The sequence below is a fragment of the Streptomyces sp. Root1310 genome, assembly GCF_001426425.1.
Lineage (GTDB): Bacteria > Actinomycetota > Actinomycetes > Streptomycetales > Streptomycetaceae > Streptomyces.
Map to the genome: position 1 here is coordinate 1 of NZ_LMEQ01000008.1, position 89,276 is coordinate 89,276.

Genomic DNA, 89,276 nt, shown 5'->3' on the forward strand with positions numbered 1-89,276 from the left:
CCCGCGGAGCGGGTAATGCCCCCGGCAAGCCGGGGGCATAGAGCGCGCATTGCGCAAGCGCAATGCGATTCCCGCGTAAACGCGGGAATGAATTCCGTAAACGGAATTCTAGAGCGAGCCTATCCGCGCAAGCACGGATAGGGCGATTCCCGCAAGCGGGAATCGGGGGCGTCCGCTGCGCTCCCGCCCTACCGGCTTCGCCGGGCAGCGAGGGGTGAGGGTGCATCATGTCGCGTGCTGTGTAGGGTCTGGGTTCTGGCCTGCTGTGTCCTGGGCTTCTGCCGGTCGGGGGTGAACTGTTGCTGAGTGGTCGTCATGCCGTGTTTCGGAGGTTCTCTTGGGTGTAATCGGATCCTTGGGGGAAATGACGGTGGGTCAGGTTTTCAGGTTCGTCTCGTGCGTGTAACGATCGCTCCACCGACGGGGAGACCGTTCCTTGAGCGCTCGGGTATCACTTCACTGCATCAAATGATGCAGTGTGTAGGTTTTGGGATTCTGGCTGTGCCCCGGCCTGGGCCCCTTTCAGTAGTCATTGGATATTTCTGCGTTCATTATCGGCCATGCGAGACGGCCGATAATGAACGGTTAGGGGGCCCTCGACAGAGGAAGAATAATAGTGTCCGAAGAAGCGGCAACTTCCTCGGTCTCAGAACCTCTCAGCGGACAAAAAAGGGGAACACGAATGAAGCTGAAGCCGGTTTCGATGGAGGTATTCGCCGAGGCCCGGGGCGAAGCACACTATGTGCTGGCGCGGGTCATGGGGGGTCTGGCCCCGGGTGAGCACGTCCTTCGGCTCGGGGTGGACATGGAGGGGCAGGAGCGGCCTTTGTCCGCCGCTCTGCCGCTCACGGTGGAGGGCATCGGCAGCCCTGACGACCTGGTGGGGGCGGACGGTGAGTACTTCGACAACTTCGCCTTCCTGCTGGCGTGCGGTCTGGCCCAGACGCTGAGTTACGGGGTGATGTACCTGCGCTCCCCCGCGACCGAGCTGGACCGCCCGGCCACCGTGCGGGCGTGGCGGCTGGCCTGGGGTGTGCTGAACGCGTGCAGTGCCGCTGAGGCGGCGGAGTTGGTCGGGGACGGTGCGCAGGCGGCGTTCGTGGATGCTCCGGGCGTGCACTCCGAGGACGACGGCGACGGCGAGGGTGAGGCGATCTATCCGCCTCAGGCTTACCGGATCGTGTAGCGGCTTCGCGGGCTGCGGATGGCGACCCGGCCCGCGTCCCTGCCCCGGGACGGTCCCTCCCAGGCTGTCCCGGGGTGCGCGCGGCGGGGGTGCCGGGGACCAACGGCCCGGTGCCCCCGCCGAAGGCGCGCAGCGCCGTGCCCCGCTGGTTTCCTGCTTGCGGGAAACCAGGTCTTGAAAGCCCCGGCTTGCCGGGGCTTTTCTCTTGCCCGGCGCGCAGCGCCGGGCCACCCGCTCCGCGGGGGGGATGAGATAGGAAGGGGCGTTTGCTGCGCCCCGGGTTTTTGGTTTTTGGGTGGCGGGGAATTCTGTTTCCGGTAGGTCGGCAAACCTGGTCCGGGAATTCCCCGCCGGTGTGCTTCTCTCAGCGAAGCTCTTCTATCCTAGGGGATGTTGTCTTGTGCCGGATGGGTGCTGCGCCTGGTGCGCGGGTGTGGGAGGGGGCGGTCGTGTCGGGGAGGGTGCCGTCGCGGCGGGTGCATGAGGGGCGGTGGGTGGTTAGCCGGGTGTGGATCGGGGAGTTGACGGGGGCGTCTCCGGCGACGCTGGCCCGGTGGTACGCGCAGCGGCACACGCAGCCGGTGGAGCGCCGGCATCCGGAGATCGTGGTCACGGTCGGCACGACGCACTACTTCGATCAGCAGGCGGTGGAATCGTTCTGGGCTGCCTGGCAGCAGGACGTCGGCACGGGCCGGCTGGGTGCGGCCGGACGCAAGCCCGGTGACGGGCAGGGCAGTTACAGCGCTGATCGGAGTCAGCGGGAGCAGGCGGTGAGTGTGGCGCTGGCCGCGCTGCGTGAGGAAGGCGGTCCCCGCCGGGGGCTGGCTGCGCGTCTGGCTCGAGAGCACGGGGGTGTGGCGCGCAGCTGGCAGCGTGCCGTGGCCGAGGCCCGCGCCCTATATGAAGCGGAGACCTCAGGCGCGGTTGGAGAGGGCTTGTAGGCCCTGCTGCGCCCTCTCCGGCCTGTCCGGTGCCCGGGACTCTCCGGGCCGTGCTCGGAGGCGCGGAGGCCCCGCCGACGCGCAACCAGCCTCCAGCCGCCCCGATCCCCCGGCCGCGCGCCCACCCACCCGTCCCTTCCCGCTTCTCTTTTCTGTTCCTGGACCGGGGGTTGGGGTGTGCTGAGGGGGATGTCAGGCTCCCGACCACGCGGAAAACGTCGTGGTGAACTGCGGTGATACAGGAGCGGGCCAGAGGCGTGCGTGCCGCTGAGAGCGGGGTTGTCAGCGGGGATATCAGCCCTGTCGGGGGCAGTGTTGTCGCACCGTGACTGGGATCGGGCTCTGGCGGCTGGCTGAGGTGCGTTCGCTCGTACGCGAGACGCCACAAGCACCCTGCGGGTGCGGTCTCTTGCGCTCGGCTGACAAACAGGATGCCCGGATCGGAGACTGATGTCCTGCGTCTGATGCAGCGTGGGCGAAGTGACGGGGGTGCAGAGATGCCGGGGTCGGGGGATCAGGGTCTGTCGAGGGGTGCGCTGATCCGGCAGCGCGCGAAGGCCCGGTTCGTGGGGCGGCGGGCGCAGTTGGCACTGTTCGCGGAGAACTTGTCGAAGGATCCGCAGTCTCAGGAGGATCCGGCGGAGTTTTTGTTCCACGTGCGTGGTGTGGGTGGGGTAGGGAAGTCGACGCTGCTGCGGCAGTGGCAGGAGGCGGCCCGGCGTGTGGATGCGGTGACGGCGGTCGTGGACGATAACGACGTCCACGGCGTGCAGCAGGCCTTGGTCGAGCTGGCCAGGCAGTTGGCGGAGCAGGTGGGTCCGTGCAAGGAGTTCGGCAAGGCTGTCGAGCAGTTCCAGCGGGAGCAGGCTGCGCAGGCGGAGCCGATGCCCGTGGAGGGTGAGGTGTCGGTGTCGAGCCGAGTGGTGGCCCAGGCCGCTTTGGGAGCTGCGTCGCTGATACCAGGGGCTGGCATGGTGACCGCGCTGGCGGATCCGGATGCCGCGGCGCAGGGCTTGGACCGTCTCCGGTCGGCGTCCCAAGCTCGTGCCCGGCGGAGGGGAGCCCGTGGTGACGAGGCGGGGCTGAGCCGGGCTTTCGTCACCGAGCTCGAGCGGCTGTGCCGTCGGCATCGGTGGGTGGTGCTGTTCTTTGACACCTGGGAACAGACGGCCCGGTACCTCGACGGGTGGCTGCTGAGTCTCCTGGAGGAGGAATTCGGTGCAGTGCCGGCAAACGTCATCGTGGTGCTGGCCGGCCGGGACGAACTCGCGGAGCGGGCGTGGGCGCCGCTGCGGGCGCAGGTCGCGGACGTGCCGCTGGAGGTCTTCACCGAGACCGAGACACGTTCGCTGCTCACCTCGCGGGGTGTAACCGATGCAGACGTGGTGGAAGCGGTACTGCGGCTTTCCATGGGACTGCCGCTGCTTGTGGAGCTCCTCGCTCTGGCCCGTCCCCACACGGTGGAGGACGTGGACGCCGGCGGGGACCTCGTGGACGTGGCGGTCGAGCGGTTCGTGCAGTGGATCACGGACCCTGAGCAGCGCAAGGCTGTGCGCGCGTGTGCGCTGCCGTTGCATCTGAACGAAGACGTTTTCGCTGCCGCAACCGGGCCCGGGGCAGAAGGGTTGTGGGAGTGGTTGTGCGGGCAGCCGTTCGTCAGCGGCCGCGGCGGCTTCAAGCAGTATCACGCGGTGGTCCGCGCCAGTATGGTCCGCCAGGAGCGCACTCACTCCCCTCAGAGATGGGCTTCGGCGCATCTGCAGCTCGCTGACACTCATGCCGCCTGGCGTGCCGCGGTTGAAGAACGGCTCCCCGAAGCCAAACGGTGGAAAGAATCTGAGTGGCACCGGCATCGTCTGGATGAGACCTACCACCGGCTGTGCGCCCACCCCGGAACGGGGTTGACGCCCGCCCTCGAACAGGTGGTACATGCTGCGGGCCAGGACACCGCCGTGTTACGGCAATGGATCGAGATGCTGGAACAAGCCGCACAGGACACTGCCGATACAGGCTTGTTCGACTGGTCAAGGCGCCTGCGGGGTGCTCTCGTCGGCGACGAGCCTGGGCTCGTTTGTCTTGGTGTCCTGCTCTCCCACAGCCAGCTGAGCGCTGAGATCAGAAGCTGGGCTTATACCTACCGTGGCATCCAGCTCTACCTTGGTGACCGGGAGGAGGAGTCACTCACCGAATTGGGCCGCGCTATCGCGCATAACGCGCGTAATGCCCATGCCTGGGCTCGTCGCGGGGAAACCCATCGCTGGCTCGGCCACTACGAGCAGGCCATCGCCGACGTCACTGCCGCACTCGAGATCGACCCCGCCTACGCCTGGGCACTTGGTACCCGCGGCCAAGCACACCTGCAGGCGGGCCGGCACGAGCAGGCCATCGCCGACCTGACCACCGCACTCGAAATCGACCCCACACTCGCCTGGGTACTTGTATCCCGCGGCCTAGCGCACCTGCAGGCGGATTGGTACGAGCAGGCCATCGCCGACCTCACCGCCGCACTCGAAATTGACCCCGCTGACGCCTGGACACTTGCATCCCGCGGGGAGGCGCACCGGCAGGCCGGTCACTACGAGCAGGCCATCACCGACCTCACAGCCGCACTCAACATCGACCCCGCCCACGCCTTGGCACTCAGCCATCGCGGGGAGGCATACCGGCAAGCAGGCCACTACGACCAGGCCATCACCGATCTCAGCACCGCACTCGAAATCGACCCTACCGACGCCTGGGCACTCGGTACCCGCGGCCAAGCACAGCAGGAGGCGGGCCGCTACGAGCAGGCCGTCGCCGACCTCAGCACCGCACTCGAAATCGACCCCACACTCACCTGGGCACTTATCTCCCGTGATAGAGCACACCGGCAGGCTGGCCACTACGAGCAGGCCATCGCCGACCTCACCACCGCACTCGACATCAACCCCACCGACGCCTGGGCACTCAGCCATCGCGGGGAGGCATACCGGCAAGCAGGCCACTACGACCAGGCCATCACAGATTTCACGGCCGCACTCGACATCGCCCCCACCTACACCTGGGTACTCAGCCATCGCGGCGAAACACACCGTTGCGCAGGCCGCTACGACCAGGCCATCACCGACCTCACAGCCGCACTCAACATCAACCCCACCGATGCCTGGGCACTCGGTACCCGCGGCCAAGCACACCACCTGGCCGGCCACTACGACCAGGCCATCACCGATCTCACAGCCGCACTCAACATCAACCCCACCTACACCTGGGCACTCGCATCTCGCGGGAAGGCACACCGGCACGCGGGCCACTACGAGAGGGCGCGAGTGGACCTGGAGCGGGCAGTGGAAGCGGATCCTGAAGAGCTTTTCTATAGGTTCGAGAAGCTTATGCTCGACACCGTAGAGGGAGGGCTCGAGGCGTGTGCGGAACAGTGGAAGCAGCTGCTCGTGTCCTCCATCCCGCTGGACGAAGTTGATACGGCGGTCTTTGGCCTTTTTCGAGCCTTGCTCGTCGAACCGGAAAGCCCTGTGACGGAGGCAACCGAGGCGTTGCTGGCTGCCCAACCAGCGCCGGACACTCTGACAGAAGTACTGAGCTATCTGGCTGAGTTCTCTGCCGTGGGGAATGTCGCTGAGCGTGCGCGGCAGTGCCGTGACCTGATCGTTGAGCACACCTCGGGTTGAACCGTCAGCCGCACCAGGCCGTTCGAATCAGAGGGGCGTGGGCGGGCCGAGTAATCCCACAGCAGCGCCAGCTGATCGGTCCCGCCGCCGTGGTACTGACGGCCAGCAGCGTCACCAGGGATCCAGCAGGTACGGTCGTGAGCCGGACTCCGGCTGATCGTGACGGCTCCGTACCCGGTCGCGTGGCGACGTCGTCCGCGCTTGCGGCCGGCCGCTCATCGAGGAGCGCTAGCGAGGGGTGCGGGCGGAGGGGATGCCACGCTGCCGACCAGGCCGGGAATCGTCTGGTGAGCTGTCGTGATGCGGTCAGGGGCCGTGGGGGCAGGGTGCTGGTGTGGGGCCGGTTGTCGGCCCGGTCGGGCGGTGTTGTCACACCGTGACCGTGGTCGGGCCTTGGTGGTCGGTGGTGTGGTCGGGGCCGGCTGGTGCGCTCGGTCGTACGCGCGGAACCGCAGCAGGGCGGTACCGCACTGTACGCGCGCGGGAGTTGCCGACGATGACAAAGGTCTATGTGGATGCCGGGGCCGGGGACCGGCTGGCGTTGGCGGTGCTGGTGCAGTACCGGATGGCCACCACCGAGCAGATGCACCAGATCATCGCCCCCGGGGTGCGGATCGAGCAGACGCGCCGCAGGCTCGCCAAGCTCCGCACCGAGGGCCTGGTCGACCGCATCACCCTGCCGCAGGCGGGGCGTACCCGGGTGTGGTTCCCGAGCCAGTACGGGGTGCAGGTGGCGTTGGAGTGGCCGGAGTTGCGGGGGCGGCGGCCGCCGCGGCTGGTGTCGGACCCGACCGCCGTACGGCTGCGGGTCGGCCACACGCTGACGGTCACCGAGACGGGGTTGCAGTTCCTGCTGGACGCGCGGCGTCGTGGGGAGGTGTGCCGGCCGCTGGACTTCCTGCCCGAGGTGCATCATCCCATCGGGGGCGGCGAGGCGGTCATCCCGGACGCGTTGCTGTACTACCAGCGCGGGAGCCGAGACGGGGGCGGGGGTTCGATGCTGCGGGCGTTCCTCGAGGTCGACCGGGCGACCATGGGCCCCGAACGCCTCGCATCAAAATTCCGCGGCTACGCCCGCCTTCACCAGTACACCCCTGCGCCCGCTGGCCGGCGCCGCACGATGGAGGCGGTCCCGGAGGAGTGGCGGCGGCACTATCCGCTCTTCCCGCGGCTGCTGTTCGTCCTGGACGGCACCGGCCCCGCCGGCATCGACAACCGTCTGCGTGCACTGCACGCGGCCGACGTCGACCTCGCGGTAGCGCTGTTCCTGCGGGAGGTGACGGTGCTGGCCGCACCGATGACCGACCTGCTCCACCACGGCCCCGCCGCAGCCGTGTGGCGCCCCGTACGCGACCCCGAACGCCGGGTCGGCTGGATGGACCCCCAGACGCCGTAGACGGGGGCGCAGCAGGCCATTGCGCACCTGGGTTGATCTGCGCAATGCCCCCGACCACGGTGGGCCGAAACCCCGATCACAAGCCTGACCAGCGCAGGTCACAGCATTGCGCACACGCCTGGAGACAAGGCCTCAGCGCGCGACAACCGGGGTGATCAGCGCGGCCAGGGCCGTCACTGCCGCGAGCCCGACAAGTAGCGGCTGCACCCAGGCCGGGTGTCGATGGGCGAGATAGGTAAGGGCGCCCACGCCGAGGAGGCCGACAAGGACGAGCAGCAGGACGACGAGCAGCGCCAGTGTGGACACGGAAGTGGATTCCCCTGTGTTGGTCGGTGAGAGCGAAAGATGGCCTGCCAGGCCACAGATAGTGGGCTCGGGCTGACGGGCCGGTCGGCGAACGGCTGACCGGACGGCCTCGGGCGGCGGATAGCGCAATCTGCCGTTCGAAGGTCTTCACTGGCGGTGGGGTATCTGAGGGTGCAGTGGTGGCCCAAAGCCGGACTGCGTGATCCCGGTCAGGTTGATCGATAGCGGGCGGCAAGTGGTCGGGATCAGGCGGTTCTGTTGCGATGCGTGCATGGGGGACTGCCTTGGTGCGTGGTGTGTGAGGGTGGAGCACCAGCCTGGGGGCAAGGATCGTTGTCCACGACGGGGTTGAGGCGCCTGGGCAGGTGGGCGGGCGTGTAGGAGGTGGACGCGCCTGGACGAGGAACGGGAGGGCGTGGGGGATGCCCGACGGTCAGCAGCCGAAGCCGCGGGTCGGGCGGCGAGAGGGGCCGCTCGCCGGAGTCAGCCCGCAGGGAGATGCCCTGGCAGCATGGCTGCGCCAGATCACCGCGGGCAGGACCCTGGACCAGCTGGTCGCTGAGTTCAACACCTACCAGCGCGCCACATGGGGAGAATTCCGCAACGGCCGCAAGCCGATCCCCCTGCCTCTGCTGCGCAAGGTGGTCACCCGCCTGATCACCGATCCGGCCCGGCAGGCGAGGGAGTTGGAACGCGGCCGGGAGCTGTTTCGTGCGGCTGCATCCGCGGCTGCGGCAAAGGACCGTGCCGTCGCCTCCGGCGGGGCGGGTCTGTCGGTGCGGGAGCTGCAGATCCGCCTGGACGACGCACGGCACGGCCACATCGAGGTCCAGCAAGCACTGCTGGACAACCAGAGCACCATCCGCGTACTCGAAGCGACGATCACCTCGCTCGAGGAGCGCTGCGCGCAGCTGGAGGCGGAGCGGGACAAGGCGCTGGGGCAGGCCCGGTCGGTTGCGGCGGTGCAGCGAGACCTGGAGGGGTTCACCAGGACGCTCGCGCAGGCCGAGGAGCGGTTGGAACTGGCGTTCCTCGACCGTTCGTCCGCGGAGGTACTCCTCGCCGACGTCCGCCATCAGGCGCAGAGCTACCGGCGGGCTCTTCACGCCCTCAACCAGAACGCCCCTTCCGGCGCCGACCAGCACGACACCGCCAGCGACGACGCGTCGGGCGATGATCCGCGCACCACCGGCGATCATCAGCAGCCTCAGCAGTGGGAGTACGAAGCGCTCCTGGAAACGGTCGACAACCGGCGGACGGCACGCCACAAGCAGCTCGCGGGCGTACGCCGACGTCTGGGGATTCAAGCGCCGGAGGCTCCAAACGACGAGTCCGCGACCGTGATCGAAGGCGCGGTCTGGGTTGTCCAAGCCCTGGATCTGGACAACCCGGACAATGCCCCGCCCAGCCATCAGTCCAGGCTGGAGGGGCCAGGAGAGGACACTCATGTGCATGGGCGGCCGGCAGCCGAATCCGCGACGGCGGCCGCCGTGCACCCCTCGCCGGTGTCGGCTTCCCCGAAGAGGCGGCTGACCGGGAGACGAGCGCGGCACATCCCCGGCAGGCCGGTCGGCGCTTCTGGGTCGTTGCCGGGCAGCAGGGATGACGCCGCAGCGGACGCCGTGGAGCGCGGGCGTATGACTTGGACGCAGCGGGGTGTCCGCGCTCTGCGAAACCGCCGGCTGCGCGCCGCGGCCACTGTCCTGCTGCTGGCGCTGACCGCCACGACCGCGGCACCCCCGCCGCGCACGCCGCCTGCCTCACAAGACAGGCATGCGGGAAAGCATGTCGTCGTAGCTGTCGAGCAGGCCCCGCCCGTCCGGTGGACAGCCAACTTCCCCTACGACACCAACCACGATGCGGTCACCAGTGACACCTTCTTCATCCAGGACTACAACACGATCCGGGCGGTGGACATCGCCACCGGAACCACGCGATGGCGGCAACCGTCCCCCGTCGTCGACTTTGGAATGCGGGGGCCAATAGCCGCAGACGATCACGCCGTCTACCCCGGTCAAGAGGACGCCGTCGTCCAGGCCCGCGACAGCAGCACCGGATCCGTCAAGTGGGAACGGAATCTGTCGGACCTGCGGCCCACAAGCGCCGACCCCGATCGTTTCGGCGTAGTCAGCACCACGCTGAGCAGGACATCCGATGTCCTGTACGTCGTCATCGAGGCGGGGACGACGGAGCGGGTGACCGCCGCGCTCAGCACACACACCGGCGCCGTGCTCTGGCACACCGACAGTGAATTCCTCATGGAAATCAGCGGCAGCTGCCTGACCGTCAGCGATAAAGAAACGCAAGGTATCGACTGTCTCAGCGGTGTCCCGCGGTGGAAGGTAGACCTGAAGTTCGAAGCAGCAGTGGCAACCGGCATCGCAACTATTGCAGTCTGGGACAGCGGGTACCGCATCCGCCGCTTCAACGCCGTCACCGGCCGCCAGTTGTGGCAGACCGCCATCAAGTACCCGATGTGGACACCGACCATGCAGGCAGCGAACGGGTTGATCTACTTCACCGACCACTTCGGACCGCTCTACGCACTGGACGCCGCCACCGGCGCCGCCCGCTGGTCGGCACCCGCAGATTTCACCCGGAAGACACCCGCCATCGACCGCGATCACGTCTACGCAACGGGCAGCAACGGGCACCTTTGCGCCTTCGACGCCACAACCGGCGCCCGCGTCTGGTCCACCCTCACAGGCGACTACATCACCGCAGACCCCCAAGTCGTCGGAAACACCCTCTACATCGGCGGAAATGACGGACGGCTCCACGCCATCAACCGCACCAACGGCACCCACCGGTGGACCACACCCACCAGCGGCACAGCCATCACCGACCTCCACGCCACCCTCGACCACATCACCACCTTCACCGATCCCAACGGTCGAGACCAAGCTGACCCCATCGCTCAACAGCGCTGACACCACCCACCAGCCCACCGCCCTCGCCCCACCCTCACCTGCTGGACAACCAGACCGGCTTCTGCGCCGGGCGTTGCCTTGTACCGGCATCGCCCTGGGCGCCTCGTACACCGACACCGCGTGTGACAGCAGGCCCCGGCCGTGCGGTCGATCCGTCCCGCGGTCGCCCGCTTCCTGCGCGAGGTGACCGTGCTCGCCGCACCCATGACCGACCTCCTCCACCACGGCCCGCCGCGGCCGTCTGGCGCCCCGCGCGCGACCCCGAGCATCGGGTCGGCTGGATGGTCCCTCAAGCGCCGTAGCTGTTGCGCAGCAGGACGATTGCACAGCGCTTGGTGGTCTGCGCAATTGTTCCCGACGCCTGCGCAATGCCCCCGACCACAGGCCCGACCACTGTAGGCCGGGACCCCGACCACAAGCCCGACCACCACAGGTCAGCGCATTGCGCAGACACTGCGCAGACCCCGGCCCCAGGTGCCCTGCCACCGCCCCGCCGACTGCGCAGGAGAGCTGGCTGAGCACGGCCGCCGCCCACCTCCCCGGTGCTGCGCAATCAGCGACCAGGCTTGTTGCGCAGCCACCCGGCTGCAAAACGCGCTGTCGCCTGCGCTGGCGGTCGCCCGGCTGCGCAGAACGGAGTCAACTGCGCGCCGCCTGGCGCCCTGGCGCCGTGCCGGCCGGGTACGGATGAGCATGGAGTGAACTCCCTGAGCTGCTTGGGAAGTTGGCAGGCATATGCGTAGCCTTGCGGTTGCACACGTGCACCACACCCGTGTCATGACGGAGAGGGAACGTGACCAGACAATCCACCACCGGCCCGTTAGCCAGCGGAGCGCTTCGCACCCGCACCCTTCTCACCGCCTTGGCAGCGGTGCTCTGCGCGGCCGCGGCCGGGTGCAGCAGCGGAGACGACACCGCCGCCACGGAGTCCACCGCCCCCACCCTCACGGCGTCGGCCGCGCCCTTGTCGTCCGCGCCGGCGGACCCGGAAGCCGAGGCGAAGGCGACCGCACTCGAGGTCTACCAGGGCTACTGGGGCGAAATGCAGGCCTTCTACGCCGACCGTGAGGGCACCTCCGCAGGTCTGAAGCAGTACGCCGCCTCCGAGGCCTTGTCTGTCGCGGAGAACGCCGCAGGGCGTGCGCACGCCCGGAACCGGGTCTACATCGGCAAGGTGACCGTCTCGCAGTCGGCGGTCACCGGCACCGACCTGGACAGCAAGACGCCCAAGGTGATGCTGTCCAGCTGCCTGGACGTCTCCCAGTGGCAGCCCGTCGTCGCCGACACCCGCAAGCCCGTCGAGCTGCCCGCCAACCGGCTCACGAAGTACCTGATCGCCACCACGGTGGAGAAGTGGCCGCAGGGCTGGCGGGTCGTCCGCGACGAGCCGCAGGGCAAGAAGTGCTGACCCTCCCCCGCACGGCGGCCGCCGTCGGTCTCGCCGCCCTGGCCGTCATCGGTGCGGCGCCGACCGCCCTCGCGGACGGGCCCGGCGGCGGCGTGGAGTGCGACGTCTTCATCTGCGAGGTGGAAGCCGACGACCCCGGCCAGGACAGCGGCAGCACCGGCGGCCATGCGGGCAGCGAGCCCCAAGGCGGCAGCGCAAGTGGTGCCAGCAGCAATCCGTGGACGTGTGTGTACGAGCTGCTGGCACCGCAGCCGCCGGCCGAATCCCTGGACTGGGAAGGACACACACCCGGCGACGGCGCCGTCTACAAACAGACCTGCCACTACCTCGACAGCATCAACACCATCATCCGCAACCAGTGGCTCGCCGACCCACCCCCCGCAGCGACTACCGTCGACCCGGCCGTCCTCGCGCAGCGAGCCGTCGACTCCATGCAGCTCGCCGGCCCCGACATCGCCAGCCCGAGAGCAGCGCGGCGGTACCTGGTGGGGATGCCGATGTGGATGTGGGTCAACCTGAGCGCCACGACCTACGGGCCGAACACGGCGAGCGCGTCGGCAGGCGCGGTGACGGTCACCGCGACCGCGAAGGTCTCGAAGATCGTGTGGGCGATGGGCGACGGCGCCGTCGTGACGTGTACCGGACCCGGCACCCCGTACACCGCGGCGGCGGGCAAGTCGGACTCCCCTACGTGCGGACACACCTACACACGCACCTCCGCCGACCAGACCGGGGGCCGCTACCGGGTCACCGCAACGTCGACCTGGACGATCGACTGGCAGGTGACCACGGGCGGCGGTGGACAGGCCGGCCAGCTCACCGAAACCCGGCAGACCCAGGTCCAGGTCCCTCTCGCGGAGCTCCAGGTCCTCAACTGACAGCCAGGAGCCGAGACGCCTGAGCGGGACGAAGACGACAAATGAACAGACACCGCGTGGCCTGACTGAGCTCCGTCCATGGCAGGTCAGGCCCGCAACTCAACGCGTTGAGCCGGGAGTCGCCCGCCGCTGCCACCACCGCCGGGGCGGGGCGGGGGGCGCCAGCGCAGGACGAACCGCTTCCATGAAGGCTTCCAGGGCACGATCGATGCGGGCGGTGTCCGTGTAGTGCTTGGTGGCCGCTTCGAGCAGCTTGCCCGCGGCTTCTGCGATGCCGGGTTCGGTCCGGCGCAGCAGTGGTGGAACGGCCACGCCGAGGCGTGTCAGCGGCACCGTCAGTCCAGCCGCGGACAGGGCGCTGTCCCGGTTCCACTGCGCGAGGGAGGCGGCCGCCTCCCCATGGCCGGAGACCAGGGCCGCCGCTGTGGGCTCCCTGTTCTGGTTGCGGAGGTAGGCCGCCGCCAGAGCACCCACAGTGCTCAGTGCCGCCGGTACCCGGGCTTTCCAGCTGCCGTACAGATGGTCGTGCGCGGCTCCTGCCACCTGGACCGCCAATACGGCTGCCACCAATTCATCCGCCTGCGCTTCCAACGCCTCGCGGCCGGCCCGGGCCTGCTGCCGGTCTTCCGCAGCCAGGGTCCGCTGCGCGGCGTCCCGGGCGCTGAGCATCCACACGATCACAGTGACGGCCGCCCCGATCAGAGCGGCCCAAAGAGCGCTGTCCATGACCACCGGGACACCACAGCACCCACGTTGGGTTCCATGATTCGGAACCGGACTCCGCACCGACACAGACCAGATCGGGCCGGAGCATCCAGTCTGCCGTCGGCCGGCAGGCGGGCCGCCAGGTTGAGCCGGACCCGCGGCAACCCCAGGACGTCGCTGCGCTTGGCCGATGCGTTGTGCGCACCGCCGCTGCGTCGTCCTGGTTAGCCACTCAGACGGCAGCTCTGCCAGCGGCGCCCGTCACGGACCAGTGCGCCGCGCTCCTCGAGGTTGGCCAGGCGATAGGCCACCGATGCCGGGCGGCGCAGCCGCGGTCCGGGATGGAATGGAGGATCGCGCGGAGGATCTCCTCTTCCCGCGCTGTCAGATGCTGCGGCCGCCGGTTCACCGCTGCCGCTCCAGAACGCGGTCCTGGCGGCGCAGCTCCTCCCGGCCGGCCGGTCTTGCGTCCAGTACGGGTGCCACCACAGGCGCACGGACAGCCGGAGCAGACGGCGGCGCAGCGCCGTGACGTTGCGGGGCCGGGGCGCGGCGAGCGCGCGGTAGGTCGTGTTCCAGGCGCGCTGTGTCTGCAGCAGATCGTCGGAAAAGTCGGTGCCGTCCATACCCGCATTAGATCGCTTGTTCGATTTTCTTGCCAAGCGACACACCCCGACACCACCCGCCACAGCCGGACAGACAAGCTGTGGGAGAACGCCTGGGCCCGAGTTCGCCCCCTTCCTCTCCTTCGACGTCGAGATACGCAAGGTCATCTTCCGCAGGGCCGTCCGCGCCCGTGGACGCTTCCCCAACAAGGGCGTCGCGTTGAAGTGCATCTACACGGCCCTCCATGAGCCTGGACCCAACCGGCAAGGGCCGCAAGAGGTGGACCATGCGCTGGAAGTCGCCCCTGAACGCCTTCCAGATCGCCTTCGAAGGCCGCCTGACCCCGAACAACAACTGACTCAACAACCAAAATCAGCCGTTAAGTTGGCACACCCTTGGTCTGGGGAAACGTCAGTCGCGACCGTGGATCGTGTCGGATGAACTTTGGGCACTGATCGAGCCGTTTCTGGAGTACCTGCCCCAGGAGCTGGGCTTCGGCTCGGGGGTGACCTGCTGGCGGCGCCTGGCGGCCTGGAACGAGGCCGGCGTCTGGGATCAGCTGCACGTGCTGCTGCTGGAGAAGCTACGGTCGAAAGACCAGCTGGACTGGTCAAGGGCGGTGATCGACTCCTCGCACGTCCGCGCCGCCCGACGGGGCCCAAAAGCGGACCCAGCCCGGTCGACCGCGCACGTCCGGACAGCAAGCACCACCTCATCGTCGACGGACAGGGCATCCCGCTCGCGGTGTCGCTGACCGGCGGCAATCGCAACGACGTCACCAGGTGGCACAGAGGGCTGCCCACTCGTGTTGGTCGCCTGGTAGATGACTGACGGGAGCTGGTGACATGCTTCGCGCATGCGGATTCCTGTGGAAGTGCGTCCCGACTTCATCGAGAAGGTTGCCCGCCGCACGGACCCACTGGGAGCTGTGGAGGAACTGGTTTGGAACAGTCTGGATGCTGATGCCACCGAGGTGTATGTCGATCTAGAACTCGATGACTTCGGCGGAGTCCAAGCTGTTGTCGTCAAGGACAACGGGCACGGCATTCCGGCAGCCACGGTGGAGTCCGCCTTCAAAGGGATGGGCGGGTCGGGGAAGCGGGGCGCACCTGGCACGGAGAGCGGTCGACAACTGCATGGCCGCCACGGTTTCGGACGCTTCCGGGTGCTGGCTCTTGGCTCAGCCGCAACGTGGAATTCTGTCTCGGGCGGTCCCGGTGGCAAGACCGAGGTCGTCATCCGTTTCCAACATGGCGACAGCGAATTCGATGTTGACGAACGCATGCCAGTATCGTCCAAGGCGCCGGGCACGATTGTTCGGGTTGTCGGAGAAGCCCAGCGCAAGCTGCGTCTTACCGCTGACAGGGCCCGGGAGGAGCTGACCAGTCGACTGGCCATGTACCTGAGTAAGTACCCCTCCGCGACCGTGTGGTGGTGTGGCACTGCTCTCGATCCGAGCGAAGCGATTCAGGGCGATCCTTTCGAGGAAGAACTGGACATCGGCATCGACACCAGCGGCCCTGGACCGCTCCTGCGTATCGTCGAGTGGAAGATAAAGCCCCCTCGGCGGGAGCTGCTGATCTGCGACGCCGTCGGTGTGCACCGTGTGACCCTGCTGGCCCAGATCCAGGCACCCGACTTCTACTTCACCGCCTACGTGTTGTGGGACAAGTTCGCCAACCTAACCGACCACGACCTGCTGGAAGGCGAGTTCGAACACGCGGACTCCCTGCTCGGCAGCACGGTGAAGGCCGCTCGAACCCGGCTGCGCGCCTACTTCCGCGAGCAAGAGCGGGAACGGACTCGGAAGCTGGTGCAGCAGTGGATAGAGGAAGGCATCTACCCCTATAGCGGAGAGCCGGGCGGTCCGGTGGAAGTGGCTGAGCGGGAGACATTCAACGAGGTAGCCGGCCTCGTCAGTCGCCAGCTGAAGGGGCCGAAGTCGGCGCGCCGTACGCAGATGGTGCTGCTCCGCGAGGCTTTGCGGCGCCAGCCCACCGCGATGCCGAAGGTTCTCGATGAGCTGTTCGACCTGTCAGGATCGCAGAAGGAGCGGCTGGAGGACCTGGTCGATCGCACCCCGCTGGCGAACTTGATCGCCGCCAACGCAGAGACGGTAGACCGCATCGATGCCTTGAAGACCTTGCGGGAGCTGCTGTTCGAGTTCGACTCCCGGTACACCCTGCGGGAGAAGGACCAGCTGCACCGCATGCTGGAGAAGGAACTGTGGATCTTCGGCGATGAGTACAGTCACGCCGTCTCCGAGATCGGGCTGACCAAGGCGCTCAACCGGCACATTCCCCGCCTGGAGGGCAGGACTGTGCCCCAGCAGAGGGTCCAGCTACACAACGGAACGAGCGGGAGACTCGATCTTCTGCTCTCCTGTGTGTCAGGCGCCGGCCGTTCGAAGCAGCATCTGGTCGTGGAACTCAAGCGACCAAGCACGGTGTTGTCCGAGACAGAGGTCGCCCAGATCAACAGCTACGCCTACGCCGTCACCCAGGACGAGCGCTACCGCCACGACGAGGAAACTCGTTGGGATTTCTGGCTGGTCGGCAACTCCATCGACGAAGTGGTGCAGTGGCAGTACCCAGACGGATACGTCAAGAACGACGGTCGGGTAACCATCCGCATCATCACCTGGGGAGCGATCATCGACGCATGTGAGGAGCGGTTGCGCACGCAGCGGGAACGGCTAGACTACGCCTCCGACCACACACACAGCATCGAGTACGCCCAACGCGTTCACGCGGACGCTGACGTCGTCCCCATTCTCGCCACCCGTGAAGACAACAGCGCCTGAATCCGTTGGGTCGTCGCTCCCCCGGCCGCAGGGCCGAGTCGCAGCAGCTACATCAGTCTGTAGAGCTGGTCAGCCGCTCCCACGTAGAACGGATCATGGTCGACGGCCAGGAACATTCTGTGAAGCTCGGTGTGTTTCTGAGTAATAGCAAGAGCACGCGCGGGAAGCTCGCCGCAGACAGGCTCCAGGCCCTGGCTGACCTCGGGCTGGACTGGGCTGGGCGTAGCGGCTGTCAGGGACCGCGCGGGGGCCATCCCGGAAGTCAGGCGTGGCCCCTCGCGCGGTGTCAGGCGCCGACCCCCTCGCTCGGACAGACCGCAGGTTGCCGCTGAGATACTGCGTCCGTACGAGCAGGGAGGCTTGTTTGATCATCTTCGACACGAACGCGGTGAACCATCTGTCACCGGTGAGTCCGCGTGCTGACCTCATTCGGAAGCTGCGGCAGTCTAAGCACCACCGGGTCGCTGTGCCCTGGATGGTGCTGGAGGAGATGGCCGCCCACCAGGCTCGCCTCTACCCCGACAAGTACCACGCAGTTTTGAACAGTCTGGCGAAGTTGCGCGCGTATCTTCCCTGGGAGCCGGAGAGCTCGCTGGAGCCGCTGGACCTGGAGCGCCTTCTCGATCGCTGGCGGGAGGCCTACCGCGAGATCTTCGAGGTGATCGAGACGAGTGACGCGGCTATCCGCAGGGGGTTCCAGCGCGAAGCGATAGCGCTTCCCCCTGCAAAGCGTGTCAAGGATCATTCGGAGGGGGGCCGCGATGCGGCGATCTGGTTCTCCGTCCTGGAGTTCCTTGAGCAGAATCCAGAGGAGCAGGTCTGGTTCGTCACGAACAACAGCAGCGACTTCGGCGATGGGTCCGCCTTCCGGTACCCCATGAATGAGGACATCCGCGGCTTTGAGGACCGCCTCACCCTGCTGACGGACTTCGACCAGGTCGTTTCCCGTTTCACCAAGGAGGTGTCTGGGGCAGACGCGGAGGCTGCCGCAGCCAAGCTGTTGAAGTCGGCGGCCGTTCAGGACCGGGTGGCGCAGACGGCGATGGATCTCAGTTCGCTCACCGGCTTCGTCGGCCTTGGTGAGGGAGAATCGGCGGAAGAGTGGTACGCGTGGCTCGCCCAGCCCGAGGTGGAGCTGCTCAGCGTCACGGACGTCACGGGCCACGAAATCGAGAGCGACGTCTGGTACACGGCTAACGCGCAATGGGTGCTGTACGGGCCCGCTGTCGACGAGGTGGAGGCACCGGTCGGCTACATCGCGTGCGTGTGGTCGATGAAGGTTCTGTTCTCCGCACGCGACGACGAGGCTCCGACTCTGCTCACCTCGGAGGAGCCCTCACCACCAGACACCGGGGACGAGTCATGCATGAGGATTCTGCAGGCGCTCAAGAAGCAGGTCGCTGACATCGTCGCGGGTGCCAAACGCAGGGCTCTGGCTGTTCAGACCCCTGCTGAACGCCTGATCGCTGAACAGCTTGCGCCCTCCCTCGCGAAACTCGACACGGCCACCAACCAACTCGCCCTGCAGGCCGCTGCTAGGGCCGCGCTGATCAACACGCCCGCCCAGCGCCTCGCCCAGCAAATGGCTGCCCAGCTGAAGCTCATCAATACGCCGGGCCAGCGCCTCGCCCAGCAGGCGGCCGAGCAACTGAAGCTGATCAACACCCCCGCCCAGCGCCTCGCCCGGCAGGTGGTTGCCGATCAGCTGAAGCTGATCGACAACCCAGTGCAACGCCTCGCCCGCCAAGTGACGGATTCCATGCCCAAGCTGGACATCGCCGCCAACCTGCACCAGCCAAGCGGCCGTGACGAAGCCGTTGATGAACTCGAGCAGCCGGATACCCCGGAAGCCCGCGCAGAAGGGACAGACGACGCGCCCGCTGACGACCACGAAGGCGAGTGACCACTACTGTGGAGCGCCACCCGCGTGACAGCGAGGCCACAGCGTCGTTGGACGGTGCGTTCCAAGCCGAGCCGCAGGGATGTCTGATTGCCCGGGGCAGCGGCGTAGCCGACCGCCAGGGACCGCGCGCGAGGGCCCATGCCGGAGCGGCGTGGCCCTCGCGTTGTGTCAGGCGCCGACCCTGGTGTGCGCCTGGGCGCACTCGGTCCGCGGCGATACATCACGAGCATGCCGAAGCGTTGCCCGTATCCGAGTGATCTGTCCGATGCCCGCTGGGAGTTGATCGAGCCGGTGCTGGCGGCCTGGCGTTTCGAGCGCCGCGGCAGGGCTCTGGACTTCGGCCGGCCGCCCGAGCATGATCTGCGCGACATCATGGACGCCATCTTGTATGTGGACCGCACCGGGGTTCAGTGGCGCTACCTTCCGCACGACTTCCCGCACTGGAACACGGTCTACGGCTACTTCGCCAGGTGGCAGCAGGAAGGCGTGTTCGCCCAGCTCAACGGCCTGCTCAGGCAACTGCTTCGACAAAAGGAAGGACGGGAGGCCGAACCGTCGGCCTGTGTGATCGACGCGCAGAGCGTGAAAACCTCCACCAGCGTGCTCGCCACGGGCCAAGGCATCGATGCCGGGAAGAAGATCGTCGGGCGGAAGCGGAGCATCGTCACCGACACGATCGGCCTTCTCCTTGCGGTGCTGGTCACCGCGGCGAGCGTGCAGGACTCCGCCGCCGGCACCCAGCTCCTGGACCAGCTCGCCGCCGAACACCCCGGCATCCGCAAGGTGTGGGTCGACGGCGGCTACCGCCAGCACCTCGTCGAGCACGCAGCCACCCTCGGCATCGACATGGAAATCACTCAACGCAAGCCCGGGACCAGGGGATTCACCCCGATCCCGAAGCGGTGGGTGGTCGAGCGGACCTACGGCTGGCTCATGCTCCACCGTCGCCTGGCCCGCGACTACGAAACCCTCCCCGCCCGATCCGAAGCCATGATCCACATCGCCATGGCCGACCTCATGACCCGCCGCCTCACCAGCGAGAACACCATCTCCTGGCGCGACCCGACACCGCAGACCAAACAGCAGATTCCGGGATGAAACAATGGGCGAAAACGACCTCTTAGAACCCAAGCGTCGCCACTGGTCCACTTTTCAGCCGTCGCCGACAGCCACCTACCGGATGCAGGCCGGCGATCTGACGGCCTGGTGGCGCTGGGTGAACCCGGTACGCCACCAGGACGGCGGGCGCCCGGACCGGTTCTAGGAGAGGTCAGCGGCGCAGGACGGCGAGTGCCCAGCAGCCGACACCTGCGCTGAGTCGGTCACCCCGAAGGGCGACCGCCAGACCAGTTCGCGGCCAGCTAGCGCAGCCCGGGTTCGTCGTTGCGATCCTCGGTCACCCTGGAGGGCGACCGCCAGCCGCGCGAGCTTGTCCATGATGGGACCGGCGACGATGTGGTTGCGATCCTCGGTCGCCCCAAAAGGCAACCGCCAGCGCACCGTCCACGTCGGCGTGTACGTCGTCCACGCGTCGTTGCGATCCTCGGTCGCCCCGAGGGGCGACCGCCAGCCAAACAGACCCATGGATTCGGCGGCCATCTGCTGTTCGTTGCGATCTTCGGGCGCCCCGAAGGGCGACCGCCAGTGGCTCAGCCTCGGCGAACCCGCCGGGGCCTTCGTCGTTACGATCCTCGGTCACCCCGAGCGACATCGCCTACCGCGAAGCATCCTCCCGGTTCGAGCTCCTGGCCTCCATGATCGCCATGGACACCGACAAGCCCGACCTCGCCAACCCCTGGGCCGGAGAGTTTTTCCTCGACTCCACCTGGGGCCACGACGGCAATGGGCTCGTCGCCATCGAGGCGGAACTCACCAATACCTGGCCGTTGTTGCGCGCCGGTGGCTTCGGCGGCCAGCTCCTCCGCGCCCAGGAGGCCTTCACCGACGTCACTGCCTGGAGGGGCCAGTACGGCAGAACGTGGTGATCCACCGCCACAAGGACCCCGGCCGCTGCGCTGCGCGGCGCGGACTCGGTCCGAGACGGGCCTCATTGCTGTGCTTGCTCAGTCGCCGGGTGATCCGGTTCGTTTATCTTCCCGAAGGGGACGTGCACGCTGGGCGTGCTGCGGGCGGTGCCGGCCAGGTGGCCTACCTGGTCGTCGAAGAAGATGTGGGGCTTGAGGACCTCCATGATCGTGCTCTTGTCTATGCCGCCGAGGAAGAAGGCGTCGTTGACGGCCACGCCCCAGTCCTTCAGGCTGCGCACCGGGCGTTCGTGAGCGGGTGCGTTGCGGGCGGTGACGAGGGAGACATGGACGCGGATCTTGTAGTCGTCGTCTTGTGCCCGTTGTTCTTCCTCACGCAGCTGGAGGCGGTTGACGCCTGCAAGGAAGCCACGCAGGGGACCCGGATCGTGCGGGGTGGCGGCGTTCGCCGATTCATGGAAGCGGAAGGCCTCGATGCCGCCGGCCTGGTAGACCTGTTCCGAGGCGTCATCGGCGAGGACTCCGTCGAAGTCGAAGGCGATCCGCAGGTCCTGGTCATCGCCCTCGTCGGCCACCGCCGGGCCGAGCACGCGGCCAGCGGGCAGCCCGAGCGCGACGGCCTCACGGACGTCATCCTCGTTCGCGGACAGGAACAGGGACATGTTCAGGGCGGGCATGAAGTGGTAGGGCGAGCGGCCCTGCATGAAGATGGCCCGGCTGATGGGCAGTTCGTGGGACTGGATGGACCGCATGACCCGCAACCCGGTGTCGGGATCATTGCGGGACAAGATGATGACCTCGACCAGAGGGTCATCGGGTGAGAGGTCGTTCAGGGACAGCAGCCTGCGGATGAAAGGGAAGGCCACCCCTTTGTCCAGCGTGTCGTCCAGGTGCTCCTCCTGGTAGGCGCGATAGGCCTCCTCTCCCTGATCGCGGAAGACGGCATCCGCCTCCGCCAGGTTGAACAGCGCGCTGGAGGCGATACCGACGACCAGGCGGTTCTTGAGTTCGTAGACAGCCACGTCGTACCCCCGGCACTCATTCGCCCACACGCCCCAAGCATGTTAAATCACCGCGCTCCGCGAAGGCCCTGCCGCCCGGCAGCGAGGAGGCTGTGGTGATCGGCTCTGCTGGGTGCGGGCGGGGTGAGGGAAGGGGTGTCGGGAAAATCCAGTGCCGCAGGACCCGGGCGGGCGGCCAGATTCCGGCCTTCCGTATCTCGCCTGGCCGGGCAGTTGACGCGCCGACGTTTCCTCACCAGGGGCAGGGCTTTCGCTTGGAATCGCGGCATGGAAAGGTTACGGACCTGACCAGCACAGCCTGTTCCACCTTGTTTCCGGGAGTCCTCGTTGCCCACGCGTGTCCACCCCGCACAGCCTGGTGACCCGGCCCGGATAGGCCCTTACCGAATCATCGGACGACTCGGCTCGGGCGGCATGGGCACGGTCCACGCAGCCCTGGATCCCGATGGGCTGAGGGTCGCCGTCAAGCTCATCCATCCCGCGCAGGCCGACGACGACGAGTTCCGCGCCCGGTTCAGGCGGGAAGTCGAGGTGACCCGGCGGGTCGCCGGTCCCTGTCTGGTATCGCTGCTCGCGGCCGACACCGATGCTGCCGCCCCGTGGCTTGCCACCGAATACATCCCCGGCCCCACCCTCGGCCAGCACATCAGCGTCGACGGCCCGCTCTGCGGAGCCCGGCTGTACGCTCTCGCGGTCGGAACCGCGGCCGCACTGGCAGCCGTTCACGCGGCCGGTGTGGCCCACCGCGACGTCAAGCCGGCCAATGTCATCCTCGCCCCCTCCGGACCCCGGGTACTGGACTTCGGCATCGCCCACGCCCTGGACGGCACCTCGGTGACCCGCACCGGCGTCATGACCGGCACCACCGGCTGGATCAGCCCCGAGGCCTACCACACCGGGATCACGGGCCCCGCCGGCGACGTCTTCGCCTGGGGAGCCCTGATCGCCTACGCAGCCACCGGACGCCTGCCCTTCGGCACCGGAGCTCCCGACGCAGTCGCCTACCGCGTGATATCGGGCGAGCCCGATACCACAGGCATGCCTGACGACCTCCTGGCGCTCGTGACGTCCGCACTGGCAAAAACACCTGACGACCGCCCCTCCGCCGCGATACTCGCCGAGAAATGCACGGCGCTGCTCTCCACCCAGACAACCCAGGCTCTGCACCCGGCCACGGACATCCCCACCGCCGTGAACGACCTGGTGACAGCCCAGTGGGACATGCCCGCCCTGGACGACCCCGCCTGGCGGGCTCCCGCCCGACGACGCAAGGGCCGTGGCCGTACGATCGCCGTGGTCGTCGGAGCCGCAGCCCTGAGCGGAGCGCTGGTGGGCGCTCTTCTCATCCAGACAGGCAACAACCCCGGGACGAAGAGTTCCACGGCCAACCCTGCACTCCTCTCCAGCCCGACCACAGACGCGACGAACAACGCACAGAGCGCTGCCCGGAGCCACAGCCCCGCCAGTACGGCAACGGACGATCCGGACGAGGCGTCCCTCACCGCGTGGAAGGAATCTCGGCCGGCCAGAACCCCTGCCGAGAACGACGCCTTCGGGGCGATGGGGACGGGGGCCTGGCTGGATCCCGTCGCCTATCCCGACTTCAACCGTGCCATCACCTTCCACCAGCGAAAAGGAGATGTGTACGTCGCGACAAGCGGCCAGGAGCTGTCCCCGGTGGCGGTGCAAGAAGTCGCCTCGACGGTGTGCCTGGGCCTGCAGGACCTCGCCAAGTCCTACCCCGACTTCCCCTACGACGACTACATCGTCGTGGACACTGCCCGTGAGGAAGGCCCGAGCATCGTATGGGAGGACGACTTCCGCACCAACACCTCCTGCGACACATCGGTCCAGAACCGGCGCACTCCCGCCGCCGGACAGGACTCGGATTGGCAACCCACCAAGTCCGGCCTGAAGCAGGCGCACATCCCCAGCACGGACAAGGACGAGATCCGCGTCGCCGAACAGACGGTCGACAGCATCATCTCCGAGTGGCAGGGCAACTCCCGCATCATCAGCGATCCCAACTGGCTCGACAACGGCAACATGTCCATCGGCTTCGCCCGCGACGAGGCCGTGATGTACGTATGGGCCGACAAGCCCGCGTGGGATGAGGCGACACGAGACCGGTGGGCCGCCCTCGCAGCCGACAGGGCCTGCCAGGCGGTCCTCACGGAATCCCAAGCCCGCAAGGAATGGCGCTACGCGCAATACGCAGTCACCGTCGTCGATGATGCGGGATCCAGCAGGTTCCTGCGCTGGGGCTCTGCCGGTAGCTGCGCAGCGTAGCCCGCCCCCGCGGTCCGCAGCAGGAGCAGCGGGCCGGCTCCCGGACGGACGGCTGGAGGACCTCCCACAAGCGTCCATCCGACGTCGGGCTCGCGCAAAACAGTGTCAACGCTCGCCGCCGAAATTGGATTTGCCCGTCGGCCAGATCACCTGGATCACACGGTGAGCTCCTCTGGACCCAGGACATGTGGCCAGGCGTCAGCCCGTTTGACTCGTTTCCTGCGGACGGAGGTCTGTGTTCAGGCGGTGAGGTCTGGTAGGCGGTACTCGTACTTGCGGGGCCGGAGGTCTTCTTCGGCTGGCTCCCAGTCGGGGTAGTGCGAGACCGTGCCGCCGCTGGGGGTGTAGTGGTCGGTGGCGGTGTCGACCTTGATGTCGCTGACGACGTAGAGGTCGACGGTGTTGTCGTTGTCCCGGGTGTGCAGGACCTCGTTGATGGTGAGTTCGACGCTGGTTGCTGCGCCGGTCGTGCCCTTGACCTCGACGTGGCGTTCCTCGGTGCCGCGGGTGCAGCGCAGATCGTAGGGTTTCCCGAGGTTCTCGACCGACCATCCCTGTGCTTCGTAGTGGGTGGTGGCGAGTGTGCGTGCGCAGGGCGCGCCTCCTGCTCCCCTGGTGGACCCCCTTGCCGGGCCCTGCCGCTGCGTGGTCGGCATGGCCCGCCGCGGCTCCCCCCCCCGGTCAGGGATGGCGGAGCAGCATTGTTCGCGGCCAGCCAGGACACCGTTGGTTCAACGAACCAACGGTGACGGCCCAGATGCTGCGAGGGCGGCCTGCGCAGACGACAGTCACTGCACGACGGTGACAGGAAGGTGCCGGGGATCACCGGTGCATCCGTAGAATTGCAGGGTGTAGCCCCGACTCACCGTCACCTGCGTGGGGTTGACGTTGCCGGGGTACGGGGGCGCATCGGCCTCAGGCTCGTCGCCTGCAGGCCGCCAGCTGCCGCTCTCTCCGTCCCACTCGCCGCTGGGGACGGTGAGCAACGGCGACGTCGGAGCCTGGCAATTCGGACACCGGCGTTCATCCTCCTCGTCAGGCTCCCTGAATGTGAACGGGGCGGCCCAACCGCCGACCTTCCAGCCAGGCGCACCTGACAGATCACCCCGATAGCTGAGTCCTATCTCGTCCTCCCACCGGTAAAGGCGCCTCCACAGTTCCTCCTCCAGCTCGTCAGCAGAGGGATATTCGAGAACCTGTTCAGGATGCACCACGCACGGTGTGGGGATCAGGTCGTCATTACCGATGTACGCCGGCTCCGGCACGGCAACCAGGATGTCCGTCACATCGGCGGCTCGACGCCACCGCACCTGGACAGCTTCCGAGCATCCCTCGACCGCGTCGTCGAACGGACACCACAGCACCTGCAGCAGGTCAGCGTCTTGCGGGCACGTCATATCAGGAACATCTCGCGCGTACAGCTGCGCCACAGAAATCAGGGGATGTGAGCCAGTGGGAAGCAGTCGAGGGGCATGGCCGGTATGGATCCGCTCCACAACGGTCCTCTCCTCCTCGGTGAGCAGCACGTCTCCGGGCTTCTGGCGCCGCCACGCCTTCGTGAGTATCCGCCGCAGCGTGCGCACCTCTTCTGGCGTGTTGAGCCGACGGGCGTAGTGCTCCTGCGAGCACGTCGCCCACGCCTCATCAGCCGGCCAGAGCAGCGGACCGCCCACCGAACTGTCGTGAACGGTGGGAGAACCGGCTCGGGGGTGCAGCCGGGTAGCAGAACGGGACATCCCCACGAGCTCCGGAAAGGCCGAAGTAACATCAAACGGGCGTGGCGGTGTAGTGCGGGTCATGCTTCCCCTCCAGCGAACGGCAACCCGTATCAAAGCAGGGGGCACTGACAGTTCGGGGACCCATAAGGACCACGTTCTATGCGGTGAGGCGGATGAGCTGTTTGTAGCAGCAGACAGCTTTGGCGAGGCCGAGGAAGGTCAGGTAGTTGTGACGATGGCGTTCGTAGCTAGAGCGCGGGCGGCAGCCGCTGACCCGCAGGACGCGGATACAGTCCAGGCCCGGGATCATTGGGGCGCGCCGCGTCCACTGGCCCGGCATCTTCCTACGCGGCAGCCTGAAACGCCTCGAACCTGGCCGGAGCGCCGCTGGAACTTCTCCCGGTACAGCGCAAAGTCATCGGCGTGCCCCGCTGGATCCGGTGTCCGTGACGCTGACGGTTTGTGTCGCGGCCGGCTGGTGCGCTCGCTGTAAACGTGGTGCCGCATCAGTGCGGTACCGCACCGTGTGCGTGCGGGAGTTGCCGACGATGACGCGGACGAGAACGGCGGATGTGGAGGCCAGCGGCGGGGAGCGGCTCCTCCAGCACGGACCCGCCGCGGCCGTGTGGCACCCCGTGCGCGATCCCGAGCACCGGGTCGGCTGAATGGACTCACAGACGCCGTAGCCGGTGCGCAGCAGGCGACTGCGCACCCGTTCATGGTCTGCGCAACCCCGACCACGAGGGCCCGAACCCCGAGCGTGGAGACGCTGGTCCATCAATGGTGCTCGTTCTAGCGACCACCGCGAAGCATCATGAAGGGATGCGGATTCTCGAGGTGCTTCAGCGGGGTCGTTGGGCTTGGCCGACCAGTCCTCCTCCCACCGTTCCCCCTGCCGGACCGCCGTCGTTTCATTGCCCGCAGTGCAAGCGGACGGCACCCGACGGGCATACGGTCTGCGGCTCGTGCGGCTTCCGCTTGGTCGAGGAGGACAGGTGAAGCCCGCCGAAAGCCTCACTTGGTAATTGGCGGTGGCAGATGAGGACTGCGGCGATGCCGACGAAGCGACGGTGCAGTCGTCGGCACCCGGCGAGCCAGGACACTGAGCTCTTTCAGAGTGGCCACTGATCGAGTGACCCAGGCCGAGTCGGGATGAGGACCGCAACGCACAAGGCTCCCGCGCCGTTGAGGGAGGTGTTCGAAGTCTCAACCCATCGGCACAGGAGCCCTGTTGGTTCCCCATCCTGCCGCACTCGACCTGCCGCACGCTCTGGTCGAGTGGGTATCCATGCTCATCGTCACCCGTGAGGGTGACCGACGCTGCAAGCTGCCGCCTCACCAGCGTGCCCTCGTGGGCCTGGTCTATCTTCGCCGCCACGACACGCTCGCGCAGATCGCGGCCGGCTTCGGTATATCCGTCGGCACCGCCCACGCCTACGTCAAGGCCGTCGTCCAACACCTGTCCGGCCGGGCTCCCGGACTGCTGCGTGTCCTGCGCGAGACCGATCCCGACCATGTCCTGCTCGACGGAACCCTCGCCGAGTGCGACCGCGTCGGCGACAGCCGGGCCGACTTCTCACAGAAGCACCGCCGCCACGGCGTGAACGTGCAGGTCGTGACCGATCCCACCGGCAACCTGCTGTGGATCTCGCCGGCGCTGCCCGGCCGCACCCATGACCTGACCGCGGCCCGCACCCACCGCATCATCCGGATCTGCGAACGCCAGGGCGTTCCGATCCTCGCCGACCGCGGCTACATCGGCGCCGGCCCCTGGGTGACCACACCGATCAGACGGCTCCCGAACCGGGACCTCACCACGACCCAGCAGACGATCAACCGGGCGCTGTCAGCGGCACGGGCACCGGTCGAACGGAGCATCGCGAGGCTGAAGTCCTGGCGCATTTTCCGCCGGGCCCGCTGCAGCCCCAACCGCATGACCGCCATCGCCGCAGCCATCCTCACCCTGGAGCGTCAACGCTGAAAAGGCTCACTGTCCGCTCGACAACCCAGCCGTAACGGCCCAGCCGCTGTGAGGACTCGACGCAGCGCTCGGCAATCAAATGGCTCGGCCATGTCGATGAGAGCGACGACACCTGGGTGGCTCTCCTTGGAGTGGCCGGTTCGGGGCGGGTGTTGATCTGGGTCCTCTAGGGTGCCTGGCCGTGACAGTCTCCGGGGAGACCGGCAGCCTTCGACACCCGTGTGCGCGCCCTGCACGTAGCAGACGTAGACCTCGCGGTCGCCCGCTCCCCGCGGGAGGTGACCGTGCTCGCCGCACCCATGGCCGACCTGCTCCAGCACGCACCCGCCGCGGCTGTGCGGCGCCCCGTGCGCGATCCCGAACACCGAGTCGGCTGGATGGACCCACAGACGCCATAGGCGATGCGCATCAGGTGATTGCGCACCCGGTTTGGTCTGCGCAGTGCCCCCAACCACAGGCCCGACCAGCACAGGTCACAGCGTTGCGCAAACAAGTGCCCCTCCACCGCCCCGAGCCGCCGCATGGACACTGGCACCCGGCATCGGCGACGGCCGTCCAGGTCCACGCCGGCGGCTTCCACATGGCGCACGCGGCGCCGCTCGGTCGGCCGTGATGAAGCCCGCTGGCAGCGTCGACGTTGAAGTCGCCGGCGTCGGCGTCGGCGACCATCCGGCCGAAGAGGGCGACATCGACGGAGTGGCGGCTGTCCGCGATCTCCCTGGCCTTGTCCCTGTTCGCTTTCTGCTTGAGGAAGGCCGTGATGTCGGCGGCGCCGTCGACGGCGAGACGGGCCAGGCCCTCGAGCTGGCGGGCGGAGAGAAAGACCAGATACTTGGCCTCCGGCGCCGGGGTCTCGCCGGTCTCCTTGGCAGCGTCAGCCTTCCGCTTGGACACCTCGGTCTTCAGCCCCGTCGCCTTCACCGTCTCGTCGGCGAGCACGAGCGCCCTCTCTCCGCGCAGCGACTCATCGCGTGCGGCGATCCGCTCGGCGAGCACCTCCACGACGTTCTTCGTGGGCACGCCGAGCTCGCTCGGCTCCAGGAGGTGCTCATCGGCGAAGTAGGTGCGGGTCGCCCGCTTCCACGCCTGACTGGAAACCAGGGCCCGCGGCACTCCCCGTACACGGCCGTCTTCGGTGCGCCGGTGTCGTCGCGGTTGAGGTTGCTGGGGCGGAACGGTCTGCAGGGCGTGCACGTCCAGGAAGATGCGGGTCACGAGGCGTCCTTGTCGCTGTCCGGGATGCTGGGGGTGTCGTCGGGCGTGTTCGTGCCGGAGGTAGTTGCAGGACCGCGTCTTGCCCTCGCGGCGGCCCCATAACAGGGACGCCTCGCGCAGCCACGTCTGCGCGGGCCATGGTGGCTGTGCTCATCGCGTCTCCCGGCGCACGGCCCCTGCCTGAGCGGGTATCGGCGGGCGCCGATGCAGGGGCCGTGCACGGGATAGACGTGATGACCTGCGTGAGCGTTACACCGACGCGCCGCGAGCGAACCAGTGGGTCGGCGGCCGAGAACCCTCCGGCGGGGCGGGCTCGTCCGTACGCATCCCGTACGGCCACCGCCCATCGGGGAGCGGCGCGTCATCCCGCCTGTAGCGCACGCTGGGTGTAGGCGTGCGGGCCCTCGACCGACAGCGGCACGTACGCCAGCGGACCGGCCACCCAACCGCCCTTCTCCCCCACCAGCCACCCCAACGGGTCCCCCGGCTCCGGGTACGCCCCCGACGGGCCCTCCAGCATCAACTCCACGCCCTCGTACGGGCCGTCGAGGAACGTCACCGGGTAGCCCACCCGCTCGGCGCTCGCCCCGTTCTTCAATGCGCCCTGCCGCTGCTCCCACGCCTTGACCTCGGCCCCGGTCGGCGTCGGGGAGAAGCCCAGCACGTCCCGCAGGGCCGCCACCATGGTCAGCAGGTCGGCATTCGCCGCGTGCGGGAAGTCCCGCCGGTGCCGGTCGCGATGCAGAGAGCCGGCGGCCTTCTCGACGATGCTGAACAGGTGGCCGTCGAGGCCGTCCGCGTCCACCTCGAAGTTCCCGCGGGAGAGGGCGGCGGCCGCCGTCTCGATCATCTGGTCCGTTATCCCCCAGGTCGATGACGACCAGGGACATCCGTATGTTTGCTCAATCAACTGTCTTTGCGGGTGCGGAACATGACCGCCCATGGTTAGATGAAATGAGGAAATCTTGACAGCCATCATTTGACCTGGGCGCACAAGGCGAGGCGAGACATCGCATACTCGCCGGACGTCATGATGTTGAATTCCGCAGCACCCTCAGGGTGATTTCCATGAATATCTCGAAACGGTGTGCGGCAGCCCTAACCACAGCCGCTTTGTCAGGTGCCGCCACGCTCGGTGCGGTCAGCCCCACATTCGCGGCAGATCAGCCAGACCCGCACGAGACCACAAGCACGAACACAAATGGAGTCGCGACCGCTCCCGCACAACCTGGCGAGGAAGATCATCCAACTGCGCCCAGGGGGCAAGCTGAAGACCACGCCGCGGACGAGGGAGCAGGAACCCAGCAGGACCCGGGAGAGTTCCTTCCTGGCACCGTTTCAATCGGCGGCGTCCCTTCACGACCTGCACAACCTGCCCCGCCAGCGGTAGAAGGTTTTACCCACGACGACCTCCTGGCCTTCATAGCCAGTCTCTCAGAAACCTGCCTCAACAAGGCAGCCGTTGAGCTAAAACTCACCCCTGAAGGGGGAGTCACCGCCAGCCTCACCCCCGAGGACATTGCAGAGGGAATCATTGAGGCTGGAGCCTTCCGAGCGGCCGGCCTCATTCCGTCATGCATTGTGGCCATCGTCACTCAACTCACCAACGGAGTCTTTCCCCCTGAAGCTTTGCAGCGTGTCGCCGATCTGTGGGGAATCGATCTCCCTGACAACATCCTAATCCCCGGGCAGGTCGAGTAGGATCATTCCGCAAGACGACCGGTCCGCGTGCCCTAATCCCGGGGCTGACAGTCGGCACCGCTGACGAACCAACGCGCCGACTCGTACGTCGGGTTGAGGCGCATGCGGTCGAGCGGCTCGCCAGTCTGGCGAGTCATACGCTCGTCCCCTTCTCTGCGCGGGCGCGTTCCAGGGCCCACTCGGTGAGTGCGTCGGCATGGGCTTCGAGGAAGGCTTCGGCCCGCTCGCGCGCGTACGGGTTCTCGGCCGGCCTGCTCGTACACCTCGGCCAGGTGGTCGATGACGCCCTCCAGCGACTCGGCTCCGGCGGGGTAGACCCGGTCGAAGGCGTCGCGGAAGATGGCGGCCAGATGGGCGGGGAGCCGGTAGCCGTCGGTCTTGGACCAGGAGGAGCGGCCATCGAAGGTGGAGGAGAGCGGCAGCTCGGCGCCTTCGGGGAGCCAGCCCTCGCGGATGCCGCGGTTGACGGTCTTGGTGAGGACGGCCGACGGTCCGTACAGCGCCCTTTCGCCGTGGTGTTCACGGAACTTCTCGGCGTCGACCCGGCCGTTGCCGTCGGCGGCCGCGCACAGCAGCCGCCGGCCAGACTCGGAGATCTCCTGGATGAACTGCTCGGCACGTTCCGGCGTCCAGACCGGGTCGCAGACGACGACCGTGGTGTCGGGTTGCCGGATCGCGTTGAGGAGCGCCGCGGCGAGCGGGCTTTCGTCGTGAGTTTCCACCATCACTCGCACAGGGCCTCCCACAGAAAATGAGCCGAGAACCAGCTAAGAGGCCGTCCCGTTTCGCTTTCCAAGTAACGTGGTGGGTGCCTGTAACTGTCGCGGCAAGCGGGGTTACATGCCGCGCTCAGGCCCGTTCCAGGGTTCTGGCCGTTCGTCGGCGGTCATCGGGAAGCGGCACAGTTGCACCGGGCCGGGACAGAAGGCTGAGGTGTTGGGGCCGGCCATGTCTTGGCCGATGAGGTAGCGGTAGAGCCATTCGGCGAAGCTCATGTCGTACCGTGCCCAGCCACCTTCGCCGTCTTCGACCAGGATCCCGGAGAGCGTGCCGTCCGTGGCCATGAGGAACAGGGCCTCGCCTCGGTCGGTGCTGGCGATCGGCCACAGTCCGTTACAGGTACCGAAGCTCAATTCCGGGAGTCCGAACAACAGGCGAGGGTCCTCGTCCGGGTCAAGGTTGTCCCAGGGAATCTCGGACCAGGCACGGGCCGTCTCCCGTATCCAGTCGCCCAGATTCCAGCGAGCGGTCGCCGGGTGGCGCAAGGACAGGTGGCCGTTGAGCTGGATGGGAGCGTACGCGTCCACGAGGGTCTGGTAGTCGGTCGGCAGCCGGATGCCGAGTTCTGCGTGGAGGAGGTCCCAGGCGGTGGGGTCCGCGTAGCGGTTCTGGGCCGGGCCGAGCATCGCCATGACTGCGGGCAGGTATTCGGTCATGGCGCTCCTCGCTGGTGTGTCGTCCTTTGCGGCAGGATCATCCCAGCTCGGAGGTCTCACCGGTCAGGCTGTCAGCCTGCGATAGCAGATCAGAGCCGCGGCGATGCCGGCGAATGCCAGGAAGTGGTCTGCCTTGCGCTCGTAGCGGCGGTGCAGGCGGCGGCACCCCGACAGCCATGCCACGGTGCGCTCCACGGTCCAACGGTGCCGGCCAAGGTGTTGGGAGGATTCGATGCCTCGGCGCGCGATGCGCGGTGTGATGTTGCGGGAGCGGAGCCATGTGCGTATCCGGTCGAAGTCGTAGCCCTTGTCGCCGTGGAGCTTGGCCGGTCGACGGCGGCGCGGCCCACGACGGGATCGGATGGGTGGGATGCCCCGCACCAGGGACTCCAGCCCTTGGCTGTCGTGGGTGTTCGCAGCCGAGATGCCGATGGAGAGGGGCAGACCGGTCCGCTCGGTGATCAAGTGGATCTTTGATCCCTTCTTCCCGCGATCTACGGGATTCGGACCTGTCAGGTCCCCCCTTTGAGGGCCATCATGTTCACCGAGTCGATTGCACACCGCGACCAGTCAAGTCCGCCACGAGCGCCGAGCTCGTCCAAGACCAAGCGGTGCAGCTTGCCCCACACTCGAGCTCGGCTCCACTCGGTGAAACGGCGGTGCGCGGTCGACCCGGACGGCCCGAAGCCGGGCGGCAACTGCCGCCACGTGCAACCGGTCTTGGCCACGAACACGATGGCAGCCAACATCTGTCGGTCCCCGTATCGACGTCGCCCTCCGCCTTGTGGTCGCACCGGTGCTGCCGGAACCACCCGCTGGAACAACTCCCACAACGCGTCCGGCACCAGCCGCTCCACCATGGCCATCACAAGGGGTCAGTCTAGTTTTAGAGCCAGTTGAGACGACCTCTAAGACTCAGCCGAGGCCGTATGAGTATCAGGTGATTCAGGATCAGGCTCAGCTCAATTCGCAACCCCGAGGATTGAACTGGTCCTCAACTCCCTGTAACAAACGGCCCATGCGGCTCGTCCTCCCCTACGAGCAGGTCACTGCGACCTCCTCCTGTGCGTCCCCGAGTCGGCGCGCAGCCGGACGAGTGACAGATGACGGAGTCAGGGAGCTGTGAGCAGTGAAGCGCCCCGCACCGCGGACGAGTTCGAGTCGTTCTTCCTCACCGCGTACAACCCGACCGTCCGCCGGCTGCTGGCGCGTGAGACCCGCCTGGCGCAGGCGGACGCGGAGGACATCGTGGCCACCGCGTTCGCCGAGACACAGCGGAACTGGAGCGCAGTCCTGGACCCCCCGGCCTTCCTGTGGGATCGCGTCACCAAGCGGCACATCGACTTCGTCAGGAAACGGATGGCCACCCCGGAAATTCCATGCGCCCTTTCCGCGCCCGTCTTCGTACGCCCCGCACCGAAGGACGGGGAACCGGAACCCTGCATGGATGCCCGCCGGATCGAGGAATTGATCAGCAGGCTGTCGCCTGATGACCAACGCGTGATCATCATGGCTTCCTGGGGGGCAACATCCGCGGAACAGGCGAAGGAACTGGGCATCGAGGAAGGTGCGTTCAGGGTCCGCCTGCACCGGGCGAAAAGGCGCCTGCGGAAGCTGGTCGACCAGGAAGCGGAGGTGCGGTGATGAACTACGACGACGAACAGCGGCTGGCGGCAGACGGGGCGACCGAGGTGATGTACATGGGCAGCGGAAAGACGCAGAGTGCCAGTCTGGCGGCCTACTGGTACCTGATGCAGAAGCCGGTGGCGGGCGAGGAGGAGCCCGGAGGTGCGGTCGGCGAGCGCTTCACCCCCGTGCCCGTGGAGGAGTTGAAGCGGCGTCTGGCCGTGCTGCACGAAAGGGCCGTGGAGCCGTTGACCGAGGAGATCGAAGAGCTCTCGGACAGCGGCCGTTTCCTCGCCTCTGACGAGGAGACACAGGAAAGCGGGGAAGGCACCGAGGAGGCCGGGCCGTCTTCAAACTGGGCGGCACAACAGGCCGAACTCAGAAACGAAATCCGGAAAGAGATCTACACGCAGGGGGCGCCGAATCTTCCAATTGCGGCATGGAAACGCTATGCGGGCGACCATTACAGTGACTACTGGGAAGAAACACGACGCTCCTTCTCCACCGTCCTCCTGGTCGGCCGCGCGCTGGGCAGAGGCATGACACCGAAGAAGCGGCGGCATTCTCGGGAAATCATGCCTCTCTGGCTGAACTCCGAACACATGCTCATCGACCGGCGATTCGAATGGCCGCGGCTCCTCGAAAGTCTTGAGTGCCGGCGGCCGGCCAATTTCTGGGATGCCTGGGACACGGAACGGGAGAGGGCCGCTGCCGAACACAGGATGGAGGAACTCAGAACGTCCTCCTGCTCCTTGCAGAGCCTCGACTACGAACGGCTGCGGGAAGCGGTACGGACCTACCTCACGCTGCGCACCTCCGTCACGGTCGTCGTGGGTGCAGCACGGAACCCGGACGCGGCACTGACATCGCTGATCGCCGACGCCACGAGCTTCGGCACCGCCGAGACCGCCGACGGCACCTGGTCCCTGCTCGTGGCGGCGCCGCCCGTTGCCGCGGGGCTCTGTCACGAGGCGGGGCGGCCTCGGTTGGCCGTCATGGAACTTCCCGGCGCTCCACCGGGACCAAATGAATTGTGGTCGGACACAAATACCGACGGGAACTCGATTTTGAGGAGGCTAATTGACGCTCTGACAGCACTGTGAAATTAGACGCCTCATTATGTGGTGAACGTTTGACCGCGCCGGGCCGGGCGCGGCTTTCGGCATGCCTGGACGTCGCCAGCTCGCCCGGGCGGGGCGGCGCCGGGCCGCCTGCCGGCACCGTGAACGGGGTTGCGGATCTAAGCCGGCCCCGGTGCAGGATGCGCACCGGCTCAGGAACCGGCAGGCACTCGACTCGCTGGAAACGTTCCGAGGAGCCGGAAGCCGCTCGCGGGGCCGGACAGGTGCGCGGGCGACGAGTTCGCCGATACCTCAACGCCCTGGCCTCGCCGACAGGTCACCGACTCCCTTATCCGTCGCAGAACAGGGATTCAAGGCTTCACATGGGCAGGAAGTCGCAGCTCACAGGCCTCGAATACGCCCGGCTGGCAGGCGAGAGTGCCGCCGGTCCAGCAAGGTTGCGCGGCTAACCGCCACCCCCGTCAACCTGCCTGCCCCCCCCCCGGCCGCTCCCGACGCTGTCCCTGCCCGCGGCTCCACACACAGGGGGTGAAACACCAGCGACCACCGCACCCCGACCAGGAGCCGACAATGACCACCCCCACCCTCCCCGGCCACGTCCTCTCCGGCCTCGCCGCCGGCACCTCAGCCCTCGCCCACGCCCCGTGGTGGATCGTGCTCCCGCTCCTGCTCCCGACCGCCGCCGCAGCCATCACCACCCTCATCACCACCTGCACCAGCACCCGCACGGAAGCCATGCGACGGCGACGCGAAGACGCTTTCCTCGACAAGGCTGTCCAAGCCGGGGACTACACCGCGGGTCTGGACCACATCGCCCGTATCCGGCAGGCCGCCGCTCCCCCACCACCTGATCCGGCGTCGCAGACGCAGCAGCCGGCCGAACCGCCGACTCCCCCGCCATGACCAACTGGTGCGGGCCACGCGTGCTCTTCGTAGGCTGTTCCTGCTCGGGGCCTGTCGCGGAGGTCTCCCATGCCCCGAACCATCTGGTCCGGCGCCATCAGCTTCGGCCTGGTCACCGTCCCGATCCACGTCCAGTCTGCCACCGAGAACCACTCGATCCGCTTCCACCAGTACCACCTGGAGGACATGGGCCGGATCCGCACCCGCAAGATCTGCGAGCTCGAGGACCGCGAGGTGGCGAACACCGAGATCGGCAAGGGCTACGAGTACGCCAAGGACCAGATCGTCGCCATCAGCGACGACGAACTGCGCGACCTGCCCCTTCCCACAGCGAAAGCCATCGAGATCGACGCCTTCGTCGCCGCCGACGACATCGACCCGATCCGCATCGGCGAGGGCTACTACCTCTCCCCCGCCGGCCAGGTCGCGGCCAAACCCTACGAGCTGCTGCGCCAGGCACTGGCCCGCTCGTCGAAGGTGGCCATCGCCAAATACGCGTGGTCCGGGCGCGAGCGCCTCGGCATGCTCCGGGTCCGCGGCGGCGCCATCGACCTGCACGCCATGCACTGGCCCGACGAGATCCGCGACCCCACCGAACTCCTCCCCGAACCCGTCGACGTCTCCGAGGAGGAGATCAAGGGCGCGCTCGCCCTGATGGAGTCCATGTCCCGCGACGACCTCGAAGGCGACGACTTCAAGGACACCTACACCGAGGCCATGGAAAAGATCATCGAAGCCAAGCGGGAGGAGAAGCCGCTCCCCGAGGCGCCCGAGCCAGAGCAGCCGGGCCGGGTCCTCGACCTGATGGCCGCGCTCGAGGAATCCGTGTCCAAGGCGAAGGCCTCCCGCGGCGAGGACGCCGACGTCCACGAGCTACCGAAGAAGACGGCCGCGAAGAAGACCACGGCCAAGAAGGCGGCGGGGAAGAAGCAGCCGGCCAAGAAGGACGCCGCAGCGAAGAAGACGACCGGACACGCACGGCGGCCACGCAGCGCCTGACCCCTGCTCGGCCACCGCTCACCGCGCCCTACCACCCTCGCCGGTAGCCGGAGCATGATCTTGACATGAGCCACAGACCCGACGGCAAAGCCACGGTGCAGTACGAGCGGGACGGGACATGAGTCGTCGTGGCACACGGCGACTACGACACCAACACCATCGCCCCGCTCGAGGAAGCACTCGACACCGCCGCCCGCAGACACCCCCGCGTCGTGGTCGACGTCTCCGGCGTCTCCTTCGCCGACTCCACCTTCCTCAACCTCCTGCTGCGCATCCACCACATGACCTCGCTCCGTGGGGCAGGCCCACCCCGCCAACTACGACACCTCCTCGAGATCACCGGTACCGACAACATCCAAGACGCCCTCACCTAGCCAGCAGCCCGCACCCGCGCCAGGCCGACGCGTAGCCCCGCCGCCCGCAGGGACGCACCAGGGGGCACGGCTGCGCAGCACGGGCCCACGGACCCGCGCTGACCTCTCGCAGCGAAGGTTGAGTGATTCAAAGGCGGCTGAGTCTCGTGGCGGTCCGTGGTGCTCTAGCTGGCCCACACGAGCTTTTTGTGACCCACAGGGCGGCGGAAGAGGGCAGATCTGGGTACGGCTACTCAGGCTCCAAGCCGTCCGGTCCCGCAGACTCCCCGCATGGGGTGGACGCAGACCGAACTGCTCGTAGACGCCGCACTGGCCATCGCCGCCACCGTCGCCGTCGCGATCCTGTGGACGTTCACCCTGGCGTGCGCCGGGCGCGCGTTCATACGGGAACTCGGCCGAGCTCTGAATACGCACAGCGGACCGCCGGCAAGGTCGGACGAGGTGGCTCTTGTCTGCGCGCTGATGCTGGCCTCGCTGGCCAGCCCTGTTCTGCTGATATGGCTGGCCTGGACTCACCACTTGTGGCTCACGGTGGCCGCGCAACTGGCACTGCCGCTGTGCACGCTTGCCTGGCTCCGCCTTGCCCGAAAGCGCTAAGCAGTGAACAGGGACTCAATCTTCAGTGAGAACGCTCAATCTTCGCTGCACGAGGTCACGCGCACCCTCAGTCGAACCGGCAAGCCCGTACACCTAGAATCAAATATGTGTTCGATGATCTGCCCGAGGACCTGCCGCGTCTGGAGACCCTGCGGGTGTGGCACACGCTGTGGCTGACCCGCATCGACGCGAAGATCGCCGCCGTGCAGCAGCGGCAGGCGGAAATCGAGCGCGGCCGGCGCAGCCGTCCCGAGCCGCCGGACTGGACGGTCGAACTCGGCATCGGCGCCGGACGCCCGCCGATCCAGGTCCACGCCGGTGACTGTCATATGGCGGGCAAACGGCACCGGCCGGTCGACCGTGACGAAGCACGCCGCCTCCTCGCCGACGGCCTGCGGCCCTGCACCCACTGCCGCCCCGACACCCAGCTCGACATCCCCGGCTTACCCCGCGGCACCAAGACCCTCCGACACCGTCCCCTGCCGCAAGGACACCAGCGCCATGAGCACTCTCCCGCCCCCACCTCCCATCGCAGACCCCGACCCGTCCGCGTTCGTCTGCCTTGGAAGCCAGGTCGGCCCCTGCGCCGCATGCCAGCGCAAGACCTGGAAATACGGCCACGGCGGCAGCCCCGTCTGCCAGTGGTGCATGGAACCCGTCCTAGAACGCTGGGGACCGACCGCTCGATTCACCAGCACCCGCGCCTGACCGCTCAGCACGCCCGGCACCGCGTGCCGGACCGTCCCGGAGTACACCCGAACGCCACGGCCGTCCGGTGGAAGAGAACTCCGGTGACGTGGCACCTCCCCACCGCCCCAACCGCCGACCCCGACCTGCCGCCCGGCTGGGCAGCGGAGCCGAAATTATGGCGGGGGTTGGCAGTTGTCCGTTTGTCCGCACTGCCGCAAGCTGGAATGCAACGTCACCCCAGCGGTCTCGCGTAGACGGCTGTGCCGTTCCTGCCCTTGATGTATCGGTGGCGGATGCTGCCGCTACCCCGCAAAAGATGCCGCAGATCGACTCGCGTGGCTCGTCGGTCAGTCGGGTGTCTCGCCCGAGTCGGCGGGCTGGGTGACCGCCGCGGACCGCTCGGTGCCGTTGTCGGTCGCGGTCCAGCTGGCCAGCAGGTTCAGGGCATCCTGCTCGGCGGTGTAGGTGAGGAGGAAATGGCTGGGCCGTCGGGGAGGGGGAAGGTTTCGAAGGGCAGGTCGAGGTCGCCGACGACCGGGTGGTGGAGGAGCTTCAAAGGGAGCGGCTACGCGCTGTTGCCATTGGCTATTCCAACAGCTGTCCACCAGGCGATCACTCGGATGGCCATCGCTTCCGGTCGCGCGCCAAGAGGATCGAGACTGAAGTGCTCCTCCACCTCCTGCCGCAGGAATTTACCGATCTCCGTCTCGTTGGCACCGCCACGGAGCCGCTGGAGCAAGGGGGCGAGCATGCAGTCGTACTCGTCCTGCACGTCGTCGGCGACACCGATCGGGTCCCACTTATTGAGCAGATGCCGCAGATCGTTCTCGACAGACGGGCTCCAGGGCTGCATCGCCCCAGATTGCCACCTTGGAAATTCCCGCCGCACCCGCCCCCTTGATCCAAACGAGCGGCCCTATGACGTCTTCGAGTCGTCCTCGTCCTCGTGACCAGGCCTCGAAAGTCACGTCATCTGCTTCTGTTCGTGACAGCCGCTCTGGCGGGCGGGGAGCGGCTGTACGGCCAGCGCATGAGTGGCTTCGACCTCGCCATCGTGGATGAGGCGCACGGAACCGCCGGTGATCTTGGCAGGCCGTGGGCGGCGATCCACGACAACCAGCGGATCCCCTCCGACTTTCGGCTCTACCTGACCGTGACCCTGCGCATCCTCGCCGCGGCCCGCCCGCAGAAGGGCGCGGACGGCCAGGAGGCGGAGATCGCGACCATGGCGGACGACCCGGAGGGCGCGTACGGGGCGTGGCTCGCAGAGCTCGGTCTGAGCGAGGCGATCGAGCGCGAGATCCTCGCCGGGTTCGAGATCGACGTCCTGGAGATCCGCGACCCCTCCCCGTGATCGGGGAGTCGGAGGAGGCGCGCCGTGCGCTCCTGCAGACCGCAATCCGCTGCTTTCCCAGGACAGGCTCATGCTCTACTCGGCGTCGGGACGGAGCCTGTGGTGGCTGCCAGAGCGGCCGATGTCCAGGTCTAGGAACGACGTCAGCGGGGTTCCGCTGTTCCAGAAGCCGAGCAGGTTGATGTCGATCAGACACAGGCCGTGCCGGGCGGCGAAGGCGCGGGCAGGCTTGGTGAAGACACAGGAGGCAACGAAGACGGGAACGTCGGCACCGTGCTCGAGGCGCGCCGTGCCGTTGAACGTCTGGATGTCGCGGCTGCCGACGGTGCGATGCTTGGCGTAGCGCTTGCACTGGATGACGAACCAGCGCCCGTCCGGCAGGAGTCCCATCACGTCGGCACCGAGGTCGCCGGCGCCGCCGACCCGCTTCACGTCTGTGCAGCCATCCCGGCGGCACAGATGGGCGACGAACTCCTCGAATTGGCGATCATCCATCGTCCATACCGTTTCCAGTGAGCGGCGGGCCTGGCGGCCGGCTTCCTCCGCCAGCCGCGCCTTCTCCGCCTGTGCCTCGCGGCGACCGGCGCGCACCATGCGTGCCGCTGCTATCGCGATGACGATGGCAGCTAACCCGACAAGCAGAACCGTGCCCATGAACGCCCCCTCTGCTGAAGTGTCGTTCTGTTGCTCCCCCGCCGTCGGCATGTCCATCCCGCGCAGTCAGCACGGGGGCATCATGGGGCGGATCGCTGACCTGGTGAGGGTTCACCTACCTGCAGACCGTCCCGGTACGCTGACCCCCTTGCGGGGACTGTGTCTGAGGAGCATGGATTTCACCGTTCATCTTCAGCGCTCCACGGCCCCCAGGAATCGGCGATCGTGCCGTCCAGCTCCCAGCCGTATGCAAGGAGCCGGTCAGCCTCGTGCTCCTTGCCCTGAAGGCGTAGCAGGTCGGCTGCCAGGCGGATGGCGTGTTCGTCACCGGTGTCCGCTGACTTGCGTGCCCACTCCACTGCCTCGTCAAGTCGGCCGCGTTCTCGCATCAGGTAGGCGACGCGCTGCAGAGCGGTACGATCTCCGGCGTATGCACCGCGCTGGTACCACTCGATTGCTTCATCGTCGTGTCCTTGCTCGCGCAGGAGCCGGCCGACGCGCCATGCAGCGCCGGCGTCTCCCGCGTCGAAGGCAAGTGCATACCACTTGATCGCTTCATCGATGAACCCCTGCTTGATGAGGCTCGCCGCTCCGCGCCTGAATATCGGGGGCAGATCGACACCCAAGGTTCGCGCCAACGTCAGGGCTGCCTCGGTCTGTCCCTGGGCGAGTAGATTGTCGAGTTCTTCTGCGTGGGGGTTGCGAAGCGCGGACCTTGTGGACGTGCCGCTGAGAGAGGGCCCTGCTTCCGGCTGGGGGCCCATCCAGGCCTGGGGCCGCAGGTGCGGTGCATAGTGGACCATGGCCCACGCCCTCTGTTTGGCGAGGTCGGCCAGCCCCATGTCCGCGGCCCAGCGGAAAGAGTCCAGAGCCGGACCCCAGCGTTCCTGCTGCCACAGCAACTGGCCTGCCCGCAAGGCCGATTCTGCGTCTCCGGCATCGGCGGCCTTCTGATACCACGGCAGTGCTTCCTTCAGCCTGCCGGCCTTTCGGAGGACATCTCCGGCACGGCGCGCGCTCTCGCCGAGGCCGGACGCGGCGGCTTGGCTCTCGAGGTGGAAGGCGACGCGCAGCAGACCACACGATCGTGCGAACGGTGCGAGCGTGCGTCCGGACACTCTGTGCCGCAGTGCGCTCTCCCAGACCGAGGGCGGTATCCGCTGGGTCCGCCGGGTCTGTCTGCCCTGCTGCTCAAGGTAGTCGGCAAGTCGATAGAGGGGGCCTTCGGAGGAGGGCTCCCCTCTGCGGGGGCGCCGCCGTGTCAGCATGCCACGGGCTCCGCGGACGGGTCGGGTGGCGTAGGCGAAGGCTTCCTCAAGCCAGTTCTCCGCAAGGAGATCCCATTCCTGGTCGGAGAAGTAGCCTTCGCAGGCCTCGCCGAGGAACGAGTGGGGCAGGTCGAGCCCGTGCCCCGCTCGTCGGGCGTCCATGGCGGCCAGAACCACAGCCTTGGCGCCAGGTGGCGCTGCCTCGAACCGGGACAGCAGCTCCGGAGCGCCCGCCAAGTACTGGGTGATGTGGCCTTGTTCGGCCCGGTCGCGGGCGTACGCCAAGCGAGGATCCCTGCGGGCCTTCTTCGACAGGTCAAGCATCGCCGTCTCATCGAACGCCGCTGGCACGGTCAGTTCACGGCCGGTGAGGAGAGCCCGCGCCTGGGCGTGCGGGTCCGGGCCACCTGGCTTGGGCTCCACCATGAGGCTATTGCGGTATTCCGGCCAGATTGTTCCCAGCACCAGCACCGGGGCGCGGGCCTGATCTCGCAACAATGCCCTCAGCCCTGCGGCGACCTGCTCACCTACAGCCTGGTCCGCAGTGAACAGGTAATGGTGGGATTCGTTGAGCCACACCACGGTGCGCGATCCCACCTGGGGCAGGTCGGCCAATGCCGCACCCGGCCGCTCGGGATCTATGGGATGCCACAACCGCCAGTCTTCCGGCAGCAGTTGCACTGCCTCCCAACAAGCCCGTGTCTTGCCAGTAGAAGATCCGCCCACCAGCATCACGAGCTGGCTCTCGCCCTGGGCCGCCTTGTGCACCACTTCACCAAGCACCCAGTCATGAGGGCGCGCCACATAGGTAGGAAGATCCGGCACGCCGGGCAGGCGCTGGCTCTCCTCAACCTCAATCGCCCGGTGTACTTCCAGATCAATCGGATCCAGTCCGCCGATCGAGAGCCCGAGCGGACGCTCCAGCCGTGCATCCAGCCACAAGCTGGCAGCTCTCTGAGCTGCCGGTTCCGCTTCACCCCCCGCCATGCGTGTCAGCACAGCCACCAGCGAAACGACGTCACCCTGCCGCGCTGGCAGCACCGGCTGCTTGATGATCCGCTGAATCGTGTCTCGGGACGGCGCTGCCTTCACCATGTCGTCCTCGGCATCCGCATCCCCCAGAGCGGCCGCCATTTCATCCAGCGTCGGCGGACCGGCAGCCAGATAGGACTCGTACAGCAGATCCTTCAGATCCCGCAGCGGCCCCGCCGGAACCACAGGGCGCGGGATCACCCGCATCGATCCGCCCCGCTCCTTGTGCCCGTAGCGACTCATCCAGACATCATCCACTGAGGCACACCCTAATAGCCTCTGTTCAGGCCACCTCCCCCCGTAACGCATCTCTGTTGCATTGCAGAGCCGATCAGCCCGCCGCCGCCACAGTGATCCCAGCCCCTGTACGCATACCCCATCGATGTACTGGCAGGAGACCACCGTGCCCGGCAAGATCCTCACCCGCCGCGAACGCATCCAGCTTGCCTGTGCCGCGGCCACCCGGCCTGCTCTCTGGTGCAGCCCACGAACTCATGCACTGGCTGCTCAACCCTTCCGGCTGAGACCGCAAAGCCTCTGACAGCATGGCCTACTTGGCGTCCTGTTGCTGCGAGCACACGCGGCACAGCTGACCACACCGCCAGCGCACTGCTCTTCTTGCATACCGTCAGCCCGGCAGAGCGCATGTTCCCTGCGCAATCACCCTCCGTCACGACGGCCAGCGCACATCTCACACGCGACCGCGCCAACGGCCGCGTCTGTGGGCGGTGGGGTGAGACGCCAGGGAGCGGCGCTGTCGGTGTCGAGTCCGAGCGCCTGAGCTGTTCGGCCTGGTCGGTGAAGTCGAGTTCCTGAAGGCTGGTCATAGCCAGCTCGACGTCCCAGCGAACTCCAGTCTGGGCTGCACGGTGGCACCAGGTGTAGGCATCGCGCCAGAGGCCCGCGTCAGCCTGTTTGAACTCTTCTCTCGCCGCTCGCACTGCGGTCGCGGCTCATCGCACCCGGCATCTGCCTGCCGTGCAGCGGACGCCTCGTGAGCAGTGCCTCTCCCCCGGCCCGTGCAGGGCGTCATCGCAACCCGGAGTCGAGTTCCCGCAGCAGCCGAGTCTGGGCAACACGCCGGCCGCGCCTGCGGCCAGCTCGACATCCGTTTTGGAGAACGCCATGCCATCCCAATGCCCCGACCCGCAGGCGCACTTGTCTCACCCGCGGCGGCAGCCGCTGCCCGAATCCGCGTCAAACGGGCTGCGCCCCGCCCACGGCGCCATGGCCAAGGTCAGCGTCGCGGAGAACGAGGTCAACCTCGACGCACCCCTCGAGGCCGCCAGGCATCACTGGGCAACACAGAAGGGCCGGACCAAGGCCTCCCGTGGCCGTGTCCGCCAGGTCGCCCGCGAACGCCGTCACAGGCGGCTGCGCGAGATCACCGAGACCTTCTGCAAAGCCATGGCGTCCATCGCCGTCTACAGCCTCATCATCGCCGGCCTCGCCGCCTTCGGCGTGACCCTGACGTTCTTCGCGGTCGGCAACGTCCCCGCCGGACTCACCCTGTGCACCGTCGCTGCGGCAGCCTGGGGCCTCGCCGGCGTTCTGCGCCGGTAGCCCTCACAGAGGGCCCCTCAGGGCGGGCCTGCCGATCACTGGTCGATGGAAAGGCAGGTCGGATCGGATGAATGTTCTGGTGGGTCGAACCTTCGGTGTCTGTTCGTTCACGTCCGTCACAGCCTGGTCACCGGCGCTGTCAACCGCCGCACGGCGGCGGCCAGCAGGCGGATGATCGCGTCTTCCGGTTTGAACGAAAGGGGGCTTTCATGCTGGCCAGGTTGAAGGGTGTGGTGACGGCGGTCGTCGTGGCGGGGGCACTGCTGGCGCCGTTGGCGGCTGCGACGGATGCGGTCGCGGCGTCATGCGCCCGGCACACCACGGGGGTGTGCAAGGCCAACAGCCCGCACCCACGCGGCGCGACGGCGAAGTGCAAGGACGGCACCTATTCCTACAGTGCTCACTCCCGCGGTACGTGCTCCCACCACAGGGGCGTCAAGTACTGGTACCGGTAGACCAGCACGTCCGCCCCCGCGCTCCGGTGGACGCAGCACTGACATGCGCACCCTGTGCTGCTGTGACGATCTCCGAGCGGGCCGCAGCTCACCGCGATCCCTGCCGCCCGAGGCGGGCAGTGCCTGTGCCTGCTTCTTCGAACGTGGTTCGTTGGCGGCTTCAGTGTTCCCCCCGGCGGCCGACCGCGGCTGCGGCAACGAGTTCAGCTGGAGACGCCAGGGGTGAGGGTTGCTCGGGCAGGCGCCGCGTGGCAGGCCGTACCCGTGAGCGTGGCGCGGGTCCCTGCCCGGGCGGACCGGGCAGGGAGCGTGGCGCTACTTGCTGGCTGTAGCAGCAAGGAGTGCGGCTATGGCCGTGAGCCATTCGGGGCTCATTCCGGCGCATCCCGCCACGGTCACAGTGATCACGATAGTGATCACGATGTGATGCCACCGGGTTGCGCCGTGTGTGGCGCACTGGGTCGGGTATGCCTCACAGAGAGGTGCGGTCAACGTACTTCTCCTTCCAGGGTTGCCTGGGGATTGGCCTTCGAGGCAGGTCGGTTGGGAAGCCGTGCGCCTGCTTCGGGGGCCTTTTTGTGTTGCTGATTCCCTACCCACGTGCGGGCTGTGTCTTCTGCGGTCGGAGCTCTGGTGGCGATGCACGGGGGGCGCATATGGGCATGCTCCCCACCATCTGGACGGTTGTGTACGCCGGTCCGGACTGCTGGAGGGGCTGACCTGGAACGCTTCAGCGTCACGACGGGAAGTCAGGCTTCTTTGGGACCTGTTGTCCCCGAGCGCGCAGTTGTGCAGTGAACGCGTGCCTCTGCGCTGCCCAGCACGAGCTGCTGTCGCACAGGATGACAACCTATGAGGATGTAGTGGGGGGGGCGGCCAGCTCCGGCCCGTATCCGGCTGGGAACAAACCAGTCGGCCGCCGTGTCAGACGGCCCGCTGGTCGTCCGTGCGAAACGCCCTTACCAGGAGCGTGTCGGCGACGCGCGGCCCCGGTCCGCCGGGGAGCACCTCGGTAGTGATCCGGGTGAATCCGGCCTCGTCGAGGAGCGTGGTCCACACGTGTTCCTGAAGCACCCAGCGGCGTAGGACGGCCGCCGCGCCGTCCGGTGTCTTCGCACCGATCTCGGTGTGCCGCACGTCGGGGTCGGCGGGCGTGCCGCCGAGGTGATGGGCGAGGGTGGAGAACACCAGCCGTCCACCGGGGCGCAGCGCACGTACGGCTGCGGGCAGCAGCTCGCGCGGTTCGGTGAAGTCGACGGCGCCGAAAACGCTGTAGAGCACGTCGTAGGTGTCGGGGCTGGCCCTGAGGTGGGCCGGCACGTCGCAAAGGGCGAGGTGTAGCTGCGGGGTGAGGTGGCCGTACAGGTCGCCGGCCATGGCGTGCTGGGCGGGCGAGGCATCGACGGCGACGACGCGGGCGGGGTGATGGTGGACGGCCAGATGGGCTGCCTGCCGGGCCGCCCCGGCACCGAGATCGCCTACGCACCGGCCGGTGAGATCGCCGAGGATTTCTGCTCCAGGTCCGCTGGCCTGGCCCCAGCTCCAGTGGAAGCCGCTGGGCACGGCACGGTCGGTGGTGTGCCGGGGGCGGCCGTAGTGGTGCCAGAGGTCTGCGGTGCGGGTCACCCGACCCATCCTGGCGGGTGCTGTCGATCGCGGGGCAGGTTCAGCCGAATCCCACCCGGGGTGATCATGCATGCCCCCAGTGGATGCTCTGGGATTGCGCGGTGACCCGAACTACGGCCTTTTGAATCGCCGGAGTTCCGGCGGCATGCCAGCGGCCCAGATGGTCTTCGATGGCGTCCCAGGGGGGTTGAGGACCGCCCTGCCGGACGATCCAGCGACCATTCTCTTCGTAGAGCGCGGCCCACGATCCGGTCGTGGCATCGATCAGGACGTCCTCGTCTTGCTCGCCCTGCCGCAGGTTCATGTGCTGTGCCTGGGGCGCGGCGAACTGTGCGACGAAGCGGGTGGTCCAGTCGGTGAGGACGTCGGCCCCGATGAGGGCTTCGCGTTCGTTGCCGGCACTGAGGTCGGGGAGCAGGCCGATGGGTCGCGGCAGGTGGGGGCGGGCGAGCATGAAGCTGACCTGTCCGCTCAGTACTGGCCCAGATGCGGTGCCGTCTTCGTGGACGGTCAGGCGGACCAGTTCGGATGCGTTGAGCCAGCCGCCGATGGTCGTCAGGATGTGCCCGCCGGGCCGGGTCTGTTCGAGCCAGGTCGCGGGCACGGTGTGTACAGCGCAGGTGGCGATGATCCGGTCGTAGGGTGCGCCGTGCTCGTGGCCAGCAAGACCGTCGCCAGTCAGCAGAGTGGGAAAGGCGCCGAGTCGGCTGAGAGCGTCTCGAGCTTGCTGGGCGACTCCCTCGTCGTATTCGATCGAGGTGACGTGGTCATCGCCCAGGCGCGCGCAGAGCACGGCGGTGGAGTAGCCGGTTCCGGTGCCGACCTCCAGCACGTTCATGTCCGGCTCTACGAGGAGGTCCTCCAGCATGCGCAGTACGAGCGAGGGGAGCGTGCTGGAGCTGGTGGGTTCGCGCATGATCTCGCCGTGGATATTGGCTGGTCTGATCGTGCCAGCGATCTGTGTGACCAGGGATTCGTCGGCGTAGCAGGCGGAGAGCCAGTCATCCTGGTCCTGAAGTACCGGGGCCCAGGCGGTGGGCGACGTGTGGGGCACTGCGCGGAAGAAGCCGGTGCGCAGGAACTCGTGCCTGGGTACGGCCTCAGCAGCCTTCTTCCACGGGTCCGTGCGCAGGGATCCGTCGGCCGTCACGGCGTCGATGAGCTGTCGCAGGAGTGGTTCGTGGTCGCTCACGATTTCCTTTCCAGTAGATCGGCCAGGGCTGCGCACATGGGCAGTCCGGTCTCGTTCTGTAGCCAGTACCACTGGCCGGAGGGGTTGCATTCCAGGAACCACCATTGGCCTTCGGCGTCGAGAGCGAAGTCGAATGCGCCGAAGAGCAGTCCGAAGTGGTTGAGGTAGTCGTGAAGCGCGATCTCGATCTGCGCGGGGGCGGATACGGGGGTGTAGGTCAGGTGGCTGTAGTCGGTGCGCCAGTCCAGCAGGTCGGAGTCGATCCGGACGCTGAAGATGTGAGGTCCGATCGCTGTCACGCGGACGTCCGCTGTCTTGGGTACGCGCTGTTGGAAAAGGTGGGCGGTGCCGGACACCCGGTCGTCTATGTCTCCGGCAGCCGTCTCGGCAATCTCGACGGTGCAGGAGACGTCGTCGACGTGATAGGCGGGATTATGCAAGGGCTTGTAGATCACCGGGCCGTGGCGCTCGATGAAGGTCCTGGCAGCCTCGGGTTGGGAGGTGATGAGAGTAGGCGGAGTCTGGAGGCCGGCCTGCACCGCGGCGGCGAGGCCGGCCGGTTTGAATTCGGCGTCGCCAATGCGGTGAGGGTGGTTCACATACAGGCAGTCAGGGAGCGCGGCGATCACACCGCCGAGGCCGTATCGGGCTTGGGTGATGGCGAACCGCGCGTCCTGATCGTCGAGGTGAGGGAAGGCGAAGCCGGTTGGGCGGCGGTAGTAAAGCGCGCGGACGTGGGCCAGGTCGGCACTGCGCGTCGGGGTGCTGATGCGTCCCTGGATGCCGTTTTGAGTGATCTCCGCTTCCACCGACAGCGATGCGGGGAAGTCTCCCGAGTCGAACCGCACGACTGGGATATCCCGGTCGTGGAGCTCACTGATCACCACGTCGGCTGTGGGGTCATACAGGCTGGTGACGACCAGCACTGGACGCTGATCGCTCATTGGTCGTTGTCGCTGCCTGTGTCGCTGTCTTGGGTGGAGCCGTTGCCGTCGGGGCTGGTTCCCGTGGCCGGACTGGTGCCGGTGCTGGTGCCGTGGCCGGGCATCTCCATCACCTGGCCTGAGCCGTCGAAGAATATGGCGGTCTGGGTGACAGGGTTCAGCTCTACCCGTGTGTATTCGGGAGCCGATGTCGGGTACGGCGCCATGCGGCTGATGCCCCACGGCTTCGGGGTGTTGATGCCCTGCGGGATGGCTACGCTCGTGGGCAGACGGTCGGAATGTACAAACATCGCGTCTCCTATGTGTGTGGCACGGGCACGTAAAGGGTCCAGGTGGAGGCGGCTCCGCATGGTACGCAGTGCCAGACAGGTGAGCGGGCCGCGCTGCCGGAGCGTTGGAAGGGGCGGCCGGCCCCTGTGTTATGTCTGGCGGATGAGCTGGCCCCTTGCTGGTGGCCCCGACGTTCTGGCCATCGCCTCGCGCTGCTCGCAGCATCTGCTAAGGCCGCCTCCTAGATCCCTGATTAGGCGTCATGTGACTTACCACCCAAGCACCTGTACCCAGGTGGATTCGACGCCAGAGCAATGCAAGAACGATGTAAGTCGGTCCAGGCAAGTGAGCGTTAGCCAAGGCCGGGCATGAAATGGGAAGGAGCGCGGTACCGTGGCCGCGCCCTTCCACTTCGCGGACTCCGGAGCCCGGCATGACCGACCCTCGCAGAGCGCTCCCCAATACCGTGCTGCGTCAGGTGCGCGAGCTGGACTTCCAGATGAGCCGAATGGAGTTCGCCTCGGCGGTCCGCAAGGCTGGCGAGGAGCTGGGCGAGCACGTCGGGTGCCAGACCCGATTAGTGGCAGCCTGGGAAGATGGGGAGGTCGACTGTCCCCGCGCCGTCTACCGGCGGATCCTTACCCAGATGACCGGCCGCAGCATGGCACAACTGGGTTTTCGTACCAGCCCGGCGCCCTCTGCGGGCACGGTGAATACTGTGACCGTGCCACGGGAGGAGAGTGATCCGGTGGAGCGGCGTGACTTCCTGCTCGACGGCGCGGGCGTCGCCCTCGGGCTGCCGTTCGGCGCTGACGACACGTCTCCGGGAAAGATTGGTGCCACCCACGTACGTGCCGTTACCCGGGCCGTGTCCGTGCTGTACGAGCAGGACCACGACCACGGTTCGGCGATGCTGCGCCAGGCCGCCTCACGGGCCCTGCACACCGCCTACCAGTGGTTACAGACCGGAACTTACACGGGGAAGACCGAGCGGAAACTCCGCTCGGCCGTCGGCGCTCTGTCGATCGCCGCCGGGTGGTTGTCGTACGACTCCGGCCGCCCGGGTGACGCTCACTCGCTGTACGGCGAGGCACTCGCGGCCGCACGGATTGCCGATGACCCGGAACTGGAGAGCCATGCATTCGGCTGCCTGAGCCTGCTGGCCAAGGCCCAGGGACGGCCGCGTGAGGCGGTCGCCGCCGCACAGGGTGCGCAGACTGTCGCCCGCCACATCGGTTCCGCCCGGCTGTTGTCCCTGTTCCATATGCGCGAGGCCGGAGGCTGGGCACTCGCTGGTGACGCCGGCGCGACGGATCGGGCGATCGTGAAGTCCCATCGTCTGTATGCCCAGGGGCCCAGCGATGCAGACCCGGCATGGCTGGGCTTCTTTGCACCCGGCGAACTCGCCGGGTTGGAGTCCCTGGCCCGGGCTGATCTCGGACAGCACGAACGCGCCGCCGCCGGGGCCGAGCAGGCCGTCATGCTGCACGGGGGGACATTTGCAAGGAATTCTGCTCTGTACACCGCCGACGTAGCCATCCAACATGCCGTGAGGGGCCGGCCCGAACCGGAGGCCGCCGCCGAGGCCGCGGGCAAGGTCTTGGAATTCCTCCCCGAGGTGCGCTCCGACCGGCTATTGCAAGCACTTCACAATGTTGCGGGTGCACTCCAGCGGCACAACCGCGTCCCTGCAGTCGCAGACTGGATCGAGGAGTACCGAACCATCACCGCCACCGCAGGAGGACGGGCGTGAGCACCCCCAGCACCCACACAGACGTCGTGATCCGCACCTACGGACCCGGCCAGGTCGCACCGCTGGTCGACACGGTCGCCGACCTCTGGGCCGACGCCCACCCCGAGATCGTGGACACCCCTGGCGCCGCCACCGACGGCCTGTCCGTACCCGCGCTGCGCCGTCAGGTCCTCGGACATGTCCACCACCACAGGGAGGGTTTCACGCTGGTCGCGGCGTACGCGCACGGCGCCATGGTCGGCTTCGGGTACGCCTTTCCCTGCACGCCGGAGTACTGGTTCGGCAGCGAACTGCTGCCCCAGATCCCCGAATCTGTCCGCGCCAGTCGTCTGATGGGGCTGTGCGAGCTTGCGGTCACCCCAGCCTGGCAGGGCCGGGGCATCGGTACCCGTCTACACGCCGCACTCGTCACATCGATCAACCCTGAGTGGTCCTCGCTGCTGGTACGTCCCGACAACGCCAGTGGGCGCTCGCTGTACGACAGGCTCGGCTACCGGTACGCCGGCCCGTACCGCAACGAACCCGACGGGCCGGTCTATGACCTTCTGCTCCTCCGGGTTGAATCTGCTGAGGGTTTGCCGGAACCAAGATGCTGATTTGCCTTGGGAGTTGCCCGGGGAATGGGGTAGCAGAGCGGACTCCTTCTGAAGCGTGTTGCCAATCGGTCGGCGCAGACGCAATGACCATGCTGGGGCAGCTCGACTGCCAGGTGTCACTTCGTAGTTCAGCAAGCAGCGACATGGCTCGCCTCGCTCGTTGGGGCTCGACCAGTACAGACAGCGCGGGTCACAGCCCCCGGCCTGCACGAGTGATCAATCTGACGCCGTTGTGTCCCAGCGGCCCAGTTTCCGGCCCCTATCACCAGCCGATGCTGACGCCCATTCAAATGCGGCACAACGACTGAGCTTGGCCGTCAGGAGCCACGGCTTGCTTCCCGGAAAGCCCTGAACCCGCCATTTCCACAACCGTGATCACGCCGCGCCAAACGCAGTGGAGGTTAAGGCCGTAGCCCGGTAGGGGCATCGTTATAGCAGGACAGCACGGGCATCAAACAGAGTTCTCTACCAAGGAACGAACCGCGGGCAGGCCATCGCGCGCCTTCAGGCTCGGCTTTACTACCTCGAATTCCACTTACATCGTTCTTGCATCGCGCTGGCGTCGTATCCGCCGCTGGCCTGCTGGTTGCGTTGTCACCACGTGACGACCGACCAGGGAGGCGCCGTGGCAAGCGCGGCGGTAGGAGAGCATTACCGGTCTTCGGACCACACCAGCGACGTGATGGACACGCGGTTCGCGATCGCCCCTCGCTCCGGTGACGCTCCACCCCGCGTACAGGATGCATACCAGGTCGGGGTCATGCGCCGGGCCGTGGCAGCCAAACTCAGGTGCTACGGCCTGAACATGCTCATCGACGAAGTGCTGCTGATCGTCTCGGAGCTGCTGACAAACGCAGTCCTGCACAGCGGCACCCGCCAGATCACTCTGAGCCTCCGCCTCGAGCACGGCGTCCTGCACATTGCTGTCGCCGACGGTATGCCGGGCAGCGCTCGGCGCAAGGACGTTGACGGCAACGCCGAATCGGGGCGTGGTCTGGCTCTGGTTGATGCCTTGGTCCAGGAGAACGGCGGCAGGTGGGGAACCAGCGGCGACGGTTCGGAGACCTGGTGCAGCCTCGTCGTACCGCCGGAGCAACCCTGACCGTGACCACCCTGCCCCGTCGCGCTGGCTGGCCTCGTCCCGTGTGACAGGCCGCCGCTCGGTCGGTCCCGCGGACCTCGGTTCCGCAGTGTCCCGATGTGACCGTCGAATCGACTTCGGTAGCCCTTTCCCGCTTACGTCAGAACCCGACTGTTGAGGATCTTCAATGTCGTCCCGTCGCATCTCTCATCGCCGCAGGCGAGGCCGTCGTCCCGAGGAGGACCGCTTCCTGCTCGGCGCGGTCAGCGGTGTGCTGATCTTGCCGCTGGTGAGCGTGCTCGTCCTGCTCGGCGTGACGCTGTTGGCTGCGTGGCTGTACCGATTAGGCCCCGTGCAAGTCGTCGTCGCGGTGTCCGGCAGTGTGCTCGGGGCGGTGCTGGTCGGCCTCGTCCGCGCGCGGGCGGTGGCCGCGGTTCTCCAGGGTCGGCTCGAGGCGGAGTTTCAGCGGGTCGCGGAGGCGGTGGGCGCTGCTGAGGCGACGATGGTCTGGACGGCGGATCAGCTGTGTCAGGGGGTGCGGCCGCCGCTGCCGCTGGAGCCTGCGTCGGCCGGCGAGGGTGCGGTGGGCAGGGTTGTCGATCTGGTCGGCCAGTTGCATGTGCAGGGTGCGGGTGCGTTGTTGCGGGTGCATGACGATTCGCAGGCGGCGTTGCTGGTCGACATGCATCGCAGCTTGACCCGGCGCCAGCACGTTTTGATCGACCAGATGCTGGAGTACTTGACGGGGTTGCAGCGGTCGACCGACGACCCTGTGCTGCTGAATTGGAGTTACGGGACCGATCATTTGGCGACGCGGCTTCGGCGGATGGTGGAGAGCGTGTCCGTGGTCCTGGGCGGTGCTTCTCTGCGGGAGACGCGGCAGCCGGTGCAGGTGGCGAAGGTGCTGCTGGGTGCGAAGTCGGAGGTGGTGAAGTACCCGCGGGTGCAGTTGGTCAACGGTGAGGTCGGGACGGTGTTCGCGCTGCCTGCGCAGGTGCATCCGGATGTGGCGCATCTGCTGGCCGAGTTGATCGACAACGGGCTGGATCATTCTGATCCGGCGACCCCGGTGATGGTGCGGGCGCAGAAGGTGGCGGCGGGTCTGTTGATCGAGGTCGAGGACCGGGCGGTGCTGCCGATGGATGCCGGGAAGAGGGCGATGCTGAATCATCTCCTGGCGCATCCCCGGCAGGCTGATGTGGCGGGGATGGTGCGGGCGGGGTGCTTCGGGCTGATCACTACGGCGAAGATCGCCGCCCGGCATGGTCTGCAGGTCGAGTTGGTGGTGAACGCGATGGGTGGGACCACCGCCCACGTGGTCATCCCTGAGCGGTATCTCGTGCCGATCGAGCCGGCTTTCGGCACCGTCACGCTCCCTGCCGCGGCGCCGGCCGCCGTGGCGGGGCCCTCCCCCGCCGGTGCCGGGCGGCAGCAGGCGGCACGGTCCGCGCCGGGCCCGGGCGGCCGCGGTCCGCAGCAGCTGGCGGTGTCCGGTGGTGACGGCCCGCTGCCGAGGCGTCAGCGGGTGGCCCGGCCCATGCCGGACGCCAGCGTTACCCCTGCGGCACCGGCCCGGGCGGCGAACCCTCAGGCCGCAGCCGAGTGGCGAACCGGCCTGAGCACCGGACTCACAGCAGGCCCGGCTCCGGGCGCCGCCCCAACCACCAAATCCTGACCTCCCCTCCCCCTTCTTTCTCGCTCTTGTTTGGAGTGATTTCGCCATGGCTCACGACATGCACGACACAGGTTCTTCCGCCGTGTCCGCCGACGCAGTCCGGGGGCAGATCTCGCGGCTGCTCGAGGAGTTCGTGAAGGACACCCCCGGCGCCACGGATGCCCTGCTCGCTTCGCGGGACGGCCTGCCCCAGGTGTTCTGCTCGCACATGGAGATCGGCTGGGTGGACCAGCTGGCCGCCACGTTTTCCGGGATGGCCGCGCTGGCCAAGAGCGTGGCCGGGCCGATGGGTGCGCAGCTGCCTGCGCGGCAGGTGCTGGTGGAACGCGACGACGCCCTGTTCCTCCTCACGGACGCCGGTACCGGGCACGCCTTCAACAAGGGCGGGGGGACGGTGCCCACGGTGCTGGTGGTGCTGGCCCGTACCGACGCCAACATCGGCACGATCGCCTACAGCGTGGGCCGGCTGATCCAGAACTTCGCCCCGTTCATGACGACCCCCGTGCGTGCCCGCCACGGCCAGGACGGTGGTGGCGAGTGAACTCCCGTACCGTTCCGGGGCCGTTACGAGCCGTGCAGGCGGACGAGACGGCGACGGTCGTGCGCCTGCACGCGGTCACCGACGGCCGCACCCGCGCCCGCCACTCCTTGAGCCTGCACACCGTTCTGGGCCCGGGCCGACGCGCGCCGCGCCCCGGGCTGCCCGCGGAGAGTGTGCGGATCGTTCAGCTGTGCCGGCAGAGGCGGCGGCCGCTCGCCGAGCTGGCCGGGATGGCCGGCCTGCACGTCGCCGCGGTCCGGGTGCTGGCCTCGGACCTGATCGACGCGGGCGTGCTGACGGTCCCGGTGCCGGACGTGCCGTCCGGTCAGGGCCCCGACGTGCAGATGCTGCATGCGGTGGCGGCCGCGCTGCGGCTCAAGTTCCCCGACGCTGCCGCGAAAGCCGGGTGACCCGCATGCCGGTCCAACCGCAGGGCCCGGAGCGTGCAGTGGTGAAGCTGGTGGTGGCCGGAGGGTTCGGTGTCGGCAAGACCACCGCCATCGGCGCCATCAGCGACATCCCGCCGCTGCGGACCGAGGAGCGCCTGACCGCGCAGAGCGAGCCCGTCGACAGCCTGGACGGCGTTGAGGCCAAGACGACGACCACGGTCGCCTTCGACTTCGGCCGCGTCGGCTGGGACCTGCCCGACCCCGTCGAGCTCTACCTGTTCGGCACCCCGGGGCAGCCGCGGTTCTGGAGCTTCTGGCACCACCTCGCCGAGGGAGCCTTCGGCGCCGTCGTCCTGGCCGACACCCGCAGACTCGCCAGCAGCTTCCCCGCAGCCGACTACTTCGAACAGCTCGGCCTGCCCTTCCTCATCGCCGTCAACCGGTTCCCCGAAGCTGCCCCGCGCAGCCTGGGCGAGATCCGCGAGGCCTTCGACCTCGACGACGACGTGCCGGTGCTGTTCTGCGACGCCCGCGAACCCGACTCCGTGGCCGGCGTCCTTCTCGCGCTGGTCCAGCACGTGCTGGACACCGCACCCGCCGCCCCTACCGCCCTCCTGGACGCATGATGACCTTCCACCCCGGCCACCCCACCACCCCCACCCCACCCCCACCGGCACCGCCCTCCGCGTGGCGGGCCGTCGAACGCAGGCTGGAGGTGTTCACCGCCGACCCGCGCACCGAACTCACCGACATGGCCACCCGCCTGACCCGCCTGCGGGAACTCGACATCCGCCTGCACGACCACGAGGACCTCGACGCGCTGGCCGACACCATGAGCGAACGCGCGGGATTCCGCTACGCGATGGTGAACGCGTTCAGCGAGGAACAGACCTTCATCGGCCTGCGCAACCCCCCGAGTGAGGCGGGCTATCCCCTCGTCGGCCGCACCATGAGCCGCGGCCACGGCTACTGCCCCGAAGTCGTCCAGCGCAGACTCGGCCTGCCGCTGCCGAACGTCGCCGCCTCCCCCCGCTACGCCAGCAACCATGTCTGCGACGCCATCGGCATCCAGAGCTACTTCGGCGAGCCCGTCATCGACGCCGCCACCGGCCTGGTCCTCGCCACCGTCTGCGTGATCGACACCGAACCACGCACCCTCGACGACGCCCGCCGTCTCCAAGCCGTCGTCAAGGACGGCGCCCGCGCGGCCGCCGACCTCCTCCACATCCCCACCCCCCTGCCCTGACCCCGCCCGCGGCCGGGTTCCCACACCGGCCCCGGCTTCAACCGTCACGGTCACCGCCGCTGCCGTGGCCGCAGCCGCCCGCCCAGCAAGGAAGGAAAGGGGGGAACCACTCGTGCCTGTGCCCCGCACGCCCGCCACCCTCGACAGGTTTCTCACACCCGCCCACCAGGCGTTATGGGCGGACGCCGACGCCTTCGCCCAAGAGGAGGTCCTTCCCTTGGTGGAGCGCATGGAGAGCGCGCCGAGCCGCGTCGACCGGAAGATCGCCCGGCTCATGGCCGGCCGCCGCTGGTTCGGCGTCACCGTCCCCACCGCGTTCGGCGGCATGCAGGCCGGACACGTCGCCAAGACGATCCTGATCCACCGCCTCGCCCGCGTCTCCGGCGCGGCCGCCGCGATCCTCCAGGCCGGTCTGATCCCGGTCGCAGCCCTCCTCCACTACGGCAGCGACGACCAGCACGCCGCGCTGCTGCCCGGCGTCGCCGACGGGAGCGTGCTGATGTCGATCGCGGTGACCGAGCCGGACCAAGGCGGCCACATCGGCGGCATGACCACCAGCGCCGAGTGGGACGGCAAGGCCTGGGTGCTGTCCGGGACCAAGGCCCATGTCGGCAACAGCCACCTCGCCGGCCTCAACGTCGTCGTCGCCCGCACCGCCCCGCCCGGCGCCCGCACCTCCCAGGCCCTCACCGCGTTCCTCGTCCGAACCGACCAGCGAGGCGTGCACGTGCATCGCCACACCAGCAAGCTCGGCCTGCACGGCTTCAGCTACGGCCTGATCAGCTTCGACCGCGTCCGCATCCCACCACAGAACATCCTGGGCGAGGTGGGACAAGGCTTCGACATCGCCCAGTCCAGCAGTGTCCTGTACGGAAGACCCAACCTGGCCGCGGTCAGCCTCGGCCTGCACGAAGCGGCCGTCGCCCTCACCACACAGCACGTCAGCAACCGGCCCCGCTACAAAGGGGCGGTCGCCGACCTCGGGGTGGTCCGTGACCGGCTCGGCCGCATGTCCGCCCGGGCGATCATGGCCCGGATCCTGGCCTACCACGCCGTCGACATGCTCGACCGCGGCCTGCCCTGCGACATGGAACTCATCGCCGCCAAGGCCATCGGCCATGAACTCGCAGCCGAAGCCGGCCGGGACGCCATGGAACTGCACGGCGCGAACGCCCTCACCGAGGACTACCCCCTCGAGCGCATCTGGCGCGACATGCAGACCACCTACGCCCCCGCCGGAACCGGAGAAGTCCAGCGCATCCGCCTCGCGCAGAACCTCCTCCACGAACACGGCCACCCCGGCGAGGAGACCGACCACACGCAGTGGTCCGTCCGCCTCGCCCACCTCACCCGGCACGCCCGAGCAGACCCGGCGCCCGCCCTGTAAAGCCCCCGCGCACGGCACCCCCGTACATCCGCATTGCCGTGCGCGGGCCCCCAGCCCCGCCGCAGGCCAACCGTCCAGGCCAGGGCTGCGGCGGGGCTCACACCCCCACGCCCCTGTCCGTCCACCCCCTCCTCAGAGGAACGCATGAACATCACCGTCCGCCATGACGCAGGCCGCAGATTCGACGACCTGGCGCAGCGCGTTGAGGCCGTCGCCGCCGAAACCGCCCCGCTCGTCGAAGCGGTGACGGGACTGGTACTGCCCGACAGGGTGGTCATCCGGACCATGTCCCCGCGTGCATGGCTGAAGGCGCACCAGCGCCGCAGCGCACGGCTGCTGCGGGCCGAAGCCCGCGAACTGCGCGCACCTCGAAGGCGCAGGCGCCAGGCGAAGGTACAGCACTACACCCAGTGCAACGGCCGGCACCGGATCTGGCCCCTGATCGGCGCCCAGGTCGTCGACTTCCGCCCGGGCCGGTTCGAGCTGGTGATCCTGCCCCAGTCCATGCGCGAAGCCGGCCGGCTCAACGACCAGGCCGTGCTCACCAAGGTCATCTGCCACGAGCTGACCCACATCGCCCAGCACGCCACCGACCACGGTGCGATGTGGCGGCTACAGGACAGCTACTACCCGGAGCTGCGGGGCATAGCCGAGCGCGACTACGGCTTCCTCGTGGAAGGGCACGCCTACTGGGCCGACCGGCAGATCACGACGAAACTCCTCGGCGCCCCGGTGTCGCTGAAGGAGATCAACCCGCACGCCACTCACCGCTACAGAGACCTTGCCGCAAACCCTCACCGCACCGAAATGCTGGAGTACTTCACCAGGGCCGTCGACAGCGTGGAGGAAATCGTCACCACGCACGGCCTCGATGCCTTCAACAAGGTCTGGCACCGTCCCGACCTCGTTCCGACCCGCGATGAGGCCAGCACACCCATCGGCTGGATGCAGCGCTTCGGATGACGGGGCGTGCCGCCCTCTGACGTCCCTCGCCAGGCACCCCCATTGCCCAGCGCGGGATACCAGCCCGGCGCGGGGACGACTGTTTGACGCGCCCTCCTCTGCGAGCGCGCTACAGCCGCCCCGCGCCGGGTGAACCACCGAGAGCTTTCCGCGACGCAGACCAAGGACAACAACGGTGCAGCCCGACCATCCCGCCTTCCTCTTTCCTGGCGCAGCACCCCCTCAGCCCTCTCGTTCCCCGGACCGGACCCTGGTCCAGGGCGGGGCAGGGGGCCCAAGCCACCACGCTGATTCCCCTGACCAAGAGAGTGCTGCGCTCACACCGCCCGTCTTCGACAGCGTCGAAGGCACATCCGAAACGAACCAGTGCCGAAGGTGTTGTCCTGCCAATTCCGGCGGTGCAACGATCGCGGCCTCCCTGAGTGCTGCGGGGACGGTGGCTCGGTGAAGCCGCTGCTGTGGCGGGGCATGCGGGTTCCGTACCTCACCTCGTGGACCGCGGAGCACGTCCCCCAGACGCGCATCATCAAAGTCCCCGGCCCCCGCGGCCAACGCATCGGCTATGTGGACGAGAACGAGATGGCCGACCGACGCCTGGAAGCGCTGTGGGTACGCACCGGCCTCGCCCAGGGCTGCGGCCGACCGGACTTCCTGCGCAACAATTCGCACCGGCAAAAGCTGGCGATGCGCAACGACCTCTGCCAGCTGTGCGGACAATGCGTTCTCGGATGGTTCAGCAAAGGACGCACCCTTCAGCTGGTGGGAGGCACCACCCCGATCTACGAAGGGGAAACCACCACTGCACCGCCCGTGCACCCCCTCTGCGCAGTAGAGGCGACGCAAAACTGTCCGCCTCTGCGGCGCGGCTATGCGGCCGCGCTTGTGAAGCGTTCCGTGCTGTGGGGTGTGGCTGGCATCGTCCATGACCCGAAGACGCTGACTCCTCTCCCTCACCCCGGGAGCCGGCCCGGCGAACTCCAGCATGTCCACATCGGGGACAAGGAGATCCGCTGGACACTGGCCAGCTTCACCGTGCACAGCGTCCACGGTGTCGCGTCCGTGTCCCCTGCCGAATTGCAGGCCATGGCGGAAGCAGACACGCACCGCGCATCTGCCAATGGCCAGCCGGTCCGGTAGTTCCCCCCTCGCTTGACCCTTCCCCGAAGGAGAGAGCTTGCGTACGGCTACATCCACGATCGCCTGTCCGAATCCTGTGCGACGTTCCGTCCGCAGGACGGCCAGCGCCCCTCACGCCAGCCGCGCGGCAGCGGCCCGCAGGCCCCCGCGCGCAGGCGGCCTCTGCAGATCCTGAGGCGTTTGCACGTTCTGCTGGCCGCGCACCACGGCCGTCATGCCGGCGGTGTTCTCGAAGAAAGCCAACGCCGCACCCTCAGACTCCCGCCCCGGCCTGCTGCCGGGCCACGTCCTGCCCCTGGCGCAGGACGGGGCGGGCTCCAACTTCCCGTCGAGCACGGCCCCGCGACCGCACATGCAGCAGCCTCCCCGCGTTGCAGCGGAATGGCAGCCGAGCCCGGACCGGGAAGCACGCGCTACTCCAACACCGCTCACTAGGAGGACGAGATGTTCCTTCCCTATCCCGTGATCGAACAACTCGATGACACCCAGGTGGCCACCTGGGAGAAGCACTTCGCCGGCGCCGAACACGAACGGCCCCGGGCGATCGAAGAGGGTATCTGGCGCCGGACGCAGGACCCAGCGAACGCCGTGCAGTCCGGATGGTCCGAGGACGAGCAGGGCCGCCGCCGCATCGTGCACTACCGCTACCGGTTCGACCTCGACTACACGTTCCCGGTGCCGCGGCTCGTTCTCTCGGACCTGTACCTGTACGCGTCGGTCCTCGCCCCGAAGGCCGAGATCGGCGAGTACCGCGACAACGTGTGCTCCTGGCTCGCCGAAGGCGGATGGCGGCAGGTCGATGACGCCATGTGGTCGAAGGGCGACCTGCGGGTCACCGTCACCCCGTACCACACGCACCCGCAGGACGAGCGAGCCTCGCGGGAGACGCCGGCCGGGTTCTGCTCGCTCGACGTGGTGTTCGTCTCCGAGGACTTCGCGGTGACGCGCAACGTGCGACAGATGCCGTGGAACGTCCTGGCGGGCGGCACCCGCATCAAGGACGAGCGCGGCAACCCCACCTACGCCGACGACCTGAGCGAGCTGAAGAACTACCTGCCGTTCCAGATCGAGCTCGGCTGCGGCACGAGCGTAGAGGCCGGGGTGCCACCTCTGCACTTCCTGCACCAGGCATACCGGGTCACCGAGCGGACCGACAACGTCATGAAGCAGACGCACCCGTTCATCCTGAGCCCGCAGAAGGACACGCTCGTGCGGGAGATGCTGCTCGACGCCACGGCGAAGGCGGACGAGCTGGTCACGATGTTCCGCGTCAGCTTCCTCGCCGAACCGACGGCTGCGCACCACGCGCTCAAGGCCCTGCACGACGCCGGAGTTTTCGTCGGCCCGGTGATGCAGCACAACTTCGATCTGCTCGCCGCACGGGCCGGGCTCGCGGAGCACTTCGTGCGCCGCTACGACCAGAAGATCCCGCCGGTGCCGTTCCACCCCGAGGCGAAGGCGCTCCTGGTCGTCGGCCTGCACGCCGATCGGCGGTCGGTCCAGAAGCGGGCCCGCGAGCGCGGCATGAAGGTCTTCTACATCGACACCGAAGGTCTGGAGGAGTTCGGCACGTACATGCCCTACCCGCTGGAGGGCCCGCAGGACGGTGACGTGATCGTGAAGGCCGAGGCCATCCCCACGCTCATCGAACTGTGCCACCAGCTCGGCGTGACCGTCCCCGTCGCCCAGGCTGCCGCCTGATCGGCACGGTTTCCCGGGGCCGCGCACGGCGCTCGCGCGCGGCCCCCTCCGTGAGCACACCCGAGAAGGGACTCCCCCAAGTGGATCGGTACGCGCAAAACCGTGAGCGGCTGCTGACGTCATCCAGGCCCATGCCGGACTTCGAGGTCGTAGGAACACAGGGCCCATGGCTGCACCTTGCGGGCGGCGACCGGATCTTCGACGGATCGAGCGGGCTGCTCTGCACCAACGTGGGCCAGAGCAGCCCCAAGGTCCACGCCAGGATCGAGAGGCAGTTCTTCCGCTACTCCTTCGGCGGCGCCGCCGTCGTCCAGCCCCACATCCAGATGGAACTGATGGAACGTCTGTGCCGCGCCGTGGGCCGACCTGACGACTCCGTAGCGCTGACCACGTGCGGGACGCTCGGCGTCGAGGTGGCCCTGGGCCTGGCGCGGAACATCACCCGGGTACGTAACGGGAAGCGGCGCGGGGACATCCTGACCTCGACCTTGAGCTACCACGGGATGTCGGCCCTCACCCTCGCCCTGGCCGGCAACCACGCCCGCAGGCCCCGCCCGCAGGACGCTCTCGGCCTATGCCCCGGCTTCCCGGCGCCCTACCCGCCGACGCACCCTCACACGGACCGCGACTGCGACGCCTCGTGCGCCAACGAGATCGCGAAGGAGATCGACCGCCGCGGAGCTGAGCACGTCGCCGCGGTACTGATCGAGCCCATCAACGGGACCACGGGCGGCGGCTTCGTGCCGCCCGACGGCTACCTGCGGCGGGTCTCGGAGATCTGCCGAGAGCGGGACGTCCTGGTGATCCACGACGAGGTACTGACCGGAATGTGGCGCACCGGAACCCCGCTCGCCAGCCATCACTGGGACGGCTGCGAGCCCGACATAGTGATCCTGTCCAAGGGGCTGGGCGCCGGATACACAAGCGTCGGCGCGGTGCTGGTGTCACCCGAGATGGCCCAGTGGGTCCGGCACGCGGACTCCGACCCGCTGCCCGCAATGGGCACCATGGCCACCCATCCCCTCATGGCAGCCGCGTGCCTGGGTGTCCTGGACGAGCTGGAGGAGATGGACTTCGTCGCCTTCGCAGCGCGCGGCCACCGCCTCGGGGAGGCCATGACGTCGCTGAGGGGTGTCGGGCCGGTGCTGGACATCCGCGGGCGGGGATTCCTCTACGGGGTGGAGGTCGCCCCGGGAAAGCTCTGGCCGGTGATGAAGGCCGTGGAGGACCGAGGCGGGTTCTTCTACCCGTTCACCGGCGCCGGGGAGCCCGAGAGCGAAGGGCTCGTCGTCGCGCCCCCGCTGACGTCGACGGACGAGGACATCGAGTTCCTGTCCATCGCGCTGTCCGGCGCGCTGGACGCCGTGAGCTGAACCGTCGGCGCCCCGACCTGACTCGCGTCACCCGATCGAACACTCCAACGAACCCGTGAGCAGCCCGACTTGGGGCGTGCTCGCCAACCGATAGCGTCTGGATGCCCACCGAAGTCGGTGTGCCCCCGACGAGACAAGGACGACCTGCAATGCGTGTTTCCGTGATCGGCTGCGGTCACCTCGGCATCCCGCACGCGGCGGCGATGGCCGAGCTCGGCCACGAGGTCATCGGCGTGGACGTCGACCAGGCCAAGGTCGATCGGCTCAACGCCGGCGAATGCCCCATCTACGAGACCGGCCTGCCGGAACTGCTCGCCCGCCATACCCAGAGCGGACGGCTGCGCTTCACCACCGACATCCGCGAGGCCGCCGACTTCGCCGAGCTGCACTTCATCGGTGTCGGCACTCCCATCGACGCGGACGGCCGCTCCTACGACACCGCACAGGTCTTCGGCGCGATCCGTCAGCTCGCTCCCCACCTCGACCGCGCGTGCACGATCGTCGGGAAGTCCACCGTCACCGTCGGCACCACCATCCAGGTCACCGCCCTCGCGCAGCGCCTGGCCCCCGCCGGCGACCGGGTCGACGTCGTATGGAACCCGGAGTTCCTGCGCGAAGGCCACGCCGTCGAGGACACCCTTCGCCCGGACCGGCTCATCGCCGGCGTCTCCACCGCGGAGGGCGAGAAGGCGATCCGCGCGGTGTACGCCGGGATCATCGACGCGGGCGTGCCGATCTTCGTCACCGACCCGCAGACCGCCGAACTGGCCAAGGGCGCCGCGAATACGTTCCTCGGTTTGAAGATCAGCTACATCAACGCTGTCGCCGACATGTGCGAGGCCGCGGGCGGCGACGTCTCCCAGATCGTGGACATCCTCGGCATCGACCCCCGCATCGGCGCCGGGGGCATGCGGCCCGGGATCGGCTACGGCGGCGGCTGCCTCCCCAAGGACGTCCGGGCCTTCACCGCCTCCGCCCGGCAGCTCGGCGCCGAGCAGGCCGCGGCCCTCCTGCGCGCCGCCGAGGAGATCAACGAGCACCGCACGGACGTCGCCCTCGGGCTCATCACCCGTGCCTTGGGCGACCGCCCCATCAAGGCCGCCCGGATCACCGTGTGGGGCGCCGCGTTCAAGCCCGGCACCAACGACGTACGCGATTCTCCGGCCCTTGCCCTCTGCCAGGTACTCCAGCAGGCCGGCGGCGTCGTCACCGTCCACGACCCGCAAGCCGTGCCCACGGCGATGGTCCGCAACCCGGAGCTGGACTACACCGACGACCTGGCCGCCTCCCTCGACGGCGCGGACCTCGTCGTCCTGGCCACCGAGTGGCCCGAATACCGGCAGGCCGTTCCCCACACCTTGGTGGACCGCCCGGCCAACCCCCTGCTTGTCGACTGCCGGACCACCCTCGACCCTGAGCCCTGGCGAGCGGCAGGATGGACTGTTCGCCAGCTCGGGCGGCCGGGGAAGTAGAACCGGGCCGCGCCATGAGCAGCAACGAGGTTCTCCTTCGCCGGGCCTTCGCCGCCGACGCATGCGCCGCGGCCGATGTGTGGCTGCGCTCCTACGCCGCGGCGCTGCCGAACGTGCGCTGCGCACACGACGAACGCGACGTGCGGGACTGGTTCGCCCACGTGCTCGTGCCGCAGTACGAGACCTGGGTCGCCGTCACCGGGAACAGCGTGGTGGGCCTGTTGGTGCTCAAGGGAGAGGAGGTGAAGCAGCTCTACCTCGAACCGGGATGGCGCGGACGGGGCCTCGGCGACCGGTTCATGTCCCTGGCCAAACAGCAGCAGCCTGACGGCCTGTCACTGTGGACGTTCCAGGTCAATGGCGCGGCCCGGCGTTTCTACCGGCGGCACGGCTTCACCGAGGCCGAGCGCACCGACGGTCAGCGCAACGACGAGCGCGAGCCCGATGTCCGCTACGTCTGGCAGCCGCAGACATAGCCGCTTCCCGGCCGGACGATGACGGCGGTCACCCGAACACCGGGTGGCCGCCGTCCCGATGGGGCCTGCGGGACTACGGTGACGCACATGACGATTCTGATCGTTGGTGGGTCCGGCTTCCTGGGGTCCGAGCTGGTCCGGCAGGCGAGTGCGGCGGGACACACGACAGTCGCGACGTACACGACCAAGGCGGGAACCGCCTCACCAAGCGCGTGGCGCCCGCTCGATCTGCGGGACACGGGAAGCCTGGACGCCATCATGGCCGAGGTGAACGCGCGCGTCGTCATCAACGCATCGAGCGGCGGGGCCGACTGGGCAGTTACGGCAGAAGGCCCCCTCCAGCTCGCCATAGTCGCAGCGAAGCGCGGAACCCGCATGGTCCACATGTCCACCGACGCGGTGTTCTCCGGCGCCGATCGCGTCCACTACGACGAGTCCTGTCTCCCGGACCCCGTCACCCCGTACGGCGCAGCCAAGGCAGCCGCGGAGACCGGGGTACTCGCGGTGCACCCGAAAGCCGCCGTCGTCCGCACGTCGCTGATCATCGGCCACGGGCGTTCCGTGCACGAGCGCCTGGTCCACCAACTCGCCGCTGGTACGGTCGACGGAGCCCTGTTCACCGACGACATTCGATGCCCGGTCCACGTCTCAGACCTGGCCGCCGCACTGCTGGAACTGGCGCTGAGCGGCACTGTGGGAATCCACCATGCCGCGGGATCCGATGCCCTGAGCCGCCACGAACTCGGCGTCCTCATCGCAAGGCGCGACGGTCTCGACGCCTCCCGGCTGCCCGCCGGCCTCCGAGCCGAGAGCACCGTTCCCGGAGCTCTTGACGTGCGTCTCGACAGTCGGACGACCCAACGGTCTTTGCGCACCCCCCTGCGCGGCGCCCGGGAGTTCCTTCGCCTCCGGGAGGACGGGCATCGTTCCCACCGCTGACCATCCATGTCCACGGCGCAAACTTCTACGACGCCACGACCAAACTGAACTCGGGCAGCAGCGGGCCCATCACTGTGAAGCTGGCCGACTTCCCCCGTTGCGGAAGGCCACATGGCTACCCGAAAACCAGCGGATGGACGACCGTTTCCCGGGCGGACACGGCAACAACGGCATGGCCCACGAAATCGGCTCCGTCCTGGCATTGCTCGCCCTCGGCGCACGCCGCGCTATCACCGTGAACGACCGCGCGGGGCCCGGCCTCCTCGATGGCGCAGCCGGGATAGCGCTGGCAGTTCATAGCGCCGCCAGTGCCGTGCCACCACGCAACGGCTGGGACGCCTGCCTGCTCATCGCGTAAGCCCGAGAGGAGCTGGATGGCTCCCGGCCGCTGGCAGCAACACAACATCACCTTCACCGACCGGCAGGCCGCGCGGCGAGCCGCCGCCGACCGCATCGCACCGGTGCTCCTTGAGGCGGAAGGCGACCAGCTCACCGGCTGGTGGTTCATGAACAAGCAGCCTTGGCCACTGCGGTACCTCGCCGACCGCCCCGCCCCGGCCGTGAAGGCGATACTGGACAACCTGGTCCGCGACAACATCGCGCAGTCCTGGACGACCGGCATCTACGAACCGGAGACCGACGCATTCGGCGGCGCCGCCGCGATGACGGCCGCGCACACCCTCTTCCACGAGGACAGCCGCCACCTGCTCGACTACCAGCCAGCGCCACGGAAGTTGGGCCGCCGTGAGACAGCCGTGCTGCTGATGAGCAGCCTGATGCGCGCCGCGAACCTCGACTGGTTCGAGCAAGGAGACGCCTGGGCCAAGGCTGCTGCTCTGCGCCCGGACCCCGGCGCGCCCCTCCCCGAGCGGTCCGTCGCCCTGCCAGCGGCCATGCAGACGTTGATGTCCGCCGAAGCCCGCAGCCTGTGCCGGGAAGGCGGCCCGCTCGACGGCCACACCGAGTGGATCGCCGCCTTCGAGCGCGCCGGTACCACGCTGGCCTACCTGGCCGTCCAAGGGGAGCTGACCCGCGGTGTGCGCGCGGTCATCGCCCACCACGTGATCTTCCACGCCAACCGTGCAGGTCTGCCCACCGCAGATCAGCACACCCTGTTCCACACGGCACGAGAGGCAGTCATGAGATCAAGTGGCAACACCGCGTCCACGGCAGCGACCGGTTCCCAGGCCGCTAGCGTCGGGGCAGTGAACACCGTCCCGCTCACCACGTCCGAGGCCGAGGCCACCCGGCTCCGCAACGCCCTGGTAGACAAGATCCAGGCCGACGGCCACGCCCGCACCCTGGCGGTCGAAACCGCCCTGCGCACCGTGCCCCGGCATCTGTTCGTCCCGCAGACGCCGCTCAGCGACGTCTACGCCAACGCTCCGGTCAACATCAAGTACGACACCGACGGCACATCGATCTCCTGCGCATCGCAGCCCGACGTCGTCGCCCTCATGCTGGACCAGCTCCAGGCCCAGCCCGGTGAGCGCATCCTCGAACTCGGTGCCGGCACCGGATACAACGCCGCCCTGATCGGCCACATCGTCGGCCCCGACGGACACGTCACGACCCTCGACGTCGATGACGACCTGGTCCAGGGCGCCCGCGAGCACCTCGCCGCCACCGGCTTCACCCACGTCGAGGCACTGACCCGCGACGGAGCCCTCGGCCACGCCGAGGAAGCACCGTACGACCGGATCATCGCCACCGTGGGCGCACACGGCATCCCGCACGCCTGGCTCGAACAACTCGCCCCCGGCGGCCGGCTCGTCACCCCTCAGCGGCTCAAGGGCAGCGTCTCACGCTCCATCGTCTACGGGGAGCGCGACGGACGGTGGGTGTCGTCCGGCTCGCAGATGAACACCTTCATGCCGCTCAGGCGCGGCATCGCCGACGACGACAGGCGCGTCGTCCCGCTCGCCGCGGACGGCACCGTACGGCTCCAGGCGCCGGCCGGGCAGCAGATCGACGCCGACGCCCTCACTGGTGTCCTGGACCGGCCGCGCACCGAGGAGTGGACCGGGATGACGGTCCGCGCCATGGAGAGCCCGGAGTGGATGGAGCTGTTCGTCTCCTGCTCCCTGCCCTCCGGGCTGATCCGCATGCTGTTCCCGACGACCGCCAAGGGCACCGTGCTTACCGAGGACCCGTACCCGTCCTCCACGGCGGCCGTGGACAAGGGCGCGGTCACCTACCTCGCCCGGCGCCTGTCCGAGGAGAAGACGCCTGAGGGCGGCAAGCTCTGGGAGTTCGGTGTCATCGGCCACGGACCCGGCAGCGAGGAACTGGTCGCGAAGGTCGCCGACGCCATCCGCACCTGGGACCGCGCATACCGCGGCCGTGAAGCAACGTTCGAGATCCTTCCGCTCGACGGCCCTGCGATCGAGCAGCAGCCCGGTGTCTTCGTCCTGGACACCCCGCTGAACCGCGTCCTCGTCACCTGGCAGTAGCCGATCAGCGTGGGGTGCCCGCCGCCCGCCGACGGGCACCCCACGCCGTGCTCCTCGCCGTTCACTCCTGGGGAGACCTCATGGACCCGCACGGCCCCGTAGCCCAGCGCTTCCCCCTCATCTCTCGCTTCCGCCCCGCCTGCCTGCCCCTCCCCCAACGCATTCACGCCCTGGTCGAACTCTCCGACAGTGCGGTCGCCAAAGCGGACCCGGGCCTGGCGTCCTCGGTCTATAACCAGGCCGCTCTCCTCGCCTCCGACATCGGGCTTCCCCATCTCGCACGCACGTGGTGCCACCAGCACGCAGCCGCCTACCTTCACGCCGCACCACTCCCGGCCATGACCGCGATCCGGGCGCTCGAACCAGTGGTCAACCTCGCCCGCCTCCAAATCCGTGCGGGCAATACCGAGGACGGCAGGCACCGCCTGCTCACGCTCTACAAGGCCATCAGTGACGGCACAGACGCCCAGTTCGAGGGCATCCACATGCCCGCCAAGCTGACCACCAGCGACACCGACCGCCACGAGGTACGCGCGTGGCTGTGGCGGGTGGTCCTGGCCGACGGCACCCGCACCCTGACCACCGCCGGCCGCTGGGACGATGCCTTGGCCCACATCGAAAAGCACAACGGCATCGGACAGCGCATGCTCGACGGCCGCCAGGTCGCCGTAGTCGCGGCCCTCGGCCACGACCCGGCTGACGCAGCCAACATCGTGGCGCAGACGGCCCCCGGTGAGCCCTGGGAAGACGCCGTCACGTCCTGCCTGGCGGTGATATGCCATCAGCTCGCTCACCACCCCGTCGGCTCCCTGCTCTCCGAACTGGTGGACACCTACATCCAACGCCAGCCCGATCCCGGCACGACCGTGTTCGACACCCGGCTCGGCCTGACCATCCTGGATCTCCACCACCAGCCCAACAGTCTTGCGGTACATCGCATCGCCGAGGAACTGCACAGCCGAGTCACCGTCGCGACCGACGGCTACGCCGCGCGCGAGTGCCTGGCGAACTCTCGTTTCACTGAACTGGTGTCCGCCAAGGAGACTCAGGCAGCCCGCGAACTTGTCCGCGCATGCGCGTTCGGCAGCGGCGCCCTGCCCGCCCCGCATCGCGCCCAACTCTTTCGAGCCCTACGGCTCAGTGACGAGGTGATCCGCGCGAGCATGGCACCTCCCTCACCCAGCCGAGGAATCGGCCCAAGGCCAAGGCATAACGCCTGACACGGTGGCTACGTCTACACGACAGGTCAGGCAATGCTCCCCCTGGGTGACCGGCCTGCGGGCGTGCGCGGCCGAGCCACTGTCAAGCAACTGATGCAGGAGGGACGGCGTTGAAGAGAGCCTCTCACCCGCTGATCGCGGACGTGGCGCAGATCCTGCTCCGGGCGAACGGCACTGCCCTGTGCGTGCGCCGCAGGCCCGACACGGACCTGGCACGGGACAGCTCACCGTTATCGGAGGCCATTTGGAGGCAGACGAACCGCTGGACCGCGCGGCACGGCGCGAAGCGAAGGAAGAGACCGGCGTCCGCATCAGCGCCGACCAGCAAGAGTTCGGCGGCCTGGTCCACTACCACGAACCCTTGGGCACGGATCGGATCACCGCCGTGTTCGTGGCGCAGTCCTGGACCGGTGAGCCGTACAACGCCGAGCCGGACAAGCACGAAGGGCTGTTCTGGGTGCCGATGGAGAAACCCCCGCCGCACTGCCACCCCTACACCGTCGCCATCTTCCGCATGCTCACCCACGGCCCGTCATACCGAGCACTGAACTGGCCCACCCCGGGAGGCGCACAGTGAAAAGGTTCTTCGGACCGGTCAAGATGGCCGAACCCCAGGTCTCCGACGCCGAACAGGAGCTGTTCGGCGGACCGCTGCGCTACGACCTGGGCTGCTCCCACCACGAACACGCCGGCCTGGACCTCACCATGATGTCCGCACTGCGCTCCATGCCCACCCTTGTCGGCGCCGCCCTGCGCATGGCGTGGAGCGCCGACCGGCGGGCGCTGCTCGCCGTGGCGGTCAGCGAGATCGGCCAGGGCATCGCCGCCGCCGTCGGCCTGCTCGCCATCAACACCGTCATGCACGCCCTGCTCGCCAGCAGCGGCGACGCCGCCCAACGACTTCACGCGCTGCTGCCCGGCCTGCTGGCCGCAGCCGCCATCGGCGTGGTCAACTCCGCCCTGGCCGCGTGGTCGACCTCTCGCGCCGGGCGCCTGGAACCCATGGTCGAGCGGATCGCCACCACCCAATGCCTGGCCGCCGCCGCACGTGTCGAACTGGAAGCCATCGACGACCCCGACTTCCGGCGGCTCGTCGACGTCGCCCAGTACGGTCCGGGCTCCGCCCGCCGCATGATCGGTGTCTGTGTCGCCGGCTGAACGGCCTCATCTCGCTGATCGCCACCGCCGGCGTCCTGGCCGTCCTCCATCCCGCCTTGCTGCCCATGCTGATCCTCATCGCCGCCCCGCGCGGCTGGGGTGCCATGCGCGTGGCCCAGGAACGTACGTGTCGGTGATGAGCTGGCTCAAGCATGTGCGGGCCAGTCGGTCGAAGAAGCAGCCCGTGCCGCCCGACTGGTCTACGCGGAGTGCGACGACGACCTCCGCGAGTTCAAGGACGAGACCTGGATGACGCCCGGCATGCCTGTATCAGGCGCCGAACATCCCGGCGAAGGGGTCCAGTTCCCCTGTCCACGGGTCAAGACCGGAAGCACGCAGTCGCCGTTCCTCGTCTCGATGCAAAAAGCGCGGCGACGCGTTACCCCAGAGTGTGAGTCCCCCGAGGGGACACTCGTCGAAATCCGCATCCAGCACGCGACAGAGGAACTCGACCACACCACACGGGTACTCCTGCCAGGCCACGTCATCCTGATTCCAGACCATGACAGGCCAGCCATCAGGATCGTCACCCGCGACATGCCAACACAAGATGTCCGCACTGGAGTCGAAACCCCAGACGATCACCCGATCACTACCGGCCCCTCCGGGAGCCTTGGCACTCCAGAGCTGCTGCGCGTTGAGCGTCTCCTCCTCCACCCCCTGGAAGGCAGGCTCTGCCCCGTCCTCGGCCCGGCACTCTGGCGAGAATATGACCACATAGTCACTGATAGCCCCCGCTCCATAGCGGGCTATGAATTTTTTGTAGTCGCCGGGGAACCGTACTCCCCAACTCTGCTCCAACGGGCCCCAGTCGACTGTGTCCCCCGCACCTGGGTGAGGCGGCATCAAACGGGTGAGAAGTTCGATATGTTGCGCCATCTCGTGACTCCGGAGGGTTCAAGGCTGGGCGGGCGGCCAGATCGAAGGGGCTGACGCCGTTCCGGACACGGACGCCCACGCCGAAACCGAGTCTGGACAGAGTCCGGCGAGTATCACGACGCGGGGCCAAGGCCCTGCTCTCCGTCCCTTCGTTGCCATTCAACGATCCGGCGTCGCGGATGCTTCTCCCACCGGCCGCCCTTCGGCCCCACTCTGGCTGGCGGGAGCAACGGCTCCATCAGCGTCCACTGCTCGTCCTTCAGATCAGACGGATACCCACCTCGATCGTGCCCCGCAGACGGCTCAAACGACCGCAGCCCCACCAAGAAACGAAAGACCTCAGACACGGTCTCAGAGTTCGGAAAAATTTCGGGTATGGGATTCAAGTGTTGAACACTCGCCAACACGGGCGTACCCACACCTCAGAGTAAGTTGCCCTACGATCGCCATTTCCTCAGTCGTCGCGCCAACTAAGGTACGTGTGCGACTCGTCCGAAAAGTTCTGACTGAATGGCTCGAGAGACCCATTCAGGAGAGACCAAAAGAAATCGGCCATGCCACCGTCAAAAATTGACCATCGCTTCGTCCCGGAGGGTGACTGCCGCCTAAAAATGACGACTTTCCAATTTTCCGGAGCGTCTTCGATCAACCAAAACACGACATCGCCGGTTGCTGTCGCACCGAATGGCAGCAGCCTTAACTCCTCAGAAGCCGGAAGGCTGGGGGCCAACTCCGCACGGCAGTCCGGAGTGAGAGCCGGATCCGTACCCTCCAAGAGCCTCCCGAAGGGAGATCCATCAGCAGTAGGCGGGGTACGCACGGACAGGTACTCATCGATCTCCCCACCTCCGTAGATTTCGACAAACTCCTTATAGTCTGTCGGAAATTTCCAGCCAGTAGAGCTAGCGAGCATCTCCCAATCGATCGCGTCGCCGCCCGACGGTGGAGGCGGAAGCACCTGCCGAATACGATCGACCACAGGATGCGACATTACCAATTCCTCTCACTGAGCCTAAGACGGTTCACTTATCGTCGGCCACCGAGGCATCTAGACCGGTCCGACGCACCAGGGGCGAGAAACTCCCGGCCTGGAAAGAGGATCACAACCGCTCCCACAAACAGGTCCGCGCCCGCGTCGAGCACACCTTCGCGGATGAAGGGCTGGAAGATCCTCCGCGACTGCCGCCTCAAAGGCGACGGCGTGCACCACGCCATGCTCGGCATCGCCCGCCTGCACAACCTCACCCTCGCCGGGTAGCCGAGCAGCCCGCGCGCGCCGACCCCCACGCCCAGGCTGCGCCAGAGATCGTTTACGGGACCATCCTTAGTTAGATTACGACCGCACCATTTTGAGTGACCACACAAAGTTGTGGTCATTTACTGGAAATGCTCACTTTCCCTGCGCGCGGCGACGTTCCGCGGAATTGAGATACGAAGGATTCCTGTCGCCCCACAACATCGTCCCCTCCATCGTCTCGACGCCCGGTTGCGCAGTCAGTACGCGGACCAGGAACTCCGTCATGCCGAAGTCGTGCTGGGTCCAGGCGTCGTCGCCGCGACTGTAGACCAGTACGGGCCATTTGCTCGGTTCGCCGCGGGTGAGCCAGCAGAAGAGGTCGGCACTGATCGCGGCTCCCCAGGTCACCAATTCCTCGGGTTCGGCGTCGATTCCAGTGGGTTCCGTGTCCGCCCAGGTGTCACGGGTGTCCGCCGTGATGAAACCCATGCCGCCGCGCGGCGCGCCGGGCTCGTCGCACGTTGCCGGCGTGACGGTGGAGGGGGGGATGACCTCAAGATATTCCCCGAAGAGCACATCGCCGTAGTGGGTGATGAGGTTCTTGTAGTCGGAGGGAAACTCAAGCCCCCAGGCTTCCTCGACCGCTGCCCAGTCCACGGCCAGGCCGCTGCCCGGCCACGGAGGAAGCAGTTCCGTCAATACCTCGAAGCTATTTCGCGCTGCCATAAATACTGCTCTCCTCCCTGTACCTACCGGACGGGTACGGGATTTCCGTCTTCGTCGTTCTGCAGGCCGAGATTCTTACCGCCGAGTTCGTTATGGACCTCACCATCAGTGAACAGTACGGATTGATTTCCGTTCTTGTCCCATGCGGTCGCGTTGAACGTCCAGGAGCTGGCGACGACCCGGTCACCGGTGTAGTTCGGCGTCACAGAATACTGCACCACCTTTTTGCCCTTGATCGCACCCATTACGATTTTCTCGTAGTAGCGGAAGTTCTCTTCGATGCGGTCATCACCTCGCACCATGGCATTCGAGGGACGCGTGCAGGTGGACAGGTTCGCGGGGTCGCGGCCCGTGCCGGTGAGTTGCTTCGAGAGCAGGTGGCAGGCATTGACCCAGTAGGAGTCTAGCGGGTAGCCCCATTCGTTGACCTTGCCCTTGGCCCAGTGGTACCCGGTGGACAGGGTACTAACGGGCGATCCCTCGTTTGCGGCGAGGTAGGCGCTGTCAAGGCAGCTGTTCATGGTGGTTGCCCGGTTGCCGTGTGTGCTGTCCACAACGCCGTAGCGCACCCAGCCCTTGCCTTCCTCGCGACAGTCCCCGGCTGTGCGGCTGCCTGTCTCTGACCCGTTCCCACCGGAGAAGAGTGCGGCCAGGGCTTCGAGCGGAATGTACGCAGTGAGTCCCGCGAGATCGAGCATCATTTGGGCCGATATCGTCCCGCTGACTCCCTGTCCGGCAGACCAGGTCTGGTCCTCCCAGTCCGGTACCGGCCTGTCCCGCGTCGGAGCCGTCGCCGGGTCCGGGCCGTTGTTGGGGTTCTGGTCGATCGGTGGTGCCGGCGGGATGATCACGCAGCTGCGCGGGCAATTACCGCTGCCTCCGCCGCTACCCGTGCCGGTACCGCCTCCCCTGCCAGTACCAGTACCCGTGCCCGGCCCACGGCCGGATCGGGTATCGACGAGCCCGGACCATCCCACCTCCGGTCCCGAAGCGAGAGAGCCGGCCTGCTTGCGCAGTACCTCTGCAAGGCTACCGACACTGCCGCCGACCATCGCGAAGGATGAGGATCCCCCTGACCTTGCGGGCAGCCTCATGCCCCGCTGCGGCGCTCTCCGTGCCTGCCCGGGCCCGGAGCGGGGTTGGAAACTGTAGCTCCGGCTGATGGAAACGCGCGTTGAGAGTGAGATAGGCCCAATCCCTCCACCTCCGTCGGGATGCAGCAGGTGCCCGGTCGGGTCGGTCCCGTTGAGCGGTCCTCCGTTGACGTATGTGTACCGATTGGCCTGCGCCGAAGGCGCCGGATCCAGTTGCCAGGTGTCCCGCGACCCGAAGGATCCCGTCCCCGGCTGGTACCAGCGGGCGGCCATGTTGACATCGCCGCTCGCCGGGTCGGTCCAGCCCGACTGGTAGCCGACCGCCGGGGTGGAGCCGTTCGTTGCCGATTCCTTACCGAAGGGGTCGTAGGAGGTCGAGCCGCTCACCGACTTGCCGTCCGTGGTCAGGCCGGCGACCAGGTCGGTGTGCTGATCGGTCAGGGCCCACTGCTTCGTTGTGCCGGTGGAGAGGGAGAGAAGGGTGCCGTCCGGTGTGCGGTTGTAGTCGGTCGTGCCGTCGCCGGCGAGGTTGTTGGAGCCTCCGTCGTAGGTGAAGGTCGTTGAACCTCGGGTCTGGATGCGGTCCAGGGAGTCGTACGCGTATGTTGCGCCGCCGTCGGTGATCTTGCGTTCGAAGGCGTCGAAAGTCAGTGCACGGGTGGATCCGCTGCCGGTGCTGGTTGAGGACAGGGTGCCGCGTGCGGTGTACGTGTAGGTCGTCGTGCCGTCCGTCAGCTGGCGGTTGCGGGCGTCGAAGGTCGCTGTCGTCGTGCCTGCTTTGGTGCGGTTGCCCGCCGCGTCCCACTCGTACGACGTGGTTGCCGTGGCGTCCTTCGTCCAGGACGTCATGCGGTTCGCGTAGTCGTAGGTGTAGGTGTTGGTGCCCGCGCCTGCCGTGCCCGTGGTCTTCTTCGACGTCAGGCTGTCGTCCAGGTCGTAGCCGTACGTCGTGGAGGCCACGCTGGTCGTGCCGTCCGCCGACGTGACGGCGTCGGTGTTCAGGCGGCCCAGTTCGTCGTAGCCGTAGGTGCGCTTGGCGGTGATCGTGTACGGCGCGGTGCCTGTCGGGCTGGTGGCGTACTGCTCCAGGCTGGGGCGGCCTGCCGCGTCGAAGTCGTACAGGACGTTGTTGCCGGTGATCGAGTCCCGGACGGTGTCGATGCGGCCGGCGGCGTCGTAGGTGTAGTCGGTGGTGCCTGCCGTGGTGGTGCGCTGCGTCATGCTGCCGTCGGCGTTGTAGGCGTACGCGGAGGTGCCGCCCGGGCCTGCGGCGGTGAGCAGCGCGCCTTGGTCGTTGTAGGTGTACGTGTTGCGGGTCAGGCCGTCCGCCGTGCCGATCGAGGTCAGGCGGCCGGTCAGGTCGTAACCCATGGTGCGGGTCACCGTCGAAGCCTCCGCGGCCGTGCCCGTCTCCCTCGTCAGACGGCCGAGGCCGTCGTACGTGCGCTCACGCTTCACTCCGCCCGGCAGAAGCTCCGTCACCGCTTGGCCGGCCTTGTCGTAGACGGTCGTCCAGGTGCGGTCGGCGGTGTTCGGGTGTGCGGTCGTGGACGGCTCGATGGTCGATTCGGGCAGGCCCAGGCTGTTGAAGGTGTAGACGGTCTTGTTGCCGCGGCCGTCCGTCAGCCGGGTGAGGTTGCCTGCGGCGTCGTAGCCGAGTGTCGTCGTGATCGATGTCGTGGCGGTGACCGGTTCGGTCTGGGTCCTCGTGCGGCCCAGTGCGTCGTAGGCGTACGTCGATCGGGCTTTGCTCCCGGCGGGGATCGCCGCCGTGCGGTTGCCTTCGACGTCGTATTCGGCGGTCGCCGTGCGCAGGGCGGTCGTGCCGGTGCCGTAGTCGGTGCTGGCCGTGATGTCGCCGAGGGCGTCGTAGGCCGTGGTCGTGCGGCGGTTGGTCGCGTCCGTGGTCTCCGTCTGGCGGCCCAGGCCGTCGTAGTCGAACTTGGTCGTGCCGGCCGGGTCGGTCAACGTTTTCGGCTCGCCGGCCGCGTTGTACGTGCTCGTCGTGCTGATGCCCGCCGGTGTCGTCGACACGGTCTGGTTGCCCGCGTCGTCCCAGGTGTAGCGGCTGACCAGGTTGGCGCTGGTCGGGTAGCGCTCGACGGTCGTCGCCGTCAGCTGCCTGCCCAGTTCGTCGTACGTGGCTTCGGTGCGTGCGCCCATCGGGTCGGTGACCGAGAGCTGGAGACCGGTGGGAGTCCAGGTGATGCGGGTGACTCTGCCACCGTCCGCGCTCTCGGGGTTGAGCAGGTCGGGGTCGGTTTCCGCCGACACCGCCGCCGCAGCGTCGGCAGCCGGGTCTGTCTGGGCGGTCAGCTGCCCGAACTGGTCGTAGGTGTAGCGCGTGACGCGGCCCAGGGGGTCCGTCGCCGTCTGCGGCTGACCGAGCGCCGTGTAGGTGGTGCGTGCGGTCGCCGTCAGGGCGGTCGAGGTGCCCGGCGGGGTGTAGTCGGGCAGGGTGACGGCGGTCGTGCGGCCAAGGCGGTTGACCTCGGTGCGGGTCAACTTGCCGCGGGCGTCCTGCGCGTCGGTGGCCTCGCCAAAGGTGTTGTATCCGGTGATCGTGGTCGGCTTTGCCGTGGTGGCTGCCGCGCCGTTCTCTTCGGTCTGCACGGCCGGGGCGGTCTGCTGCACCGGGCGGCCCAGCGCGTCGTAGCGGTAGGTGGTGGTGTAGGCGGCCGGGTCGGCGCCGGTGGCGTTGCCGCGTGGGCTGACCGAGGTCAGGGGCAGGCCGCGGTCGTCGTAGGTGCCGGTGGTGATGTGGGTAGTGGTGCCGTCGGTGACGGTCTGCTTGGTGACGTTACCCGCCGGGTCGTATTCGGAGGTCGTGGTGAGCTTCTTGGTGCTGGAGATCGTCTGGGTCTGTTCCTTGACGCGGTCGTCGCCGTCGTAGGTGTAGGTGGCGGTGCGGTTCAGGCCGGAGGGGTCGAGCACACTCGTCTGGGTGCGGCCCAGTGCGTCGACCGTGAAGGTCTGCGTGGTCGTGCCGCCGCCGGTGACCTGCTTGGTGAGGTTGCCCGCCGGGTCGTAGGTGTCGGACTCCAGCACGATGTCGTGGCGGGTGCCGTCAGCCTGGGTGACCTGCTTGGCGGTGGTGTTGGCCGCGAGGCCGTCGTCGTAATAGGTGTACGTGGTCGTGGAGCCCATAGCGTCGGTCGTGGATGCGAGGCGGCCGGCCGGGTCGTAGGCGTTCGAGGTCACTGTTAGGTCGCGAGTACTGCCGGACGGGTCGCCTGTCCAGTCGTCCAGGACCGTCGTGGCGTGCTGGCCGCGGGCCGTGTAGGTGTACGTGTAGTGGGTGCCCGCCGGGTCGGTCATGCCGACGGTCCGGCCCAGTTCGTCGTGCTCGTACTGGGTGGCGTTCTGCTCGGCGTCCGTGGCGCTGTCATTGAGACCGTGGGCGTCGTAGTGGTAGGTGACGGCGCGCTCCGGGTCGCCGCCGGTGGTGTCCTTCGTCGACTCCGACAGCAAGTTGCCGTCCTCGTCAAAGGATCGGCTGGTCACGGCCGTGTGGGTGACCTGGGTGATCTCATTCTGTACGCCGGCGCCGGTCTCGGTGACGACGTGCGAGGCCGCGTCGTAGGCGTAGCTGGTGCTCACGCCGGCCGGGAAGGCGTCGGAGACCTGCTTCTCGGCGGTCTTCCTGCCCAGGCCGTCGTAGGTGAAGGACGTCACCAGCCCTGACGGCGAGGTGACTTCGGCCAGGTCGCCGCTCACGTAGTAGCGGTAGGACGTCTTGGCGCCGCCCGGCGTCGTCTGGGTCAGCACCAGGCCGGCCGGGACCGTGCCGCCACCGACGGCAGCCTCGGTGCCTGCCGTGTAGGTCGTCGTCGCGGCCGAGGAGTCGGGGCGGGTCACCGTCGTAGGCAGGCCCAGCGTGCTGTAGGCGTACTGGGTGCGGTAGCGGGTGTCCTTGTAGTCGCTCGAGCGCTGGTCGCTGAGGGTGAGCGGTTTGTCGTTGCGCGGGTCGAGCGGGTCGCTGGCGTTGAGGTAGTAGGAGGAGAAGCTCGTCCAGCACGAGTCGGCGTCCCGGCAGGTCGTGCTGGAGACGGCGTTGCCGCGCGCGTCGTGGCCGGTGACCGTGGCGTGCCCGTTGGGGTCGGTGACGGTGTGGAGGTTGCCGGCCGTGTCGTAGGCGTAGGAGGTGAGTGCGCCGGTGGCGTCCTTCGCCGCAAGGACGCGCTGGCCCCGCAGGGCGTCGTAGCTGGTGGTGCTGGTGTGCTGCTGCGGGTCGGTGACCTTGACGGTGGAGGTCAGGCCGGAGTCGGCGGCCTCGGCTTGGGCGCGGTAGTGGGCGGAGACCTGGTCGGCGGTCAGTGTGCCGCGGTAGAGGGCGGCTTCGTCGAGCTGGCCGTTGAAGTAGTAGGTGGCGGCGGGCAGGTCCATCCAGCCGCCGTTGGCGTAGCCGGCGCCGAGGTAGGCGTAGGTGCGGCTCTGGTCGGCGACCGCGCCAGTGATCGAGCCGAGCTGCACGCCGTCCAGGTAGAGGCTCTGGGTGGTGCTGGCCGCTGTCAGGACGACGTGGTGCCATGCGCCGTCGGTGACCGCGGCGGGTGAGGTGATGGGTACGGCGGACACCCCACCGGTGAGGTAGAACCGTCCGCGCAGCTTGCCTGCGGCGTCGACGTTGAGGACGGGAAGGGCGGAGGTGGGTGTCTGGCCGGCTGCCGCGTTCTGGAAGGCGAGCAGGACCCCGGAGGCGGTGGTGGTGCGGAACCACAGCTCTGCGGACATGTCCGCGGTACCCGCCAGGGTCGACGCGGGCAGTTGCACGGCACCTCCGCCGCTGAGCTTTACGGCCCGGTCGTCGCCCGCGCCGAACACGCCGCTCTGGTCGAGCTGTGAGGCGGCGCCGGCATCCGGGCGGAAGGTGGCGTACATTCCGGGGCCGCCGACCTCGCTGCCCAGGGCGGTGCCTTCGTCTTCGCCCAGGCGCCAGTAGGCGGCTGGGGCATCGGCGAGCGCGACGCCGTCGTACTGATCGCCGCGCCCGGCGACCAGGCTGCGGCGGGCCTGGATGTGCTGGTTGGGGGCGTCCGTCTGGCCCGCTGCCACGGGGACGTACTTCCACACGCCCGCGGTCTGGGTGAAGGTCACCAGCGGCTTGTCGTAGAAGGCGACTTCGTCGATCTGGCCGGTGAAGTTGCGGTAGGCCGAGGCCTGGCCGTCCCAGCCGCTCGAGGAGTAGCCGCCGCCGACGAAGACGTGGGCGTAGCGGTCGGCTGGTACGCCGGTGGCTGTGGTGCTCTGGAGGGCGCCGTCCACGAACAGGGCCTGCATGCCGGCGTTGCCGGTGAGCAGAACGTGGTGCCAGGTGTCGTCGGTGAGGGTCTCCTTCGACAGCAGGCTGGTTCCGGTGCCCGAGAGACGGCCGCGGAGCTTGCCTGCGGAGTCAATCAGCAGCATGGGCCGCCAGCCGGCCGGGGTGTCGCCGAGGTCGGCGTCCTGGTTGCTGACCAGCACTCCGGGGCTGGCTGTCTTGAACCACAGCTCGAGCGACATGGCGGTGCTGGTGCCCAGCGACTCCGCCGGCATCTCGACCGCGCCGTCGCCGGTGAAGCTCGCCGCGGTGTCGTCGCCGTCGGAAAAGATGCCCGCGCTGCCGAGGTGTGTCCCGTCCAGGTAGCTGCCGGCGAGGTCCTCGCCCAGGGGGCTGGCGGCTTCGGCACCGCCGCGCTCGCCCAGGCGCCAGTAACCGGTCGGGGTGCTGCGCTGGATGGTGTCCGCGTAGGTGGAGGAGGAGGTCGAGTAGGTGGGCGCGGACACCTTCCAGGTGCCGCCGTTGTCGTCGGTGTGCTCGGTGAGCCGGCCGCTGACGGTGTCGTAGGTCGCGGTGGCGTGCTGTCGGCCGGACGGGAGCGTGACCTTCGTCAGCTGCCCCACGAAGGCGCGTGCGGCATAGTGCTCGGCGACGGTCGCGGGGTCCAGGGTGTGGTCGTAGAAGGCGACTTCGTCCATCTGGCCCGTGAACGGGTACCAGGCGGCGGCCATGTCCATCCAACCGCCGTTGGCGTAGCCGGCGCCGAGGAAGGCGTACTCGCGGGACTGTTCGGCGATGACGCCGCTGATCGAGCCGAGTTTCACGCCGTCCAGGTAGAGGCTCTGGGTGTTGGCGGCGGCCGTCAGCACCGCGTGGTGCCAGGCGCCGTCGGTGACCGCCTGCGGGGAGGTGATGGGGACCGCGGAGACGCCACCGGAGAGGTAGAAGCGTCCGCGCAGCTTGCCCGCGCCGTCGACGTTCAGAACGGGCAGCGCGGTGGTGGGCTTCTCCCCCACGTCGGCGTTCTGGAAGCTGACGAGCACGCCGGCCGCCGTGGTGGTCTTGAACCACACCTCGATGGTCGGGAAGGCGGACGTCTTCAGCGTGTCCGCCGGCAGTTCGACGACCGAGTCGGCGCCGTCGAAGCCTGCGGAGGTGTCCGCCGTGCCTTCGATCGCCGAGCTTGCGCCGAGCTGGGTGTCGCGGTGCACCGCGTCGTTCAGACCGGTGCGTGAGACGGCCTCGCTGGCGGCCACGGAGCCCTCGGCCTCGCCGAGCCGCCAGTAGGACGTGGGAGCGGAGTCCAGCACGCCACTGCGGTAGACCGAGCCGGTGGCGTACTCGTACATCGTGCACTTGGTCGTCGACGTCGGCGGGCACACCTTGGTGAGCTGATCGCTGGTGTAGGTGTACGACCAGGTCAAGCCCGGTGTGTTGGCATCGATGGCGCTGGTGGTGACGGTGGTGACGTGCTGGCCGGTCCAGCCGAACGACAGGGAGCGGCCCGACAGGTCGTCCGTCACCTTCTTCACCGGGCCGCCGGTGGCGCTCTCGTGCGTGATGCTCTGGCTGCGGCCCGCGACGTCGCTGATCTTGGTGAGGACGCCGCTCGCCAGGAAGCGGTAGGTGGCGCCGGAGCGCTCCCGCAGGATCCAGTCCGTGGACTGGCGGGCCAGGGTGAGTGAGCCGCCGGACGGTCCGGTGTAGGTGCCGTCGGCGTTCTTGCCGAACCTGGCCTGAGAGCCGTCGGACAGGGTGATGAGGACCGACGCGGTGGCCGGTTCCTCGCGCAGCTGCATGTCCCAGCGGGTGGACCAGCCGGTGCCGAACGCTCCGCCGGTGCGCGGGTCCAGGGAGTTGTAGGTGCGGGTCAGCGACAGTTCGGGGCCCACGGTGGTCAGTGCGGCATCGGTGGCGGCCGTGACGTAGTTGCCGTCACGGGTGCCGATCTCCTTGCCTTCGTCGGCGCCGCCGAGATGGCTGGTCACGGCGGGCTGCGGGACCTGCGTGGTCAGCAGTGCTGCGCCGGGGCGGGTGGAGGTGGCGGAGCCGTCGTAGGCGTACCCGTACCAGGCGTACGTCTTGTCCCAGGACAGCCAGCCGGACGGCACCGCCCACTGCTGTCCGTCGCCGCGCGTGCCGGTCTTGCAGTCCTTGCGCAGGTTGCTGCCCTCGACCTCGCAGACCTCGAAGGAGTACTGCAGGGCCGCCTTCGGGTAGCGGTCCGCGTCGGTGGCCTTGGCCCACAGGGTCGGGGTGAGGGTGTTGACGGTGATGCCGCTGCCGGGCGATTCCGCCGTGAGCTGCGGTGGGATGTTCACTGCGGAGAGCCTGACCGCCGCTCCCGGTACGCCGGCGGCGGTGAAGCGGCTGACGCCGACTTCCTCCATCGTCCACTGCACGGTGTAGGTGGCGGGGGTCAGCGGGGCGACCTTCGCGTCCAGCGTGATGGACTCACCGGGCGAGATGGCCTGCGGCATCGCCGTCCAGCGGATCTTCGTGCTGTCCGTGATCTCCTTACCCGCGGCGTCGAACAGGTTATAGCGCAGCTTGTAGTTGCCGTTCGCGGGCCAGGTCGCCTGTCCCTGGTTGGTGACGGTGACCTTCTCGACGCCTTCGGTGGTGGCGGTGACCGGGGCGGTGAAGTCGCCGAGCGAGTAGGCGGCGCCGTACTTGGTCCAGGTGACGTCCAGGCTCGGCTTGCCGCCCGGGTAGTCGTCGGAGCCGAACTGCTTCCAGCTCTTGGAGTCGGTGGCCGACGCCTTCACGGCCAGCCCGTAATTGTTCTTACGGGCGTGCGTCCAGTCGTCGACCAGCTTGCGGCCGGCGGCACCGAGCTTGATGGTCTCCCACGCGGCACCGCAGGACCAGGTCTCCGCGCCCGAGGGCCGCCAGCCGTGCGCAAAGCTCTTCGACGCAAGCGAGGCACCCGTCGAGGGCCCGGGCCACTTCGACGTGGTGGACTCAGCCCAGTTCGAGGTGATCGGGTGCACAGTCACCGGCCGTGCGGTGCACGACTGCGACCAGGTGTTGTACAGCGCGAGGTTGGCGCTGACCACCCAGGCGTTCTTCAGGGTGGTCTCGAGCCCCGCGAAGCGCAGGAATGCCGACGCCTTGTGGCTGCCTGCGTCGTACGTGCCCACCTTTAGGACCGTGTCCGAGGCGAAGTTGGTGGTGTACGGATACTCCACGTACGTGCCCGAGGTGGCGGCCACACTCTGCACCGACGGGTCGACACGTACGGGGAAGACCCGCTCAGGCGCGGACAGCCAGTTCTTGTCGAGCGTGACGACCAGAACCTGCCGACCATTCTCCACGGCCAGGCTGTAGGTGACGCCGGAGGAGATCACGCCCTCGTTGGAGTCGGGGGCGAGGTTCGAGTCCTGCATCCAGCCGGCGGGAGTCCAGGCGCGAACAGCGCCCTCAGCGTCGACAAACACCACATTGCCGTGGGCGTCGAGCTGCGCGGTAAGGCCTTCCAGCTCCAGCGGGAAGCGCCACTCGGTGGGCGCGCCGGCGTCCTTGAGGACCAGGGTCTCCTTGACCGAGTCGCTGCCGGCGATGAACTCCACGTCCGAGGCGGTGCGCGCGTTCTCGTAGGTGAGAGTGCTGGCCTCGGCCTGCCCGGCCACAGGGTGCGCGTCGTCCAGTCCGTAGCCGACGGAGACCCCCTCGTCGACCTGCATCCGCACCACCGGGTCGGCGTCGGCCGTTCCACCAAACTCGATCTGCGCCTCGGTCGAACCGGTCTCCCAGCCCTCCTCCCCCGCGCTCATCGTGCTGGGCCCCGACGATTCCTGGGGTACGAGAGTCGTGTCGATGGGCTTCCAGCTGCCGTCCTTGGCAAGGAAGTTGACCGGCTCCGTGTAGAAGCGGGTGGTGTAAGTGCCGTCCGGGTTGAAATAGGTGCGCTCTCGCTCTGAACGCTCCCCCACCACCTCCTTGCTGCGCTTGGCGTCGAAGCCCTGCGAAGTGACAGTTCCGGGCGCCTCGACCTCAACGGCTTGTCCGGGCTTGGGTGTCCGGGCGGTGCTGGGCAGACGCGTAACGCCGTCGGCCTGCTCAACCGGCAGCTCACCCCGCCCGGTAAGCGCCCCGTCGCGCCCGCCCTTCGCGGAGGCGTCCGTCGCCTGCGCGGAGGCGGTGTGACCGCGCCCCGCAGCGGAACCCCACCGCTGGTCGGGGGCTTCCTCGGAACCGACACCCGCGGACTGACCTACAGCGAAAGCTACTTGCTCCGTCCCGGCCAACACCGCCAGGACGAAGACAACAGCAAGAACCAGCGGACGTGCCGGACGCACGGAATCCCCCCACCCAAAAGATCACGAGTGGGCAATTCCTAAAGGATCTCCAAACAAATCACAAGACATCCACAAGATTTCACAAGGCTAAGTGAACATGATCACGCCACATTGCACGCAAAACACGCTGGTCAGAGACCTGTTGGTGCCACCATCCAGCTCGACACCTCCCGCGGGGCGCGGTACTGACCTGAGCCGTTTCACCAAGATCCCCGTTCAGCCGCAGCCGCAGATCGTTCGGCTTTGGATGTCGGCCCTCGCTGACCACCACAAAGTTGCCGTCGTACACGTGGGGGTCTTGAGCTGATCATCAGCGGCACCGCCACGGACTCATTCCTTCAGATGCGGCGAGGCCGCTCCGGCTTCCGCGTACAGGTCCCGGACGCCGTCGGCGAGGCCAGCGTGGTCATGGAGATCGATGTCGAGGGCGTGGCCGACGAGGCCGAACAGGCCGTACACGAGCCGGTCGTACATCACAGGCAGGAGCAGCCCGCACGGCGGCCGGGCATCCTCGCCGAGGGTGGCCTGCGGGCGGGCACAGTAGCCGGCCAAGGCAGCTTGGTGGATGCGGTAGGCGCCCACTGCAGCGTGCAGACGGTCTGGCCAGGGCATGCGGACCGGTGGCGGAGTGGGCCGGCCTTCGAAGACGGTGTCTGCGTTGGCGAGTCGGTGAGCTTTGCGTGCAACCTCGGACGCGTCGGCGCGCTGCTGCAGGCCCTCCACCGCTTCCAGGCACAGCGCCAGCGAGATAATCGGGGGGACATGGGCGTCCCTATCGGTGGCTGTGTCGAGCTGCTCGACCATCCCGGTACGTTCCTCCGTGCGGCGGACACAGTGCTGGATCTTCGGAATTATCCATCCTCGACCGGCCACCCCACGAATTGACAGCTGATCACAAGTTGCACGGTAGCTTCACTCATTCTCTCACGTCACCGCTCTTCCTCACACGCTAGACCTCTGCATTCAGACTCGAGGCAGCATAGTGACACGTGGCACAAATGCGCGTAGCCTAACGCCTCCGGTCACTTAACGCCGAGCCGCAAAATCTGACCGCAATGACTTGAGGCGCCTAGAGGGGGTGTTCATGCCTGACGCCGACCCCATATATCTACGCAGGCGCCTTAGTGCCCAATTGCAGGCAGCACGCAAGAACGCGGGGTACTCGCAACCAGAAGTAGCCAACGAAATGGTGTGGTCCTTGTCGAAGGTGATGCGACTAGAGTCCGGTAGGACGAAAATATCCATTACCGACCTGAGGGCCTTGATCGGTTTCTACGGGATTCACGACGACACGGCCGCCGAGCTGCTCGCCCACGCTCAGGAAGCCCGGCGTCAGCCATGGTGGCAGGAGTACCGCGGCGTCCTATCCGAAGGATTCAAGTCGTATCTCGGCTACGAGGCGTCCGCATCGATCGTCCGGAACTTCGAAATCCTGTTCATTCCGGGCCTGCTACAGACCGAGGAGTATGCCCGCGCCATCCTGACTCAGTCTCTGGTGCCGGAGAAGGAAGAGCTACTTGAGCTGCGCATGCGACGCCAGGAGCGGTTGCTGCAGACATCTAGCGGTACGGAGCTGCACTTCCTGATCGATGAGGCCGCCCTCAGACGGGTTGTCGGCAACGCCACGGTGATGCGCGCACAGCTCGAACATCTTCAAGAGATCGCCCAACTTCCGCACGTAAGAATCGGCATGATCCCCTATGAAGCCGGCCTGTACCCGCTGCTGCGCTCAGCGTACGTGATCTTCGAGTTTCCCAGCTCGGAACAGGACCGGATCGTATACCTGGAGAACCCTGACGGCAGCGTCATCCTTCACGACAAGGCCACTGTCGATGTTCAGCGCACAGTCGAGGACTACCTCGAAGCCTTTTGGGAGGTAGAGAACGAATACGCACGGCCCGTCAACGAAGTTGCAGGTAGCACCTGATTCGGTGTGAGAAATCGGGTCATGCGGAACGCCGCCTGATCACCCCGGATAGCCGAGAGGAAATTCCGCCAACCGGTGTCGCCCATGGAAAGCAAGAACCCATCAGGAGACTTGGAGTCCCGCACGAGCACACCATCGCCACTCAAGCACACTTCTACACAATTAGTGTTCTCACTCGCGGAACTCTTGCGCCAGGTGCGTACCGGATCCGACAAGACCAGCCTCCCTGCAACCTCTGCACGTTCGGATCTGCCACCGCAGTATGGAGCCGGAGTGATGCGGCTGCCAAGGCCACTCAGTTCACCAGGCAGCCGCACCCTGATGGAGACAGGCGGCGAGGACGATCGTTGTCGAGCCCTCAGCTGCGCATGACCTTGCTCCAGGCCTTCTCCCACTGGCCCTGCTGCTGTGCCGGAACTCTGCAGCCTTCGAGGAAGGCAATCAACTGGTTCTTGTCCGCCGGTAGTGCCTGCCGATTGACGATTCGGGCGGCTGTGCTGAGCGGAAGGCGGACAGCCCCTCCCCCTCGTCGCTGGATAGTCCGCAGCGGCGGGGCTCCCTCGCGTTCATAGAGAACGAAGAGGGCAAGGCTTAAATGCGCACGGTCCACGATCAGCGCGGGAGGCCTGCCCCGCAAAGCCAGAGTGCCGCGCTGTTCCATACGCGCGCGCTTCCACAGGTACGACACTTGCTGGAGCATGCGAGCTGCCTCCCGGGCGTCGATGACGTTAGCGCACAGGGAGCAATAGGCGGAGATCTGCTGCCACGTGGGCACGGACAGGCCCCCAGCAGTGCGCTTCAGGGTGGCTGGTGAGGGGCTGTTGGGGTGCGCGGCCATCGTGATGTACGTCAGCCCCGCTGAGGCCCGCATCTCCCGAAGGTAGCGGGCAAGGGCGGTGCGGTGCGGTGGCCCAGCCAGTGGACGTTCCGGGCGTGCCATCATCCACCTCCCGGCCTACTTGGAGCCGACCGCGGCCAGGACGGCATGGGCTAGGGCAACCAGCGCATGGCGGCCGCCGGCACTCACGAGGGTCACGGCAGCGCCGATGCCACCGCACCAGCCGAGGAAGACGGGAACATCCGCCATCGGCATACCCAGGGCGTACAGCGTGCTGCCGACCATCGGAAAGACCGTGAGAGGCAGGACGTGACAGATGGTCAGGCGCGGGGGTGTCGCCTGGGGAGGCGCGGGACGGCTGGGTGCGCCTCGGGAATGTGTGTTTTTTGACATGTCAGAGCCCTCTGTGGAGTTTGTGAGGGTGCGCCGCTACAGGACGGGCACCCTCGCCGCTAGGTGCAACCCGCTTACATGGAGGCACAGTTGGCGCTGCGCCACCTGCGGGCAGAGCTAGTGTCTCAGAGGCCTGCACCGGTGCCGCAATGCACAGATCGGCCCCTGTGCCCGAAATGCCCGCTCAATCCCTTCATTGGCTCACGCCTGTTCCACTCCCACATCCGAGTACCTGCGAAGGGCCGCAGGCGCCCACCCCGCATGCGGCCCAGTCAGCATCGCCGCAACGCGATCCATCCCCCTGGCGGGGCACCGCCAGTGAGCAGCGACAGATGGGATTGGCTCATTTGCGTGCAGGTTGGCTTTGCGGACTCGACAGCCCTGATGCCACAATGCTCAGGTTCGATTTGCTAGGTAGCATTTAGAAGAGCCCTCACCGCTGGGTGCACTTTTAGACAACAGCAAAGAGACACGGCAGAAAGCGTGTTGGCGCACGCCGACGCCAGTAGGCCACCGCTCCGGCGCGGCAAGCCCGCGCCGCTGGCACGAGTAGTGCCTTGCGGCATGCGTGTGGGTGACCCCAGATGGACAGGGGGTCACCCACACGGGCTTACGTGCACCGCACACGCCGAACTCGGCGTCCCTGGGTTGTTGTTCGCGTATACGCACCCGTGGGCAGTGCCGACCACACTGAGGCAGGACGGGCCAGAACCCGACTGCGGCCGCGGCCAGCTCATCCGACTGGTGAGCTCGCATGTTGAGGTGTCGCGTATTCCAGCTCAGAGCGCCCCGATCGGTCACTTTGGGTCATGCGGGCGGTGTCCAGGGTCCGGCCCGGGGTGAGTATGTTCGTCCGATGGCGCGTTCGAAGCGCTTCGGGAGGAAAGAATGCCGGTGGACGTCGTCGCGATTATGGAAGCACTGGCTGAACAGGGCGTAACGGTGCTGTTCAAGGCCGACGCTGAGCGGATGGCAGAGGGGCAAGCGGACCTTCGTCGCCAGTGGAGCGCCGTTGCGCGAGGACGTCCTTGTGCGAACCGATGCCGCGTCTGTAGAGCAATGCCTCGCAGTGTGCTTGCCCCGCCTGCGTGAGCTGGGCTTTTCGTTCCCTGTGTGAGAGAGCAGGTGTGACCGAACCGCCGCCCTGGATGTCAGTGCCGGCTGCTTACATGAGCCCATGGACACCGTGCACACGACCGCCGCCCTCCTCCCGGACCCGGCCGAGTTCCGCGCGTACCTGCGTGCGCTGGCCGTGCTGGACCAGGCGATCTGCCGCGACCCGCGGTTCTCCCGCTACTCCTTCTCCACCACCTGGGGGCCTGGGACGGAGGCGGCCCTGATGGACAACGGCTCGGGTGACGACTTCTCCGTCCTCTTCACCCCGGCCGGTGTGCTCGTCCGCGGCTTCGACCACGAGTCGGAGATGAGCCCGTACGCCACGGACGACGAACAGGTCTGGCCCGGTGTCATCGACGAGGTGCCCGCCGCGCTGCGCCCGCTCCTGGACGTCCCGGCCTTCGTCGACGAGGGCCTCGGCGCCCCGCGGGTCACCGCCTGCCTGTGGTGGGAGACCGGCGGCAGCGCCTGGCGCACCGGCTCGGGCATCGAGTTCCCCTCGGGCAGCCCGGACCCGGACGGCTCCAGGCACCTCTTCCGCCTCCTCACCGACCGCTCCCCCGAGGCCGTCCAGGCGCACTTCGAGGAGGACTACGGGCGGCCCGTCCCCCTCGACACCGTCCGCCACGTCCTCGCGGGCCACCCCCTGACCCCCGAAGCCGCCCGCGGCCTCAACCCGGCCGCCCTCTCCGACGAGGCCCTGCTCCGCCGGATCGCCGCCGACCCCGAGGTCGAGGCGTACCTCGCCTGCGACGGTGAGTTCGACCTCACGCGGACCGACCCCATCGAGTCGATCGCCCTGCCGGCCGGTCTCCCGGTGGAGCCCGTGGCCGGCTGCAACGCGGGAGGCACCCACTACCTCTGCGGCCCAGCCGGCTCCGACCGCGTCCGCCCCGTCCTCTACACCGATTCCGAGGGCCAGGCTTCCCTCATCGCGGAGTCCCTCGCCGAGGCCCTGACCCTGGCCATCGTCCTCCCCTCCTGGCACGACGCCCTGGCCGGCTTCCGTCCCCCCGCGCTCAACGCCGACTACCTTGAGGACAACCCGGACCACCCCGAGGTCCGCGACCGCCTCCTCGCCGCCCTCCGCCTCCCCCCGGCCACCGAGCCCGAGGTCCTGGCCCGCCTCCTCACCACGGCCGCCCGCACCGTCCCGGACGGCTTCCTCCCTTCGGTCGAGGGCGAGGAGGACGCGGCCTTCGAACCGATGCTCCGTCTGCCGGCCGAGTAGGACAGCCCCCC

At 67.7% G+C, this 89,276-nt stretch carries 73 protein-coding genes and 7 pseudogenes; 50 read left to right on the forward strand and 30 right to left on the reverse strand.

The features are described 5' to 3' along the window. Positions 1–682 precede the first annotated feature (682 nt). From ASD48_RS16270 to ASD48_RS16285, 4 genes are all read left to right on the forward strand, one after another. Entirely contained in the window at positions 683–1,186 is a 504-nt protein-coding gene (locus ASD48_RS16270) for a hypothetical protein (RefSeq protein ID WP_057602369.1), read from the forward strand. 494 nt (positions 1,187–1,680) lie between these two features. Further along, positions 1,681–2,127, forward strand: a complete 447-nt coding sequence (locus tag ASD48_RS44735; protein ID WP_199875820.1) for a hypothetical protein — start codon at positions 1,681–1,683, stop codon at positions 2,125–2,127. Positions 2,128–2,624: 497 nt separating this feature from the next. Next, complete coding sequence (locus ASD48_RS16280; protein ID WP_057602430.1) at positions 2,625–5,792, forward strand: tetratricopeptide repeat protein; 3,168 nt, start codon at positions 2,625–2,627, stop codon at positions 5,790–5,792. Positions 5,793–6,288: 496 nt separating this feature from the next. Then, a complete protein-coding gene (locus ASD48_RS16285; RefSeq protein ID WP_057602371.1) occupies positions 6,289–7,188 on the forward strand; it encodes a replication-relaxation family protein in 900 nt (299 codons plus the stop codon). Between the two features lie 132 nt (positions 7,189–7,320). Here the strand turns inward: ASD48_RS16285 and ASD48_RS44740 are convergent, their stop codons facing one another. Further along, positions 7,321–7,494: a hypothetical protein gene (locus ASD48_RS44740; protein ID WP_199875822.1), complete on the reverse strand. Its 174-nt coding sequence runs from the start codon at positions 7,492–7,494 to the stop codon at positions 7,321–7,323. 422 nt (positions 7,495–7,916) lie between these two features. Between ASD48_RS44740 and ASD48_RS16290 the strand changes: the two genes are divergently transcribed. From ASD48_RS16290 to ASD48_RS45150, 3 genes are all read left to right on the forward strand, one after another. After that, positions 7,917–10,424 (forward strand): PQQ-binding-like beta-propeller repeat protein, encoded by a 2,508-nt coding sequence (locus ASD48_RS16290; RefSeq protein ID WP_057602372.1) that lies wholly within the window; start codon positions 7,917–7,919, stop codon positions 10,422–10,424. An 862-nt stretch (positions 10,425–11,286) separates the two neighbouring features. Then, positions 11,287–11,832 (forward strand): hypothetical protein, encoded by a 546-nt coding sequence (locus tag ASD48_RS16295; protein WP_242432607.1) that lies wholly within the window; start codon positions 11,287–11,289, stop codon positions 11,830–11,832. Beyond that, a complete protein-coding gene (locus ASD48_RS45150) occupies positions 11,826–12,710 on the forward strand; it encodes an ATP/GTP-binding protein (RefSeq protein ID WP_242432608.1) in 885 nt (294 codons plus the stop codon). The genes ASD48_RS16295 and ASD48_RS45150 overlap by 7 nt, the downstream gene beginning before the upstream one ends. Before the next feature lie 99 nt (positions 12,711–12,809). Here ASD48_RS45150 and ASD48_RS16305 read toward each other — a convergent pair whose 3' ends face one another. Together ASD48_RS16305 and ASD48_RS45155 are read right to left on the reverse strand one after the other, a co-directional pair. Beyond that, positions 12,810–13,436, reverse strand: coding sequence for a hypothetical protein (locus ASD48_RS16305; protein ID WP_157880629.1), 627 nt, complete (start codon positions 13,434–13,436; stop codon positions 12,810–12,812). A 203-nt stretch (positions 13,437–13,639) separates the two neighbouring features. After that, positions 13,640–14,041, reverse strand: coding sequence for a hypothetical protein (locus ASD48_RS45155; RefSeq protein WP_242432619.1), 402 nt, complete (start codon positions 14,039–14,041; stop codon positions 13,640–13,642). A gap of 78 nt (positions 14,042–14,119) precedes the next feature. On the opposite strand from ASD48_RS45155, the pseudogene ASD48_RS41885 reads away from it, so the two are divergent. From ASD48_RS41885 to ASD48_RS16330, 5 genes and pseudogenes are all read left to right on the forward strand, one after another. Continuing rightward, positions 14,120–14,379 (forward strand): annotated as a pseudogene (locus tag ASD48_RS41885) (IS256 family transposase); the annotation flags it as partial. A gap of 93 nt (positions 14,380–14,472) precedes the next feature. After that, a pseudogene (locus ASD48_RS45160) lies at positions 14,473–14,801 on the forward strand (transposase); the annotation flags it as partial. 76 nt (positions 14,802–14,877) lie between these two features. After that, positions 14,878–16,824: an ATP-binding protein gene (locus ASD48_RS16315; RefSeq protein ID WP_057602375.1), complete on the forward strand. Its 1,947-nt coding sequence runs from the start codon at positions 14,878–14,880 to the stop codon at positions 16,822–16,824. Positions 16,825–17,188: 364 nt separating this feature from the next. Beyond that, entirely contained in the window at positions 17,189–18,727 is a 1,539-nt protein-coding gene (locus ASD48_RS16325; protein WP_057602377.1) for a PIN domain-containing protein, read from the forward strand. Between the two features lie 228 nt (positions 18,728–18,955). Continuing rightward, on the forward strand, positions 18,956–19,825 hold the full coding sequence (locus ASD48_RS16330) for an IS5 family transposase (protein ID WP_079073802.1): 870 nt from the start codon (positions 18,956–18,958) through the stop codon (positions 19,823–19,825). Between the two features lie 162 nt (positions 19,826–19,987). On the opposite strand, the gene ASD48_RS16335 is transcribed toward ASD48_RS16330, so the two are convergent. After that, positions 19,988–20,326 carry a hypothetical protein gene (locus ASD48_RS16335; protein WP_057602378.1) on the reverse strand — a complete coding sequence of 113 codons (339 nt, stop codon included), beginning with the start codon at positions 20,324–20,326 and terminating at the stop codon, positions 19,988–19,990. A gap of 164 nt (positions 20,327–20,490) precedes the next feature. On the opposite strand from ASD48_RS16335, the gene ASD48_RS16340 reads away from it, so the two are divergent. Further along, positions 20,491–20,712, forward strand: a complete 222-nt coding sequence (locus ASD48_RS16340) for a hypothetical protein (RefSeq protein ID WP_057602379.1) — start codon at positions 20,491–20,493, stop codon at positions 20,710–20,712. Between the two features lie 62 nt (positions 20,713–20,774). Here the strand turns inward: ASD48_RS16340 and ASD48_RS16345 are convergent, their stop codons facing one another. Then, positions 20,775–21,734 carry a 5'-nucleotidase gene (locus ASD48_RS16345; protein WP_057602380.1) on the reverse strand — a complete coding sequence of 320 codons (960 nt, stop codon included), beginning with the start codon at positions 21,732–21,734 and terminating at the stop codon, positions 20,775–20,777. Positions 21,735–22,061: 327 nt separating this feature from the next. On the opposite strand from ASD48_RS16345, the gene ASD48_RS16350 reads away from it, so the two are divergent. Beyond that, a complete protein-coding gene (locus tag ASD48_RS16350) occupies positions 22,062–24,023 on the forward strand; it encodes a serine/threonine-protein kinase (protein ID WP_057602381.1) in 1,962 nt (653 codons plus the stop codon). A gap of 239 nt (positions 24,024–24,262) precedes the next feature. Here ASD48_RS16350 and ASD48_RS16355 read toward each other — a convergent pair whose 3' ends face one another. From ASD48_RS16355 to ASD48_RS45165, 3 genes and pseudogenes are all read right to left on the reverse strand, one after another. After that, positions 24,263–24,679 carry a DUF3883 domain-containing protein gene (locus ASD48_RS16355; protein WP_057602382.1) on the reverse strand — a complete coding sequence of 139 codons (417 nt, stop codon included), beginning with the start codon at positions 24,677–24,679 and terminating at the stop codon, positions 24,263–24,265. Between the two features lie 132 nt (positions 24,680–24,811). Next, positions 24,812–25,696, reverse strand: coding sequence for a hypothetical protein (locus tag ASD48_RS16360; RefSeq protein ID WP_057602383.1), 885 nt, complete (start codon positions 25,694–25,696; stop codon positions 24,812–24,814). 202 nt (positions 25,697–25,898) lie between these two features. Next, positions 25,899–26,015, reverse strand: a pseudogene (locus tag ASD48_RS45165) (IS5/IS1182 family transposase); the annotation flags it as partial. A 957-nt stretch (positions 26,016–26,972) separates the two neighbouring features. On the opposite strand from ASD48_RS45165, the gene ASD48_RS16365 reads away from it, so the two are divergent. After that, entirely contained in the window at positions 26,973–27,722 is a 750-nt protein-coding gene (locus tag ASD48_RS16365) for an IS5/IS1182 family transposase (RefSeq protein ID WP_057602384.1), read from the forward strand. A gap of 609 nt (positions 27,723–28,331) precedes the next feature. Here the strand turns inward: ASD48_RS16365 and ASD48_RS16370 are convergent. Then, a pseudogene (locus ASD48_RS16370) lies at positions 28,332–28,937 on the reverse strand (type I-E CRISPR-associated protein Cas7/Cse4/CasC); the annotation flags it as partial. 361 nt (positions 28,938–29,298) lie between these two features. Then, positions 29,299–29,787, reverse strand: a complete 489-nt coding sequence (locus tag ASD48_RS16375; RefSeq protein ID WP_057602385.1) for a hypothetical protein — start codon at positions 29,785–29,787, stop codon at positions 29,299–29,301. A 218-nt stretch (positions 29,788–30,005) separates the two neighbouring features. Here ASD48_RS16375 and ASD48_RS44195 point away from each other — a divergent pair, with 218 nt between their 5' ends. Further along, entirely contained in the window at positions 30,006–30,638 is a 633-nt protein-coding gene (locus ASD48_RS44195; RefSeq protein ID WP_157880630.1) for a hypothetical protein, read from the forward strand. Between the two features lie 32 nt (positions 30,639–30,670). Here ASD48_RS44195 and ASD48_RS16385 read toward each other — a convergent pair whose 3' ends face one another. The 3 genes from ASD48_RS16385 to ASD48_RS43310 all read right to left on the reverse strand — a co-directional run bounded on the left by ASD48_RS16385 (position 30,671) and on the right by ASD48_RS43310 (position 32,934). Next, entirely contained in the window at positions 30,671–31,363 is a 693-nt protein-coding gene (locus tag ASD48_RS16385) for a hypothetical protein (protein WP_057602387.1), read from the reverse strand. A 111-nt stretch (positions 31,364–31,474) separates the two neighbouring features. Beyond that, the gene (locus tag ASD48_RS16390; RefSeq protein WP_057602388.1) at positions 31,475–32,074 is read right to left on the reverse strand and encodes a hypothetical protein; all 600 of its coding nucleotides are present in this window, start codon (positions 32,072–32,074) and stop codon (positions 31,475–31,477) included. Between the two features lie 63 nt (positions 32,075–32,137). Beyond that, positions 32,138–32,934 (reverse strand): IS5 family transposase gene (locus ASD48_RS43310; protein WP_199875826.1). Its coding sequence is split into 2 segments (ribosomal slippage): positions 32,138–32,601 and positions 32,601–32,934, totalling 798 coding nucleotides; the frame shifts between segments, so codons are not numbered across the junction. A gap of 262 nt (positions 32,935–33,196) precedes the next feature. On the opposite strand from ASD48_RS43310, the gene ASD48_RS16405 reads away from it, so the two are divergent. From ASD48_RS16405 to ASD48_RS16430, 6 genes are all read left to right on the forward strand, one after another. Continuing rightward, positions 33,197–33,718: a sigma-70 family RNA polymerase sigma factor gene (locus ASD48_RS16405; RefSeq protein WP_057602390.1), complete on the forward strand. Its 522-nt coding sequence runs from the start codon at positions 33,197–33,199 to the stop codon at positions 33,716–33,718. Next, positions 33,718–34,803: a hypothetical protein gene (locus ASD48_RS16410; protein WP_157880631.1), complete on the forward strand. Its 1,086-nt coding sequence runs from the start codon at positions 33,718–33,720 to the stop codon at positions 34,801–34,803. The genes ASD48_RS16405 and ASD48_RS16410 overlap by 1 nt, the downstream gene beginning before the upstream one ends. A 549-nt stretch (positions 34,804–35,352) precedes the next feature. Then, positions 35,353–35,685 carry a hypothetical protein gene (locus tag ASD48_RS16415; RefSeq protein ID WP_057602392.1) on the forward strand — a complete coding sequence of 111 codons (333 nt, stop codon included), beginning with the start codon at positions 35,353–35,355 and terminating at the stop codon, positions 35,683–35,685. A gap of 69 nt (positions 35,686–35,754) precedes the next feature. Next, the gene (locus ASD48_RS16420) at positions 35,755–36,684 is read left to right on the forward strand and encodes a Ku protein (RefSeq protein ID WP_057602393.1); all 930 of its coding nucleotides are present in this window, start codon (positions 35,755–35,757) and stop codon (positions 36,682–36,684) included. A 128-nt stretch (positions 36,685–36,812) separates the two neighbouring features. Beyond that, on the forward strand, positions 36,813–37,058 hold the full coding sequence (locus ASD48_RS16425) for an STAS domain-containing protein (protein ID WP_242432610.1): 246 nt from the start codon (positions 36,813–36,815) through the stop codon (positions 37,056–37,058). Between the two features lie 270 nt (positions 37,059–37,328). Further along, positions 37,329–37,655, forward strand: a complete 327-nt coding sequence (locus ASD48_RS16430; RefSeq protein ID WP_057602394.1) for a hypothetical protein — start codon at positions 37,329–37,331, stop codon at positions 37,653–37,655. A gap of 35 nt (positions 37,656–37,690) precedes the next feature. Here the strand turns inward: ASD48_RS16430 and ASD48_RS44200 are convergent, their stop codons facing one another. Further along, positions 37,691–38,065 (reverse strand): hypothetical protein, encoded by a 375-nt coding sequence (locus ASD48_RS44200; RefSeq protein WP_057602395.1) that lies wholly within the window; start codon positions 38,063–38,065, stop codon positions 37,691–37,693. Here ASD48_RS44200 and ASD48_RS45170 point away from each other — a divergent pair. Next, complete coding sequence (locus ASD48_RS45170) at positions 37,958–38,599, forward strand: DUF6233 domain-containing protein (protein ID WP_242432617.1); 642 nt, start codon at positions 37,958–37,960, stop codon at positions 38,597–38,599. The two genes, ASD48_RS44200 and ASD48_RS45170, sit on opposite strands and share 108 nt — an antisense overlap. A gap of 311 nt (positions 38,600–38,910) precedes the next feature. Here the strand turns inward: ASD48_RS45170 and ASD48_RS16445 are convergent, their stop codons facing one another. Beyond that, entirely contained in the window at positions 38,911–39,198 is a 288-nt protein-coding gene (locus tag ASD48_RS16445; protein WP_057602397.1) for a hypothetical protein, read from the reverse strand. Positions 39,199–39,336: 138 nt separating this feature from the next. On the opposite strand from ASD48_RS16445, the pseudogene ASD48_RS16450 reads away from it, so the two are divergent. After that, positions 39,337–39,746 (forward strand): annotated as a pseudogene (locus tag ASD48_RS16450) (helicase); the annotation flags it as partial. 28 nt (positions 39,747–39,774) lie between these two features. On the opposite strand, the gene ASD48_RS16455 reads toward ASD48_RS16450, so the two are convergent. Continuing rightward, positions 39,775–40,353, reverse strand: a complete 579-nt coding sequence (locus ASD48_RS16455) for a restriction endonuclease (protein ID WP_057602435.1) — start codon at positions 40,351–40,353, stop codon at positions 39,775–39,777. Between the two features lie 179 nt (positions 40,354–40,532). Continuing rightward, positions 40,533–42,896: a tetratricopeptide repeat protein gene (locus tag ASD48_RS16460; protein WP_157880632.1), complete on the reverse strand. Its 2,364-nt coding sequence runs from the start codon at positions 42,894–42,896 to the stop codon at positions 40,533–40,535. Positions 42,897–43,778: 882 nt separating this feature from the next. Here ASD48_RS16460 and ASD48_RS16465 point away from each other — a divergent pair. Then, the gene (locus ASD48_RS16465) at positions 43,779–44,216 is read left to right on the forward strand and encodes a hypothetical protein (RefSeq protein ID WP_157880633.1); all 438 of its coding nucleotides are present in this window, start codon (positions 43,779–43,781) and stop codon (positions 44,214–44,216) included. Positions 44,217–44,425: 209 nt separating this feature from the next. Further along, a complete protein-coding gene (locus ASD48_RS45175) occupies positions 44,426–44,671 on the forward strand; it encodes a DUF3761 domain-containing protein (RefSeq protein ID WP_057602401.1) in 246 nt (81 codons plus the stop codon). A 924-nt stretch (positions 44,672–45,595) separates the two neighbouring features. Here the strand turns inward: ASD48_RS45175 and ASD48_RS16475 are convergent. The 4 genes from ASD48_RS16475 to tgmA all read right to left on the reverse strand — a co-directional run bounded on the left by ASD48_RS16475 (position 45,596) and on the right by tgmA (position 48,723). Then, positions 45,596–46,297 carry a class I SAM-dependent methyltransferase gene (locus ASD48_RS16475; RefSeq protein WP_107104333.1) on the reverse strand — a complete coding sequence of 234 codons (702 nt, stop codon included), beginning with the start codon at positions 46,295–46,297 and terminating at the stop codon, positions 45,596–45,598. A gap of 64 nt (positions 46,298–46,361) precedes the next feature. Further along, positions 46,362–47,489 (reverse strand): ATP-grasp peptide maturase system methyltransferase, encoded by a 1,128-nt coding sequence (gene tgmC / locus ASD48_RS16480; protein ID WP_057602403.1) that lies wholly within the window; start codon positions 47,487–47,489, stop codon positions 46,362–46,364. Then, entirely contained in the window at positions 47,486–48,433 is a 948-nt protein-coding gene (tgmB, locus tag ASD48_RS16485) for an ATP-grasp ribosomal peptide maturase (RefSeq protein WP_057602404.1), read from the reverse strand. Before tgmB ends, tgmC begins: the two co-directional genes overlap by 4 nt. Continuing rightward, positions 48,430–48,723 (reverse strand): putative ATP-grasp-modified RiPP, encoded by a 294-nt coding sequence (gene tgmA / locus ASD48_RS16490; RefSeq protein WP_057602405.1) that lies wholly within the window; start codon positions 48,721–48,723, stop codon positions 48,430–48,432. Before tgmA ends, tgmB begins: the two co-directional genes overlap by 4 nt. 413 nt (positions 48,724–49,136) lie before the next feature. On the opposite strand from tgmA, the gene ASD48_RS16495 reads away from it, so the two are divergent. The 11 genes from ASD48_RS16495 to ASD48_RS16545 all read left to right on the forward strand — a co-directional run bounded on the left by ASD48_RS16495 (position 49,137) and on the right by ASD48_RS16545 (position 59,471). Next, positions 49,137–50,456 (forward strand): hypothetical protein, encoded by a 1,320-nt coding sequence (locus tag ASD48_RS16495; RefSeq protein WP_057602406.1) that lies wholly within the window; start codon positions 49,137–49,139, stop codon positions 50,454–50,456. Next, positions 50,453–51,052, forward strand: a complete 600-nt coding sequence (locus ASD48_RS16500; protein WP_057602407.1) for a GNAT family N-acetyltransferase — start codon at positions 50,453–50,455, stop codon at positions 51,050–51,052. The genes ASD48_RS16495 and ASD48_RS16500 overlap by 4 nt, the downstream gene beginning before the upstream one ends. Before the next feature lie 682 nt (positions 51,053–51,734). Further along, positions 51,735–52,154 carry an ATP-binding protein gene (locus ASD48_RS16505; protein ID WP_063887455.1) on the forward strand — a complete coding sequence of 140 codons (420 nt, stop codon included), beginning with the start codon at positions 51,735–51,737 and terminating at the stop codon, positions 52,152–52,154. Positions 52,155–52,320: 166 nt separating this feature from the next. Beyond that, on the forward strand, positions 52,321–53,808 hold the full coding sequence (locus ASD48_RS16510) for an ATP-binding protein (RefSeq protein ID WP_057602409.1): 1,488 nt from the start codon (positions 52,321–52,323) through the stop codon (positions 53,806–53,808). An 82-nt stretch (positions 53,809–53,890) separates the two neighbouring features. Further along, positions 53,891–54,349: a roadblock/LC7 domain-containing protein gene (locus tag ASD48_RS16515; protein ID WP_157880634.1), complete on the forward strand. Its 459-nt coding sequence runs from the start codon at positions 53,891–53,893 to the stop codon at positions 54,347–54,349. Then, positions 54,346–54,759: a DUF742 domain-containing protein gene (locus ASD48_RS16520; RefSeq protein WP_242432612.1), complete on the forward strand. Its 414-nt coding sequence runs from the start codon at positions 54,346–54,348 to the stop codon at positions 54,757–54,759. Before ASD48_RS16515 ends, ASD48_RS16520 begins: the two co-directional genes overlap by 4 nt. A gap of 5 nt (positions 54,760–54,764) precedes the next feature. Further along, positions 54,765–55,364 carry an ATP/GTP-binding protein gene (locus tag ASD48_RS16525; RefSeq protein WP_107104336.1) on the forward strand — a complete coding sequence of 200 codons (600 nt, stop codon included), beginning with the start codon at positions 54,765–54,767 and terminating at the stop codon, positions 55,362–55,364. Beyond that, positions 55,361–55,984, forward strand: a complete 624-nt coding sequence (locus ASD48_RS16530; RefSeq protein ID WP_107104334.1) for a GAF domain-containing protein — start codon at positions 55,361–55,363, stop codon at positions 55,982–55,984. Before ASD48_RS16525 ends, ASD48_RS16530 begins: the two co-directional genes overlap by 4 nt. Before the next feature lie 112 nt (positions 55,985–56,096). Further along, on the forward strand, positions 56,097–57,371 hold the full coding sequence (locus tag ASD48_RS16535; RefSeq protein ID WP_242432613.1) for an acyl-CoA dehydrogenase family protein: 1,275 nt from the start codon (positions 56,097–56,099) through the stop codon (positions 57,369–57,371). A gap of 144 nt (positions 57,372–57,515) precedes the next feature. Next, positions 57,516–58,334, forward strand: a complete 819-nt coding sequence (locus ASD48_RS16540) for a zinc-dependent metalloprotease (RefSeq protein WP_057602413.1) — start codon at positions 57,516–57,518, stop codon at positions 58,332–58,334. 444 nt (positions 58,335–58,778) lie between these two features. Then, positions 58,779–59,471 (forward strand): hypothetical protein, encoded by a 693-nt coding sequence (locus ASD48_RS16545; RefSeq protein WP_057602414.1) that lies wholly within the window; start codon positions 58,779–58,781, stop codon positions 59,469–59,471. A 111-nt stretch (positions 59,472–59,582) separates the two neighbouring features. On the opposite strand, the gene ASD48_RS45980 is transcribed toward ASD48_RS16545, so the two are convergent. Further along, complete coding sequence (locus ASD48_RS45980; protein WP_282438189.1) at positions 59,583–59,714, reverse strand: hypothetical protein; 132 nt, start codon at positions 59,712–59,714, stop codon at positions 59,583–59,585. A 201-nt stretch (positions 59,715–59,915) separates the two neighbouring features. On the opposite strand from ASD48_RS45980, the gene ASD48_RS16555 reads away from it, so the two are divergent. The 10 genes and pseudogenes from ASD48_RS16555 to ASD48_RS16600 all read left to right on the forward strand — a co-directional run. After that, positions 59,916–61,172, forward strand: coding sequence for a hypothetical protein (locus ASD48_RS16555; RefSeq protein WP_057602416.1), 1,257 nt, complete (start codon positions 59,916–59,918; stop codon positions 61,170–61,172). Positions 61,173–61,303: 131 nt separating this feature from the next. After that, a complete protein-coding gene (locus ASD48_RS16560; RefSeq protein ID WP_057602417.1) occupies positions 61,304–62,545 on the forward strand; it encodes an aminotransferase class III-fold pyridoxal phosphate-dependent enzyme in 1,242 nt (413 codons plus the stop codon). A gap of 149 nt (positions 62,546–62,694) precedes the next feature. Then, positions 62,695–64,017, forward strand: a complete 1,323-nt coding sequence (locus ASD48_RS16565; protein ID WP_057602418.1) for a UDP-glucose/GDP-mannose dehydrogenase family protein — start codon at positions 62,695–62,697, stop codon at positions 64,015–64,017. Positions 64,018–64,031: 14 nt separating this feature from the next. Further along, positions 64,032–64,493, forward strand: coding sequence for a GNAT family N-acetyltransferase (locus tag ASD48_RS16570; RefSeq protein WP_057602419.1), 462 nt, complete (start codon positions 64,032–64,034; stop codon positions 64,491–64,493). An 87-nt stretch (positions 64,494–64,580) separates the two neighbouring features. Further along, positions 64,581–65,432, forward strand: a complete 852-nt coding sequence (locus ASD48_RS16575; RefSeq protein ID WP_057602420.1) for a sugar nucleotide-binding protein — start codon at positions 64,581–64,583, stop codon at positions 65,430–65,432. Positions 65,433–65,565: 133 nt separating this feature from the next. Beyond that, complete coding sequence (locus ASD48_RS45985; RefSeq protein ID WP_057602421.1) at positions 65,566–65,790, forward strand: hypothetical protein; 225 nt, start codon at positions 65,566–65,568, stop codon at positions 65,788–65,790. Between the two features lie 16 nt (positions 65,791–65,806). Continuing rightward, positions 65,807–67,885 carry a methyltransferase, FxLD system gene (gene fxlM / locus ASD48_RS16585; RefSeq protein WP_057602422.1) on the forward strand — a complete coding sequence of 693 codons (2,079 nt, stop codon included), beginning with the start codon at positions 65,807–65,809 and terminating at the stop codon, positions 67,883–67,885. Positions 67,886–67,965: 80 nt separating this feature from the next. Then, positions 67,966–69,105, forward strand: coding sequence for a hypothetical protein (locus ASD48_RS16590; RefSeq protein WP_079073795.1), 1,140 nt, complete (start codon positions 67,966–67,968; stop codon positions 69,103–69,105). A 244-nt stretch (positions 69,106–69,349) separates the two neighbouring features. Beyond that, positions 69,350–69,682, forward strand: a complete 333-nt coding sequence (locus ASD48_RS16595) for an NUDIX domain-containing protein (RefSeq protein WP_242432614.1) — start codon at positions 69,350–69,352, stop codon at positions 69,680–69,682. A 23-nt stretch (positions 69,683–69,705) separates the two neighbouring features. Next, positions 69,706–70,432, forward strand: a pseudogene (locus tag ASD48_RS16600) (ABC transporter ATP-binding protein); the annotation flags it as partial. 101 nt (positions 70,433–70,533) lie between these two features. On the opposite strand, the gene ASD48_RS16605 reads toward ASD48_RS16600, so the two are convergent. Further along, on the reverse strand, positions 70,534–71,142 hold the full coding sequence (locus ASD48_RS16605) for an SMI1/KNR4 family protein (RefSeq protein ID WP_079073796.1): 609 nt from the start codon (positions 71,140–71,142) through the stop codon (positions 70,534–70,536). Positions 71,143–71,596: 454 nt separating this feature from the next. Then, on the reverse strand, positions 71,597–72,133 hold the full coding sequence (locus ASD48_RS41915; protein ID WP_079073797.1) for an SMI1/KNR4 family protein: 537 nt from the start codon (positions 72,131–72,133) through the stop codon (positions 71,597–71,599). Between the two features lie 62 nt (positions 72,134–72,195). Here ASD48_RS41915 and ASD48_RS41920 point away from each other — a divergent pair. Next, positions 72,196–72,400: pseudogene (locus tag ASD48_RS41920) on the forward strand (transposase); the annotation flags it as partial. Positions 72,401–72,532: 132 nt separating this feature from the next. Here the strand turns inward: ASD48_RS41920 and ASD48_RS16610 are convergent. The 3 genes from ASD48_RS16610 to ASD48_RS16620 form a co-directional block, all read right to left on the reverse strand. Continuing rightward, on the reverse strand, positions 72,533–73,105 hold the full coding sequence (locus tag ASD48_RS16610) for an SMI1/KNR4 family protein (RefSeq protein ID WP_057602425.1): 573 nt from the start codon (positions 73,103–73,105) through the stop codon (positions 72,533–72,535). Between the two features lie 23 nt (positions 73,106–73,128). Then, positions 73,129–83,394: a LamG-like jellyroll fold domain-containing protein gene (locus ASD48_RS16615; protein WP_348983215.1), complete on the reverse strand. Its 10,266-nt coding sequence runs from the start codon at positions 83,392–83,394 to the stop codon at positions 73,129–73,131. 696 nt (positions 83,395–84,090) lie between these two features. Further along, a complete protein-coding gene (locus ASD48_RS16620; RefSeq protein ID WP_057602426.1) occupies positions 84,091–84,564 on the reverse strand; it encodes a hypothetical protein in 474 nt (157 codons plus the stop codon). Positions 84,565–84,844: 280 nt separating this feature from the next. Between ASD48_RS16620 and ASD48_RS16625 the strand changes: the two genes are divergently transcribed. Further along, positions 84,845–85,687: a helix-turn-helix transcriptional regulator gene (locus ASD48_RS16625; protein WP_157880635.1), complete on the forward strand. Its 843-nt coding sequence runs from the start codon at positions 84,845–84,847 to the stop codon at positions 85,685–85,687. Here ASD48_RS16625 and ASD48_RS45990 read toward each other — a convergent pair. The 3 genes from ASD48_RS45990 to ASD48_RS44205 all read right to left on the reverse strand — a co-directional run bounded on the left by ASD48_RS45990 (position 85,615) and on the right by ASD48_RS44205 (position 86,810). After that, positions 85,615–86,082: a DUF397 domain-containing protein gene (locus ASD48_RS45990; protein ID WP_348983216.1), complete on the reverse strand. Its 468-nt coding sequence runs from the start codon at positions 86,080–86,082 to the stop codon at positions 85,615–85,617. The two genes, ASD48_RS16625 and ASD48_RS45990, sit on opposite strands and share 73 nt — an antisense overlap. Further along, positions 86,046–86,387, reverse strand: coding sequence for a hypothetical protein (locus ASD48_RS16630; RefSeq protein WP_157880636.1), 342 nt, complete (start codon positions 86,385–86,387; stop codon positions 86,046–86,048). The genes ASD48_RS45990 and ASD48_RS16630 overlap by 37 nt, the downstream gene beginning before the upstream one ends. 255 nt (positions 86,388–86,642) lie before the next feature. Next, positions 86,643–86,810 (reverse strand): hypothetical protein, encoded by a 168-nt coding sequence (locus ASD48_RS44205; protein ID WP_157880637.1) that lies wholly within the window; start codon positions 86,808–86,810, stop codon positions 86,643–86,645. 1,285 nt (positions 86,811–88,095) lie between these two features. Here ASD48_RS44205 and ASD48_RS45995 point away from each other — a divergent pair. Beyond that, on the forward strand, positions 88,096–89,265 hold the full coding sequence (locus ASD48_RS45995) for a hypothetical protein (protein WP_057602429.1): 1,170 nt from the start codon (positions 88,096–88,098) through the stop codon (positions 89,263–89,265). The last annotated feature ends 11 nt before the right edge of the window (positions 89,266–89,276 follow it).

Bases quoted from the DNA above. Each gene is read 5' to 3' on its own strand.
- ASD48_RS16270 (WP_057602369.1), top strand. From the start codon at position 683: ATGAAGCTGAAGCCGGTTTCGATGGAGGTATTCGCCGAGGCCCGGGGC.
- ASD48_RS16280 (WP_057602430.1), top strand. From the start codon at position 2,625: ATGCCGGGGTCGGGGGATCAGGGTCTGTCGAGGGGTGCGCTGATCCGG.
- ASD48_RS16285 (WP_057602371.1), top strand. From the start codon at position 6,289: ATGACAAAGGTCTATGTGGATGCCGGGGCCGGGGACCGGCTGGCGTTG.
- ASD48_RS16290 (WP_057602372.1), top strand. From the start codon at position 7,917: ATGCCCGACGGTCAGCAGCCGAAGCCGCGGGTCGGGCGGCGAGAGGGG.
- ASD48_RS16305 (WP_157880629.1), bottom strand. From the start codon at position 13,436: ATGGACAGCGCTCTTTGGGCCGCTCTGATCGGGGCGGCCGTCACTGTG.
- ASD48_RS45155 (WP_242432619.1), bottom strand. From the start codon at position 14,041: ATGGACGGCACCGACTTTTCCGACGATCTGCTGCAGACACAGCGCGCC.
- ASD48_RS16315 (WP_057602375.1), top strand. From the start codon at position 14,878: ATGCGGATTCCTGTGGAAGTGCGTCCCGACTTCATCGAGAAGGTTGCC.
- ASD48_RS16330 (WP_079073802.1), top strand. From the start codon at position 18,956: ATGCCGAAGCGTTGCCCGTATCCGAGTGATCTGTCCGATGCCCGCTGG.
- ASD48_RS16335 (WP_057602378.1), bottom strand. From the start codon at position 20,326: ATGGCCGCCGAATCCATGGGTCTGTTTGGCTGGCGGTCGCCCCTCGGG.
- ASD48_RS16340 (WP_057602379.1), top strand. From the start codon at position 20,491: ATGGACACCGACAAGCCCGACCTCGCCAACCCCTGGGCCGGAGAGTTT.
- ASD48_RS16355 (WP_057602382.1), bottom strand. From the start codon at position 24,679: ATGCCGACCACGCAGCGGCAGGGCCCGGCAAGGGGGTCCACCAGGGGA.
- ASD48_RS16375 (WP_057602385.1), bottom strand. From the start codon at position 29,787: ATGATCGAGACGGCGGCCGCCGCCCTCTCCCGCGGGAACTTCGAGGTG.
- ASD48_RS44195 (WP_157880630.1), top strand. From the start codon at position 30,006: ATGAATATCTCGAAACGGTGTGCGGCAGCCCTAACCACAGCCGCTTTG.
- ASD48_RS16385 (WP_057602387.1), bottom strand. From the start codon at position 31,363: ATGGTGGAAACTCACGACGAAAGCCCGCTCGCCGCGGCGCTCCTCAAC.
- ASD48_RS16390 (WP_057602388.1), bottom strand. From the start codon at position 32,074: ATGACCGAATACCTGCCCGCAGTCATGGCGATGCTCGGCCCGGCCCAG.
- ASD48_RS16410 (WP_157880631.1), top strand. From the start codon at position 33,718: ATGAACTACGACGACGAACAGCGGCTGGCGGCAGACGGGGCGACCGAG.
- ASD48_RS16415 (WP_057602392.1), top strand. From the start codon at position 35,353: ATGACCACCCCCACCCTCCCCGGCCACGTCCTCTCCGGCCTCGCCGCC.
- ASD48_RS16420 (WP_057602393.1), top strand. From the start codon at position 35,755: ATGCCCCGAACCATCTGGTCCGGCGCCATCAGCTTCGGCCTGGTCACC.
- ASD48_RS16430 (WP_057602394.1), top strand. From the start codon at position 37,329: ATGGGGTGGACGCAGACCGAACTGCTCGTAGACGCCGCACTGGCCATC.
- ASD48_RS16445 (WP_057602397.1), bottom strand. From the start codon at position 39,198: ATGCAGCCCTGGAGCCCGTCTGTCGAGAACGATCTGCGGCATCTGCTC.
- ASD48_RS16455 (WP_057602435.1), bottom strand. From the start codon at position 40,353: ATGGGCACGGTTCTGCTTGTCGGGTTAGCTGCCATCGTCATCGCGATA.
- ASD48_RS16460 (WP_157880632.1), bottom strand. From the start codon at position 42,896: ATGAGTCGCTACGGGCACAAGGAGCGGGGCGGATCGATGCGGGTGATC.
- ASD48_RS16465 (WP_157880633.1), top strand. From the start codon at position 43,779: ATGCCATCCCAATGCCCCGACCCGCAGGCGCACTTGTCTCACCCGCGG.
- ASD48_RS45175 (WP_057602401.1), top strand. From the start codon at position 44,426: ATGCTGGCCAGGTTGAAGGGTGTGGTGACGGCGGTCGTCGTGGCGGGG.
- tgmB (WP_057602404.1), bottom strand. From the start codon at position 48,433: ATGAGCGATCAGCGTCCAGTGCTGGTCGTCACCAGCCTGTATGACCCC.
- tgmA (WP_057602405.1), bottom strand. From the start codon at position 48,723: ATGTTTGTACATTCCGACCGTCTGCCCACGAGCGTAGCCATCCCGCAG.
- ASD48_RS16495 (WP_057602406.1), top strand. From the start codon at position 49,137: ATGACCGACCCTCGCAGAGCGCTCCCCAATACCGTGCTGCGTCAGGTG.
- ASD48_RS16505 (WP_063887455.1), top strand. From the start codon at position 51,735: ATGGACACGCGGTTCGCGATCGCCCCTCGCTCCGGTGACGCTCCACCC.
- ASD48_RS16510 (WP_057602409.1), top strand. From the start codon at position 52,321: ATGTCGTCCCGTCGCATCTCTCATCGCCGCAGGCGAGGCCGTCGTCCC.
- ASD48_RS16525 (WP_107104336.1), top strand. From the start codon at position 54,765: ATGCCGGTCCAACCGCAGGGCCCGGAGCGTGCAGTGGTGAAGCTGGTG.
- ASD48_RS16530 (WP_107104334.1), top strand. From the start codon at position 55,361: ATGATGACCTTCCACCCCGGCCACCCCACCACCCCCACCCCACCCCCA.
- ASD48_RS16540 (WP_057602413.1), top strand. From the start codon at position 57,516: ATGAACATCACCGTCCGCCATGACGCAGGCCGCAGATTCGACGACCTG.
- ASD48_RS16555 (WP_057602416.1), top strand. From the start codon at position 59,916: ATGTTCCTTCCCTATCCCGTGATCGAACAACTCGATGACACCCAGGTG.
- ASD48_RS16560 (WP_057602417.1), top strand. From the start codon at position 61,304: ATGCCGGACTTCGAGGTCGTAGGAACACAGGGCCCATGGCTGCACCTT.
- ASD48_RS16565 (WP_057602418.1), top strand. From the start codon at position 62,695: ATGCGTGTTTCCGTGATCGGCTGCGGTCACCTCGGCATCCCGCACGCG.
- ASD48_RS16570 (WP_057602419.1), top strand. From the start codon at position 64,032: ATGAGCAGCAACGAGGTTCTCCTTCGCCGGGCCTTCGCCGCCGACGCA.
- ASD48_RS16575 (WP_057602420.1), top strand. From the start codon at position 64,581: ATGACGATTCTGATCGTTGGTGGGTCCGGCTTCCTGGGGTCCGAGCTG.
- ASD48_RS45985 (WP_057602421.1), top strand. From the start codon at position 65,566: ATGGACGACCGTTTCCCGGGCGGACACGGCAACAACGGCATGGCCCAC.
- fxlM (WP_057602422.1), top strand. From the start codon at position 65,807: ATGGCTCCCGGCCGCTGGCAGCAACACAACATCACCTTCACCGACCGG.
- ASD48_RS16590 (WP_079073795.1), top strand. From the start codon at position 67,966: ATGGACCCGCACGGCCCCGTAGCCCAGCGCTTCCCCCTCATCTCTCGC.
- ASD48_RS16605 (WP_079073796.1), bottom strand. From the start codon at position 71,142: ATGGCGCAACATATCGAACTTCTCACCCGTTTGATGCCGCCTCACCCA.
- ASD48_RS41915 (WP_079073797.1), bottom strand. From the start codon at position 72,133: ATGTCGCATCCTGTGGTCGATCGTATTCGGCAGGTGCTTCCGCCTCCA.
- ASD48_RS16610 (WP_057602425.1), bottom strand. From the start codon at position 73,105: ATGGCAGCGCGAAATAGCTTCGAGGTATTGACGGAACTGCTTCCTCCG.
- ASD48_RS16620 (WP_057602426.1), bottom strand. From the start codon at position 84,564: ATGGTCGAGCAGCTCGACACAGCCACCGATAGGGACGCCCATGTCCCC.
- ASD48_RS16625 (WP_157880635.1), top strand. From the start codon at position 84,845: ATGCCTGACGCCGACCCCATATATCTACGCAGGCGCCTTAGTGCCCAA.
- ASD48_RS16630 (WP_157880636.1), bottom strand. From the start codon at position 86,387: ATGCTCCAGCAAGTGTCGTACCTGTGGAAGCGCGCGCGTATGGAACAG.
- ASD48_RS44205 (WP_157880637.1), bottom strand. From the start codon at position 86,810: ATGGTCGGCAGCACGCTGTACGCCCTGGGTATGCCGATGGCGGATGTT.
- ASD48_RS45995 (WP_057602429.1), top strand. From the start codon at position 88,096: ATGGACACCGTGCACACGACCGCCGCCCTCCTCCCGGACCCGGCCGAG.